We start from the raw sequence: 115343 nt of genomic DNA on the forward strand, positions 1-115343 counted from the left end.
CATCGCCTCCTCCGGGACCGGCGCCATGGAGGCCGCGGTCGCCAACTGCTTCTCGGCCGGCGACGAGGTCCTCGTCGTCTCCAACGGCTACTTCGGCGAACGCTTCCAGGCGATCTGCACCTCGTACGGCCTCGTCGTGCACGTCGTCGAGAGCGACTGGGGCACCAGCGCCGACCCCGAGCGGGTCGCGGCCGCCTACCGCGAACACCCCGGGATCAAGGGCGCGTTCGTCGTCTACAGCGAGACCTCCACCGGCGCCCTCAACGACGTCGAGGCGATCGGGCGGATCTTCCGCGACACCGACGTCGTCGTGGTCGTGGACGCCATCAGCGGTCTGCTGGTGCACCCGCTGGAGATGGACGCGTGGGGCCTGGACGTGGTCCTCGCCGCCTCCCACAAGGGCTTCATGCTTCCGCCGGGGCTCGCCTTCGTCGCCCTGTCCGACAAGGCGTGGACGGCCGTCGAACGCTCCACCGGGCCGAACTACTACTGGTCCTTCGAGCGGCTGCGCCACTTCTACCCGATGTCGTCCTCCTCCCCCGCGGTGTCCCTGCTGCTCGCCCTGCACGAGTCGCTGAAGATGCTGGACGAGGAGGGCATGGAGGCCTTCCGCAGGCGCCACGCGGTGCTGGGCAGGGCGGCCGAACGCGGGCTGCTGAAGCTCGGGTTCAGCACCTTCGTGCAGGCCCCGCACCGGCGCAGCCACGTCATCACCTCGGCGCTCGCGCCCGAGGGCATCGACACCGGTCAGCTGCTGAAGACGCTGTCCACCTCGTACGGTGTCACGATGACCGGCGGCCAGGCCCACCTCAAGGGCAAGCTCATCCGGGTCGGGCACGTGGGCGCGGCCGACGCCCTCGACCTGAGCGGCATCTTCGGCGCGCTGGAGATGGCCCTGCTCGACCTCGGCCACACCTTCACGCCGGGCTCCGGCGTCGGCGAGATCATCCGTACGTTCCACGAGGAGGGCCGCTGATGCTCGTCCTGTTCCAGCGGGAGACCTGCCCGGACTGCAAGCCGGTGCGCGAACTGCTCACCAAGCTCCAGGTCTCCTACATCAACATCAACGTGCCCAAGCCGCGCGAGGAGCGGCACGAGCTGATCCGCACGACGGGCAGCAAGTTCATCCCGGCCCTGGTGGACGGCGCCACGGTCATCCCGGGCAAGCTGCGGGAGAACGCCGACATCATCGCCTACCTCAAGGAGCGCTTCGGCGACCCGGAGGCGGTGGCGCCCGAGGCGGGGGCCGCGGCGGAAGCACAGCCGGAGCCCGTGGCATGACCTTCGGGCAGCAGGTGCCCGCGACACCGCGTATCGCGGTGCTCGCGGGCACCCCGCAACTGGTGCGCGCTGCCCGCGCCCTGGGCATCGACACCGTCTTCGTGCACGACGCGGCGCAGCCGGCGCCGCCCGTGGCCGCGGAGGCCGGCACGGCACTGGCGGCACCCCTGGCGGACACCGACGCCCTGCACGCGGCCCTCGCGCCGCTGCACGCCGAACGCCCCTTCGCGCGCGTCCTGTCGCTCACCGAACGGGGCCTGCTGCCGACGGCCGCGGTCGCCGAGCGGCTCGGCCTGCCCGGCAACTCCCTGCACACCGTGGGCCTGTTGCAGGACAAGCGGCGCATGCGGGAACTCCTCAACGCCCGCGGCATCGGCCCCGTGCCCACCACCACCCCGCGAGACCCGGCCGGCCTCGCCGCGTTCTGCGCTGCGACGGGCGGGCCGGTCATCCTCAAGCCGGCGGCGGGCACCAGCAGTCAGGCCGTCTTCAAGGTGGCCGGGCCGCAGGACGCCGAGGACGTCTGGCGGGCGTTCGAGGCGGCGGGCGGGCTCCGGCCGATCGCCGAGGAGTACCTCGACGGGCCGGAGATCAGCGTGGAGAGCTTCTCGTACGACGGCAAGCACACCGTGCTCGCGGTGACCGACAAGCTGGTCGGCACGGCGTTCGTGGAGACGGGGCACACCCAGCCGAGCGCCCTGCCCGCGCCCGTGCTGGCGGAGACCGCCGCGCTCGTCCGGGCCTTCCTGGACGCCGTGGGCCTGACGGAGGGCCCCGCCCACACCGAGGTCAAGATCACCTCCAAGGGCCCCCGGATCCTGGAGTCGCACAACCGCATCGGCGGCGACAAGATCCGCGAACTGCTGCGCCGCGCCTACGGCCTGGACGTGGTGGCCCTCACCGCGGGCTGCCCGCTGGGCCTGCTCCCGCCGCCGGCCGACCCGCCCGTCGCCCGCCGGGGAGCGGCCATCCGCTTCCTCACCCCACCGCCCGGCACGGTCCGCGACATCGCCCTGCCCGACACCGACGGCACCACCGCCGAGATCCACCTGGACGTCGAGGTCGGCGACCGGGTCCGCCCGGTGCGCAGCTCGCAGGACCGCGCCGGATACGTCATCGCCGACGGCACGGACGCGGCCGACGCCGCCCGGGTCTGCGCGGCGCTGGCGGAGCGGGTGCGGATCGAGACGAGCGGGTGAGAGCGGTGCGCCACGCCGTCGTGACCGACATCCACGGGGACACCGCACGGCTGCGCGCCGTCCTCGACGGCATCCGCGAGCAGGAGGTGGACCGCGTGGTCTGCCTCGGCGACGTCTTCGAGTGCCGCGTCGGGAAAGCGGAGACCGCCGGGTACGAGTTCGGCGGCCGGCTGACCGACGTCTTCGACCCGGACCCCGAACTCGCCCGGCTCCTGGCGGGCGTACGGCTGGTGCGCGGCAACCAGGAGGAGCGGATCCGCGCCCTGGTGCCCGACCACGACCTGCCCGACTGGAGCCGCCCGCTGCTCGACGCCCCGCTGGAGCACCGCACCGGCTTCGCGCTGTACTGCCACGGCCACCCGCTGCCCTGGCGCGAACTGGAACCGGGGCTGTGGTGCCCGGCCGACGCGGACTTCCCCGGGCGGGCGCTGGTGCACGGGCACCACCACCGCAGCGCGCTGTACCGGCTGCGGCCCGACGGCACCGGCCCGGTGCGGGTGGAGCGCCTGCCCGTACGGTTCGGCGAGCCGGTCCCGCTCGCCCCGGACGCCCGCTACGTGATCAACGTCGGCTCCGTCACCGGCTGCGCCCCGGACCGCGGCCCCTCCCCGGCCTGGGCCGTCGTCGACGAGGCGGCCGCCACCGTCACCTACCACCACGCCTCACCCCCTACGGAGATCAAGTGACCCGGCAGGTACTCCTGCTCAACTCGGACAAGCCCGAGGTCCTCCAAGCCCTGGCCCGCCGCCGGGACGTCACCGTCCGCGTCATGACCCGCAAGGTCTACGCCGACCTGTACCGGGGGCACGAGGTGGCGTACGTCGACAGCTTCGCCGATCTGACGCAGGTCGAGCAGGCGGCGTACGAACTCGCCGCGCACGGGCCGGTCGACCACGTCGTCGCGGCCACCGAGAAGAGCGTCGTGGCGGCCGGCCTGGTCCGTGCCCTGCTCGGGGTGCCCGGGCCCGGCTTCGACGCGTCCCTGTGGGGCGCCCACAAGCGGGCCATGAAGGACAGGCTGCGCGCCGTCGGTCTCCCGGTGACGGACTACGCCCAGGCCGCCACGGTCGACGAGGTGCCCCGGGCGGCGGAGCGGACCGGCTGGCCCGTCATGATCAAGCCGGTGTTCGGCTCCGCCTCGAAGCGCACCTACCGGGTCGACTCCCCCGAGGAGTTCGCCGCACGGCACGGGGCCGGCGACTTCGCCGACCTCGCGGAACAGCGGCTGCCCGTCCAGGTGGAGCGCCTGGTGCGGTTCACGCACGAGTACCACTGCGACGGCGTCGTCCACGACGGCGAGGTGGCCCGCGCGGCCCTCTCCCGCTACTTCCTCCCTCCGCTGCGCACCTCGCCGAACCTGAACAGCGGGTACATCGCCGACCGGACCGACCCGTTCTCGCGGGACGTGCTGGACCTGCACCGCCGGGTGGTCGCCGCGCTCGGCCTGCCGGCCGGGGTGACGCACCTGGAGGTCTTCCGCACCGAGGAGGGCCCGGTCATCGGCGAAGTGGCGGTGAGGCCGGGCGGCATGGGCATCTCCCGGATGTGGTGGCACGCCTTCGGGGTGGACCTGTGGGAGGAGTTCGTCCGGGTCTCGACCGGTGAGCCGCCCAGCCGCCCGGACCGCGAACCGCGCCCCGGGACGGTCGGCCGCACCCGGCTGCCCGCGCTGCCCGGCCTGCGGGAACGGGTCCTGGAGGTGCCCGGCGTGCTGGAGGTGCTGACGCCCGAGGAGTGCGCCAGCCCGGGGCGCCTGGAGGCGTACTTCACGGCCGCGGACGAGGCGGCCGCCGAGGCGTTCATCGCCCGGCTGCACGAGATGGCGGTTCCCGCGGCATGAGCACCTCCGCCCGCAGCCGCACCCGCGCCCTGCTCGACGCCGGTCTGCCCGCCCCCGGCGAGCCCCGGCTGCTCGCCCTGTCCTGGCTGATCAAGACGGTCGGCAGCGGGCTCTACCTGACCACCAGCACCCTGTTCTTCACCCGGGTCGTCGGACTGCCCGTCCACCAGGTGGCCTCCGGCCTCACCGTCGCCGGGATCGTGGCGCTGGCCGGGGCCGTACCGCTGGGCAGGCTGGCGGACCGGTTCGGCCCCCGGGGCACGTACACCGTGCTGCTCGGCGTCCAGTTCGCCACGATGGCCGCGCTGGCCTTCGCCCGCAGCTTCCCGGCGTTCCTCGCGCTGATCCTGGTCTTCCTCCTGGCCGAGCAGGGCAGCACGGCGGCCCGCGGCGCACTGGTCGCCACGGTCGGGGAGGGCGCCGAGCGGGTGGCGCTGCGGGCCTACCTGCGGGTGGTGACCAACATCGGCATCACCATCGGCGCGGGGGCCTCGGCGCTGGTCATCCAGGCCGACACCGAGGCCGGGTACATGGCCCTGCTGTGGTGCACGGCGCTGACCTACCCGGGGGCGGCGCTGCCGCTGCGGTGGCTGCCGGCGCGCGAGACCCGGCCGGCCGGGAAGGCGGAGCGCACCGGTTCCGGCTGGCAGGTGCTGCGCGACCGGCGGTACGCCGCCGTCACCCTGATCTGCGGTGTGCTGTCGCTGCAGGCGCAGGTGCTGTCGTTCGGCGTGCCGCTGTGGGTGCTCCAGCACACCGAGGCGCCGACGGTCCTGGTGTCGGGCCTCGTCGCCGTCAACACGGTGATGGTGATCTGCCTGCAGATCCGGTTCAGCCGTGGCGCCGAGGACGACCGCCGGGCCGCCCGCATGTGCCGCAACTCGGGGATCGCCCTGCTCGCCGCGTGCGCGCTGGTGGCGTTCACCGGCGGGATGGGCGGCTGGCAGGCGACGGTCCTGCTCCTGCTGTTCGCGGCCGCGCTCACCTTCGGCGAACTGTGGCTGTCGGCGGGCTCCTTCGGCCTGAGCTTCAACCTGGCCCCCGAGGGCATGCACGGCCAGTACCAGGGCTTCTTCTCCCTGGGCCGCGGCGCCGCGACGGCGGTCGCCCCGGCCCTGATCGCCCTCCTCTGCCTCGGCGACCACCCGCGGGAGGGCTGGCTGGCCCTGGGCGCCCTGTTCGCCGCGGCCGGGGCTGCGGCACCGCTGACGCTGCGGGTGCGGGGGGTGGGGGTACGGGAGCGGTCGCTGGCCTCTGCGACGAAGTAGAGGGATCACCGTGCCTCCGCTCCCCGGTCGCGGAACTGATCTGCCGTCCCGGGCGTCTTGAGAGCAGAGTCGGGTGACGGGGGTCGGCATGACGGTGACGCTGCCAGAGGAGATCATGCTGCTGTCCTTGGACGACGAGTCCGGGGCGGTGCGGGATCGGCAGGCCTGCCAGTGGGCGGTGGCGGGCGGGATCGTCCTCGAGCTCGTGATGGCCGGTCGTGTGTCCGTGGACCAGGGGCGGATCACGGTGGTCGACACGGCGCCGACGGGAGTCCGGCTGCTCGACGACCGGCTCGGGATGATCGATGCCTGGGCGGCGGGGAAGAGGAAGCCGCCCAAGGTGACGGAGTGGCTGACCAAAGACAACCGCAAGGTTCTGGAAGCCACCCTCGAAAGCCTCACGGAGCGTGGCCTGGTCAGCGGGGAGCAGCGCAAGGTGCTGGGGATGTTCCCGGTGCGGCGGTTCCCGGAGGCGGACGGCACGGTCGAGCGTGAACTGCGGGCACGGCTTGAGGAGCTGGTCCTGCGCCATGCCGAGCCCGACAACCGGTCGGCCGGCCTCATCGCGCTTCTGCACGGCGCCAAGCTGCACCGCCTCGCCTTCCCCGACCTGCCGCGCAAGGAGGTCTCCGCACGGATGAAGGAGATCTCCGAGGGGCAGTGGGCGGGTGAGAGTGTCCGCAAGGCGATCCAGGAGATGCATGCGGCGATGACGGCGGTGGCCCTGGTCACCATGCGAAGCTGACCGAGCCACACCTCACCGGCACGTCAGGCGGGCAAGGTACGGGACAACAAGTCGGCGCCGCTGTGCGACCGCAGTGGCCATGCCGTCACTCGTCCCCCGCAGGGTCCTTGCCGGCGGACTCGCGTATCTCCGCCAGTAATTCTTCGTCGCTCAATCGAGGTGGCGGAGCCGGAGCCGAGCCGAGAAGTTCGTGCAGCGTGTCGCGAAATGACTCGGTAGCGTCTTGTTCGCTTTCTGGAGCATTGTCTGGCCCAGTTTCGCTCATGACTCAATCCTATGAAGACGCAGGTACGGAACCTCATCACAATATCTCGAGCTGGCTGAGCGTACTCCCTCCCCGAGGGAGTTCTTACGGAAGTCCAGGAAGACGCTGCCGCATCTGTGGGTGAGAGTGCCGGTCCGCCGACCCCTTGGCAAGAGTTCCGCTGCCTTGCGGGCACCCAGGGGGCCGGCGGCCGGAATCCTCCATTCCGTGATTCTTCTTGTCGTGCGTCCCCGAGTCGGGTGCCGCTCAGGTGCCGTCGGCGCCCGCGGCTGCGCCGAGCCGGTTGAGGTACTCCCGCAGAATCCTCATCGCCCGCGAGGTGGAACTGCGGACCGTCGCGGATGAGCAGCCCATGATCTGCGCGACCTCATCGATGCTGAGGTCCTCCCAGTAGCGCAGGTAGACGAGGCTGCGCTGTCGCGCCGAGAGGGTGGACAGCGCCTCGAGCAGGACCAGCCTGTCCCCCACCCTGGTCACATCCCCCGGTTCGGGTTCGGGTTCGGGTAACGAGCCCTGCAACTGCTCACGCGTCCAGCGGAGTTTGCGTCGTTCGTCGATGTAGATACGCACCATCACGGTGCGGGTGTAGCCGGACAGCGCGTCATGACGCTCCAGCCGCTCCCAGCATCGGTACAGGGCGATCAGCGTCTGCTGTACAAGATCGTCTGCAGCGGACCAGTCCCCCACCAGTACGAAGGCGTTGCGTCTGAGCGCTGGTCGTGCGCTGACGACGTACTGTGCGAAACCTTCCTCGTGCGCCTCGTCCAATCCGTTCATCCCCGTTTCAAAATTCTTCGTCCTGTCGGACAGCGCCCCGGCGTCTCCACCACGTGTAGCTGGTTGAAACCGTTCACGACAAGTCGCGAGTCACGCGGCGCTCAACGGAGTCAAACATGTCATCTGCTCTCTCGCTAGTGGCTCGGGGAAACGCACCGTACTCCGGCTCCATGGCGGGAAACGGAGCTAAACCGTCCAGAACAAGGGATCTCCTTTTGCTGCCACAAAAGACGGGATTCGGAAGAGGTAACGGCTGCGACCCGGCCGGACCTCCGATCACCGAGGAGGGTGAGAAATGAGGACGCTCCAGGCGACACCCCAAGGTGCCGCGGTGCCCGAATCCCTGCGCCGGATCGGCAAGCTGGTGTCGCCGTACGGGCTCGTGTCCCGGCTCACCTGGCTGCCCGTCACGGAGGGAGAGCCGGACTTCGAGGTCTTCTCCGGATCGCTGGGCGACCCCGGAGCGGTTCTCGCGGCACAGTCGGAATGGACGCACGATGCCTCCTCCGGCAACTTCGACGGGGCCGGCGGGGCCCTGGACCGCGAGACGGCGGCGCATCTGGCGGCCGCCGAGTCCCTGGAGCGGTACTCCTCGTGCGCTTGGTCCTCCGAGGGCATGATCTGGGCGACCGCGCAGGAGCTGGGCGAGGACGCCATCCCGCCCTGGGAGTGGCCGAACCTCTCCGCTGCCGAACTGGCCGACCCGCGCTGCGGTTTGGTGCCCACTGACCGGAACATGCCCCTGCGCTGGGTCGAGGGCTGGTCGCTGGCCCGTGGCCGCAAGGTGTACGTACCGGCCGTCCAGGTCTATCTGAAGTGCTCGCCCGAGTCGGCCGCAGAGCGTTACGTGCACCCGGTCTCCACCGGATGCGCCACCCACTCCGACCCGTTGGCCGCCATAGCCAACGGCCTGTCGGAAGTCGTGGAACGGGACTCCATCGCCCTGACCTGGCTCCAGCGTCTCCGGCTGCCCCGGCTGGAGTTCGAACTCGACGACCTCGCCCCCGAACACCGGGCATACGTCGAGCGGGCGGCCAGCGAGAACATCCGCACCCTGCTCTTCGATGCCACCACGGACCTGGGCATCCCCGTCATCTACGGAGTGCAGCTCGCCGACCACGACCGCGATCTCGCCCAGCTCGTCGTCGCCACCTGCGACACCGACCCGGGCAAGGCCATCGCCAAGCTGCACCGCGAGGCCGCGTCGCTGCGCATCGCTCTCCGTTCCCACGCGGGCCGGCACACGAACCCGGACGACCCTCAGGACATCGTGAGCGTCATCGGCGGCGCACTCCTCGCGGGCAAGCGCGACCAGCGCCACCGGTTCGACTTCCTGCTGGAGGGCGACCGGCCCGTGCACGCCTTCTCCGACCTGCCCCGTCCCGCACAGGGCGAGGCGGAGCTGCCGTGGCTGCTGGGCCGGCTGTCCCGAGCCGGCTGCGAGGTCGTGGTCGTCGACATCACGACCGACGAGGCCCGCCAGGTGGGCGCGACGGCCGTACGGGTCATGGTGCCCCAGCTGATGCCGCTTTCCTTCGCCCACCGGGCCCGCTACCTCGCCACTGCCCGCCTCTACGAGGCTCCCCGCGCCATGGGCCACCCCGTGCACGACGAGGACGGCATCAATCCCAATCCACAGCCCTTCGCGTGAGGTGGGTCATGAATCGCCAACTGCTCGTACTCGCCTCGGGGACGTTCGGCAAGGACGTCGCACGACGCCTGGGACACGGCGCCGAGGAGCGCGGCCACCACATCACCACGATGACGATGGACGAGGGCACGCATCCGAGTCTGTGGCCGCGTGCCGACCTCATCGTGCTGGCCACGTCCCATGAGCGGCCCCGGATCAACGAGGCGGCGGACCGGGCGGCCTTCGCCTGGGGCACACCCTGGTTCGGGGTGTACTCCACCGCCACCGAGGTGATGTGCGGCCCTGTCGTGGTCCCCGGTCGCACGGCCTGCCACCAGTGCTACGTACGGCGCCGCAACCAGCACCGGCGGCCCGAGCACAGCACCGCCGACACGGGAGACCGCCACCCGACCGGCTATCCGGTGCATCACGTCGGCATCGCCGCAGCCTTCGCCCGACAGGCGGTCGAGGAAGCGCTGCGCCTGCCGGACGACGAGGACGCGATCGGCGGCACCGTGCGGAAGTTCGACCAGATCACCGGAGGCACGAGCAGAGCGGCCGTGATCGCGGTGGACCGATGCGCGCGCTGCCGCACCACAGCCACGAGCGACGAGCTGTGGCGCCGACTGGGCTGGATCGACGAAGGGCGGACGGCATGAGCGACACCTCCATGATGACGGCCGAGACCGTCGGGTCCGCCGCACGGTTCGACCCGCAGCTGCGGATACCCCTGCGCCCGCGACTGCGCCGGGGCCTGGTGATCGGCACGGAGGCCGACCAAGTGGTGGTGACAGGCCCGCCCAAGAAGCAGCTCTTCCGCGGCCGGTCCGCCACGCAACTGCTGCCCGGACTGCTGGCCCTGCTCGACGGCGAGCGCACCCACGCCCGGCTCGCGGCAGAACTCGGGGTGCCCGAAGAGGTCGTGTTCAAGGCCCTCTCGCTGCTGTGGACCTGTGGCGTGGTCGAGGAGGGACCACCGGGCGGGGCAGAAGGTGGAGCGGTGCCGGACATCGACGACCGGCTCGCCGACTACCTGTCGCGGGTGGGCAGCGCCACCGAGGTGAACCCCTGCTGGGAGCGGGCGGCCATCCGCCTGCGGACCGCCGGGATCGAGATCTTCGGCGACCCGGCACTCGCCGGCCTCCTGCGGGACGAACTGGCCGGGTCCATGCCGGTCACCCTCGGCACGGGCGACACCCCCACCGAGCGCGCGACGCTCGCGGTCTGGGCCGACGCGGGGGACAGCGGACAACCCGCTCCCGGAACCGGCATGATGCACACCCTCGCCGAACACTGCTGGGACAAGGGTGTCCCGTTGCTGCGCCTGCGCGTGCGCGGTCGCCGCGCGGCCCTGGGCCCCCTGGTCGACCCACGGACGACGCCGTGCCTGCACTGCCTCACCGCGGACGACGAGGACGACGACCGCACGGCCGTCGCCGGTGACCGGGAACTCGCCGTCGCGCTGTTCGCCCGCGACCTGTTCGCCGCGGTCTCCCGCACGACCCCCACCCCGCTGCCGATGCGCTGGCGGCTCGTGGATCTGGAGACGCTCGGCCAGCGGGACACCTCCTCCGCGACCCGGCCCGGCTGTCCCCGGTGCTCCGTCGCCGAGGGACCGGTCGTGGAGCGCGCCACGCCGGCGACACGCTTCGAGGCTTCGGTGGCCATGCCCCCGAAGGAGTTCGCCGACCTCAAGGCCCACCAGATGCACTACAAGCCCTCCAATCTGGCTCTGCAGCGTGTCTCCCGGACCTGGCCCGTCGCCGCCGCCGTGGAACTCCCACCGCCCGACCACGACCGGCTCGACCGGACCGGCCCGCCCCCGGCCGGCACCCGGCCCGGCCCGGACACCCTGTCGCTGCTGCTCTCCGTCACGGCAGGGATCAAGGCCGACAGCACCGACAAGGTGGCCCGCTGGACGGCGAGCGGCGGCAACATCGGTTCGGTGACGGCGTACGCCGTCGTCCGCGACATCCCCGGCCTGGCCCCCGGCGTCTACGGCTACGTCGCCACCGAGCACCGCCTCGCGCGGCTGTCCTCCCGGGCCGACGCGGTACCCGGTGACCGCCCGCTCACCCTCGTGCTGACCGGCGACTTCCCCAAGGTCGCCCGCAAGTACTCCGCCTTCGCGCTGCGGATCGTGCTGCTGGACAGCGGCTGCGCCCAGGCCACCGCCCGCGAGGCGGCCCGCGCCCTCGGCATCGGCTTCGCCCTGCGCCCCCGTTGGGACGACGACGCGATCGCGGCCGCCCTCGGCATCAACCCCGACATGGAACCGGTCACGGCCGTCATCGACCTGGGAGACGCCCCATGAGCAGCCCGCACGACCTGGCCGCGGAACTCCTCACCTCCTTCCGGACCCCCGCCCCCGGGCGGCCCTCCCCGCGACCCGCGCCCCAGCCGCCCGTCCCCCTGGGGCCTCCCGTCCGCTTCACCGCCCGGCAGCGGGACAGGTCATCCCTGCTCACGGTGCTGGAGAAACGTCGCTCCGTACGGTTCTTCGGCCCCGACCCCGTCGACGCGTCACTCGTCGCCGACGTGGCCGCCCGAGGTGTCGAGGCGGACCTGGCTTCCTGGGCCGACGAGGCGGAACGGCTGCCCCTGCAGATCAGTGTGGTGGCGTTCCGGCTGGCCGGCCTGGAGCCCGGCATGTACAGCCTCGACACCGGCGAAGGCGGCGGTACCGAGCGGTCCTACGTCCAGGTCGCGCCGCTGCCGGAGGGCGAGGCCCTGCACGGCCTCACGGTCCAGCGGGAGTTCTGCGACTCCGCGGCCATCATCTCCCTCGCCGCCGACCTCGACCGAGCAGGCGAACTGCACGGCGCCCACGGCTACCGGACGCTCATGACCCGTGCCGGGGCGGCCGCGTACACGATGTGGCTCGACGCCGTCGCCGTCGGACTCGTCGGCACTGTCTTCGCGGGGTTCATCCCCGCCTCCGTACGGCTGCCGCTGCGCAGCGACGGGGCCAGTCGGCACCAGCTCTTCGCCCTGGCCCTCGGCGGCGCACCTGTGCCGCAACCCATACCCCCGGGGCCGACCGGCCACCGGTGAACCGATGCAGCACCCGACGAAAGGAAGTGAACCGATGACCGACGCCAAGACGTGGGAGCTGGACCTCCACAGCATCGACCTGGGCGACGAGGACCTGTCCATCGAGCAGATCCCCGAGGGCGTGGCGCTGGGCACCTTCAGCACCGCCTCCAGCGCGACCACGGCCAGCTGCCCGGTCAGCAGCGCCGGAAGCATCATGACCGCCAACTGCCAGGGCTGAGCCCGGTGAACCCGAAGGAAGGGAAGCACAGCATGCCCGAACTGGAGCTTTACGTCCTCGACGACATCCTCGAGGACTCCCTGGAGATGGAGACGCTGTCGGACGGCAACGCCCTGGCGTCGGTCTCCACCGCAGGATCGGCCAGCTCGGCCTCCTGCCCGGCGACCACCGCCTCCTCCTTCACCTCGTTCTCCAGCTACACCTGACAGCCCCCGGAGGTGCCACCGGCACCTCCGTTCCACCGCACCTTGTTCCGAAGGGAAACGATCAGTGGACACCAACGAGGACATGTTCGACCTGTACGCCCTGGACGGCGAACTCTCCGTCGAGGAACTGCCGCAGGGCAACGCCCTGGGCTGCTGGTTCTCCGCCGCCTCGGCGTCGAGCGCGTCCTGCCCGGCGACCTCGGCCTCCAGCATCGGCAGCGCCTCGACGTTCGGCTGACCGCGGTCTCGCGGTCACAGGACTCCCAGAAGGGACATCTCCCGTGAACGAGCACAGCACCGAAAAGCTCATCGACCTGTACGCCATGGACGAGGAGCTCTTCGTGGAGGAACTGCCGCAGGGCAACGCCCTGGGCTCCTTCTCCAGCGCCACCTCGGCGAGCTCCTTCTCCTGCCCGGCCAGCTCGGCCAGCAGCGCCACCACGGCCTCCTGCGTCGGCTGAACCGTTCCGTCAACGCCGGCCCGAGCGGGGCCGGCCTCGAGAAGCAGAGAAGAGGTGACACCCCATGAACGAGCAGCACACCAACGAGGACGCGTTCGATCTCTACGCCCTGGACGGCGAACTGTCCGTGGAGGAACTGCCGCAGGGCAACGCCCTGGGCTCCTTCTCCACGGCGACGTCCGCCGCCTGCGCGTCCTGCCCGGTCAGTTCGGCCAGCAGCGCCACCACGGCGTCGTCGTACGGGTGACCGGGCCCGGCAGGCGGTGCCGCACTGGCTGACACCGTTCAGGCACCTGCCCGCCGGACACGGCTCCTTCCTTCCAGCGGCGCTGTCATCGGCGCCGCTGGAAGGCGGTTTTCCCATTTCGCAGCATCCTGCAACGCAGGGCCCGGGGTCAACGGTCGTGGTCCGCCGGCCCCGGGTGTCCAGGAGTACAGGAGAGGCAGAGGACAGTGATCAGTTCGCCACCGAAGCTCCGAGACGAGCTGGAGGTCATTCGCGGGATGGACGACATGCCGCTGATCTTCGATCCGGTCACCGGCAACTACCACCGCATCACCCGCGCAGGCGAAGTGGTGCTGACCTATCTGGACGGCACGCGAACCCGCGACGACCTCGTCGCCTTCTTCTCACGCGACGACCAGGCCCGTGCCGAGGCCCTCTCCCGGCAGATCGACACCTTCCTGGCCGCCCTGGACAAGAGCGGCCTCCTCGAGGGCTCCGAGCCGTCGGACAGCCCTCAGGGCGGTGGCCGCGTCCGCACCTCGATGCTGATGCCCCGGATCATCCTCACCCGCTCCCTGCCCCGGCTACTGGAGCCCCTGGCCGCCGCCCTGCGGGCCGTGCCGGTGAAGCCGCTGGTGCTGATCGCCGTACTCGGCGCGCTGTGCGGGTACACGTTCGGCTTCCACACCCTCTTCACGGCGACGCCACCGCCGCAGGACCTGGCAGGGCCGGCGTTCCTCGTCGCCACCGGCGTGATGCTGCTGTACGTGCTGATGCACGAGACGGCCCACGCACTGGTCGCGCAGATGCTCGGAACGCCGGTGCGCGGACTGGGAGTCGCGCTGCTCTTCTACTTCATGCCGGTCGCGTACGTCGACCGCACGGACGCCTACCGCCACAGGGGACGCGGCGGCCGTGTCCTGCTGGCCATGGCCGGCATCCTGAGCGACGGCTGGTTCTGCGCCCTGTCGGGCGTGGTGGCCCTCAACTCCGAGGGGCTGCTGAGGGACACCGCGGCGCTGCTGCTGGGGATGCAGCTCCTCATGCTCGTCATCAACCTCAATCCCCTCATGCCCAGTGACGGTTACACGGCCCTCGAGGCCGCGACCGGGCTGACCAATGCCCGGGGACGGGCGTTCGCGCTGCTGCGGCACACCGTCCTGCGCCAGGAGCTGCCCACGCACCTGGCCAACCTCGGCACTGCGGTCCGCCGCGTTCACATGGCGTACGGACTGTTCTCCGTGGCCTACGTGTGCCTCCTCGCCTACGCCATGTTCCACGCCGTCCCCGTCACCGTGGACCTCGCTCTGTCGGCGGTGGGCCGATGACGTCGTTCGTGATCTCACCGCTCCTGCTGACACGGGTGGCGGGGCTGCCCTCCGACGCACTCGACCTGGTCACACCGTCCACCCGCAAGCTGCTGGCCGAACACGCCGCCGCCTCGGCACGCCTGAGCGCCCTGGCACCCGAACTCACCGAGGAACTGTTCGCGCTGGTGCCCCGGCTCGACGACGACGTTCCGCTGCGCCGCAAGGCCCTGGCCGCCAAGCGGTCGGTCAACCGCCTGGATCCGCTGCCCTGGGACGAGACCGTGCGCCGCCGCATGGCGGAGCGCCTTCCGGCACGTTCGGCCTCCCTGCTGGAGGACTGGGTCCGTCTCGTCGAAGAACGGCGGGCGCTGCTGGAGCAGTTGGGCACCCAGCTCGCCGAGGACCGGGAACAGGCCGTCCGGACGCTGCACCAGACGCTCCGATCCGGTGAGGGCGCCACGGGCGAAGCCGGGGAGTGCGGCTTCGCCGAATCCCTGGCGATCGCCGCCCCCGACTGGATCCGGCACCGTGACCACAAAGCGCGCTCGGCGAAGAAGCTCAAGACGCTGTACTCGTACGTCGCTCGCGCCGCCGTCAAGACGAGTCCCTTCTCCGGGCTGACCACCGTCGGCGAGGCCGGAACGAGGGGACAGGGCCGGGGGCGCAGCCGCACCTCCGCCACCACGGCCTATCTGGCGCTGCGCCGGCTCGCGCACGACCCGTCCACGGCCGGCCTGCTGCGCTACCGCGTCGCGCCCGTCCGGCCCGGCACCCCCACCGAGCCGGACGGGCTGCTGCTCCACAGCGAGGTGATCATCACCGAGGGCGTCGTCTGGCGTCACGACCGGGCGGTGGAGGCCGACTACGCCCTGACCTCGCTGAGCGGCCTGCGCTCCGGCGCGACGTTCGCCGAACTCCTCGCCGGCATCGGCGGTGAACGCCCCTTCGCCCGCTTCGTCCGACTGCTGGACGCGGGCATCATCCATCCCGTGGTGCCCTGGACCCGGGGCGAGCCCCCGTTCCCCGTACTGGCCGCGCTGCTGGAGGACGACCGCACCCGCTCGCCGATCGGGCGCGGTGAGCTGTCACGGGTCCACAGCCTGGGCGACGGTGCCTGGCGGCAGAACACGCAGGGGCGCATCGCGGCCGCCGCCGAGCTCCGAGACCTCACCGACGGCTGGGGCGGGCGCAGCGACCGCGGCGAACGCAAGCCCAGCGGGCTGGTCTACGAGGACCGGGAGACCGAACTCCCCCTCCCCGACCCCCTGACCGTGCCGGAGGTCAGGGCCGACCTGTCGGCACTGGGCGAACGGATGCGGCCGTACCTGTTCCGCTCGCACCTCTACGACTTTCTCCTGGAGCGCTTCACCGCCGAGTTCGGCGCGGGCGGCGTCTGCCGCGACCCGCTCGGTTTCCTGATGCGGCTCACCGTCGACCGGGACGCCAATCCCCCGCTCGAACGCGCGTTGTTCGCCGACATGGCGAGCCGGCGCGACCCGGGCGACCGGGCCTGGCTTCCGGTGGGGCCGACGAGTGCCCCGCCGAACGCCGGGGTCTTCTTCCAGCTGGAGTCGGCGAGCGAGGCCGACATCCGGGCGGGTCGCTACCGGCTCGTGGTCAACCAGTACGGATCGGGTACCGGGGGGCTGTTCAGCCGCTTCGGCCGGCTCCTCGGCGACGGCTTCCGCGGCCGTCTCGCCGCGCACATCGAACGCTGCTGGCCCGGCGTGTCCTGCCGCGAGCTGGTGGTGTGGACCGACTGCAACACCGTGCAGTCCGAGTGCGGCGGCCTGCTGCCACCGTTGGTCCTGCCGGGCGAGGTGGACGCCGGGAACGGCCTGACCCTGGACGACACCGTGCTCGTCCACGACGCGAACGACGACACCCTGTCCCTGTTCGACCTCGCCGGGGAGCCCGTCGGCCTGGCTTACCTCGGACTCATACCGCAGCATCTGCTCCAGTCGTACGTCCGTCTGCTCGCGATACTCGCCGATCCCTGGGTCAACGGCTCGCCGTACTCCGACTACACGATGACGAAGGCGCACGAGCTCGGTCCGCTCTGCGGTGACGAGGTCGTGGAGCTGCCGCGCCTCACCGAAGGGCCGGAGGGCCGTCTCGTCACCCGCCGCGCCTCGTGGATCGTGCCGGCCTCGGCCATTCCGCGTCCGGAAGGCGGGGAGCGCGACGAGACCGCCCTCGCGGTCCGGCTCGACGCCTTCCGGCGCGCCCACGGCATTCCGGAGGAGGTCTTCGCGCACCAGCTCGGCGGTGCCGGAGGCGCCCTGGGCATGACGGCCGACCGGAAACCGATGTGGGTCTCCCTGGCCTCGCCGCTCTCCATAGGGGTTCTGCACCACTGGCTCAGCCCGCAGACCAGTCATCTCCGGCTCGTGGAGGCACTTCCCGAGCGCTCTCAGCACGCCCAGCGTGACGCCCACGGCCGGCCCAGAGCCACCGAGCACGTGGCCCTGCTGGCCTGGCCCGAGGAGAACCGATGATGCTGACACCGGACCGTACGGACCGAGCGGACCACCGTGTGGCGGCCGACTGGTGGTACGTCCGCGCCTACCCCGGACACCCGGATGCGATGGACGAGGCCTCCAGGGTGCTGATCCCCTGGCTGGCCGCACGGGCGTCCGAGGAGGCGGCGCCGGCGTGGTTCTTCACCCGCTACTGGGACATGAGCGGTCACCATCTGCGCCTGCGCCTGAAGTGCTCGGCCGACGGTGCCGACCGCGTTCACGAACGCCTGCCGGAACTCGTCGAGCTGCTGCACTCGCTCGACAGACCCGTCCCGGCCGAACGTCTTGTTCCGGGCTCGGTGCCCCAAGGGCTGCCGCTGGTCAAGCAGGCCCGCTGCTGCCTGTACTCACCGGAGCTCGCCAAGTACGGGGGAGCGCGCGGGGTCGCCAGGGCGGAGGAACTGTTCACGGCGTCCTGCCGCTGGTACGACGACCAGCGGATCGGCTCCCTCACCCCGCTCTTCGACCGGGCGGCGCTGGCCGTCTCGTACATGAGCGAGCTCGTACGGGCGGCGTTCCCCGACGCCCCGGCGCGGGCGGCGTTCTGGACCGCCCACCGCCGCCAGTGGGGGCGCCAGCTACGCATGGCGGCGCCCCGCCAGGAGGACCTGCGCTCCCTGCTCGCCCGTGCGTCGAAGGGGACCGGAGAGGCCGCAGTACGTCTCGAGGACGGTCTCCGGCGGAGCGTCGGGGCGCATGTCGCAAGGGTCGTACGCACCCTCGACGCGGCGGCGGTGGACCGGAACCCGAGGTCACGGGAGGAACTGCTCCTCAACTACCTGCACATGGACCTCAACCGCTGGGGATTCGTACCGGCCGAGGAGAGCCTGCTCGGTGTGCTCGCTTCGGCGGACTAGCCGCCCGCTCCTTCTATTTCCCGGCAGGCATCCACTTGCCAAATTGGAAAGTGGATGCCACGCTGGAATACAGAGGGTGAGCAGTACGCACGGCCAGACCTCGGTATCCGATGAGAGGCACATGCCCATGGCTGAACAAGGCCCGTCCCACGACATGGCGATCCTGCTGCGCAACGTCACCAAGCACTACCCGGGCCCTCACGGGGACGTCGTCGCCCTGGCGGGCATCGACCTCTCGGTGCGACCGGGGGAGATCTTCGGTCTGCTCGGTCCGAACGGAGCCGGCAAGACCACCACCATCGAAACCCTCGTCGGTCTGCGCCGCCCCACCGCGGGCAGCGTCCGGGTCCTCGGGTTCGACCCCGTCGCGCAGCGCGACGAGATCCGCAAGTACGTCGCGATCCAGCCGCAGCACGCCGCCGTGTTCGAACAGCAGACGGTGGCGGAACTGCTGCGGGTCTGGGCGTCCCTGTACCCCGACCCCGAGGCCCCCGACGTCATCATCGACCGCATGGGCCTGTCGGCCTCACGCGACGTCCGGGTGTCGAAGCTCTCCGGCGGACAGCGTCAGCGACTGCTCGTCGGCACGGCGCTCATCTCCCGTCCCCGGCTGCTGGTGCTCGACGAGCCGTCGACGGGCATGGACCCCAACGCACGACAGGAGCTGTGGGACGCGATCCGCGCACACCGTGGATCCGGCGGCACCGTACTGCTGTCGACGCACTCGATGGAAGAAGCCGAAATGCTCTGCGACCGAGTCGCCGTGCTGCACAGGGGCACGGTCGCGGCCTGCGGAACCCCGCAGGACCTGATCAGCACCCACGCGCCCGAGCGCGAGGTGCACTTCACCGTCCCCGCCGGCACCGACATCACACAGCTGCGTGCCACGCCCGGGGTGTCCCACGTCGCGAGCGACGACTCCGGCGACAGCACCCGGGTCACTGTGCGGACCAGCGACTCCGACGCGGCGTTCGGCCTGATCGCCGGCCCGCTCGGAGCCCGTCACATCCAGATCAAGGAGGCCGGGCTCGAGGCGGTGTTCCGCATCCTCACCGGGGTCTCCTTCCACCAGGCGGGCGACGGCCCGGAACCGCCCGCGGAGCACGACGGTGCTCAGCCCACGCAGAAGAAAGGTGTGATGGCGTGATGTCCCCCTCCTCGCGTGAGCTGGCCCTCATGCACGCCCGGGAGCTCGTACGCGACCCGAAGTACTTCTACTTCGCGCTGTTCTTCCCCTTCGGAATGCTGGCCATCTTCCTCGGCATCGGCTTCGCCATGCCGGAGGACTCCGGTGCCCCGGACTTCCTCCAACTGGTCATCCCGATGGCCATCTTCCTGGCCGTCACCAGCGCGGCCCTGACCGTCACCGCCGGGCCGCTGGCGAACCTGCGCACCAAAGGCACGCTCCGCCTTCTGGGCACCACGCCCGTGGGGCGGGCCCGCCTCATCTTCACGCACATGATCGCCCGGGTTCTCATGGTCACCGCCCAGGCCGCCGTCCTGCTCCTGCTGGCGCTCGCCCTCGGCAAGGTGGAATTGAGCCGACTGCCCGCGCTCTTCGGCATCGCCCTGCTCGGCCTCGCCATGTTCGGAGGCGTCGGGTACCTGATCGGCGGCCGCCTGTCCTCGCCGGATGCCGCAACCAACGTCGGTACGCTCGTGCAACTGGCGGCGCTGTTCCTGAGTGGTCTCGCCTTCCCGCTCGAGCTCATGCCCGACGCTGTGCGCACCACGCTGAGCCTGCTGCCCACCTCGTTCTTCGCCGACCTGATGCTCACCCAGATGTCACAGGGCGACCCGGTCCACCCGGTGTGGCTGTCCATCCTGGTCGTCGTCGCCACCACCGCTGTGGCGGTCGTCCTGGCCGTCCGGACGTTCAAGTGGGACCAAGGTGAACCCGCCTGAGGAGCGCGTGACCGTATCCTCCAGTCCTGACCCGCGAGGAAGGCGCCATGATGGACAAGAAGGAAGCGCAGGAAGCCCTTGCTTCAGCCGACGCACTGGCATCCCGCATGCGTACGGGGGGCCGGCGGCCCGGACCCGTCGTTTTCGTCCTCGGCCTGGCGATGATGCTGATGACAGGCGCCTATGGACTGCTGGTCGAACCATCGTCGCGCTATGCCGTTCCGGTCGTCCTGCTCATTCCGTTCTTCGCCCTGGTGATCCACACGGCGACCCGCCCGGTACTGGCCCGCCACCACCGCGCCCTGTTCGCCGTGACGACGGCGGCCGGGGCGGCCGTCTACACGCTCACCGTCACACTCGGCACGGTCTTCTTCTCCGGCGAACCGCTCTGGTGGGCGCCCGGGGCGGTCCTGTGCGCCGTGCCCTTCTTCGTGATCGGCATCGTCGACCGCAGGGCGGCCCGCACCCCCGGGACCCGGCAGTGAAGCATCCGCGCAAGTCCCTCGACACCGTCATCCATGCGCCGGTGCGCTTCTCCATCGCCGCCGCGCTGGCCTCGGTCGACGAGGCCGACTTCAAGACCCTCCGCGACACGATCGAGATCACGGATTCGGCCCTGTCCAAGCAGATCGCCCTCTTGGAGCAGGCCGGGTACGTGAAGGTCCGCAAAGCCTTCGTGGGCAAGCGCGCCCGCACCTGGCTCTCCCTCACCGGCGACGGGCGTACGGCGTTCAACCGCCACTTGGCAGCCCTCCGTGACATCGCCGCGTGGGAACCCGAGCCGATCAGTGAGCCTGAGGACCATGGGACGCCTGAGAACAGCAGCCCGTGAGGGTTCCGGACCTCCCCCAGTTCGCCACGAGGCGACCCAAGAAGAGGAACCTGCCATGACCCGTTCAGCACAGTCAGCAGTGCACGGCACGATTCTCGCCGCCATGCTCGCCCTGGGCGCCCCACAGGCGTTTGCCGCTTCGGACGGCAACACCACTGGTTCCGCGCGCCCACCCGCGGCTTCCTCCGCGAACGCCTGGACACCGCCCACGGGTTTCACTCGCGAAGACTCCTTCTTCGGCACAGCCGCTGCCTGCGAGTCGACCGGCAGAAACGGCATCGCGGAGGGCAAGTGGAGCGCATACGTCTGCGTCCAGGCGGCTCCTTTCACGCCCTTCAGGGACCTCTACGTGAAGAAGTGAAGCCTCCCTCCTGGAGGGCAACACAAAAGGCCAGGTCACGAGCTACGTGACCTGGCCTTTACTGGAGCCGCCTTCGGGATTCGAACCCGAGACCTACGCATTACGAGTGCGTTGCTCTGGCCATCTGAGCTAAGGCGGCGCGCCGTCCGCACTATGGTGCGATCAGCAACGACGGTAAGTCTACACAGTTTCCGGGGGTGCTCCGTACCAGCCCCGGAGGGGAGCCCTCCGGGGCCGGGCGCAGTGGCTATGAGCAGCGTTTTCCGTCCTGGGGCGGGGTGCCGCGGAGCAGGTACGCGTTGATCGTGGAGTCGATGCAGGAGCTGCCGCGGCCGTAGGCCGTGTGGCCGTCGCCCTCGTAGGTGAGCAGGCGGGCCGAGGAGAGCTGGCCGGCCAGGGCCTCGGCCCAGCGGTACGGCGTCGCCGGGTCGCGGGTGGTGCCGACCACGACGATGGGCGCCGCCCCCTTGGCCTCGATGCGGTGCGGCTCGCCCGTGGCCCGCACGGGCCAGTACGCGCAGTTGAGGGCGGCCCAGGCCAGGCCCTCACCGAAGACCGGGGACGCCTTCTGGAACGCGGGCAGGGACCTGCGCACCTCGTCGGGGGTGTCGAAGGCGGGCGGCAGGTCCAGGCAGTTCACCGCCGCGTTGGCGAACATCAGGTTGCTGTAGCCGCCGTCGGCGTCCCGCTCGTAGTAGCCGTCGGACAGGGCGAGGAGCCCGGAACCGTCGTTCTTCTTCATCGCGGACGTCAGCGCCTCGCGCAGTTGCTGCCAGGCGCCCTCGTCGTACATGGCGGCGATCACACCGGTCGTGGCGAGCGACTCGGTCAGCTTGCGGCCATCGGCGTCACCGGTCCGGACGGGGCGCGCGTCCAGCTTCTCGAAGAACGCCTTGAGGTTCTCTCCGGCCTTCCCGGGCGAGGTGCCCGCGCCGCCCAGCGGGCAGTCGGGCTGCCGTACGCAGTCCCGCGCGAACGAGCGGAACGCCGTCTCGAAGCCCGCCGTCTGTTCGAGGTTCAGCCGCCGGGCGGGCAGCGACGGGTCCATCGCGCCGTCCAGCACCAGCCGGCCCGTCCGCTGCGGGAAGAGCCCGGCGTACGTCGCGCCGAGGAAGGTCCCGTAGGAGGCGCCGACGAAGTTGAGCTTCTCGTCGCCGAGCGACGCCCGCACGATGTCCATGTCCCGGGCCGCCTCCACCGTCGACACATGGCGCAGCAGCCTGGGCGCGTCCGCTCCGCAGCCCTCGGCGAACGTCCGGTACGCCGCGACCAGCCCGTCGGTCTCCTTCGCGTCGTCGGGCGTGGCGTCCGTCTGCGTGTACGCGTCCATCTCCGGCCCGTCCAGGCACTCGACGGGCTCGCTGCGGGCCACGCCGCGCGGGTCGACCGCCACCATGTCGTAGCGGGCCCGCACCTCGGACGGATAGCCGATGCCCGCGTACGCCTGCACGTATCCGATCGCCGAGCCGCCGGGCCCGCCGGGGTTCACCAGCAGCGAGCCGAGCCGCGCGCCCGGGCCGGTGGCCTTCTTGCGGGCGACGGCGAGCCGGACGTCGCCGCCGGACGGCTTGTCGTAGTCGAGCGGTGCCTTGACCGTGGCGCACTCGAAGCCCGGGACGCCGCAGCCGCGCCAGGCCGGCTTCTGCCGGTAGTACGGCGAGAGCGCCGCGGGGACGGGCCGCGGCAGCGCGACGAGGACGGCCGTGTCGGCCGCCGCGGAGGCGGCGGACGCGGCGGACGCGGTGGCCGTCGTCGAGCTTCCGGAGGAGCAGGCGGAGACGAGCAGCGCGGCCGTGGCGAGGAGGCCGGCCGCGGTCCTGGCTCCGCTGCGGGCCCTGCGGTGGAGGCCGCCGGAGCGGGGGGCCGAGGCGGTGGAGGCCGAAGCGGTCGGGGCCGAGGCGGTGCGGGGGGTACGCCTTGTGTACATCCAGTGAGCGTAACTCTGCGCGACGGAATGGATGCCCTGCGTGCGTGTCGTGCCTCGTACGAGTGACGCCGTCAATCACGCGCTTCAATCCCGCGAGTGCCCCGGAAGTGCCCCGCGAGTGCCCTCGCGAGCCGTGCGCGGCCTCGCCTCAGCCCGCTCTGAGCGCCATCGTCATCGCCTCCACCGCGAGCAGCGGCGCCACATTGCGGTCGAGCGCCTCACGGCAGGCGGCGATGGCCTCGATACAGCGGAGCGTGGACTCCGGGGAGCTGCCGCGGGCGAGGCGCTCCAGGGCGTCCTCGGCGTCCGCGTTGGCGATGGCCACGCGGGAGCCGAGCTGGAGGGCGAGGACGTCGCGGTAGAAGGCCGTGAGGTCGGTCAGGGCGAGGTCGAGGCTGTCGCGCTGCGTGCGCGTCCTGCGGCGCTTCTGCTTGTCCTCCAGGTCCTTCATCACCCCTGCGGTGCCGCGCGGCATGCGGCCGCCCTGGGACGCGCCGAGGGCGGCCTTCAGCTCCTCGGTCTCCTTGACGTCCGTCTCCTCCGCGAGCTGCTTGGCGTCCTCGGCGGCCGCGTCGACGAGCTCCTGGGCGGCCTTGAGCGCACTGCCGATGTCGTCCACCCGCAGCGGCAGCCGCAGCACGGCGGCCCGGCGCTCCCGCGCGGCCGGGTCGGTGGCCAGGCGGCGGGCCCGGTCGACGTGGCCCTGGGTCGCGCGGGCCGCCGCCGCGGCGACGTCCGGCTCGATGCCCTCGCGGCGGACGAGCATGTCGGCGACGGCGGCGACCGACGGCGTGCTCAGGTTCAGGTGGCGGCAGCGGGAGCGGATGGTCGGCAGGACGTCCTCGATGGAGGGGGCGCAGAGCAGCCAGACCGTGCGGGGGGCGGGCTCCTCCACGGCCTTGAGGACGGCGTTGGCCGACTTCTCGTTCAGCCGCTCGGCGTCCTCGACGAGGATGATCTGCCAGCGGCCGTTCGCGGGCGAGGTGAACGACTTGCGGACCGTGTCGCGCATGTCGTCGGCGAGGATCTGCGTGCCGACCGCGGCGACCGTGGTGACGTCGGCGTGCGTGCCGATCAGGGCCGTGTGGCAGCCGTCGCAGAAGCCGCAGCCCGGGGCTCCGCCGAGCGCGCGGTCGGGGCTGACGCACTGGAGGGCCGCCGCGAACGCCCGCGCCGCCTGGTTGCGGCCGGCTCCCGGCGGGCCCGTGAACAGCCACGCGTGCGTCATCTTCGACGCCTCGGGCGGCGGGGTGTCGGTCGCGGCCGCGGTGACCAGGGCGTCGGCGTCCCGGGCGGCAGCGGCCAGCTGCTCGCTCACCCTCTCCTGCCCGACGAGGTCGTCCCACACGGTCATGGGTCACGCCGCCCTTCCGTCACGTTCCGCCTTGCGAGGTCCATTGTGGGGGCGACCACTGACATCGCCTTCCGCGCCCGCCTGACCTGGCCGACAGCGCGGCAGGGCTGAGGCGATGGCCGTGCCGGGCAACGGCCGTGCCAGGGCCGTACCGCGCCCGTACGAGAGCCATGCCGAGGCCGCGCCGGAGCCGTGCGGCGGCCGTGCCACGGTCGGGCCGCGGCTCCTGGGGCAGACCCGGTCCAGCCCCGGTTCCTCCTATGACACTCCCGGCCCGGACACGGCGTCTGCGTCCGTCCGCCGGAGGCCTCAGCGACCCCGGCCGCCCCTGCCCCGGCGCCCCCGCCCCTCGTCCGACTCGTCCTCGTGCGGTCCGAGCAGCTCGTCCGCCAGCGAGGGCAGGTCGTCCAGCGGCGTCTCCTCGGCCCAGTCGGACCGCCTGCGGCGCGGGGTGCCCTCGGCGTCGACCTGGGGCAGCTCACGCGTCCGGTCCTCTGTTCCGTCGGGCCGGGCGGCCGGGGCGTCGTCCCGGAAGTAGCCGGGCGGCACCCGGTCCGTCGGTTCGTCACCGCGGACGGGCGGCAGCACGGCCGTCTCCTCGGCATCCCCGGGCCGCACGGGCGGCAGCACGGCCGTCTCCTCCGCGTCCCCGGAGCGCACAGCCCTGTCCTCGGCGCCCCCGGGCCGCACCGGCGGCAGCACAGCCGTCTCGTCCGTCGCCCCGGAGGGCACCTGGGGCAGCACCTCGGTCTCGTCCCGGGAACCGGCCCACGGGTCGGTCCCGGACCGAACCGGTGGCAGGACCTCCGTCTCCTCCCCCGCCCCCGGCGGAACCGGCGGCTTCGGCAGCTCGGCCGTCACCTCGGCGTCGGACACCCCCGAGGTCCGGGACGGGTCCTGCTCCTCGTCCCGCACGGGACGCAGCACGGTCGTGTCGTCCGCCGAGCCGCCCGGTGTCACCACGGGCGTCGGCACGGTCGCCGCGTCCTGTCCCGCCGCCGGACCGGAGGGGCGCTCCGGCGCGGGGCTCTTGGACATGGAGATCTTCGGGCCGGCCTCGGCCGCGGCGGTCGCCGCCTCCGCGAGCCGCCGTGCCTCCTCGGCCCGCAGCAGGGCCTCCTCGGCCTTGCGCTGCTTCTCCAGGCGGAGCGCCTCGGCCTCGGCACGCAGCCGGGCCTCCTCCTCGGCCTGCTTGCGGCGCCGTTCCTCCTCGGCCTTGCGGCGGGCCTCCTCCTCGGCCCGGGCCTTCTCCTCCGCGAGGAGCCGCGCCCGCTCCTCCTCGGCCTTCCTCCGCGCTTCCTCGGCCCGGCGCCGGGCCTCCTCCGCCTGCCGTTCGGCCTCGCGGCGCTGCGCCTCCTCCAGCTCGCGGCGCTTGCGCTCCTCCTCCTCGGCGCGCAGCTTGGCCAGCTGCTCCTGGCGCTCGCGCTCCAGGCGCTCCTCCTCGGCCTTGCGGGCGGCCTCTTCCTCGGCCTTGCGGCGGGCTTCCTCCTCGGCCTTCTTCCGGGCCTCCTCGCGGGCCTTGATCTCGGCCTCGGACAGCGGCAGCACCTGGTCGAGCCGGTGCCGGATGACGGTCGTGACGGCCTCGGGCTCCTGGCCGGCGTCCACCACCAGGTACCGCCCGGCGTCGGCCGCGGCCAGGGTGAGGAAACCGGCCCGCACGCGCGCGTGGAACTCGGCGGGCTCCGACTCCAGCCGGTCGGGCGCCTCGGTGAACCGCTCGCGCGCGGTCTCCGGCGCGACGTCCAACAGCACGGTCAGATGCGGCACGAGTCCGTCCGTCGCCCAGCGGTTGATCCGGGCGATCTCCGTCGGCGACAGGTCCCGGCCCGCGCCCTGGTAGGCCACGGAGGAGTCGATGTACCGGTCGGAGATGACGACCGCGCCGCGCTCCAGGGCGGGCCGTACGACGGTGTCGATGTGCTCGGCCCGGTCGGCCGCGTACAGCAGCGCCTCCGCGCGGTGCGACAGGCCCGCGCTCGACACGTCCAGCAGGATCGACCGCAGCCGCTTGCCCACCGGCGTCGCCCCCGGCTCACGGGTCAGCACGACCTCGTGGCCCTTGGCGCGGATCCACTCGGCGAGCGCCTCGGCCTGCGTGGACTTGCCGGCCCCGTCGCCGCCCTCCAGGGCGATGAAGAAGCCGGACGCGGCGGGCGCCTGCTCCGGGTCGTCGCCGCCGAGCAGCGCGTCCTTCAGGTCCTGCCGCAGCGGCACGCCGGAGCGGTCGTCGACCTTGGCCAGCACCAGCACGGCCACCGGCAGCAGCAGGGCGCCCGCCAGCATGAGCGTGAAGGCCGCGCCGCCGTGCGCGAAGACGAACTTGCCGCTCTCCAGCCGGTGCGGCCCGATGCCCGCGGCCACCACCGGGGCGATCACCGCGCCGAGCGCCACGCAGACGCGGACGACCGCGTGCAGGTGCTCCGTCGTACGGGACCGCCGGTACTCCTCGGTCTCCTGGTCGAGCAGGGTGTGCCCGATGTTGGCGGCCAGGCCGGCGCCGGCACCGGCCAGCGCGAGGATCAGCAGCACGCTGGTGACGTCCGGGACCAGGCCGGCGGCCAGCAGCGCGACACCGGTGAAGGCGATCGCCAGCGCGAGGAGCCGGCGGCGCGACAGGGCGGGCAGCAGGCGGGGCGCCGTACGGATGCCGACGACGACACCGCCGGTCAGCGCGGCCACGAACAGGCCGAACAGGACCGGGCCGCCGCCCAGGTCCTTGGCGTGCAGGACGGCCACGGCGACGGCGGCCGACACCGCGGTGGCGACGGCGGCGCAGGCCAGCACGAGCAGCGGCATCGCGCCGGTGCGGCCCTTCTCGGCGCCCGTGGTGGTCTTCGGGCGGCGCAGCCCTTCGAGCGGCGACCGCGCGCGCGGGGTGCGCGTGGCGGGCAGCTCCAGGAAGGTCAGCACGGACAGGGACGCGGCGAACAGCCCGGCGGCGACGTAGGAGGCGAGGGCCGCCTGGTGCTGGGCGAACCAGTCGATGCCGGCGCCCAGCAGGTTGTTGAAGAGGGCCGCGACGACGAGGGCGACGGCCGCGAGGGGGATCGCCACGAAGCCCGTGCGCAGCGACAGCCGGCGCAGGGCGTCCATGTGGTCCGGCAGCGGCCGGATGGTCGCGCCCTCCGGCGGCGGGGCGGGCAGCAGGGCGGGGGCCGCGCTCTCGCGGCACACCGTCCAGAACCGCTCGGCGACTCCCGTCACGAAGGCCGTGACGAGGAGGATGGCCAGCGCGTCCTGCGGCGTCCAGTCGATCCACAGGGGCGCGACGATGAGCAGCGCGGCGCGCAGCCCGTCCGCGCCGACCATGGTCCAGCGGCGGTCGAGCGGGCCGTCCTGGGAGGTGAGCGCGGTGAGCGGCCCGAGGAGCACGGCGCCGAAGAGGAGCGTCGCGAGGATGCGCACCCCGAAAACGGTCGCCACTGCGAACGCCACGCCTCGGTAGCCGCCCCCGAACGAGCCCTCCGCGATGGACGCCTGGAGGGCGAGGACGACCAGCACGAGGAGCGCGAGGGTGTCGCCCACGCCTCCCACGAGCTGGGCGCTCCACAACCGCTTCAGCTGCGGACGGCGCAGCAGGGCGCGGACGGCACGCTCGCGGGAGTCCGCGACCAGGGCGTCGTCGGGGGCCGGCTGAGGGGCCGTAGGGTGCTCGGCTCGCGTCATGCATTCAGCCTATCGGGAGGCACCGACACCCCGGGCCGCCCGGCCTGGCATGCGCACGCCCCGACACCGAAGTGTTGCCGGGGCGTTCGCTTTCCGAACCCTGGGCGAAGCCCCGGACCTTGGCGGCCCGGGCCCGCGACGGGTCCTCGACCTGTCTTCACCAGGCCTGAACGGCCTCAGTCCTCCGCCGACTTCGCGGCGGTCGCCGTCTTGGCGGCCGTCTTCTTCGCGGTGGTGGTCTTCTTCGCCGTCGTCTTCTTGGCCGTCGTCTTCTTCGCGGTCGTGGTCTTCTTCGCCGCGGTCTTCTTGGCCGCCGTCGCCGTCTTCTTCGCCGGCGCCTTCTTGGCCGCCTTCTTCGCGGTCTTCTTCGCCGGCCCCTTCGCGCGCTTCTCGGCGAGCAGCTCGAATCCGCGCTCCGGGGTGATCGTCTCGACGCTGTCGCCGGAGCGCAGGGTCGCGTTGGTCTCGCCGTCGGTGACGTACGGCCCGAAGCGGCCGTCCTTGACGACGACCGGCTTCTCGCTGACCGGGTCGGTGCCCAGTTCCTTCAGCGGCGGCTTGGCGGCGGCCCGGCCACGCTGCTTGGGCTGGGCGTAGATCGCCAGCGCCTCCTCCAGCGTGATCGTGAAGAGCTGCTCCTCGGACTGGAGCGAGCGCGAGTCCGTGCCCTTCTTCAGGTACGGGCCGTAGCGGCCGTTCTGCGCGGTGATCTCCTGGCCCTCGGCGTCCGTGCCGACGACGCGCGGCAGCGACATCAGCTTCAGGGCGTCGTCGAGGGTCACCGTGTCCAGCGACATCGACTTGAAGAGGGACGCCGTGCGCGGCTTGACCGCGTTCTTGCCCGTCTTCGGGGTGCCCTCGGGGAAAACCTCCGTCACGTACGGGCCGTAGCGGCCGTCCTTGGCGACGATCGTGTGGCCGGTGGCCGGGTCCGTGCCCAGCTCGAAGTCACCGCTGGGCTTGGCCAGCAGCTCCTCGGCCAGCTCCACGGACAGCTCGTCCGGGGCGAGGTCGTCGGGGATGTCGGCGCGCTGGTGCTGCTCGGTGTCCTTCTCGCCGCGCTCGATGTAGGGGCCGTAGCGCCCGACGCGCAGCACGATGTCGTTGCCCACGGGGAACGACGACACCTCGCGCGCGTCGATCGCGCCCAGGTCGGTGACCAGTTCCTTGAGGCCGCCGAGGTGGTCCCCGTCGCCGTTGCCGGCGTCGGCCGCGTCGCCGTTGCTGCCGCCCTCGCCGAAGTAGAACCGCTTCAGCCACGGCACGGCCTGCGCCTCGCCGCGGGCGATGCGGTCGAGGTCGTCCTCCATCTTGGCGGTGAAGTCGTAGTCGACCAGCCGCCCGAAGTGCTTCTCCAGGAGGTTGACCACGGCGAAGGACAGGAAGGACGGCACGAGCGCCGTGCCCTTCTTGAACACGTAGCCGCGGTCCAGGATCGTGCCGATGATCGACGCGTACGTCGACGGGCGGCCGATCTCGCGCTCTTCCAGCTCCTTGACCAGGGAGGCCTCGGTGTAGCGGGCCGGGGGCTTGGTGGCGTGCCCGTCGACCGTGATCTCCTCGGCGCTCAGGGCGTCGCCCTGGGAGACCTGGGGCAGCCGGCGCTCGCGGTCGTCGAGCTCGGCGTTCGGGTCGTCGGCGCCCTCGACGTAGGCCTTGAGGAAGCCGTGGAAGGTGATCGTCTTGCCGGACGCGCTGAACTCGACGTCCCGGCCGTCGGAGGCGGTGCCGCCGATCTTGACCGTGACGCTGTTGCCGGTCGCGTCCTTCATCTGGGAGGCGACGGTCCGCTTCCAGATCAGCTCGTAGAGCTTGAACTGGTCGCCGGTCAGTCCGGTCTCGGCGGGAGTGCGGAAACGATCACCCGAGGGGCGGATCGCCTCGTGGGCCTCCTGCGCGTTCTTGACCTTCCCGGCGTACGTCCGCGGCTGCGGCGGCAGGTAGTCGGCGCCGTACAGCTGCGTGACCTGGGCGCGGGCGGCGGCGACCGCCGTGTCGCTCAGGGTCGTGGAGTCCGTACGCATGTACGTGATGTAGCCGTTCTCGTACAGCTTCTGCGCGATCTGCATCGTGGCCTTCGCGCCGAAGCCGAGCTTGCGGCTGGCCTCCTGCTGCAGCGTCGTCGTACGGAACGGGGCGTACGGCGAGCGGCGGTAGGGCTTGGACTCGACCGAGCGGACGGCGAACCGCGTCTGCTCCAGGGCGGCGGCCAGGGCGCGGGCGTTCGCCTCGTCGAGGTGGAGGGTGTTCGCGCTCTTCAGTTGTCCCAGGGAGTCGAAGTCGCGGCCCTGCGCGACCCGCCTGCCGTCGACGGTCTGCAGGCGCGCGACCAGCGACGACGGGTCCGACGGGTCTCCCGCGCGGCCGGTCGCGAAGGTGCCCGTCAGGTCCCAGTACTCAGCCGAACGAAAGGCGATGCGCTCGCGTTCCCGCTCCACGACGAGACGGGTGGCGACGGACTGGACACGGCCCGCGGACAGCCGCGGCATGACCTTCTTCCACAGGACCGGCGAGACCTCGTAGCCGTAGAGGCGGTCGAGGATGCGGCGGGTCTCCTGGGCGTCGACGAGCTTCTGGTTGAGCTGGCGCGGGTTGGCCACGGCGGCCTGGATCGCGGCCTTGGTGATCTCGTGGAAGACCATCCGCTTGACCGGGACCTTCGGCTTGAGCACCTCCTGGAGGTGCCAGGCGATGGCCTCGCCCTCGCGGTCCTCATCGGTGGCGAGGAAGAGCTCGTCGGAGTCCTTCAGCAGGTCCTTGAGCTTCTTGACCTGTGCCTTCTTATCGGCGTTGACCACATAGATCGGCTGGAAGTCGTGGTCGACGTCCACACCGAGCCGACGGACCTCGCCGGTGTACTTCTCGGGCACCTCGGCGGCGCCGTTGGGAAGGTCGCGGATGTGCCCGACGCTCGCCTCGACGGTGTATCCGGGCCCGAGATAGCCCTTGATCGTCTTCGCCTTGGCAGGCGACTCGACGATGACGAGTCGGCGGCCGCCCTTCGCGGTCTCGCTGGTCGGGGACAACTTCGCTCTTCTCTCCGGTCGACGCTGGGCCTCCCCGGAGTCGCTTACCGGGGCTGGGTAGGTGGTGACGCTGCGGAGTGTGACGGTACAGCCCGCCCCCGTGTCAAACGGGAAAAGCCCGCAACGGCCACTCGAACGGTAACCCGACTACCACCAATCCTGCCGCCCGGAGTACCCAGAGCAAGCCCGGCCCTGCGCGGAGCGCGACCTCCCGGTCACGGGCGGGTACGTCTCCCGCCCGGGGCTCACAGGCGGGTGAAGCACCACGTTCCGACCACGAGGGCGAGCACCGCGACGACGCTCGCGAGGGTCGCCGACGCGGCCGGCCGCACACCGTGGGCGACGGGCCGGTGCTGACGCACGCGCGTCACGGTCCAGGCCAGCAGTCCCCCTCCGAACAGGGAGAACACCGCTCCCGCGAAGATCGCCGGTTCGCTCTCCATGGCCCGCCGTGCCCCTTTTCTCCCGTCCGTGACTCTCCAGCCCCGGGAGGCTGACACGCGCGGGCGGCGGGCAGGCGAACCCGAGGTGAACTCGGGGGCGACGCGGCTGCCGATCAAGGACGTCCAGCCCCTCACGGCCCCTTTCGGACGAGGTGTTCAAATCGACTCGAATTTGTTGGCGGGCCTCCTCGGCGGAACCCGCTCCGGGCCCCTCAGCCGGCCGGCTCCAGGAACCCCTGCTCCACCAGCAGCCGGATCTGCGCCGGTGTGCGGTCGCGCAGCAGCACCGGGTCCTCGCCGACCAGCTGGGCGATGGCGTCGAGGATGCGGCCGGCGCTCATCGTGCCGTCGCACACGCCCGCGAAGCCCGCGCCGACCGTGTCCACCCGGGTCGCCCGGCGCATGCCGCGGTTCTGCCGCAGCACCACGTGCTCCGGGTCCTCGGCGCCGGGCAGCCCGACCTGCTCCTGCACGATCTCGGCGGCGAGCCGGAAGTGCCCTTCGAGCAGGGCGGCGTCGTCGTGCTCGCGCAGGTAGTCGAGCCGGTCGAAGTGGTTCCGGATGGTGTCGCCGAGCGGCTGCTCGACCGGATGCGGCCACTCCTCCACCGTGAGGGAGGGCACGGCGGCGTCCGTCCTGCGCAGGGTGATCCAGCCGAAGCCGACGGCCTTCACCTTGCGCGCCTCGAACTCGTCGAGCCACGCGTCGTACCGCGCCTGGTACTCCGCCGCGTCGCCGCGGTGGTCGCCCGCGTCCCGCAGCCACAGCTCGGCGTACTGGTTGACGTCCTGCACCTCGCGCTGCACGATCCACGCGTCGCAGCCCCGGGGCACCCACGACCTGAGCCTGTCCTGCCAGTCCTCCCCTTCCACGTGCTGCCAGTTGGCGAGGAACTGCGCGAACCCGCCCTCGTTCAGCCGTTCCCCTGCCTCCTGAACGAGCGTGCGGCACAGATCGTCCCCGCCCATGCCGCCGTCGCGGTAGGTGAGCCGGGCACCGGGCGAGATCACGAACGGCGGGTTGGAGACGATCAGGTCGTACCGCTCGTCCTCGCGGACCGGCGCGAAGAGGGAGCCCTCGCGCAGATCGGCGGCCGGGGTGCCGGACAGCGCCAGCGTGAGGGCGGTGATGTGCAGGGCGCGCGGGTTGAGGTCGGTGGCCGTCACACGGGTGGCGTGCTGCGCGGCGTGCAGGGCCTGGATGCCGGAGCCGGTGCCGAGGTCGAGGGCGGCGGCGACGGGCGTGCGGACGGTGATGCCGGCGAGGGTCGTGGAGGCGCCGCCGACCCCGAGGACGACCCCTTCGTCGTGCCGGCCGATCCCGCCGGCGCCGCCGACGGCGCAGCCGAGGTCCGACACGATGAACCAGTCCTCGCCGCCGGGGCCGCCGTAGGGCCGGACGTCCACCGCGGCGGCGAGCTCGTCGCCGCCGGCGGGCACCAGCCAGCCGCTCTCCAGGCAGGCGTCGACGGGCAGGACGTCCGCCACGCGCGCGTGCGGCACGGGCTGCTGGAGCAGGAACAGCCGGACGAGCATCTCCAGCGGCGTGTCCCCGCGGGTGGCCCGGAGCGCGGGCACGGTCTCGCTCCGGGCCAGCGCCGCGTACGCGGGGGCGCCGAGCAGTTCGAGCAGTCCGTCGGCCGTGAAGGAGGCCGCGAGCAGGGCCTCCCGGAGCCGGGCGGCGACCTCGGGGCGGTCGGTGGAGGGCAGCGGGGACAGGGGTGACTGACTGGCGTTACTCACGCCCCCATTGTGGCCGTCGGCACCGGTGTCGCACGTGCCCGTACCGGGTATCGCGCGCGTCCTCGCCGGTGCGGACCGCGGCGTCCTGCTCGCGACCGCCAGTCACCCTGGGCCCTTGTGTCGCCCTCGCCCCATGCGTCCCGGGCCAGAGGCCACACTGGCCCCAGCGGGCCGCCCTCGTCCCAGAAGCCTCTACTCACCCACTCAGCTCTGCGTGGCCCCCGCCGACGCCGTGGCCGCCTTGCAGCTCGACTGACGGGCCATCGCCTGGCCGACCTCGCCCTCCTCCAGGTTCCGGAGCGCGTCGTTCCCGCTCTTGCTCAGCTTGTCCAGCTCGGTGGCGATGTCCTTGAGGCCGTCGGCGAACTTCCCCTGGTCCTTCGTGTCCAGCCCGTCGACCTGCTTCTTCAGGTCGGCGTAGGACGAGGAGATGGAGTTGAGCTCCGTGACGGCGTCCTTCTGCTTCTTCTCACCGTTCTCGACGTCCGGCGCCCCGGCCTTGTTCACCGCGGCCCCGATCGCCTTGTAGGCGTCGGACATGTCCTGGAAGGCCTGCGCGTCGGTCTTCTGGACGTCCTCCGGCGTGCTGTTGTCCGAGGTCTCCTTCTGGATCGCGGCATTGGCCGACTCGATCTTCTTGGCCTGCGGCTGCACGGCGTCACAGACCTGCTTGGCCCAGGAGTCCAGCTTCTCGTTGTCGTCGCCGCCGCAGCCCGACAGCGCCAGTACCAGTACCGCACCGCCGGACAGTGCGGCCGCGAGCTTCTTGTTCACCGGTTTGGTCCCTTCCATGGCTCTCGGCCCCGGAACATACACGCCAGATGCACGGCAACCGCACGCCGAACGTCTATTAAGACCTTTTTGTAACCTTTTGCACCAAGCGAGAGAAGGCTCACGGCGTGGTCGTGTACACACAAGAGCGGGCGGGCGTCGCGCCAACGCGCTCCGCCCGCCCGCACCTTGAGCTGGGGCTTGGAGGACCTCCCTACGAAACGACCGCCGGGTCGGCCGACTTGGGCTCCGGCTCGGCGTTGTCTTCGTCACCCATGGCGATCCCGCGCCGCTTTGACACGTACACCGCGCCGACGATCACGAGGAACGCGATGGCCGCGATCAGGATCCGCAGCCCGATGCTCTTGTCGGCGCCGTAGGAGAAGTTGATCACCGCGGGCGCGATGAGCAGCGACACCAGGTTCATGACCTTGAGCAGCGGGTTGATCGCGGGACCGGCGGTGTCCTTGAAGGGGTCGCCGACCGTGTCGCCGATGACCGTAGCGGCGTGGGCCTCGCTGCCCTTGCCGCCGTGGTGGCCGTCCTCGACGAGCTTCTTGGCGTTGTCCCAGGCGCCACCGGAGTTGGCGAGGAACACCGCCATCAGCGTGCCCGCGCCGATCGCGCCCGCCAGGAACGCGCCGAGCGGACCGACGCCGAGCGTGAACCCGATGAAGATGGGCGCCATGACGGCGAGCAGGCCGGGGGTCGCGAGTTCCCTGAGCGCGTCCCTCGTACAGATGTCGACGACCTTGCCGTACTCCGGTTTCTCGCTGTAGTCCATGATCCCGGGCCGCTCCCGGAACTGCCGCCGCACCTCGAAGACCACGGAACCCGCCGACCGCGACACGGCGTTGATCGCCAGCCCCGAGAAGAGGAAGACGACCGCCGCGCCCGCGACGAGCCCCACCAGGTTGTTGGGCTGCGAAATGTCCATCATCAGGCTCATCGGCGCGCCCGGCCCGGACAACTCCTCGCCCACGTCCCGCGCGCCGGTGATGATCGCGTCCCGGTAGGACCCGAACAGCGCCGCCGCCGCGAGCACGGCCGTGGCGATCGCGATGCCCTTGGTAATCGCCTTGGTGGTGTTGCCGACCGCGTCCAGGTTGGTGAGCACCTGCGCGCCCGCGCCCTCGACGTCGCCGGACATCTCCGCGATGCCCTGCGCGTTGTCGGAGACCGGCCCGAAGGTGTCCATCGCGACGATCACACCGACCGTGGTGAGCAGGCCGGTGCCGGCCAGCGCCACAGCGAACAGCGCCAGCATGATCGACGTACCGCCGAGCAGGAACGCCCCGTACACGCCCAGGCCGATCAACAGCGCGGTGTAGACGGCGGATTCGAGACCGACGGAGATACCGGCGAGGACGACGGTGGCCGGGCCGGTGAGCGAGGTCTTGCCGATGTCCCGCACGGGCCGGCGGGTGGTCTCCGTGAAGTAGCCGGTCAGTTGCTGGATCAGGGCGGCGAGCACGATGCCGATGGCCACCGCGACGAGCGCGAGGATCCGCGGGTCGCCGTCCTTGCCCTGGATCGCGGCGTCGGTGACGCCGTCCAGCTCCGAATACTTGCCCGGAAGGTAGACGAAGACGGCCACCGCCACCAGCACCAGCGAGATCACCGCGGAGATGAAGAACCCGCGGTTGATGGCGCTCATGCCGCTGCGGTCGGCGCGCCTCGGCGCCACCGCGAAGATGCCGATCATCGCCGTGATCACACCGATGGCCGGCACCAGCAGCGGGAAACCGAGCCCCGCGTCGCCGAAGGCCGCCGAGCCCAGGATCAGCGCGGCGACCAGCGTCACGGCGTACGACTCGAAGAGGTCGGCGGCCATGCCCGCGCAGTCGCCGACGTTGTCGCCCACGTTGTCGGCGATGGTCGCGGCATTGCGCGGATCGTCCTCCGGAATGCCCTGCTCGACCTTGCCGACCAGGTCGGCGCCGACGTCGGCGGCCTTGGTGAAGATGCCGCCGCCGACCCGCATGAACATCGCGATCAGCGCGGCCCCGAGACCGAATCCCTCCAGCACCTTCGGCGCGTCGGCCGCGTACACCAGCACCACGCAGGAGGCACCGAGCAGGCCGAGGCCCACCGTGAACATGCCGACCACGCCGCCGGTGCGAAATGCGATCTTCATCGCTTTGTGCGAGACGGCGGTCAGATCTTTTTCCGGCTCGCCTGCCGCCGGGGTCGCTTCACGCGCCGCCGCGGCGACACGCACATTGCTGCGTACGGCGAGCCACATGCCGATATAGCCGGTGGCCGCCGAGAACGCCGCTCCGATCAGGAAGAACACCGACCGTCCGACACGCTGATTCCAGTCGTCAGCGGGCAGCAGCATGAGCAGGAAGAACACGACGACGGCGAATACGCCGAGCGTGCGCAGCTGGCGTGCCAGATAGGCGTTCGCGCCTTCCTGGACCGCCGCCGCGATCTTCTTCATGCTGTCGGTGCCCTCGCCGGCCGCGAGTACCTGGCGCACCAGGACGCCCGCGACCGCGAGCGCCGCCAGCGCGACGACCGCGATGACCACGACGAGAACGCGGTTGCCATCGGTCAGTACGGCGGCTGCGAGGTCTGTGGGATGGCCCGACTGTGGTGAGATGGAAAGCCCCGCCATTCGTCCTCCTTGACGCTTGGGCTGAGCTCAAGATGTGGACGGGATTGTAGGTACCGGAACCTGATCAAAACAGAGCGCGATAAACGGAATTGGCCTTCTGCAGTAATGCCCTGAAAGCATTCTGGGACTGCCGCGGAGCACGCGAATGATCGTGAACGAATTCACGCGATGAACGGCACAGGAACTACTGTAAAGGCGAGCACTGACACCCGCACATGGCGAAGGGCCCCACGAGTGGGGCCCTTCGGAAGAACGGTGTGCGCGGTGGCCGGTCAGGCCAGGATGGTGGGCGGCGGCGTGGTCGGCCAGGTCATCTTGATCGATCCGCCGTGCTCACCCGCGCTGACCTCGACGTCGTCGACGAGGCCGCTGATGACCGCGAGGCCCATCTCGTCCTCGTCGGCCTCCCCGTCGGGGTCGCCGGGCCCGGCGCCGGGCCCGCGCTCGCCGGGGACCGCGTGCGGGGCCTCGTCGCCGACCTCGATGGAGAACTGTTTCTCCTCCTCGATCAGCAGCACCTTCACCGGTGCCGAGATCCCGCCTGTCTGATGCAGTCCGACGGCACGGGTGCACGCCTCGCCGACGGCGAGCCTGACCTCGTCGAGGACGGCCTCGTCCACTCCGGCCCTGCGCGCCACCGCTGCCGCCACCAGCCGGGCGGTCCTGACGTGCTCGGGCAGCGCGCTGAAGCGGAGCTCAACGGTGGCCATGCATCCCCCTCGCAACTACGGGCGTGCTGTCGGGAGGCACCGGGCCGCCGAAAGCCCGGGCCCCCTCGGTCTTCACTTCTGCGGAACTCGTACCGCACTGCGGCGGGCCCGGGCACACGGCCCGGGTCCCATCTCAGTCGGTGGCCGCTACCGCTTCCTCGACCGAGGTGTGAATGGGGAACACCTTGGTGAGGCCGGTGATGCGGAAGATCTTCAGAATGCGCTCCTGGTTGCAGACCAGGCGCAGGGAGCCCTCATGGGCCCGCACACGCTTGAGGCCGCCGACCAGTACGCCGAGCCCGGTGGAGTCGAGGAAGTCCACGCCCTCCATGTCGACGACAAGGTGGAAACTGCCGTCGTTCACCAGCTCGACCAACTGCTCGCGCAGCTTGGGCGCGGTATATACGTCGATTTCGCCACCGACCCTGACGATCGTGCGATCGCCCATGGTCTCGGTCGACAGGGACAGGTCCACGGATCCTCCAGCACCTTGCTATCGAGCGGTCGCCCTTGGGGCATCTCGGCTTCAGCCCTTGGACGCTTCGCCAGCCGCGATGGCATTCAATCACTTACCGGCAGGCGTGCACGACGCCTTGGCTCCATTGTCCGTCACGCCAGTGACACACTCGGTGCCGATGGCCAAGAATCACCGATCCGATCGAACCCCGACGGACCCCGCCTCCCGGCCCGCGCCGGGCGCGGTCCTGGACCGGCTCGCGTCCGGTCCGAGCAGGGCTTCGCGCATTACTCATACGGAGCACTTGCCCCCGCGCGAGGGTCGGCATGCCGTCTGGCCGGACCGGATCCGCGCCGAGGTCGTCGCCGCCGTGCAGGCAGCGGGCATCGAGCATCCCTGGGCCCACCAGGCCCGCGCGGCCGAGCACGCCCTGGACGGCGAGTCGGTCGTCGTCGCCACCGGCACGGCCTCCGGCAAGTCCCTGGCCTACCTCGTGCCGGTGCTTTCCACCCTTCTGGAGGGTGCCGAGGCCCCGAACGGCCGCGGCGCCACCACCCTCTACCTCGCTCCGACCAAGGCTCTTGCGGCGGACCAGTGCCGCTCGGTGAAGGAACTTTCACATCCCCTGGGCAACGCCGTGCGCGCCGCCGTGTACGACGGCGATACTCCGTTCGAGGAACGCGAGTGGATCCGCCAGTACGCCAACTACGTCCTGACCAACCCGGACATGCTCCACCGCGGCATCCTGCCCTCCCACCCCCGCTGGTCCTCCTTCCTGAAGTCACTGAAGTACGTCGTCATCGACGAGTGCCACACCTACCGGGGCGTCTTCGGCTCGCACGTCGCGCAGGTGCTGCGCCGGCTGCGCCGCCTGTGCGCCCGCTACGGCGCCTCGCCCGTGTTCCTGCTGGCCTCCGCGACCGCCGCCGAGCCCGCGGTGGCCGCCCGCCGCCTCACCGGCGTGCCGGTGCTGGAGGTCGCCGACGACGCCTCACCGCGCGGTGAACTGGTGTTCGCCCTCTGGGAGCCCCCGCTGACCGAGCTGCACGGCGAGAAGGGCGCTCCCGTCCGCCGCACGGCCACCGCCGAGGCCGCCGACCTGCTGACCGACCTCACCGTGCAGGGCGTCCGCTCGGTCGCCTTCGTCCGCTCCCGGCGCGGTGCCGAGCTGATCTCCGTCATCTCCCAGGAGCGGCTGGCCGAGGTCGACCGCTCGCTGGCCCGGCGTGTCGCGGCGTACCGGGGCGGTTATCTCCCGGAAGAGCGCCGCGCACTCGAACGCGCCCTCCATTCGGGTGAACTCCTGGGCCTCGCCGCGACGAACGCCCTGGAACTCGGCATCGACATCTCCGGCCTGGACGCGGTCGTCATCGCGGGCTACCCGGGCACCCGGGCCTCCCTGTGGCAGCAGGCCGGCCGGGCCGGACGGGCCGGGCAGGGCGCCCTGGCCGTCCTGGTGGCCCGCGACGACCCCCTGGACACCTTCCTCGTCCACCACCCGGAGGCCCTGTTCGACCAGCCCGTCGAGTCCACCGTCCTCGACCCGGACAACCCCTACGTGCTGGCTCCGCACCTGTGCGCGGCCGCCGCGGAGCTGCCCCTGACGGACGAGGACCTCGACCTGTTCGGCCCGGCCTGCGAGGGCCTGCTGCCGCAGCTGGAGGCCGCGAAGCTGCTGCGCCGCCGCACCAGGGCCTGGCACTGGACCCGCCGGGAGCGCGCCGCCGACCTGACCGACATCCGCGGTGAGGGCGGACGCCCGATCCAGGTCGTCGAGTCCGGCACGGGCCGGCTGCTCGGCACGGTCGACGCGGGCGCCGCGCACTCGACGGTCCACGAAGGAGCGGTCCACCTCCACCAGGGCCGCACCTACCTCGTGCGGTCGCTGGACCTGGAGGACTCCGTCGCCCTCGTCGAGGAGGCCGCCCCGCCGTACTCCACCGTCGCCCGCGACACCACCTCGATCTCCGTCCTGGAGACCGACGTCGAGATCCCCTGGGGCGACGGCCGGCTCTGCTACGGCTCCGTCGAGGTCACCAACCAGGTCGTCTCCTTCCTCCGCAGACGGCTCATCACCGGTGAAGTGCTGGGCGAGACCAAGCTCGACCTCCCTCCTCGTACGCTGCGCACCCGGGCGGTGTGGTGGACCGTCACCGAGGACCAGCTGGACCGGGCGCGGATCACCCCGGAGATCCTCGGCGGCGCCCTGCACGCCGCCGAGCACGCGTCGATCGGCCTGCTGCCCCTCTTCGCGACCTGCGACCGCTGGGACATCGGCGGCGTGTCCATCCCGCTCCACCCGGACACGCTCCTGCCCACGGTGTTCGTCTACGACGGCCATCCGGGGGGCGCGGGCTTCGCGGAGCGCGCCTTCCACACCGCCCGCACCTGGCTGACCGCCACCCGCCAGGCCATCGCCTCCTGCGAGTGCGACGCCGGCTGCCCGTCCTGCATCCAGTCCCCCAAGTGCGGCAACGGCAACGACCCGCTGCACAAGAGGGGGGCGGTGCGCCTCCTCACGGTACTGCTGGAGGGGGCTCCGGAGGAGAAGGCGGAGGAAGATGCGGCGGGAGACCCGGAGACGAGCGAAGACCCGGAGCCGACGGAAAACCCAGGGCCGAGGGAAGACCCGGGGCCGACGGAAAACCCAGGGCCGACGGAAGACCCGGGGCCGACGGAGGGCCCGCCCTCGCCCGCACCTCCGCCGTGAACGGCCCCCGCCCCGACGCCGCCGTCACCTCGGAGATCTCCCCGACGACCTCGCACCGCGCGAGCCGCACGCCCTGGGCCCGGGCCACCCGGCCGGCGCGCGCACAGGCCGCCGCAGCGCCCTCGGCCCAGTGGTCCGCCGCCGCGAGCGCCGCGAGATCCGCCCCGCCCGCCGCACGGTGCCGGATCACGACGGCCTGCCCCAGCGCGAGGACCACGCCGAACACCACGCACAGGACGGCGATCGCACCGACGCTCCAGACGGTGGCCGACCCGCGGTCCGTTCCGGCCCGCCCCGTCACGCGACGCCGCCTCACGACCCCACCGCCTCTTCCACCGACGCCACGGCCTCCTCACGAACGGCGAAGGACAGCCCGCGCAGCACCGGCGGCTCGGCCACGACGACCACCCGCACGTGCTCCGCGTCCCGGCTGACGGTGACCTTCGCGCCGGGCGGCGCCGCCTCGCGGGTCAACCGCACGACCGCGCCGGGCGGGTCCTGGCGGGCCGCCGCACGGGCGCCCGTCCGCGCCGCGTCCACGCACTGGATCTGCGCGGCCACGGCCAGCAGCCCCCACACCAATGCCATCGCGAACATCACCAGCACGGGCAGCACCACGGCCGATTCCGCTGTGACGAAGCCGCGGTCGGCGCCCCGCTCACATCCGCGCATTGAGGGCTTCTTTCACGATGCTCTGCAACTCCGCGCTGACCGCACCGCTGGTGACGACCTTGTAGAGCACCACCGCGAACGCCACCGCCGCGACGATTCCGGTGGCGTACTCGGAGGTGACCATCCCCGCGTCCCGCCGCGCCGCACGCGCCCTGCACACCACGGCCCGCAGCCGCGCCCATACCACCTGACACATCTCAACCCCCGTGGGAAAGAGTCCGAACTTTCTTTGTTCTCACATCGCTTGCTGTCGTTTCGTCTCCGCGTCAGCCGCCACCCCCTCCCAGCACGCCGCCCGCGAGCCCGATCACCACGGGCAGCACGCCGACCGCGACGAACGCGGGCAGAAAACAGAGCCCGACCGGCGCGCTGACCATGACCCCCGCTCGGCGGGCCCGGGCCGTCGCGGCGCGGCCCCAGTCGGCACGGGCCTCAGCGGCGAGCCGCGCCACCGGCGCGGCGGCCGGCAGCCCGGACACATCGGCCCGTTCGAGCAGCCGGGCCAGCCCTCCGGCGTCCGGGACGGCGGCCAACCGGCGCCAGGCCGCCCCCGGTTCACCGCCCAGCCGTACCTCCGCCGCACCGCGGGCCAGCGCGTCCCCCACCGGGCCGCCCAGGGCCTCGCCGACCGCCTGTGCCGCGATCACCGGACCGGCGCCCGCCGCGATGCAGGCGGCCAGCAGGTCGGCGGCGAGGGGCAGTTGCCGGGCCGCCCCGGCGAGGTCGGGCGCCCGCGCGTCCCCGCCGGACGCCTCCTGCCGCAGCCGCCACCGCCACATGCCCACCGCGCCGGCCAGCCCCACGGCGACACCGGTGAGTCCGCCGACCAGGGCCCACCCGGCACACGCCACACCCACGGGCGCCAGCCATCTCCGCGCGGCCCCGCGCAGGGCGAGGCGCGGGACAGGAGCAGGTGCTTCCCGGACCTGCAGCTCGGCCAGCCGCCGCCGTATCCGCCGTCGGCGCCGCGTGTCCACCAGCCACCGCACCGACCAGATGAGGGCCGACACGATCCCCACGGCCACCCCCAGCCTGTGGACAACTTCTCCGCTCATGTCGCCGCCTCCGCGCCCCGCACGATCCGCAGCACCCACCACACCCCCAGGCCCTCCAGCACACCGCCGGCGACCAGACAGCCCAGGCCCGCCGGGGTGTGCAGCAGGACATGGAGGGGATCGGCGCCGAGTGCGCCGCCGATCAGGAGTCCCAGGGCCGGCAGCCCGGCGAGCATCACCGCCGTGGCCCGGGCTCCCGCCAACTGGGCGCGCAGGTCGCACCGTTGGTCCCGTTCGGCGCGCAGGGCGGCGGCGAGCCGGTCGAGGCCGGCCGCGAGCCCCGCGCCCTGGTCCACGGCCACCCGCCAGCACGCCGCGAGTCCCCGCAGCCCCTCGGCGCCCGGTTGCCGAGCCGCCGTCGCGAGCGCGTCGGGCACGTCGCCGCCGAACCGCGCCGCCGCCAGTACCGTCGCCTGCGCGTCCGCGAGTCCGCCGCAGTCCCGCGCGGCCCGCAGCAGCGCCTCACCCGGCTGGCGTCCGGCCCGTACCTCCCCGGCGAGGGCCCCGCACAGCGCGATCACCGCGTCGGCCCGGCGCTCCCGGTCCCGCCGCGCCCGGGCGGCCCGCCGGACCCGCCGCAGCAGCGGCACCCCGGCCGCCCCCAGGACGACCGGCAGCAGCGACGCCCCGAGCACGGCCAGCACCAGACCGGCCACCGGCGCCCACCACTCGGGCCGCAAGCGACCGCGGACGCGCCGCACCCCATCGGTCGTGCGCCGCCACCCGGGCGGCCCGCTCCCGACTGCCCCGCCGCCCGCGAGCAGCAACCGCGCCCGCCGCGCCGCCGAGTGCCGCTCGCCCATCAGCCAGACCGCCGCCCCCATGCACGCCACAGCCGCACCCATCGACAGCTCAGCCGCCCCCGTCATGCCTCGCCCTCCTTCGTCCCGGCCTCACACGGCCCCGTTCCGTCTCCCCGGAGCAGCCCCCGCAGCCGCTCCCAGCCCCGCTCCCGCACGAACGCCTCGGCTCCCCAGCGCAGCGCGGGCACCGTCCGCACCAGCCCCGACGGACCCCGCTCCAGCACGTGCACCTCCGCGATCCGACGTCGCCCGGACCGGTCGCGCACGAGGTGCAGCACCACGGCGAGGGCGGCCGCCAGCTGGCTGTGCAGCGCGGCCCGGTCGAGCCCGGCGGCCGTGCCGAGCGCCTCCAGCCGGGCCGGCACATCGGCGGCTGCGTTGGCGTGCACGGTCCCGCAGCCGCCCTCGTGGCCGGTGTTCAACGCGGCCAGCAGATGGACCACTTCGGGCCCGCGCACCTCGCCCACCACCAGCCGGTCCGGCCGCATCCGCAGCGCCTGGCGCACCAGGTCCTCGAGGGTGACCAGGCCCGCCCCCTCCTGGTTGGCGGGTCTGGTCTCCAGCCGCACCACGTGCGGATGGTCCGGCCGGAGTTCCGCCGAGTCCTCGGCGAGGACGATCCGCTCCTCCGGCCCGACCAGCCCCAGCAGGGCACTCAGCAGCGTCGTCTTGCCGCTGCCCGTGCCGCCGCTGACGAGGAACGACAGCCGGGCGTCGAGCAGCGCGCGCAGCACGCGGTCCCCGCCCGGCGGCACCGTGCCCGCCGCGACCAGCTCGCCGAGCGTGAAGGCACGCGGCCGCACGACGCGCAGCGACAGGCAGGCGCAGCCCACCGCCACCGGTGGCAGCACCGCGTGCAGCCGGGTCCCGTCGGGCAACCGGGCATCGACCCACGGGCGGGCGTCGTCAAGACGGCGTCCCGCCACCGCGGCGAGGCGCTGGGCGAGCCGTCGTACGGCCGCCGCGTCCGCGAAACGCACCGCCGTCAGCTCCAGTCCGCCGCCCCGGTCCACCCAGACCCGGTCCGGGGCGGACACCAGCACGTCGGTCACCGACGGATCGGCGAGCAGCGGCTCCAGCGGCCCGCTGCCGACCAGCTCCGACCGCAACCGAGCGGCGGCGCCCAGGACTTCGGCGTCCCCGAGCACCCGCCCCTGTTCGCGCAGGGCCTGCGCCACGCGCGCGGGGGTCGGCTCGCCACCGCTCTCGGCCAGCCACCGCCGCACCCCGTCGAGCAGCTCCGCGCCCTCCGGTCCGGCCAGGGTGCTCATGCCGTACCCGCCTCGACGAGCGCCCGCTCCCAGAACTCCTTGCAGAACCGGGCGAGCGGTCCCCGCCCGGCGGCACCCGGCGGTGCCGTGCCCTCGTCAGGGCGCAGCAGCCCCGGCTCCAGCGGCACCTCACCGGCCAGCGGCAGCCCGAGCAGCCGGGCCACCTCACGGTCGTCGAGCCCCGGCGGATACGGCCCGCGCACCGCCACCCGCAGGTCCCGCAGGACCATGCCCACGGCGGACGCCACCCGCCCGGCGGCCGCCACGGCCCGCAGCTCGGCGGGCACCACCAGCAGGCCGACGTCCAGCTGGCCGAGCACCTCGGCGACCCCGTCGTCGATCCGGCGCGGCAGGTCCACCACGACCGTGCCGCCCCGGCGCCGGGCCGCCGCCAGCACCGCGCGCACCGCCTGGGGAGGGACCGCGATCCGGTCGCCCCGGTCCCAGCTGAGCACCCGCAGCGAGTGCAGCTCGGGCAGCGACTCCTCCAGGGCGCCCCCGCCGACCCGGCCGCGCGAGGAGGCGAACGCCGGCCACCGCAGCCCCTCGGCCGTCTCACCGCCGAGGAGTACGTCGAGTCCGCCACCGAGCGGATCGGCGTCCACCAGGAGTGTGCGCAACCCCTCACGCGCGGAGGTGACGGCGAGGGCGCAGGCGAGCGTGGACGCTCCGGCCCCGCCCCGGCCGCCGATCACGCCCACGGTCAGAGCGGGCCGGCCGACGCCCTCGGCCACGTCGGCGATCCGGTCGACCAGCCACTGTTCGCCGTCGGGCAGCATCAGCACGTGCTCGGCGCCGATCTCCACGGCACGCCGCCACACGCCCGAGTCGTCCTGGTCCCGGCCGACGAGGATGACTCCCCTTCTGCGCGCGGCCCCGCGCACGCGCCGCGCGGCGTCGTCGCCCACCAGGACGAGCGGTGCGGCCTCCCAGCTGCCTCTGCGCTCCGGCACCCCGTGGTGCACCTCGGGTGTGGCGCCCGCCGCCGCGCACAGGCGCAGCAGGTCGTCGAGGAGTTCGCTGTCCTCGGTGACGATCAGCGGTCCGCCCTGCCGCCCTCCGGCGGCCGGCGGTGGATCGTGTGTGACGGTTCCGGCCACTGGTCTCCATCCCCCTTCGCTGCTCGACTCGCGCGGCCCCTGCGGCCACGCGATTCCCGAACACGGGAAGAACCGGCAAGGCGGCCTCCCTGTGAACGGCCGGCGGAAACCGGCCGAACGCCCCCCGGCAATCGGAACCGGCCATGAACTCGCCGCGAGCGGGGTGCGCTGGAATCACGGTGCAGCGATCCCGGAAATCGTGTGGATCTTGGTGGATAACTGTGGACACCCCGGGGGTTGTGAATATCGCCGTCACCCATACCGGTGACGCCCGCAGGCCCTCTGTGCGACTTCCACAGAGCAGTCCGACGGCTACGCAGCGTGACGGATCATGGGCATGCAGAAGAGGCGGCCGAAGCCGCCTCGGGAGCGGCGCTCCGGCCGCGAGAAGAAGGAGAAAACCCACCCGGACATGCGACGACCCCCGCCGGGGGGGAGAGCGGGGGTCGTCCCCACGGCCGACTCGGGGGGGGAGGAGTCGGGCCGGGTTAGCACGGTCGCGAACGATCCGTGACTTCCATGGTGTACCCGAGAGCCCTCTCAGGCAAACCCACGCGCCCCACCTTACGCCGAATGGGCTGCCCCTATGCTCAAGGGCGTGGAAAACCACTCCTTGCCCCGCACAGCGGCCTTCTTCGACCTGGACAAGACCGTCATTGCGAAGTCGAGCACGCTCACCTTCAGCAAGTCGTTCTACCAAGGCGGTCTGATCAACCGCAGGGCCGTGCTGCGCACCGCATATGCCCAGTTCGTCTTCCTGGCCGGCGGCGCCGACCACGACCAGATGGAGCGGATGCGCGCGTACCTGTCCGCGCTGTGCCGCGGCTGGAACGTGCAGCAGGTCAGGGAGATCGTCGCCGAGACCCTGCACGACCTGATCGACCCGATCATCTACGACGAGGCCGCCTCCCTCATCGAGGAGCACCACACCGCCGGCCGCGACGTCGTGATCGTGTCCACGTCGGGCGCGGAGGTGGTCGAGCCGATCGGCGAGCTGCTCGGCGCGGACCGCGTGGTGGCGACCCGCATGGTCGTGGGCGAGGACGGCTGCTTCACCGGTGAGGTGGAGTACTACGCCTACGGCCCGACCAAGGCCGAGGCCATCAGGGAACTGGCCGAGTCCGAGGGGTACGACCTCAGCCGCTGCTACGCCTACAGCGACTCGGCGACCGACGTGCCGATGCTGGAGTCCGTCGGGCATCCCCACGCCGTGAACCCGGACCGCGCGCTGCGCCGTGAGGCCCTCGCGCGCGGGTGGCCGATCCTGGACTTCCACCGGCCGGTCCGGCTCAAGCAGCGCATCCCCGCGTTCTCCGTGCCGCCGCGTCCGGCGCTCGTCGCGGTCGCCGCGATAGGCGCCGCGGCGGCCACCGCGGGCCTCGTCTGGTACGCGAACCGGCGCCGGGCCACGGTCGCCTGACCTCGGGCTTCCCGAAGTCCTATTTGAACCCAAAAGTAAAGAAGTGCAGTCTGGACTTCCGCTTACTTCGGGTCAGGAGTACAAAGGACTCAACGGCCCGCGAGACCAAGGACATCCGAGAGGATCACCTTAAAACGCATTTGGCCCCACGGACCGAGCATGGACACCGGGCACCCACGCGACGTCGACCCGTCGATTACGGGCCAGCCGCACCAGGTGACGGGCAAAGTTCCCGACCTGATGGGCATATATCGAGGACGCTTGGTAACCCGGTGCTCATGCCAGCGGCGGTACGAGAACTCGTACCGCCGCATCTCTTGTCCACAGGACTCTCAGGCCGCTCCGCGCTGCAGCGCCTCGCACACCGCCGTCGACTCGCGCGCCCCCAGTTCGACCGCCCTGCCGCAGTGGGCGATCCAGGCGGCCACGCCCTCCGGGGTGCCGGAGACGTACCCCTCCAGGGCTTCCAGATAGGCCTCGCGGCCCAGCTCGGCGTGGCCGACCTCGGCCGGGCAGACCGACTTCGGGTCCAGTCCGCTGCCGACCAGCACAATGCGCTCGGCGGTGCGCGCCACCAGGCCGTTGTGGGACGTGAACGGGCGCAGTGCGAGCAGTTCGCCGTGCACGACGGCGGCCGTCACCAGCGCCGGCGCGGAGCCGCCCGCGATGATCAGCCCGGCCAGGCCCTCCAGCCGGCCGTGCGTCTCGGCCGCGCTCGGCAGCGGCAGCGGGACCAGCGGCTCGTCGACCGCCTCGCCCTCCTGCCGGGGCCGCCCCACCTGGTCGGCCTGAGCCGCGGCCGCCACCAGGTGCAGCCGGGCCAGCACCCGCAGGGGCGACTGCCGCCAGATCGACAGCAGCTGGCCCGCCTCGGCGGTGAGCCGCAGCGAGGCGCCGACGGTGCGCGCCTCGTCGTCGCCGCTGAAGTCCGAACGGCGGCGCACCTCCTCCAGGGCCCAGTCCGCGCCGGACAGGGCCGCCGAGCCGCGGGCGCCGCGCAGGGCCGCCTCGGAGGTGATCGCGTTGCTGCGCCGCCGCATGATCCGGTGGCCGTAGACCCGGTCCACGGACTTGCGTACGGACTCCACGGAATCGGCCACTCCGGGCAGTGCCCCCAGGGCCGCGAGCGGATCGGCGGTCGCGCCTGCTGTACTCATGAGTACGACCCTACGCATCCCGGGGGCCCGTCCCGCGGCGGAGTGGCCTTCTTCACGCGCGCGTGCCCGACAGGGCGACCGCCGAGCGGCTACCCCTGGGCCGCCGGAGACCCGGGGACGCCCTTCGGGGCCGGGGCGGGACGGCCGGACAGGAAGGCCTCCCAGCCCTCCTTCGGCGCCTCGCCGACCTTCAGGGTGCGCAGCTTCTCCAGCGTCTGCGGGTCCTGGGCGTCCAGCCAGTCCACGAGCTGCCGGAACGAGACGCAGCGCACCTCCTCCTTGGTGCACACCGTCTCGATGACCTCCTCGACGGCCCGCATGTAGGTGCCGCCGTTCCAGGACTCGAAGTGGTTGCCGATGATCAGGGGCGCACGGTTGCCGTCGTAGGCCCGCTGGAAGCCCTTGAGCAGGCCGTCGCGCATCTGGTCGCCCCAGAAATCGTGCATGGCGGGGTCGCCCTGGGTGGTGGTGCCCGACTGGTTGACCATGAAGTTGTAGTCCATGGTCAGCTGCTCGTACGAGTGCCCGGGGAACGGCACGAGCTGCATGGACACGTCCCACAGGCCCTGCTTCTTGCGTGGCCAGACCTGGTCGTTGACGCCGCTGGTGTCGTAGCGGAAGCCCAGCTCCCGGGCCGCCTTCAGGAAGTTCCGCTGGCCTTCGAGACAGGGCGTGCGGGCGCCGATGAGCTCCTTGTCGTAGTCGAAGGGCAGCGGGGACGCGTGCTTCAGGCCCGTGTTGGTCCGCCAGGTCTTGACGAACTGCTTGGCCTGGGCGATCTCGTCCTTCCAGTCCTCCACCGACCACTCGCCGACGCCGCCGCCGCTGCCGCAGAAGTGGCCGTTGAAGTGGGTGCCGATCTCGTTGCCCTCCAGCCACGCCAGGCGCAGCTGCTCCACGGTGGCGGCGATGCCGCGGCGGTCGTTGAAGCCGATGTCGGAACGGCCCGGGGAGTGCTGCGGGGGCCGGTACAGGTCGCGTTTCTCGTCCGGCAGCAGGTACACGCCGCTGAGGAAGTACGTCATCGTCGCGTTGTTCTCCCGGGCGACCTTGCGGAAGTGGGAGAACAGCTTCTGGCTGTCCTCGCCGGCGCCGTCCCAGGAGAAGACGACGAACTGCGGGGGCCTCTGGCCGGGTCGCAGCCGCTCGGGCCGGGGCAGGCGGGGCTGGGCGCCGGTGTAGGCGGTGGAGCCGTCCCCGATCAGCCGGACCGCGCTCTTCGGCGCCTGAGCGGGCTTCGCCTTGGACGGTTCGGGAGTGCCTTGCCGGGAGGTGCCGATCCCGCAACCGGCGAGCGACGCGGCACACACCGCGGCGATCACGGAGCCCGCGGCGATCCTGTGGGTGGCGGCCATGTTCGGCCCACCTTCTTCCTTCTCTCGGGTGCCGACAGCGCCGCCAAATTCGCACGAGACCGAGAAGGAATTAGTACGACAAGCCGATCAAATAGCCACTTCACTCGTCAGAGTGATTTATTAACCCATTTGCCCGTAAAGTCTATGCTCGTCCTTTACTCTGCATTACGATCCGTTTACCGAGCGTTGATTTATCCCGCCGATTTACGCCGTGACCCACGGCCGCGACAGAACCCGCCCCGAGCGGGACCCCAGTCACGCGACCGCGCAGCCCCGGAGGAGACGGGAAACCATGTCAGCCTGTGTTCCCACCCGTGCCGCCGATCCGAACCGGACCGAGCGGACCCACCCACCCCACAGCCCGCCGCCGACGGGCCCCCGCCGCTTCCGTATCGCGGGTGCCGACGTGTCGGCTTCGATCGCGGTCTTCCTGATCGCCCTGCCCCTGTCCCTGGGCATCGCCCTCGCCACCGGCGCACCCCTCCAGGCCGGCCTCGTCGCCGCCGCCGTGGGCGGACTCGTCGCCGGGCGGCTCGGCGGCTCCCCGCTCCAGGTGAGCGGACCGGCCGCCGGACTCACCGTCGTCACCGCCGACCTCATCCAGCGCTACGGCTGGCGGACGACCTGCGCCATCACCGTTCTCGCCGGTCTGGCCCAACTCGGCCTGGGCTGCCTGCGCGTGGCCCGTGGCGCCCTCGCCGTCAGTCCCGCCATCGTGCACGGCATGCTCGCCGGGATCGGCGTCACCATCGCCGTCGCCCAGCTGCACATCGTGCTCGGCGGCACACCGCAGAGTTCGGTCCCCGACAACCTGAGAGCCCTGCCGGCCCAGTTGGCGGACCTGCGCCCCGCGTCCGTGTCGGTGAGCGCGCTGACCCTGGCGCTGCTGCTGCTCTGGCCGAGACTGCCCGGCCGGGCCGGGCGCCTGCTGCGCAAGATCCCGGCCGCTCTCATCGCCGTCGCCGGAGCCACCGCTGCCGCCGCCCTCGCCGGCCTGCGCCTGCCCAAGGTCGACCTGCCGTCCTGGAGCAACCACGCGCTGGCCGGACTGCCCGAGGGTCCCGTCCTCGGCCTGGTCGCCGCCGTGCTCACCACCACGCTGGTGTGCAGCGTGCAGTCGCTGCTCGGCGCGGTCGCGGTGGACAAGCTGGTGGCCGGCCGCCCGGGCCTGCCCGCCGGGGTCGGACGCTCCGACCTCGACCGCGAGCTGCTCGGACAGGGTGCCGCGAACATCGTCTCCGGCTCGCTCGGCGGCCTGCCCATCGCCGGTGTCGCGGTGCGGACCACGGCGAATGTGAACGCGGGAGCGGTGAGCCGGAACTCCACGATGCTGCACGGCGTTCTCGTAGTGATCGCCACACTGCTGATGGTCCCGATCCTGGAGCTCATCCCGCTCGCCTCGCTCGCCGCCCTGGTGATGTCCGTCGGCATCCAGATGGTGTCCCTGAACCACATCCGCACGGTGACGCGCCACCGAGAGGTGTGGGTCTACGCCATCACCACCCTGGGCGTGGTGACCCTGGGCGTCCTCCAGGGCGTCGCCCTGGGCATCGCCATGGCCGTCGCCGTCGCCCTGCACCGCCTCACCCGCACACGCATCACGCACGAAGAGAGGGAAGGAGTCCATCACGTACACGTCAGAGGACAGTTGACGTTCCTCGCGGTGCCGCGGCTCAGCCGGGCCCTGCATCTCGTGCCCCACGGTGCCGACACCGTCGTCGAGCTGGACGGGTCGTTCATGGACCACGCGGCGTACGAGACGCTGCAGGACTGGCAGAAGACGCACACCGCGCAGGGCGGCACGGTCGAGATCACCGGCCGGCACCCCGGCACGCGCATCTCCGAACCCACGGCCGTCGCCGACTGCCGTTGCCGGCCCTGGACGGCCTGGCGCAACCACCAGTGCGAACGCCCGCAGTCCGCACCGTCCTCCGAGTGGGACACGGACGGGTCGGACCGCCCCGAGCCGGACCCGGCAGACGCCGACGGGACCGACGGGCACGAACTGGCGCGTGGCATCAGCGCCTTCCAGCGCAACACCGCGCCCCTGGTGCGCGGCGAGCTGGCCCGGCTGGCGCGGGAGGGACAGCGGCCCTCGCAGCTCTTCCTGACCTGCGCCGACTCCCGACTGGTCACATCGATGATCACCTCCAGTGGTCCGGGCGACCTGTTCGTCGTGCGCAACGTGGGCAACCTCGTCCCGCTCCCGGGCGAGGAGAGCGGCGACGACTCGGTGGCGGCCGCGATCGAGTACGCCGTGGAGGTGCTGCGCGTGCGGTCCATCACGGTGTGCGGGCACTCGGGCTGCGGCGCCATGCAGGCGCTGCTCAACTCCGAGCCCGGCGGCGCCTCTACGCCGCTGAAGCGGTGGCTGCGGCACGGGCTGCCGAGCCTGGAGCGCATGACGGACGACAGCCGGCCGTCGGGCAGCCTGGCCGGACGGGTGCCCAAGGACGTGGTCGAGCAGCTCTGCCTGACCAACGTGGTCCAGCAGTTGGAGCACCTGCGCGCCCACGACGCGGTGGCCCGGGCCCTGGCGGAGGGCTCCCTGGTGCTCCAGGGCATGTACTTCCACGTGGGCGAGGCCGAGTCGTACCTGCTCACCGAGACGGACGGCGTCGGCGTGTTCGACCGCGTACGGGAGACGGACCTGACGGCGTGAGCCGGGCGCCCGCCCGGGTGCGGGGCAGGACCTACGGGCCCGCGCACCCGGGCGCCGGCCCCGCACCGGGCGGCCGGGGAGTGCCGGCGGCCCGCACCCGGGCGCCGAGGAGTGCCGACGGCCCCGCACCCGGTCGCCGGCACTCCCCGCCGCACCTCACCGGCCGCCGACACCGCCCTGCACCCGGGCAGTCGGCACCCCCGCACCCGGCCGCCGGCCCAGTCCCGCACCGAGCGGCTCGCACTGCCCCGCACCGCCCCGCCCCGCACCACCCCTCAGGTGGCGGCCGCCCGCCTCGGCCCGCTGCCCCGCCGAAGGTCACGTGACCGGCGTTACACATATGAACTTTCCCTGGTCGGCGTCCGTGGGTACGGATGACCCCGGCCGTCGAAGACCCCGCCTGACAGGTCTAAACCAATCGACGGTCGGCCCTTGTCAGCGCACCCCCGGGTCTGATGAGCTGTGGCCTGGGACACAACGGACACCCTGGGAAAGGCAGATGCCGTGAGCAACGAAAGCCTGGCCAACCTGCTCAAGGAAGAGCGCAGGTTCGCACCCCCCGCCGACCTGGCCGCGAACGCCAACGTCACCGCGGAGGCGTATGAACAGGCCAAGGCTGACAGGCTCGGCTTCTGGGCCGAGCAGGCCCGCCGGCTGACCTGGGCCAAGGAGCCCACCGAGACGCTCGACTGGTCGAACCCGCCGTTCGCCAAGTGGTTCAAGGACGGCGAACTCAACGTCGCCTACAACTGCGTCGACCGGCACGTGGAGGCCGGGCACGGCGACCGGGTCGCCATCCACTTCGAGGGCGAGCCCGGCGACAGCCGCGCGATCACCTACGCCGAGCTCAAGGACGAGGTCTCCAAGGCGGCCAACGCCCTGCTGGAGCTGGGAGTTCAGGCCGGGGACCGGGTCGCGGTCTACATGCCGATGATCCCCGAGACGGCGATCGCGATGCTGGCCTGCGCCCGCATCGGCGCCGCCCACTCGGTCGTCTTCGGCGGCTTCTCCTCGGACGCGCTCGCCACCCGTATCCAGGACGCCGACGCGCGCGTGGTCATCACCTCCGACGGCGGCTACCGGCGCGGCAAGCCGTCCGCGCTCAAGCCGGCCGTGGACGAGGCGGTGGAGAAGGCGGGCAACGTCGAGCACGTCCTGGTCGTGCGCCGCACGGGCCAGGAGGTCGCCTTCACCGAGGGCCGCGACGTGTGGTGGCACGACCTGGTGGGCCGCCAGAGCGCGGAGCACACCCCGCAGGCGTTCAACGCCGAGCACCCGCTGTTCATCCTCTACACCTCGGGCACCACGGGTAAGCCGAAGGGCATCCTGCACACCTCCGGCGGCTACCTCACCCAGGCGTCCTACACCCACCACGCCGTCTTCGACCTCAAGCCGGAGACGGACGTGTACTGGTGCACGGCCGACGTCGGCTGGGTCACCGGCCACTCGTACATCGTCTACGGCCCGCTGGCCAACGGCGCGACGCAGGTCATGTACGAGGGCACGCCCGACACCCCGCACCAGGGCCGCTTCTGGGAGATCGTCCAGAAGTACGGCGTGACGATCCTCTACACCGCGCCGACGGCGATCCGTACGTTCATGAAGTGGGGCGACGACATCCCCGCCAAGTTCGACCTGTCGAGCCTGCGCGTGCTGGGTTCGGTGGGCGAGCCGATCAACCCCGAGGCGTGGATCTGGTACCGCAAGAACATCGGCGGAGACCGCACCCCGATCGTCGACACCTGGTGGCAGACCGAGACCGGCGCGATGATGATCACCCCGCTGCCGGGCGTGACCGCCACCAAGCCCGGCTCCGCGCAGACGCCGCTGCCCGGCATCTCCGCGACGGTCGTCGACGACGAGGCCAACGAGGTGCCGAACGGCGGTGGCGGCTACCTGGTGCTGACCGAGCCGTGGCCGTCGATGCTGCGCACCATCTGGGGCGACGACCAGCGCTTCATCGACACGTACTGGTCGCGCTTCGAGGGCAAGTACTTCGCCGGTGACGGCGCGAAGAAGGACGACGACGGCGACATCTGGCTGCTCGGCCGGGTCGACGACGTCATGCTCGTCTCCGGGCACAACATCTCCACCACCGAGGTCGAGTCCGCGCTCGTCTCCCACCCCTCGGTCGCCGAGGCGGCCGTGGTCGGCGCGGCGGACGAGACGACCGGGCAGGCGATCGTCGCCTTCGTGATCCTGCGCGGCACGGCCTCCGAGACCGAGACCCTGGTCGACGAGTTGCGCGCCCACGTCGGCAGCGCGCTCGGCCCGATCGCCAAGCCGAAGCGGATCCTGCCGGTGGCCGAGCTGCCCAAGACCCGCTCCGGCAAGATCATGCGCCGGCTGCTGCGGGACGTCGCCGAGAACCGCCAGCTCGGTGACGTCACCACGCTGACGGACTCCACGGTCATGGACCTCATCCAGGCCAAGCTGCCCGCCGCGCCCAGCGAGGACTGATCACGGCACGGGCATAGCGGAGCGGAGGAAGGGCACCCGGAACTCGGCACTCCGGGTGCCCTTCCCGCGCCCGTGGCGCGGACCAACGGATGCACAGGCCCATACAAGTTAGATAAACTAAGAAAAACAAGTGCTCCATGGTGCGCCGGGAAGTCTGGTCGGCAAGCGTTCAGCCCTGCCCACCGACCGGAGGTCTCCCCGTGACCGCGCCCCGCCCCTCCACACCCCGCAAGGTTCTCGACCGGCTCTCCCTCCCCGAGCGGACGTACGTGGCGGACGCGCTGCGCACCGAGACGGTCGGTGGTGTGCTGCTGCTCGCCGCCGCGGTCATCGCGCTGCTGTGGGCGAACATCCCCGCGCTGCACGACAGCTACGCGAGCGTCTCCCACTTCCACTTCGGCCCCGCCGCCCTCGGTCTCGACCTGTCGGTCGCGCACTGGGCCGCCGACGGACTGCTCGCGATCTTCTTCTTCGTCGCCGGCATCGAACTCAAGCGCGAACTCGTCGCGGGTGATCTGCGCGACCCCAAAGCCGCCGCGCTCCCGGTCGTCGCCGCGCTGTGCGGGATGGCCGTACCGGCGCTCGTCTACACCGTCACCAGCGTCACCGGCGGCGGCTCCCTGGCCGGCTGGGCCGTGCCCACCGCCACCGACATCGCCTTCGCCCTCGCCGTGCTCGCCGTGATCGGCACGTCCCTGCCGAGCGCGCTGCGCGCCTTCCTGCTCACGCTCGCCGTCGTCGACGACCTCTTCGCGATCCTGATCATCGCCGTCTTCTTCACGGACGACCTGAACTTCGCCGCGCTCGGCGGCGCCGTGGCGGGCCTGGTCGTCTTCTGGCTGCTGCTGCGCACGGGCGTACGCGGCTGGTACGTCTACGTGCCGCTCGCGGTGGTGGTCTGGGCGCTGATGTACAACAGCGGCGTCCACGCCACCATCGCGGGCGTGGCGATGGGTCTGATGCTGCGCTGCCACCGCCACGAGGGCGAGGCGCACTCCCCCGGCGAGCGCATCGAGCACCTCGTACGGCCCCTGTCGGCGGGACTGGCCGTACCGCTGTTCGCGCTGTTCAGCGCGGGCGTCTCGGTGTCCGGCGGGGCGATCGCCGACGTGTTCACCCAGCCCGAGACCCTCGGTGTCGTCCTCGGACTCGTCGTCGGCAAGGTGCTCGGTATCTTCGGCGGGACCTGGCTGGCGGCCCGGTTCACCCGGGCGTCGCTCAGCGACGACCTCGCCTGGGCGGACGTGTTCGCGGTGGCGAGTCTCGCCGGCATCGGCTTCACCGTCTCCCTGCTCATCGGCGAACTCGCCTTCGAGGGCGACCAGGTGATGACCGACGAGGTCAAGGCCGCCGTGCTGTGCGGCTCGCTCATCGCGGCGACCCTCGCGACCGTCCTGCTGAAGATCCGGAACGCCAAGTACCGCCGCCTGTGGGAGGAAGAGGAGCGCGACGAGGACGCCGACGGCATCCCGGACATCTACGAGGAGGACGACCCGGCGTACCACCTGCGCCTGGCGGAGCGCTACGAGCGCAAGGCCGCCGAACACCGCCGCATCGCCCAGGAGAAGGCAGCGGCACGCCACGGGCTTGCCGAAGTGCCGGGCGGGGCAGGCGATGACCGCGACGGTCCGGCATGATCTGACGAGACGGTACAAAAGACGGGACCGTACGCAGTCAGGCCCTCCGCAGTCGGACGACTGCGGCGAGTCAGGCACAGGACGCGGAAATCGGACCGTACGCAGAAGAGGGAGACCGCGATGAGCGCACCCGACGGCAGCCCGGTCGGCGCCGAACGCAGCATCGGCCAGCTGTTCGCCTCGGCGACGGCAGAAATGTCGGCGCTGGTGCACGACGAGATCGCGCTGGCGAAGGCGCAGCTCAAGCAGGACGTCAAGCGCGGCGCGACCAGCGGCGGCGCCTTCTCGATGGCCGGCGCGGTGCTGCTGTTCTCCCTGCCGATGCTGAACTTCGCGCTGGCGTACGGCATCCGCACCTGGAGCGACTGGAACCTGGCGGTCTGCTTCCTGCTGTCCTTCGCGGCGAACGTGCTGGTCGCGCTCGTGCTCGCGCTGATCGGCGTGGTCTTCGCGAAGAAGGCCAAGAAGGGCAAGGGCCCGCAGAAGGTCGCCGCCTCGATGAAGCAGAGCGCGGGCGTCCTGCAGAAGGCCAAGCCGCACCCGCGCCCGGAGCTCACCACCCAGGACCGGGTCCCCGAAGCCATCGAGGCTGTGGCACGCTCGTCGTCATGACGGACCCCGCCACACCCCCGGCACAACCGGCCTCGGCCGTACTCCTGGACGGCCCCTGGAGCCACCGCGACGTCGCCGCCAACGGCGCCCGCTTCCACATCGCCGAGCTGGGCGACGGGCCGCTGGTGCTGCTGCTGCACGGTTTCCCGCAGTTCTGGTGGACCTGGCGGCACCAGCTGGTCGCGCTCGCCGACGCCGGGTTCCGGGCCGTCGCCATGGACCTGCGGGGCGTCGGGGGCAGCGACCGCACGCCGCGCGGCTACGACCCCGCCAACCTCGCGCTGGACGTCACCGGGGTCATCCGCTCGCTGGGCGAGCCGGACGCCGCGCTCGTCGGCCACGACCTGGGCGGATACCTGGCGTGGACGGCCGCCGCGATGCGCCCCAAGCTGGTGCGGCGGCTGGCGGTCGCGTCCATGCCGCACCCACGGCGCTGGCGCTCGGCCATGCTGAGAGACGTCAAGCAGAGCCGCGCCGGTTCACACATCTGGGGGTTCCAGCGGCCCTGGATCCCGGAGCGGCAGCTCACCGCCGACGACGGGGCGCTCGTGGCCGAGCTGATCCAGGAGTGGTCCGGGCCGCGCCCGCCGGAGGACGAGGCGCTGGAGAACTACCGCCGCGCCATGTGCATCCCCTCCGCGGCGCACTGCGCGGTCGAGCCGTACCGCTGGATGGTGCGCTCCCTGGCCCGCCCGGACGGCATCCAGTTCAACCGCCGGATGAAGCGGCCCGTGCGCGTGCCGACCCTCCATCTGCACGGCTCGCTCGATCCCGTGATGCGCACGCGCAGCGCGGCCGGCTCCGGCGAGTACGTCGAAGCCCCGTACCGCTGGCGCCTGTTCGACGGCCTCGGCCACTTCCCGCACGAGGAGGACCCGGTCGCGTTCTCCGCGGAGCTCATCAACTGGCTGCGGGATCCCGAACCTGATCGGTGACCGGATGATCCCGATCGGTGACCGGGGTGACCGCACCCGGTACCCGCTCGTGAACGCTTGTCCTACGAACGGCCAATTGCCCGGCGCATAGGCCAATTGGACGCCCCGGGAGCGGTTATCGACCATGGGGCAGGGGCACACGTCGGGGTATGGGCTGGACGCACGACTACAGTGACGCAAGCCGCAATCGCCGCTCGGCGGGCGGTGCGAACTCCTACCAGCGAGGCGCTGCACCGCAGATGGCGGCGGCGGACCCCAGGGTAGGGATTCCGCGCATCCTCCGCCGCCGGGCCCGCTGGGTCTCCGTACGTCTGCGCCACACACGCGACTGAGGCGTCACCCGCGCGAGTGACGCGCGGGCCGTCCCCTCCCCGGAGCCGCTCCTAGAGCGCGCAGCTGTCGCTGCCCACCTGCTGGTTGGCGGTGCGCCCCTTGGTGATGTCCTCCTGGATCTCGTCCACGGTCAGCGCGTACCCCGTCTCGGCGTCGTCGAGGGACTTGGCGAACACCACGCCGTAGACCTTGCCGTCGGGTGTGAGCAGCGGGCCGCCGGAGTTGCCCTGGCGGACGGTGGCGAAGAGGGAGTAGACGTCGCGGTGGACCGTGCCGCGGTGGTAGATGTCCGGGCCGTTGGCCGTGATGCGTCCCCGCACGCGCGCGGCCCGCACGTCGTACGACCCGTTCTCCGGGAAGCCGGCGACGATCGCGTTGTCGCCGCTGGCCGCGTCCTTCGAGGTGAACCGCAGCACGGGCGCCTTGAGGTCCGGCACGTCCAGTACGGCGATGTCGCGCCGCCAGTCGTAGAGCACGACCGTGGCGTCGTACTTCCTGCCCTCGCCGCCTATCTGCACGGTCGGCTCATCGACACCGCCCACCACGTGCGCGTTCGTCATCACGCGGCGGTCGGCGAAGACGAAGCCGGTGCCCTCCAGGACCTTGCCGCAGCTCGGGGCCGTGCCCATGACCTTGACGATGGAGCGCTGGGCGCGGGTCGCCACCGGGCTGTCGGCCAGGGCCGGGTCGGGCGGCTGGACGTCGGTGATCGGCTCGTTGGAGAACGGGCTGAAGACCTGCGGGAAGCCGTTCTGCGCGAGGACGGAGGAGAAGTCCGCGAACCAGGTGGCGGCCTGGTCGGGCAGCGCCTGGGAGACGCCCTGCAGCACCTTGGAGTTGCGGACCTCCTTGCCGAGCGTCGGCAGGGTGGTGCCCGCGAGGGCCGAGCCGATCAGCCAGGCGACCAGGAGCATCGCCACGACGTTGACCAGCGCGCCGCCGGTCGCGTCGAGGGCCCGGGCCGGGGACCAGGTGATGTGCCGGCGCAGCTTGTTGCCGAGGTGGGTGGTGAGGGCCTGGCCGACGGAGGCGCAGACGATGACGACGACGACCGCGACGACGGCGGCGGTCGTGCTCACCTCCGCGTTGTCCGTGAGCGCGTCCCAGATGACGGGCAGCGCGTAGACCGCGACGAGGCCTCCGCCCAGGAAGCCGATCACCGACAGGATGCCGACGACGAAGCCCTGGCGGTACCCCACGACCGCGAACCACACGGCGGCGACCAGCAACAAGATGTCCAGCACGTTCACGGAGGCCACCCTGTCATGCGCGCCAGTCGAGCGGGACCTGCTTCCCGCGGTCCCAGGGCCGCTCCCAGCCCGCGTAGTGCAGCAGCCGGTCGATGATTCCGGCGGTGAAACCCCAGACAAGGGCTGATTTGACCAGAAATGCCGGTCCTTGGTGACCGCTGGGGTGGATGGTGGTGGCTCTGTTGGCGGGATCCGTGAGATCCGCCACGGGAACCGTGAAGACCCTGGCGGTTTCGTTCGGATCGACGACCCCGACCGGGCTGGGCTCGCGCCACCAGCCGAGCACCGGCGTGACGACGAAGCCGCTCACCGGGATGTACAGCCGGGGCAGGACGCCGAAGAGCTGGACGCCGGCGGGGTCGAGGCCGGTCTCCTCCTCCGCCTCGCGCAGGGCGGCCCGCAGCGGTCCGTCACCCCTCGGGTCGCCGTCCTCCGGGTCGAGGGCGCCGCCGGGGAACGAGGGCTGCCCGGCGTGCGAACGCAGGGAACTCGCTCGCTCCATGAGCAGCAGCTCCGGCCCGTACTCGCCCTCCCCGAACAGGATCAGCACGGCGGACTGGCGGCCGGCGCCGTCCTCGGGGGGCAGGAAGCGGCTCAGCTGCGTCGGCCGGACCGTCTCCACGGCGTGCACCACCGGGTCCAGCCAGGCGGGCAGGCCCTCCTTGCTCACCGTCACCGGGCCGCCCTGTGTGTCGCTCGCGCGCGTCATCGCCACCCCCGTCGTCCTGACGCTTCCAACGCACGACCGCCCCGAGATCGTTCCGCGAGGGGCCGGAGTCCCCTGTACGGGGGGCTTGCGGGGGTGTGCGGGCGGCTCGGGCGGCTCATCCGGCCCCCAGGGGCGGCGCCGGCTTGCCGCCCGCGTCCAGGTAGGCCTGCGGAGGCCTCAGGCGCTGGCCGGGGAAGCCGCCCTTCTCGTACTTGAGGAGCTTCTTCGCCTTCTCCGGGTCGGTCTCGCCCTCGCCGTACGCCGGGCAGAGCGGGGCGATCGGGCAGGCGCCGCAGGCGGGCTTGCGGGCGTGGCAGATGCGGCGGCCGTGCCAGATCACGTGGTGCGAGAGATCCGTCCAGTCGCTCTTGGGGAAGAGCGCGCCGATGGCGGCCTCGATCTTGTCGGGGTCGGTCTCGGCGGTCCACTGCCAGCGGCGCACCAGGCGCTGGAAGTGCGTGTCCACGGTGATGCCGGGGCGCCCGAAGGCGTTGCCGAGCACGACGAACGCGGTCTTGCGGCCGACGCCGGGCAGCTTGACGAGGTCCTCCAGCCGGCCGGGCACCTCACCGCCGAAGTCCTCCACCAGCGCCTTGGACAGCCCTATGACCGACTTCGTCTTGGCCCGGAAGAAGCCGCAGGGGCGGAGGATCTCCTCCACCTCCTCCGGGTTGGCGGCGGCGAGGTCCTCGGGGGTGGGGTACTTGGCGAAGAGCGCGGGTGTCGTCTGGTTGACGCGCAGGTCGGTGGTCTGGGCGGACAGGACCGTGGCGACCACCAGCTGGAAGGGGTTGTCGAAGTCCAGCTCGGGGTGGGCGTACGGGTAGACCTCGGCGAGCTCGCGGTTGATCCGGCGGGCGCGGCGGACCAGGGCGGTGCGCGACTCGCCGCCCGGCGGGTGGACGACGGCCTTGGCGGGGGCCGCGCCCTTGACCCGGGCGGTGGCCTTCTTGGGCGCGACGGTGACCTTCTTGGCGGCGGGGGCCTTCTTCACGGCCGCCTTCGTGGCGGCGGGAGCCTTCTTCACGGCCGCCTTCTTCACGGCCCCCTTCTTCACCGCCGCCTTCTTCGCGGAAGCCGCTTTTTTCGCAGAAGCCGCTTTCTTCGCGGAGCCGGCTTTCCTCGCAGCGGCGGCCGTCGCCTCCCCTGTCGCTTTCGCCGTTTTCCTACCGCCATCGGGGCTCTGTTCGCCCACAGCGGAATCCCGACGTACAACCACCCGCGCAGCCCCCTCGGCCTGTGCTCTCACCGGCGATTTGGACACCCGGCCAGCCTAAGGCCAGCCACCGACATCCGCCCCGGCCCCTGAAGATCGGCGCCCAATTGGACCCCTGCCGCGTACCCCGGGACACCTGTGCGGCATCCTTGTGACAGATCACACTGTTTGGACCGTCCGGCAAAATGGGCACCACGGTCCCCTGGTACGCGGGGGTGCAAGATCCCCTGAGCAGGTCGAAAGGGAGAGAACTCGTGGACGACGTTCTGCGGCGCAATCCGCTCTTCGCGGCGCTCGATGACGAGCAGGCCGCGGAGCTCCGCGCCTCCATGAGTGAGGTGACCCTCGCCCGCGGTGACTCACTGTTCCACGAGGGCGACCCCGGCGACCGCCTGTACGTGGTCACGGAGGGCAAGGTCAAGCTCCACCGCACGTCCCCCGACGGCCGCGAGAACATGCTCGCCGTCGTCGGCCCCGGCGAGCTCATCGGCGAGCTGTCGCTGTTCGACCCGGGCCCGCGCACGGCGACCGCCACGGCGCTGACCGAGGTGAAGCTGCTCGGCCTCGGCCACGGCGACCTCCAGCCCTGGCTGAACGCCCGCCCGGAGGTGGCCTCGGCGCTCCTGCGCGCCGTCGCACGCCGGCTGCGCAAGACCAACGACGCGATGTCCGACCTCGTCTTCTCGGACGTCCCGGGCCGCGTCGCCCGCGCCCTGCTCGACCTGTCCCGCCGGTTCGGCGTGCAGTCGGAGGAGGGCATCCACGTCGTCCACGACCTCACGCAGGAGGAACTGGCCCAGCTGGTCGGCGCGTCCCGCGAGACGGTCAACAAGGCCCTGGCGGACTTCGCCCAGCGCGGCTGGCTGCGCCTGGAGGCCCGCGCGGTGATCCTCCTGGACGTGGAGCGCCTCGCCAAGCGCTCGCGCTGACGCGCCCCGGCCGTACGTCTTCGGGCCCTGTCCCTCACGGGACGGGGCCCGACGTCATGCACGGCACCGCACCAGGAGGGCGCCTTCCCGGCCGTCCGGCTCTGCGCCGAACAGGAGCGCCTGCCCAGCCGTCATGCCCGGCCGCGAACAGGAGCGCCAGCCCGGCCGTCCCGCCCGGCGCCGAAAAAAGAGCCGCGCCGGAGAGCCCTCTCACGGCACAGTGACCACATGGCCGGAACCGTTCACCGCCCCGGGCTCGACGCGCGGGGCTTCATCGCCCGGGAGGGCTCCCTCGCGCGCGTGCCCCGCGCCTTCCGCCCCGTCGTCGCCGCGACCAGGGACGGGCTGACCGACGTGTTCGGGGCGCGGCTGCACAGCGCGTACCTCTACGGGTCGATTCCGCGCGGCACCGCGCGCGTGGGACGCAGTGACCTCGACCTGCTGCTCGCCCTGCGCGAGGAGCCGACCGAAGCGGACCGGGCCGACGCCCGTGCGCTCGGCGCGGCGCTGGACGCGGAGTTCGACCAGATCGACGGCCACGGGACGCTGCTCTACAGCCGGGAGCGGCTGCTGAGCGACCTGGAGCGGCACGACCTGGGCTGGTTCCTCGCCTGCCTGTGCACCCCGCTGCTGGGCGAGGACCTGGCGGCGCGTCTGCCGCGCTACCGACCCGACTCACTGCTGGCCCGCGAGACCAACGGCGATCTGCACCTGCTCCTGCCCGGCTGGCGCCGGCGGATCGCCGAGGCGGACGACACGGCCGAGGCCCGCCGTCCGCTCGTCCGTTTCATGTCCCGGCACCTCGTCCGCACCGGCTTCACGCTCGTCATGCCCCGTTGGAACGGCTGGACCAGCGACCTGCGGGAGATGGCGGAGGCGTTCGCCGGGTACTACCCGCAGCGCGCCGAGCAACTGCGGGCAGCGGCCGTCCTCGGGCGCGAGCCGACGGGGGACGCCGCCGTGCTCCGGTCGTACGTCGACGACCTCGGACCGTGGCTCGCCGCCGAGTACGCGCGCGTGCACGGCGTCAAAGCGCCCCGACCCGCATGAGGGCTCCTAGATGAGTCCGTGCTCCTCCAGATAGTCCAGCTGTGCCCGTACCGACAGCTCGGCCGCCGGCCACAGGGAGCGGTCCACGTCGGCGTAGACGTGGGCTACGACCTCGGCGGGGGTGCGGTAGCCGTCCTCGACCGCTGTCTCGACCTGGGCGAGGCGGTGGGCGCGGTGGGCCAGGTAGTACTCGACGGCGCCCTGGGCGTCCTCCAGGACGGGGCCGTGGCCCGGCAGGACCGTGTGGACGCCGTCGTCGACCGTGAGGGACCTGAGGCGGCGCAGGGAGTCCAGGTAGTCGCCGAGGCGGCCGTCGGGGTGGGCCACGACCGTCGTGCCGCGCCCCAGGATCGTGTCGCCCGTCAGGACCGCCTGGTCCGCCGGGAGGTGGAAGGAGAGCGAGTCGGCGGTGTGGCCGGGCGTCGCCACGACCCGCAGTTCGAGGCCGCCGGTGGTGATCACGGCCCCGGCGGCCAGGCCCTCGTCGCCCAGCCGCAGCGCCGGGTCGAGGGCACGCACGCGCGTGCCGGTCAGTTCCGCGAACCGGGCGGCGCCCGCCGCGTGGTCGGGGTGACCGTGGGTCAGCAGGGTCAGGGCGACACGCTTGCCGGCCTGCTCGGCCGTGGCGACGACATGCCGCAGGTGCCCTTCGTCCAGCGGCCCCGGGTCGACCACCACCGCCAGGTCCGAGTCGGGCTCGGAGAGGATCCAGGTGTTCGTGCCGTCCAGGGTCATCGCCGACGGGTTGGGGGCCAGGACGTTGACGGCCCGCGCGGTGGCCGGTCCCGAGAGGACTCCGCCTCGGGGCTGGCCGGGAAGGGCTGCTGCGTCCGTCATGCGCCGGCTCCACCGGTAGGGGCGGTCGGAACGTGCTTGGTGAACTCGTCGTGGCCCGGCCAGGAGAGCACGATCTCGCCGTCCACCAGGCGGGCGGTGGCCAGGACGGGCGTGAGGTCCCGGTCGGGGGCGGCGGCGAGCGCCTGGGCGGCCGTCTCGTACGCCGTCAGCTGCCGCAGGGTCGCGATGGTCGGCGGCATCATCAGCAACTCGCCCCGGTCGTACCCGGCCGCCGCATCGCCCGGGGCGATCCACACCGTGCGGTCCGCCTCCGTGGAGGCGTTGCGGGTGCGCTGCCCCTCGGGGAGGGCGGCCACGAAGAACCAGGTGTCGTAGCGGCGGGCCTCGAACTCCGGGGTGATCCAGCGGGTCCAGGCGCCGAGCAGGTCGGAGCGCAGGACCAGGCCGCGGCGGTCCAGGAACTCCGCGAAGGACAGGTCCCGGGCGACCAGGGCGGCACGGTCCGCCTCCCAGTCGGCGCCGGTGGTGTCGCCGACGACCGAGTCGGGCGCCGGGCCGGCGAGCAGCACGCCCGCCTCCTCGTACGTCTCCCGTACGGCCGCGCAGACGATCGCCTGGGCCGCCGTCTCGTCGACGCCGAGCCGGTCCGCCCACCACGCGCGCGTGGGGCCCGCCCAGCGCACCTGGTGGTCGTCGTCGCGCGGGTCGACGCCGCCGCCCGGATACGCGTACGCGCCCCCGGCGAAGGCCATGGAGGCGCGTCGGCGCAGCATGTGGACGACGGGGCCGGAGCCGGTGTCCTTCAGGAGCATGACGGTCGCCGCGCGCCTGGGGGTGACCGGAGTGAGGGTGCCGGCCGCGAGTGCGCGGATGCGGTCCGGCCACTCCGGGGGATACCACTGACCGTTCGCCATGGGCGCGAGGCTATCCCGTGACGGGCGGATGTTCGAGTGGCCCCGGGGACGGATTCCGCAGCTGGGACCCCCGGAAAGGGGCAGCTGGGGTCCCCGGGAAGGAGCAGCTGGAGCCCCCGGGAAGGGGTTGCGCGAGGGGAGGTGTTACGCGAGCTCCACCTGGATCTCGACCTCCACCGGCGCGTCCAGCGGCAGCACCGCCACGCCGACCGCACTGCGCGCGTGCACGCCCTTGTCGCCGAGGACCTCGCCGAGCAGCTCGCTCGCGCCGTTCAGCACGGCGGGCTGGCCGGTGAAGTCCGAGGCCGAGGCCACGAAGCCGACGACCTTCACCACGCGCGCGATGCGGTCCAGGTCACCGGCGACGGACTTCACGGCGGCCAGGGCGTTCAGCGCACACGTGCGTGCCAGCGCCTTGGCCTCCTCCGGGGTGACCTCCGCACCGACCTTGCCGGTGACCGGAAGCTTGCCGTCCACCATGGGGAGCTGCCCGGCGGTGTAGACGTACGGGCCGGACTGCACGGCCGGCTGGTAGGCGGCGAGCGGCGGGACGACGTCGGGCAGGCTCAGGCCCAGCTCGGCGAGCTTCGCCTCGACGGCGCCCACTACTGCTTCTCCCGCTTCAGGTAGGCCACGAGCTGCTCGGGGTTGTTCGGCCCGGGCACGACCTGGACGAGCTCCCAGCCGTCCTCGCCCCAGGTGTCCAGAATCTGCTTCGTGGCGTGGACGAGCAGCGGCACGGTTGCGTATTCCCACTTGGTCATGCGGCCGACTTTAGCCCCTGTCCGAGCGGGGTCACGGCGGCGGTCCGGGGCCGGCCCCGGCACAGGTTGTCCACAGCCTCCCGCGTAGCCCGGGCGCGGACTGGTTAGGCTCGAATACGTGAGCAGGCTCCAGGTCGTCAGCGGCAAGGGCGGTACCGGCAAGACCACGGTGGCCGCGGCCCTAGCGCTGGCCCTGGCCACGGAGGGGAAGCGGACGCTTCTCGTCGAGGTCGAGGGCCGTCAGGGCATCGCGCAGCTCTTCGAGACCGAAGCGCTGCCTTATGAGGAGCGGAAGATCGCCGTCGCTCCAGGGGGCGGGGAGGTGTACGCCCTCGCCATCGACCCCGAACTGGCCCTTCTGGACTACCTCCAGATGTTCTACAAGCTGGGCAGCGCCGGACGGGCCCTGAAGAAGCTCGGCGCGATCGACTTCGCCACCACCATCGCGCCCGGTCTGAGGGACGTACTCCTGACCGGCAAGGCGTGCGAGGCGGTGCGCCGCAAGGACAAGAACGGGCGGTTCGCCTACGACTACGTCGTCATGGACGCCCCGCCCACGGGGCGCATCACGCGTTTCCTGAACGTCAACGACGAGGTCGCGGGCCTCGCCAAGATCGGCCCCATACACAATCAGGCCCAGGCCGTGATGCGGGTGCTGAAGTCGCCGGAGACGGCCGTGCACCTGGTGACGCTGCTGGAGGAGATGCCCGTCCAGGAGACCGTGGACGGCATCGCCGAGCTGCGGTCGGCGCGGCTGCCGGTGGGGCGGATCATCGTGAACATGGTGCGGCCGGAGGTGTTGGACGCGGCCGACCTGGAACTCGTACGCACGGTCCCGCGTTCCACAGTCGCGCGGTCGCTGTCGTCCGCCGGGCTCGGCGGGGCGCGGCGCGGCGGGCACGCGGAGCGGCTGGTGGACCCGCTGCTCACCCAGGCCGAGGAGTACGCCGAGCGGTACGCGCTGGAGCACGAGCAGCGTGCGGTCCTCACCGAGCTGGGCCTGCCGCTGCACGAACTGCCGCTGTTCGCCGAGGGCATGGACCTGGCGGGGCTGTACGAGCTGGCCCGCGAGCTGCGCGAGCAGGGCGTGTCGTGAGCCGGCCGCGCACAGGGCTCCGAGCCAGCACAGGGCTCCGGCCCGGCACAGGGCTCCGGCCCGGCACACAGGCAAGGACCGTCATGAGTCGGAAGCAGGGGATGTCATGAGTCGTCCGGACCCGGCCCACCACCATCTGTCGCCGGCGCGTCTGCTCGACGTCGATCCGCTGCTGGAGGACCCGAAGACCCGCATCGTGGTCTGCTGCGGCGCGGGCGGGGTCGGCAAGACCACGACCGCGGCGGCCCTGGGCCTGCGCGCGGCCGAGCGGGGCCGCAAGGTGGTCGTGCTCACCATCGACCCGGCCCGCCGGCTGGCCCAGTCCATGGGCATCGACTCCCTCGACAACACCCCGCGCCGGGTCAAGGGCATCGACGACTCCGCGGGCGGCGAACTGCACGCGATGATGCTCGACATGAAGCGCACCTTCGACGAGATCGTCGAGGCGCACGCGGACCGCGAGCGGGCGGCCGCCATCCTGGGCAACCCCTTCTACCAGTCGCTCTCGGCGGGCTTCGCGGGCACGCAGGAGTACATGGCGATGGAGAAGCTCGGCCAGCTGCGCGCCCGGGACGAGTGGGACCTGATCATCGTCGACACCCCGCCGTCCCGCTCGGCGCTGGACTTCCTGGACGCGCCGAAGCGGCTCGGGTCGTTCCTGGACGGGCGGCTGATCCGGCTGCTGACGGCCCCGGCGAAGCTGGGCGGCCGCGCCGGGATGAAGTTCCTGAACGTCGGGATGTCGATGATGACCGGCACGCTGGGCAAGCTTCTCGGCGGCCAGCTCCTGAAGGACGTCCAGACGTTCGTCTCCGCGATGGACACGACCTTCGGCGGCTTCCGCACGCGCGCGGACGCCACGTACAAGCTGCTCCAGGCGCCGGGGACGGCGTTCCTCGTGGTCGCGGCCCCGGAGCGGGACGCGCTGCGCGAGGCCGCGTACTTCGTGGAACGCCTGGCCGCGGAGGACATGCCGCTCGCCGGGCTGGTGCTCAACCGGGTCCACGGCAGCGGCGCCGACGGGCTGTCGGCCGAGCGTGCGCTCGCCGCCGCGGAAAATCTTGAGGACTCCCGCATTGTGGATCAGGAGGGCGGGAAAGCTGGACTTCGTAACTCTCCCGACACGTACGGCAGTTCAGACTCTCCCACGGACGAAACCCCAGCTCCGGACGCTGCTGAGGCCTCCGACGGTGGCTCCCCCGCCGAGGACGACGCCGAGCACGCCGAGCGCTCCGTCGACCAGCTCACGGCAGGCCTGCTGAGGCTGCACGCCGAACGTATGCAGTTGCTCTCCCGCGAGCAGCGCACGCGTGACCGCTTCACCGCGCTCCACCCCGAGGTGGCCGTGACGGAAGTGGCCGCGCTGCCCGGTGACGTGCACGACCTCGCGGGACTGCGCGACATCGGCGACCGGCTCGCGGCCAACGAACGCGAGCTGCCCGACGCGTCCGCTGTCTCCGACGCGTCCGCTGCGTCCGGCCTGCCCGAGGCGAGCGCCTGACGGACGCGGCCGGGTGCCACCGCCGCATGCGGCGGTCCCGGTGCTGCTGCCGCCGCAGCGGCCAACCGACGCTGCCGCCGAGCGGCGACCCGGTGCTGCTGCCGAAGCGGCCAAAGGGCCCGTCAAGGGCCCTGAGACGTGCGGAGACCCCGGAGGGAACTCCTCAGCTCACCGCGGCGTAGTTCTCGTAGACCTCGTCGTCGTCGAGAGGCACCACACCCGTGCCGCGCTCGTACTCCGAGCGCGCGGTCTCCAGCAGCCGGCGCCAGGAGGTCACCGTGGGCCGCCTGCGCAGCAGTGCGCGGCGCTCCCGCTCCGTCATGCCTCCCCACACGCCGAACTCGACGCGGTTGTCGAGCGCGTCGGCCAGGCACTCCGTACGCACCGGACATCCGGTGCACACCGCCTTGGCCCTGTTCTGCGCTGCTCCTTGAACGAACAGTTCATCCGGATCGGTAGTGCGGCAGGCCGCCTGCGCACTCCAGTCGGTTACCCAGCCCATACCGGCGCCGTCCTCTCCCGAATCGAGGCTCCCCCACGGCGGCAGCGGCATATTCACCGCCGCCAGTTGAGGACGTTACGGAAGGTGGGCACGGCGCAACACCCCCAGCGGGCCCAATCTTGAATGGCCCGAACGGACTATGGGTAAGCGGCAGATCACCCGGGGGAGTGAGCTGGCGACATACGTAACTTTCCCGGCAAACCAGGACAGTTCAGTTGCGTCACAACGGACGCCGTATGACACACAAGGCGGATTCGGACACGACCCCACCAAAAAAGTTGGGGAACACCCGGAACGATTCGGGGTCGCCGGACGTATTGATACGTGACCTCACTGCTGTGACAGTTGAGAGCAGCTTAGGCCAATGCCTATACGCCTGTCCGGCGAATGAGAACGTAGGCTGCCCTCATGCCAAAGAAGCGCTCGGGCGGTGGTCTGTCTCCCACGCAGCAGGCCGCCAAGTTCCTCGGTGTCAGTGTCCTCGCGGGGGCCGTGCTGGCCGGTATCGCGCTGCCCGCGGTGGGCGCGCTGGGGCTGGCGGCGAAGGGATCGGTCGAGAGCTTCGACGAGCTCCCGGCCAACCTCAAGACGCCGCCGCTGAGCCAGCGCACCACCATCCTCGACGCCGACGGCGGCCAGATCGCCACCGTCTACTCGCGCGACCGCACGGTGGTCCCCCTCAAGGACATCGCGCCGGACATGCAGAAGGCGATCGTCGCGATCGAGGACTCGCGCTTCTACCAGCACGGCGCGGTCGACCTGAAGGGCGTCCTGCGCGCCCTCAACAAGAACGCCCAGAGCGGTGGAGTCTCCGAGGGCGCCTCCACCCTGACGCAGCAGTACGTGAAGAACGTCTTCGTCGAGGAGGCGGGCGACGACCCGACGAAGGTCGCGCAGGCCACCCAGCAGACCATCGGCCGCAAGATCCGCGAGCTCAAGTACGCGATCCAGGTCGAGGAGGAGCTGGGCAAGAAGAAGATCCTCGAGAACTACCTCAACATCACCTTCTTCGGCCAGCAGGCCTACGGCGTCGAGGCCGCGGCCCGGCGCTACTTCTCCAAGTCCGCCAAGGACCTGAACCTCCAGGAGTCGGCCCTCCTCGCCGGCATCGTCCAGTCGCCCAGCCGGTACGACCCGGTCAACGACGAGGCGGAGGCCACCAAGCGCCGCAACACCGTGCTGCGCCGGATGGCCGAGGTCGGCGACATCTCCCGGGCCCAGGCCGCCGAGGCGATGAAGGCGCCGCTGGGCCTGAAGGTCAGCAAGCCGAGAAACGGCTGCATCACGGCGGTCAAGGGCGCCGGCTTCTTCTGCGACTACGTGCGCGAGGTCTTCCTGACCGACCCGGTCTTCGGCAAGACCAGGGAGGCCCGGGCGAAGGTCTGGAACCAGGGCGGTCTCACCATCCGCACCACCATGGACCCGCAGGCGCAGGACTCGGCGCAGCGGTCCATCAAGGACCACGTCTACAAGAGCGACCCGGTGGCCACCGCCGTCACCCTCGTCGAACCCGGCACCGGCAAGATCCTGGCCATGGGCCAGTCGCGTCCGTACGGCTTCAAGAAGAACGAGACGCAGATCAACCTCTCCGTCGACCAGGCGATGGGCGGCGGCATGGGCTACCAGCCCGGTTCGACGTTCAAGCCGATCGTGGCCGCCGCCGCCCTCGAGGACGGCATGCCGGCCAACAAGGTGTACTCCTCGCCGTACCGGATGGCGTACCCGAGCCCGGTCGCGGCCTGCGACGGCAAGAAGTGGCTGAACGACCCCCGCAACCCGGCGAAGCTCGAGAACGAGAACTCTTCGGAGGTCGGCCCGTACGACATGAAGGAGGCGACCGCGAAGTCGGTCAACACCTACTACGTGCAGATGATCAGCGACATCGGCATCTGCCCGGTGACGACGATGGCGAAGAAGATGGGCGTCGTGCGGGCCGACGGCGACAAGATGCCCCAGGTGCCCTCCATCGCCCTCGGCACGCAGGAGATGTCCCCGCTGACCATGGCGAACGCGTATGCGACCTTCGCCTCGCGCGGCATGTACTGCACGCCGGTCGCCATCGAGTCGGTCAGCCAGCGGGTCGGTGACGACACCCGCAAGCTCGAGGTCCCGAAGTCGACGTGCTCGCGCGCGATGTCGGAGAAGACCGCCGACACGATCAACGCGCTGCTGAAGGGCGTCGTCGAGGACGGTACGGGCCGGAAGGCCGGTCTCGGGAACGGCCGGGACAGCGCCGGCAAGACCGGTACGACGGACGAGCGCTACGCGGCCTGGTTCGTGGGCTACACGCCGAACATGGCGGGCGCGGTGTGGGTCGGCGACCCGGCGCACAAGCGGAGGATGACCAACATCACCATCGGCGGCCGGCCGTACGACAAGGTCTTCGGTGGCGAGGTCCCCGGCCCCATCTGGAAGGACATGATGTACGGGGCGCTGGAGGGCAAGCCCGTCGAGAGCTTCAACACCGTCCACATCCCCGACGGCATCGACCGGGACCGCGGCGACGACAACGGCGGCGGGGGCGGCCGCGACGACGGGGACAACGGCGACAACGACGGCTTCATCGGCGGCCTGGTCGGCGGCAACAACAACGGCGGCGGGGGCGGCGATCCCGTCCCGACGCCTTCGTTCTCCATCCCCGAGGGATTCTTCCGGGGCCAGGACAACGGGGGCGGGAACGGCAACGGCGGGCGGTTCGGCTGAGCGGCCGGTGTGACCTGACGGGCGTGACCGGCGTAACCGAACCGGCGTGACCGAACGGGCGTGATCTGACAAGGGGCGGCCCTCCTGCTTCCCGGCTGGGAAGGAGGAGGGCCGCCCCTTGTTCTGTGAGCCGGTCTGTGCCGACCAAGTTCTGTGAGCCAGTCGGCGGAGACCAGGCTCAACAGGCCGGTCGGCGGAGACCAGGCTCGGTAAGACGGTGGCGGTGATCGCCGGCCGGTCAGCCGGCCAGCAGCTTCTTCACCGCGGCGGCGACACGGCCGCCCTCGGCCTGACCGGCCACCTTCGGGTTCACGATCTTCATGACCGCGCCCATGGCCCGCGGCCCCTCCGCACCGGCCGCCTTGGCCTCCTCGACGGCCTGGGCCACGATCCGCTGGAGCTCCTCGTCGGACAGCTGCTTGGGCAGGTACTCGGCGAGCACCTCACCCTCCGCCTTCTCCCGCTCGGCCTGCTCGGCGCGACCGCCCTGCGCGAAGGCCTCGGCCGCCTCACGCCGCTTCTTCGCCTCCCGGGTGATCACCTTCTGCACCTCGTCGTCGGAGAGCTCGCGCTTCTCCTTGCCCGCGACCTCCTCCTTCGTGATCGCGGCGAGCGTCAGCCGGAGCGTCGAGGAGCGCAGCTCGTCGCGCTCCTTGATCGCGGCGTTGAGGTCATCCTGCAGCTTCGACTTGAGCGTGGTCATGGGGTCGATTGTCGCAGGTGCGACGGAAAAGGCGCCCCTTGATTTACGGGACGTCGGCCCGCTCCCTCTACGGGACGGCAGGGCAAGGGCCGGTGTCGCCAGGCCAATTCGCGCACCGCCGGGCGCGGGCATCCCACGCGGTCTGACACGATGGTCGTATGCGCGCGCGATACGGAGTCCCCCTGGGAATCGCGGCGGCTGGTGCCGCCGGTCTGTTGTACGCGGCGGGCTTCGAGGCCCGCTCCTTCCGCCTCCGCCGGGTCACCGTCCCGGTCCTGCCCTCAGGGATGCGCCCCCTGCGCGTGCTCCAGGTGTCGGACATCCACATGGTGGGCGGCCAGCGCAAGAAGCAGCGCTGGCTGCGGTCCCTGGCGGGCCTGCGCCCCGACTTCGTGATCAACACGGGCGACAACCTCTCCGACCCGGAGGGCGTCCCGGAGGTCCTGGACGCGCTCGGCCCGCTGATGGAGTTCCCGGGCGCGTACGTCTTCGGCTCCAACGACTACTACGGCCCGAAGCTGCGCAACCCCGCCCGCTACCTGATGGAGAAGGCCCAGGGCCGCCACGGCCTGAACGGCAACCCGCCGGCCGTCGGCGCGGTGCACAACCCGTGGGAGGACCTGCGGGACGGTTTCGACGCGGCCGGCTGGCTCAACCTGACGAACACGCGCGGCACGCTCAAGGTCGAGGGCCTGTCGCTGGAGCTGACGGGCCTGGACGACCCGCACATCAAGAGGGACCGCTACGACCAGGTGGCCGGCGGCCCGTCGGACACGGCGGACTTCTCGATGGGCGTCGTCCACGCCCCGTACCTGCGCACCCTGGACGCCTTCACCGCTGACGACTACCCCCTGATCCTGGCCGGCCACACCCACGGCGGCCAGCTCTGCATCCCCTTCTACGGCGCCCTGGTCACCAACTGCGACCTGGACACGGACCGGGTGAAGGGCCTGTCCACACACACGGCGGAGGGCCGTACGTCGTACCTCCACGTGTCGGCGGGGTGCGGCACGAACCGCTACACGCCGGTACGGTTCGCCTGCCCGCCGGAGGCGACACTGCTGACGCTGGTGGGACGGGAGTAGCCCAGGGCGTCGAAGGGGCGTAGGGCGGGCCGGACCAGGCAAAGGCGGCAGGGGTAACCCACACAGCCGCACCCACATCGCCCCCTTTGTCCGGTTCTGTCAGCGTGGGGGCATGACAGCCCCGATACCCAGGGACCTCCCGGACCTCCCCGCGATCCCGCGCAAGCCCGCACTCCGGCCCTCCCCCGTCCCCGCCACGGCCGTCGTCACCCCGGTCCGCCGCCCCGCGGCAGCGGCCTACCGCCTGCTGATCGCCCTCGCGGCGGCCGCCGGCGTGACGCTCGAACTGCTCCTCGGTGACCCGTCCCGGGTCCTGGGCTACTTCGCGGTCCAGAGCAACATCCTGCTGGCCGTGGTCATGACCTTCTCGGCCCGCCGCGCGTGGACGGCCAGCCGCCCCCTGCCGGGTTCCGTCCTGGGCGCGACCCTGCTCTACGTCGTCATCGCGGCCCTCGTGCACCATCTGCTCCTGGTGAACGAGGCGAGCCCCTTCTCCCTCACGGGCGAGGCCGCGACCCCGAAGGGCTGGCAGGCCCTGGCCCACCACACGCTCCACACGGTGACGCCGATCGCGGCCGTACTGGACTGGCTCCTGCTCACGACCCCCGGCCGCCTGCACCTGCGCCACGCCCCGACCTGGCTGCTCTACCCCCTGGCCTACCTGGCCTTCTCCCTCACCCGGGGCGAACTGCTCCTCCCCGGCACTCCCGACCGCTACCTCTACCCCTTCCTGGACGTCGGCCAGGACGGCTACAAGCGCGTCCTCGGCAACGCCCTCCTCCTGGGCCTCTCCTTCTACGCCCTGGCCGTCCTCCTCGTGGCCCTGGACCACGCCCGCCCGAACCCCATCCGCCACCGCGGGAAAACCGGATTTCGTGTCTAGCGACCGGTGGGCTAAAGTAAACGTCGTCGCCGCGAGAGCAGCGACATCGGGGTGTAGCGCAGCTTGGCAGCGCGCTTCGTTCGGGACGAAGAGGTCGTGGGTTCAAATCCCGCCACCCCGACAGCTAAGTAGCAGATCAGAGGGCCCTTACCGAATCGGTAAGGGCCCTCTGGCGTTGCTGCGTGTCTATCTGCGTGACTACCGCTCTGAATCCCGCTTGAAGATGCCGTCCATAACCACCGCGCCGGTCTGGATCACGGGCCGGATCTGCTTCCGGTACACCTCCTCGGTCACGGCCGTGCCGGAGTGACCGACGAGGCGGGAGATCTCCTCCAGCGGAACACCTCGGTCGGACAGCAGGGACACGAAGCTGTGGCGGAGCTCCCTCGGTGTCCACTCGTCGGCGTTGATCCCCTCGGCGTCCTTGAGCGCCTGGCGGAAGGCCCGCCGGACGTTGGTGGCGTCGAGCGGCTTGCCGACGGCCGAGGAGAAGACCAGTCCGTATTCCTCCCAGCTGTCGCCAGCGGCGAGCCGCTCCCAGCCTTGGTCCTCGAACTGCTGCCACAGGACATCGACGCAACGCGCCGGCAGAGCGAGCGTTCGCCCGGACTTCCGGGTCTTGGTGTCCCCGCCGCGCCGGACCGAGCGCCACACGGCGATGTGCGGGGGCTGCGGCGGATCGGCGTCCGGCCTGCCCTTGAGGAAGACGTGGTCCCAGGTCAGCGCCCGCAGCTCCTCAGTGCGGGCACCGGTCAGCAGGGCGACGACGATGTACGCGTGCATCGAGGTTCCCTCGGCCGCCTTGAGTACCGCCTCGGCCTGGGCCAAGGTGAGCGCCTTGGACGGTCGCCCGGCCTGGCCCTGGGGCACGGAGCACAGCTCGACGACGTTGCGCTTCACCTTGTCCCGCGCCATGGCCCGCTTGACCGAGCGGTTCAGGCAGGAGTGGACGGACTGCAGCGTGCGGGTGCTGAGCGTCTTGGCCTTGGCGGCCAGCCAGCGGTCGACGTCCTCCGCACTGAGGTCGCGGAGCTTCCGGGCGCCCAGAGCGGGGATCACGTGGTTCTGGCTCAGGATGGTGCAGGTCTCGACGGTGCCCGGGTCACGACCCGCCAGGCCGAAGGCAAGCCAGTCGTTCACGGCGTCGGCGACGGTGTAGCCCGTGGGCGCGATCGCAAGACCGTCTTCGTGGTCCCGCAGCACCTCCTTGAGCTTGTTCTTCGCCTCTGTCTTGGTCCTGCCACTCCCCCGCTTCACGATCCGCTTGCCGCTCGGATCAAAGCCAAGGTTCGCCGTGGCGACCCAACGCTGTCTCTTCTCGTCCCAGTGGAGCCCACCGTCGCCGCGGCTGCGTCGCTTGGTCATCAGGCGGCCTCCTCCAGCTGGTGCTGGATGAAGTCGCGTACCGCGTCGGCGGGTATCCGGCGAGCTCCGTCAATCTTGATGGAGGCCAGCCGGTGCGTACGGATCAGGTCGTAGACCTTGGAGCGTCCGACCTTGAGCCGTGTCATGACGTCCGACACCGTCAGCAGTTCAAGGGTGGCAGTGGTCATGCTGCGGCTCCTTCCAGGGCGAGTTGGTCGTGTAGGGCTTCGCGGGCGGTTTCGCGGTTGAGTTGTAGGTCGCGGGCGATGGTGGCGGCGAGGGCGGATTCGCCGGGGGTGTGGCCGTGTCCGGCGTACTGCCAGTCGGCCAGGACCAGGACGGTGTCTGGCTCGACGTCCTCCAGGTCGAGGACGGCGTGTTCCTGGGCGGCGCGGTAGTCGGCGCGAGCCTGGCGAAGGGCGCCGAGGGTGGTGGAGTAGCGGCGGGACTTGGAGGAGAAGTGGCCGCGAAAGCCGAGCATGTGAGCCCAAGCCCACAGGCGCCGGTCGGGGTAGAGCGGGTCGAGCACCTTGCAGGCCTCGATGAGGCGGCGGGTGTGGGCCGGGACCTGATGACGGTCGAGTTCGGAGAGTTCGCCGATGCGGCGGTCCAGGGTGCCGGTGTTCTCGGCAGCCTTGCTCCGTCACCTGCTCCGCTCCTTCGACGTCCGCCGCGACGACCTCAGCTCGTTCCGCCGGGTACGCGCCTCGATGCACGACCTCATGTGCCTGCGCACCGCTCTCTCCTACGGCTCCGGACACTGGAATCCGGTGCTCGCTCCCGGGGAGCGCCAGGGCTACCGACGGTGGGCGGTCGCCGACCAGGCCGAAGTGGCGGCCAGTCTCGCCGAGGACCTGACCGGCCTCGTCGAGGACGGCCTGGCCGAATCGGTCGGCGTCGTATGCCGGAAGCTGGAGACCTGTCTCGCCGCGCTCGACTGCGCGGCGGCCGGCCATCCCGTCCTGGGCGACAAGTGGCTGCCGCTGCTCGTCGGCGCGCCGCCCCGCCCGTCGATCAACCCGGCTCGCGGGGAGACGTGGGAGTGGTTCCGTCCGGTTCAGCGACGCGTGGCCAGAGCGCTCCTGGGCTGCTGGCCCGTCGACGACCCGCTGCAGAAGCCTCCCAGTCTGGGCGCCCCAGACGCCGGCTGGCTGCCCCAGCGGTACGCCGACGGGTGGTTCCTTCGCCGCGGCGACGCCCACAGCCCCATCACCGGCGGACAGCTTCTCGGATGGCTGTCCGCGGTCTCCACCGATGGCGCGTAGACCGCGCCTCTCCTCCTCGGGAGGCTTCTGATGCCCGTCACCCGCACCGCCCCTACGGACCTGGAGAGTCTCTACGCCCCGTTGTCGAACACCGGGCCGGACACGGCGGTCTCCGTCATCCTCAAGCTCCGGGGAGAGACCTGCGACATCGACTGCCTGTACTGCTTCGAGAAGCGCAAGGAGGCACCGGGCGGCGCCCGGCTCAGCGCGGCACAGGTCCACCGCCTCGGTTCGATCTTCTCCGGGCGCCCGCTCAGCATCGAACTCCACGGCGGGGAGCCCCTGACCGCCGGCCGGGAGCGGATCGCGGAGCTCCTGGACGCGCTCGCCGCACAGCCGAACGTCCTCCGCGTGAGCCTCCAGACTAACGGCCTCCGGCTCGACGACGCGTGGGTGGACCTGTTCGAGCGGCACTGCCCGGAGCTGGAGATCGGCATCTCCCTCGACGGGGACGCGCTTGGGAACTCGTGGCGCGTCGGGTACGACGGCCGCCCCACGTACCCCCGAGTGGTCGAAGCCCTGGAACTCCTCGGCCGTCGGGAACGCAACGTCGGCGTCATCTGCGCCGTCACCCCGTACGTCCTCGGCCGGGCCTCCGAGGTCATGGAGCACCTCGCCTCCTTTCCCGCCGTGACGACGGTCAGCCTGGTGCCGTGTTTCGACGCGGCGGTCACCCGGTCGACCATGGTGGTCGGATCCCGTGCGCCGACCAGTCGGGCACTCCAGCGACGAGCCATCGGTCCCACCGGCCCGGCCTGGGCCGTCACGCCTCGGCAGTACGCCGACTTCGTGTTGGAGGCCGCCCACCACTGGGTCACCGACGGCCTGTTCCGCCGCGTCAAGCTGGAGCCCGTCGTCTCCGTCATCCGCCGTCTGAAGGGTCTGCAGACGCGTTCCTGCCACTTCTCCGACTTGAAGTGCGACCACGTCCTCACCCTCTATCCCGACGACCGCCTGGGAAGCTGTGACGAGCTGCCCTGGCCGCAGGCCGGCCTCGCCGCACTCGGCGACATGCACGCCGAGGCGGACATAGCCGGCGCCCAGGGCGGCTCTCCCTTGCTTCAGCAGGCACGCTCCTTGGTCACGAAGTGCACGACCTGCGACTACCGCGATTCCTGCGGCGCAGGCTGCCCGGCGGTCCGCCTCCGCTTCGCCGCCGCGGGCGACGAAGACGCGTACTGCGACCACCGCATGCGCCTGATCGACGGCGTCGCCGCCCTCCTCGCCCAGCCGAGTTTCCCGCCCGGCGCCTCCTGTTCCCGGCTTCGCTGGCGTCCCGTCCGCCCCAATGACATGCAGCACGTCGCGGCGTTCATGGCCCGCTGGGACGACCCCACTGTGCCCCGCAAGCCCGCACGCCTGCAGGTCAGCGCCCAGGGCAACATCAACACGGTCGGTCTCCCCGGCGTGCACGAGGCAGACGATCTCGACCCCCACCATCCCCAGTGGTACGAGGGCATCGAACCCGGCATCCGCCCGGTCGTCGACGAACTCACCACAGGCTGGAACGCCATCACCTATGACAGCTGCCAAGGCCACGCGTACGCCGACCTCCCCGGAGCCGAGCCCCGCTTCCTCTCGGTCGGCATCCTGCCGCGCGACCGCGACGAGTACGCGCGTACGGCAGCGCGCCTGTGCCGGGCCGCTGGCCGAGCCGAGCCCTCTCTGCCCGGGACCTGTTCCCTGGTCCTCGGCCGCAGCGAGCTCACCTGCCGCACCACCGGCCGGGCGTACCCGACGCTCGACCTCCATCTCGTACCCGCTGCCGGCACCGCTCCTGCCGAGTACTTCGAGGATGTCGCTCAGGCCGTGCACGTCCTCACGGAGGCCCTGGCCGAGGCCGCCTCTGCCCCGCCGTCCACCCTCTGTGTCTGCGCGACCGAAGCCGCCCGCTCCAGCGATGGAGGCGAGCAGTGATCCACATCGCCGAGACGCTGTCCATCCGGACCGTGGAGAGCTTCCTCAAACCGAACGAGATCGATCGCCTCAACGACGTCATGGACGGCGCGCTCGGCTCCTTCGGGCGCGACCGGTACGGCGCGGGCCGCCATACGACCATCCACGAGATCCCCGGTCGCTCCCCCTCCGAGGCGCAGGACGTCTACGAGCCGGCCGGCCGGATCGAGATGACCGACATCCCGTACGAGGCGACCACCCTCCTCGACCAAGCCCTCAAGCTCCACATGGCCGCCGTCACGCGCACCCTGCCTTCGGTCACCGGCCACCGGCCATGGATCTACCTCGAATACGGCGCCAGCCAGTACATCACCCCGCATGCGGACGGCATCGCCCCCGATCCCCTGACCCGTCCCCGGCAGATCGCGGCCGCGACGGTCACGCTCACCGACCTCCAGGACACCGGCGGGGCGTTCTATGTGGAGACCACGGGCAGCGACGCCGTCTGGACCGCAGACGAGGCACCGACTGAGTCGGGTTACGCCCACGGGATGCGCTTCGCACACGACGGGACGGACATTTCCTCCCCCTGGTTCCGCACCATGCCCCGCACCCGATGGAGCGTCACACCTGCACCCGGCACGCTCGTGGTCTTCGGCAGCCAGCTCATTCACGGCACAGAACCTGTCCGTGCCGGCCGCGTCCGCAAGTTCCTCACGCTCTTCGTCTCCGAGTAGGAAGCTTCGCCGCCATGACCGGACCCCGCGGCCCGCCTCACGGCCACCCGCCCCCAACCCACGGCCCCGACCAGAGGAGAGAGCGAGCAGTGGCAGAAGACAAGACGTTCGACGAGTTCCTGGAGGCAGTCGCGTCCCTGCGCGACAGCGACCCCGTGCGCACCACCGCGCACACCTCCAACGCGGCCACCGAGACCTGGCTGGCCACCACGGTGCAGCCCAACGCCGCTGAGCCCACCACCGAGACCTGACCCGCCACGGGGCCGGGCCCGTCCCGGTCCGGCCCCGTTCCACCCCGGAGTCCCAGATGAGCGCTCTCTCCCCGGAAGCCCTGGTCACCGTCGGCGGAATCGCCGACCACCAGCGCCTCCGGACCAGCCGTATCGCCTCCGTACTCGGCAACCGCCTCGGCTCGTCCGCCCTCGACTACGCCGTGGCCCACCACCTGCTCGAAGGCGCCGAACACGCGGCGCGCACCCGGCACGCGGACCGCCTCGCCTGGTACCGCCGTACGACGGTACGAGACCTGACCCACCTGTCGGCCGGCCCACACCTCGTGCTCAGCCCGTGTCCCGCGGACCTGCTCCGCTCAGAGATCTCCGAAACCGCGTACTACCTCGTCGGCCCCGACACCAACCCTGCCCCACCCGAGGCCCTCGGCCTCGTTGGTGCCGCGATCGCGTCCGCGACCGAGCACGGCTTCGGGACCCTGCTCACCCAGCACGCCCCCGTCGTTTGCCTGCTCAACCATCGCCGACTTGACGAGACACTCCACAGTTGGGCCCTCACCCGCCTCCCGGGCACCGTCTTCACCGACTACACGGGCCACCCCGAGGTCTTGGCCCGCGACCTGATTCACGAGGCCGCCCACAACTGGCTCAACGACGCCCTGGTCGCGTACGACGTGAGCCTCCCCGCTGAAGTCACCTTCTTCTCCCCTTGGCGAGACACGCAGCGTTCCGTCTTCGGCTTCCTCCACGCGTGCTGGGCCTTTTCCCTCACCGTGCTGTACGCACGGGAGGCGCGGCGCAGAGCCAGGGGCGCCGTCGTACCCTTCCTCGACGCCCACCTTCGGAAGCAGGCGGTCCAGTTCGCTGCCACTGCCAAGTGCTTGGATCAGGCCCTCTCGTACGTGTCGGCAAATGAAATCCGTGAACACATCGGCCGCGCAGTAGGCAAGGTCTTGGGTCCCGCGTAGTAAGCGTCTGAGTTCGGTGGTGACCCTGGGGCTCAGCATTCGACTGCCTCAGCGTGCACGGCAAACGACAGCCACCGTGTGTACGGAACATGTGTTGTGGTCACGCACCAGCCCCTTCCGGGGTCTTCCCTGTCGGCCCCGGCGAACTGGCGGATGGTCGGCCACAGTGCCGACGGAGGCGGCATTCCGTTCCGCCGCCCTCCTGCGGATACTGGCCGCCATGACTTCGTCTCCGCAGGAAGAGATCAAGAACGCTGCACAGGCCATCTCGGACATGCGTGTCGCAACGGTTCCCGGTGAGCATGCCCGTGCCGTCGGCCACGCCGCGGCCAACCTTTACTCGGGCGCCGGGCACCGACTCCTGTACGCGCCGTCAGAACTGCGGCAGCTGATCACCGAGGCTATCGAGGTCGGTTATGCGGCAGCTCTGCAGGACGTACGTAATGGCGGCTTCGACAGCGACATCCTGGAGTGGCGGCCCACCCTGTTCGAGGCGTAGGCCGAGGCAACTGCGACACCGGATCCGGTCACTCCGGCGAGACCACGCGGGGGTGGAGCGAACTGCTCCACCCCCGCACCTGCCTACGTTCCCTCTCTACGCCGTTGCTTCTCCCTCTTCGCCTTCATCCCCACTTCCTGGCTCCGCATCAGCTACCTCGCGCCGATACTGCGGGTGGTCGAGGTCCATTTGCCGTGCTGCATGCAGCGGCACCGGGTAGCGGGCGCGGTCGGACCAGAAGAGGGTCTGGTGGCACAGACGGGCGGTCATAGCCGACAGTGCCTCACGTGCCTCGTCGGACGGTCCCCCGATGGGAAGGATCTCGGTGGCGGTCATGGCGTAGAAGTTCTGCGGCATCTCGCCCTTGCGGCGCTTTGACCGGTCCTCTGACTGCACGGATTTCTCCGCTTCCCATCGAGTGCGCTTGGAGCCCAGTCGACCGGCGCCGCTGCCGTCGTAGGCGCGAGGCACATTGCACAGCAGCCATACCGGCGTTCCGAAGTCCGTGTCGACTTCGAAGAGCAGCGTCGAGGTGTCCTTCTCAACGGGTTCGGCGCCGTCCTTCTTGCCCAGGTGGGTGACGCTGACGGGCTGTGGCACTTCTTCGTCGTCCGTGTTTAGGCGGATGACGGCCAGCGGGGCGTCCTGGCCGAGGCGTGCTCCGGGAAGCTGGTATCGGCTGCGGTTGCCGTCAGTTCCTGCCTGCGCGAGATGTTCGCCGAGGCGAAGGTTCTGCAAGCCGTCCCACATGCGTCGCGCGGACTGCGCGTCCACGGTGACTGTGTAGGGCACGCCGTCCAGCTCGTCGGCGAGGTCGCCGAGGGCGCGCTCCACCATATCGGCTGCACCGTCCCACTTCTGCCGATAGCTCGCGGTCTCCGCGGAAGGTTCGGGATATGGGTGGGTGTGGAAGGCGTTCTGAGCCGAGCGGTACGGCCGCCATACCGGTGCCGTGGAACTCCAGCCGAGCAGGGACCATGCCCCTTCCGGGGACTGGGGCGGGACCAACGCGGTGGCCGTAACGACGATCTTGGGTTCGCCCTTCTCGCCGTAGCGTCGGTTCTGCTGTCGTACATGCACGCCGACATGGGCCAGCCGGTCGACCGGGAATCCGCTCGTGCCCTGAAGAGCATTGGAGATCCGCTCGTCAGTGATGCCGAGGGAGCGGTACAGGTCGAGCAGAGCCATCTGCGCCGGGTGGTCTTCGCCGCCCGGCTCGATGACACCTTCCTTTCCGCGGCCCATCAGGTACTGCGACGGAACGTCGAGACGAGCCAGGATCGCCTTCGTCTGCGGCTTGGCATCCAGATCGTCCAGGTCACGAGCGTCGATGCCAGGGAAGTCATCGGCGTGCGGCAATTCGGTCTCGCACCACGCGCCGATCAGGACACCGTCACGGGACCTGAGTGAGGCGCTCACAGCCCCCAGCGCTTCTGCCCGGTCCCGCCCGCGACCCGGCCGCAGGAAATCCGGCACGTAATGGAAGACGGCTGTGATGCGGCCCTGGTAGAAGTCGAGCTCGACGCCCTCCTGGGTGTCAAGGCCGACGGGGCTGAGTCCTAATGCGTGGCAGAACGTCTGCAGCATGCGCTGCCGGGTCTCGTCCCGATACCACAGGCAAGCGATGCGGAGCTTCTTGAAGCCAGCCTCGGCGACGGAGACGCAGAGCGACTCTGCTGACGGGAAGAGGCTGCCCCGCGGGCGCAGTGGCTCCTTGCTGCCGGTCCGCTCGCGCTCCTCTTTGCGTCGCTTGTACTCCTGGGCCGAGACCTTTTCAGGGTCGGTGGGGCGTCGCGGCAGGGTCATCGCGGACTGGCGCAGGGACAGCCGCTGAGCATCATCGCCGAAGACAGCGTCTGCATGAGCACGCAGGAGCCTCAGGTGGTGCATGCCCACGCCCGTTCCGATGGGGTGTTGGTAGTTCTTCGCGGGGATGGGCCAGATCTGGCCCGGGTGCTCGCGGGGGAACTGGAGCTTCTCCTTGAAAGCCCTGGCCCGCTCGCGAAGCTTCTGCTCGCGCTCGGAACGCTTGGCGATGGACTGCAGAATCGAGTAGTCCATCTCCAGTCGGCCGAGCGCTTGCAGGGTCTGCCGCGGGATCGTCTTTGTGCCGCCGCGCCCGTTGAGCTTGACCTCCAGGATCGGGCGGCCCTCTCCGGGTTGGACGGCAAGTGCTGTGGAGCTGAAGATCAGCGAGGACGAGATGCGGGAGACGCGCGCGTCCAAGAGCAGCACGGGATGCTGCACGTTCGGCAGGGTCTTGAGACGCACCGCCGTTCGGCACACGGCGTAGCGACCGCCGCTCTCGTTCTCCCAGGGATCGTCCAACGCCACCAGGCCGCCGGTGATATCGGGACGCAGTGTGATCTCTCGGCCGTTGGAGAGCTGGAAGGGAACGGCTGCGAGACGCTCTGCCAGCCCCCACCCCACGCTCTTGTAGAGCCAGTTAGGGGCATCCGGTTGTGTTCCCTTGGCCCCCGCCAGGTGCTCCTCCAGAGCGAATTCCTGCTCCGGAGTCCTCGCGATGCGCACCGCGAGATCGGGCGGCTGCCTCAGGTCGATCACCTCTACCTGTTCACCGAGGGCGAGGCCGTACGTCAGGGTGAAGGCTTTGCACAGCAGATCGCTGTCGATCGGCTGCCGGGATACCAGGAACGGCGCCGCGCCCTTGGGCTCGAAGTACACATACCCGCCAGTGATCACCTGGAGCACGGTCGTGGCGATGGTGTACGGAGCCTGGGCCTCCTCCTTGCCGAAGCGCTTCCTGCACTGGGCGGTGAAGGTGGCCCACAGCTTGACCGTCTCCGTGTCCAGCTGGCGCACGTGAACCGTCGCATCGCCCACCAGAGCGGGAGTGCAGCGGTAAGCCAGTGTGTGCAGGTACTTGCCCGGCTCGAGGTTCTGGTCGTTCACTCGTCTCTTCTCTTTTCAGTGGGTGAGGGTCGGGTCGATGCCCGCGTAGGAGAGGAAGGCGTTGAGGGCTTCCCCGTACAGGTCGTTCATCTGCCGCTTCACCGCCGGCGGCCACTGCTCGTGGATGCGACGCAGGACGGTTTCCAGGTCGGAGCTCCAGGTGTCCTCGTGGAAGGCGTAGTCGACCAGGTGCAGGACGGCCTCGGTACCACCACGACGGGCCCGTCCGGCCAGCTGGATCAGGTCGACGACGACACCCGCGACAACCTCCTCCTGGAGCGACTTGGGCATGGAGGTGAACTGGGGTGTCGCGCGCAGGATCAGTTCAAGCCGTTGCCATGCGGCGGTGCGTGCCTTCTCCAACGCGTCGTCGGGGTTGGCGGTGCCGCCCTCTGGGAGTGCGTGCAGCCCGGCAGCGTTGACACTGGCGTACATCTCCGCGGGTTCGGCGAATAGCGCCAAGGGTCGGACGCAGAGGTAGACCGAGCGCACGGCGGAGCGGATACCGACCACGATGTTCAGACCGCGGGCGATCAGGGCCAGGGGGACGACCAGGACGTTGCCGTACTGCGGGAAGTCCTCGAACTGCTCGGCCGTGAGGCGAGTGGCGATGTTCTCCCGAGGCAGGTCGGGGTCGGGGCTGCGCCGGTCGCCGTCGCGCACGGCCACGCAAAGCCCTTCGCGGTAGGTGCCGGCCTGGGCGATGCCTCGGGCCAGCCAGGCACACTGCTGGTAGGAGTTGGCCACGACCAGGACGTGCGCGCGGTCCTTGTCCTTGGCACGCTGTCGCTCCAACTCTCGGTAGATGTACTGGTCGTACAGCTCCGTGCCGAGCTCGATCAAGGCGCCCTTCTTGCGGCTCGGGTGCTGGCCCGAGATCTTGATCGGCTCGCCGTACATGGGGTGACCCTCGCCGTACTCGATACGGTGGCGTCGAGCGCGGATCGAACGGGCCTGGGCGTCGGTCATCCACCAGCGCACGGGCGCGTGGACGTGCTCGCGTACCGCCTGGGGAAAGTACGCCGTGGCGGACAGGCCCATGACGGGACGCTCGACCCCAGCCAGGCACAGTGAGACAAGACCGCCCAGCTCGGCGGTGAAGGTGTGCGGGTCGCCCGCGATGCTCTGCGCGACAAGTTCGGCGTCGCTCTCCTTCTTGTCCAGGCCGGTTACGCGATATCCCGTGATTGAGCGCCCCAACAGGCCAAGCGGGAGGACGGCCGAGACGGCACTCGGGCTGAGCGTCTCGGCGATCCGCTGCGCGGAGCGAAGGCCGGAGGGGCGGTAGTGCTGCACGCAGGTGCGCAGTTCGGAGAGCGCCTCGTCCAGCTCGGTCAGGGTCGCCCGGGTGACGAGCAGGTTGACCGCCTGGGCACGCTGGTGCGGGTCCTTCACCCGTGACTCCAGCAGCCGGTGCAGATCGAGCTTCACAGCGTCGAGCAGTTGTTGGCCACGCGGGGCCACCAGCGCCTCCAGAGCGCGGCGCACCTCGTCCCACCCCACCTCCGTCGGATCGCTCTCCGTGGTGCGTGGCTGCAGGTAGCGGGCGGGCATGAGGCCCTGGAGGCGTCGAGCGAGGTCGGCTGGAAGATCAGTCTCCCCGGAGGTGGCCAGGTCCGGCCAGAGCAGACGGATCAGCTGCCGATCACGGCCACGGGCCAGGTGCCAGCGCAGCCCGGTGCGGTCCGGCACACGATTCTCCGCACGCTCGTCCTCCCTGACATCCAGACGCAGTGCGTTGCTGCATACGGCGAGCAGCAGGAACTCCGCCATCAGACGTACTTGGCCGACCGACGGCAGCAGGTCGGCCTCGGCCGAGATCGGCAGCCGCTTCGCGTCCGTGTCCATCTCCTGCGGGGCCGCCGTCCAGTGCCTGCGTGAGTGCAGGACGACCTCGCCGGCGCATCGATCCACCGCCCTCGACTGGAACTGGTCGACCTCGTCGACGAGGACGGCGTGGCAGGTGCGCAACGCGAATTCGGCAACGCTCACCCCCTGAACGGGGCGCCCGTCAAGGTTCACGCCGATGCGCAGGTTGCCCTGGAGAAAGGCGAAGTGATTCGTCACGACCACGTGCGCCGAACAGGCTTCGTATACGGGGGCAAACTTGCCGCAGGTGGGAATCCAGGGACAGGCGGACGCACCCAAGTCCTGCCGGTACAGGGACAGGCAAGGCTCACGGCCGGGCGGATAGTCGGCGTTGGACTCCAGCAGTGGTCGCTGGGCGCACCCGTAGGAGAGCGGATCCACGTCCCGTTCGCCGCTCTCTCCCCACTCTCCCGGTGCCTGCGGGTCCTCGTCGATGAGACGGGCCAGCTTGTGCGCGCGCTCGTGCATGCCTGATGACGACATCAGGTGCGCACAGCCGGTCTCGTGCTTGATGACGCCGAGGCCCTGCAGGACGCGCAGGTCGGACCGGATCTTGCGGGTGATGGCCAGGCACGCCTTGATGTCGGGCAGCACGATGGCCACCCGGTGGCCCTGCTGGGCGAACCATGCGGCCAGGACGCGCACCAAGACGCTCTTGCCCGTCCCGGTCGGCGCGTGGAAGATCTCCAGGCCGCCGGCCGTCATCCGCAGCGCTTCCTGTGGGCTGATGGAGTCGGACGTCTGCAGGACGGAGAACAGGCCCTTCAGGACCGCGTGGAGGTACCGCTTCTCCTTCGGCTCACCGCTCTCGATCTGCGCCGCCAGTTCGAACAGGTCCTCCGTGGGGATACGGAGGTTGTCCAGCGGGGGTGCGGTGGCGATGTGCGGCAGGCGGTCGTGGCCGAACGCCTCGGTGAAGCCGGGATAGGTGGGGATCGTCAGCTGGCCATGTACTTGGCCGACGCCCTGCACGCTGATCTCCCCCGTCTTCCAGACTCCGGGGCCGGCGAACTCAGGGGGCTTCGGCCGCGCGCTGGGCCGCCGATACCGGGCGATCTGCCGGTCGACGTAGGCCAGCAGGTCACCGCCGACCCGGGGGATGGCTGCCTCGGCAGTGAGCGGGTCTCCGCCTGCAGGTTCGAAAGTGAGCAGCTTCTGGGGCTCACCAGGGTCCTCGTCACCGAGGGCTGTGAGCAGTGCGCGGGCGGCGGGAGTGAAGTTCCGCACGTCGCCGAACTTGCTGGGGGCGGTGCGGTACACGTCGACGATGCGTCGGCGTTCTTCGCTCGTCAGCTCCGGCCACCGGTCCCAGGCCCGGAACTGGCCGGACAGCAGGAAGGCCGCCTTCCGGAAGGGGGCTGCGGGCGCATCGTTGTCCACGGACGTGGCAGGGAAGTAGTAGGCAGCCAGTGCGAGTGAGGCGCACAGGGCTGTTTGTTCCACGGATGGCTCGCTCACGACCAGGCCACCCCCGAACGCTCGCAGACCATCTCGCCGAACTCGGACGCCGTGGCTACCTTCAGCCCGTACTTCGCCCCCACTCCAGACAGCAGGTGCACCTGGCTGGCGCGGTGGTCTGGAACCACCAGCCACTCTGCTCCCCCGCTGTCGCCTTCCTGTGCGTGGATCAGTTGCGCGAGCGCGGTGCCCGAGGTGTAGTCCTTCACGTCCACGCGAAAATGCTCCTTCTTCCGTGCCCGCTTGCGCCCGACGTGTACACACAGGTCGTAGGCGTCCAGGGCGGGCCACAGCTCCACCTTGAGGCCCCGTTCGACCAACCGGTCCCGCAACGCCAGCTCCGCCAGCCCGGGGACGCAGGTGTACCGCCACACACCCCGGACCAGAGCCTTATGCCCCTCCACGGGCTTCGCCTCCGGGACGTACTCCAGGTCGGGCCAGAGGACTGCTTCCCGCTCGTCCGGGGGAGGCGGAGGCGGATCCGGCAGCAGCTCGGGCGGAACGATCCCCTCGACCGGGCGGAAGCGATACGTGGCGCCCATTTCCTGGTGCGGCGTGTGCCAGCAGGCGACCACCCCGACCTGCTGCCCCGCCTCACGACGCAGTGCGACGCGCATCGGCCACCGGCATACGGGGCACGCGAACCACCAGTCCCGGTACCTCGAGGCATAGGGGATGTCCTCGTACAGATCCGCGACGAGCGGAGGCAGCCTCAGTTCACTCAGCTCGCTCACCGGGCCCGCCGGGTAGCGGATCAGATCGGTACGTCCGCTCTCGTAGACCTTCTGGTTGCCCGCCTTGCACAACTGGGCGAAGGCCGTTTCCTGCGCAACCTCGTCGTCCAGGTCCTGGCCACTGAGCAGGCCGGCATCTCGGCCGCCCTTCTGCAGGATGCGGAGCACCAGGCGCTGTTCCGCGGCGATATCGAAGGCGTCCTCCGTTACGTGCCCGTCGGCATCGACCGCGCGCAGTTCGTCGACGTCCCACCCAGGGACACCTTCGGGCAAGAGCCGGGAGGGATCACCGCGAACCTGGCGCCGGAAGTCCGCAAAAGACAGCTCACTGCCCGGTCCACGCGCTGCCAGCAGCGCGCCGTGGCACTCCATCAAGACCTTGAGGCGGGCGGAAGGGCTCACGCCGGGGGCCGTCATCGCGTCGGCCGCACGCAACACCGAGCGTGCCACCAGGGACTTCACCCATAGCTCATCGGTCGGCCGAACGCCGTTGTTCGTCGCGTTCCTCATGAGCCCAGAGAGTAAGAGCTGCCACTGACAATTCGTCGGGCCTCGTACGGAAGAGACGTATTACGAGTGTTCGCCAGCGAGCGCTCCGACGCCCGTGGTATCAACCTGCGGATACCGACGGCGGTACTCATCCAGGTACTCAAATGCGTGCCGCAGCCCGACCGGGGTCAGCTTCCACCGGTACCCGACGACGTGACTCCCGTCGGCCGCTAGTACCGGCACCTCGTCGATGAATCCCCGGCTCGGCCGCCCTGCAGACCGGTTCTTGTAGCCGACACCCAGATAGAATGGAGCCCGGCCAGACAGTGCGTCCCGCTCCAGCCCGTCCGGGCCTGCGTCGGCCACCCGGGCCATGACACCCCACAGCCACTCAGACAGCAGAGGCGTGTCCGGCTGCTGCTCCGCGCGCTCGCCCAGTCCAGCGCGGGCGGCTGCTCTGCCCCGCCTCGTCATCTCCACCCGAACCCTGGTCACCTCGCCAGCTTCAGCGTGATGCACCACATCAGTGCTGGTCACCAGGAGTCCTCGGCGTGCCAACGCGTGCACCGTCGCACCGGCTCCAGGGTCGTGAACTCCTTTGCGCCGCAAGCGTTCCTGCAGCCGCGTGTAGCCCACGACATCCGCTGGCGCGTGGAGAGTGAGGGGGAGCTTGCGCCACTCCGCAGGGCGAGGCACAGGCAGATGATGCGTCCGGCGCATCCACATCTCCGTCTCCGTCATGCGCTCGTCCCGCAGGATCTCACCGAGGTAAACCTGCTGCCGTTCATTCAACGATCGCCAGGCGGCCTCAGCCGAGTCGCTCGAACCCCTCTGAGGCTGACGCCTCGGGCGCACCGGCGCCGACTCATCAGGGCGGGTACGCATCCAAGCGTCCACGACCATGCGCACGGGCACACCATAGATCTTGGCCAGCGCGGCAGGGAGCCGCCCCACCACGTCGCGATCCCGCCAATTCCGGCCATGCACGGGCCGCCCCTGCTCCAAAGCGGAGAGCCTCGGGGCCGACAGACACAGGTCACGCCCGACACGCGTCCGGCGCAGCAGCTCCACCGCCTGATCGAGAGTCAGGCCAGCAGCAAACCGCAGGTCGACGAGCCCCTCCTCCCCACGGCGAACCCCAGTGAGCTCCTCCACATCGCAGTGCAGGGCCGCCGCCATCCTCTGCAGCCGCTGCGGAGTGGGCGTGTGCCGCCCCTGCTCGTAGAAGAACACCATGCGTGTCGACACCCCGACTCGCCGGGCAAGTTCAGCCTTCGACAGCCCCGCACGCTCCCGCAGCGCCGCAAGGCGGCTGGGAGCTATCACGCGAACGGGCAATGGCATGCCTCCATAGAACTGCAATGAAGACTTCATGGCAATGGGGTTACCGCTGCCGACGGCGACGCTTCTCTGGATCGACCGGTGGCACTGCCCTCGCGCCCCCGAGATAGACCGCCCTCGGCTCCCATGGCGCCTCCATCTTCGCGGAGCGCCCGTCTGGGGGATTCCTGGCAGATTGGCACGCTCAAAGGACATGTAAGCCGTTGCAAGCAAGGAACTCGATGGTGTCCCGCCGAGTGGTGTAACAGCGATCTCCGCATAGCCCCTGGTCAAGGCGCGGATCGGCGCGGCCGCGCCCACCCCCTTCTGACGGCATGTCAGCAATAGGGGCCGCGAGCGTCCGCCGCGTTCTTGGTCGCGATGTAGCCCGAGGTCAGCCGGATGAGGTGCGCGGCAGCTGACATCGAAACTGACTGCCCATCAGGCACAGGGTGATCGCGGACGGGCCGATTGTGGCCGCGACCTGCGCTTTTCACCTTGATCCCGTTACACCACATGAGGGGACACGACCAGGAACTCACCCATGTACCCCGGAGCCTGCAGCGAGGATGTGTTGGACGCTTAGCGGCGTGACCTGTAGGAACGGAATGTCTGCTGGTCTCAGTTCTGGTCTCATTCGCCGGCGTACAGCACCGTTCGGAAGCCTCACCCGACCCAGCTGCACCGCAGGTCAGAACGCTCCTGATCACTCCCGGACCCCCGGACGAACATTTGGAAAGCATGCTGAGGGCAACCTCTCACCAGTTCGAATCTCGGATCTGCCGCATCGCCGACCTGGGCACACGGAAGCCCAGGCTGCTCAGCAGCCTGGGCTTCCGCGATCTTCCGTCTCAGTCGGATGCGGGCAAGAGGCGCTGGACGGGGCCGCCGCCCAGACGACCGAAGCCACCGAAGGCCGACCCCTATGGCCGCCGGCTTCGAGGCCGTCTGTCAGGCGACAGCCGCAGAGCGCGTCCGCCCCAGCCAGCACCTCCAGATACTGCTCCAGACCGTTCACCCGGTGCCGCACACTGCACCAACGGATGACTGCCTATCCACACAACCGGGGAATGCCGTCACCGGCATGCTGACTATCCCGTTAGATCTCCTTAAACGTCCCGTTTATGCCGAGTTCTTCTAGGCGCTGCTGGATCTGCTCAGCCTCATCGGCCTGTATCACCAACTGGAGTGTTCCCTGCAGATAGCTGATCTGCCGTTCGTCTAGGGCCATGTAGAACGCCCGGAAGAGTGCGGCGAAACCGTCGGCACTGTCGGCGTTGGCCAGGAGGTTCTTGGTGAACGAGAAGGCGACCTGCCGGTCCCTAACCTGTTCCGTTTTCGGAGATTGGTCCGGACTCGGCCTGTCGGTCTCCCGCTGCCGGGGCACGCTTGGGGCGTCGCCCCCTGGGCTGCCGGGCTTGCGCGGTGAGCCCTTGTCGACGGTGTCGTCGGTGCTCACGAAGCATCGACCTTCGTGAACCGGCTGGTCGCAGTCGGCGCACGTCTTGGGTTGTGGCTTGGCGAGGCGCAGGCCCGTGCTCGCGAGGTTAACCTGCCCTGGTGCTGTGACCTCCACCTCGGTGCCTGCTCCGTCGACGATGCTCACCAGACCCTGGTTGACAGCATCGTAGATGGCCTGCTGAAGGTCGCGGTCACCGCCGTACAGCAGCGGCAATCGTGGGGCGCTGTAGAAGGCGGCTCGGATGTCGGAGAGGGTCTTGCCGTAGTCGTGGTCGCGAAGGTTGTGCAGGAGAGCCTTGGCGCTGAATTGGCCGGTGTCGAAAACCTTGTCCCGAGCAGCAAGGCCCTTCCAGACGAGCATGCCGTCGAGGGCGGTGATGTTGTCCTTGTCGAACGTGAGCTGGTCGAGGTACCGCTCCCCGTCCGGGTCGGGCTGGGCGAGGTAGGCGACATGCTGGTACGCCCGCTTGAGTGCCCTCTCCAACTGAGTCTTGGCCTCGGCGAGTTCCTTGGCGCCGATGGTCTTGAGCTCGTCGTCGTTCTGAATCTCGGGAGCCTGTAGAGCCTTCTGCCTCGCTAGATATTCCACCGCCAGGTTGCGTGCCAGGGCTCGCTGCTGGGTGTTCACCACGGCGTATACCGCACTGCTGGCCCACTGGACGGGGAGCTGCTGCGCACCTTGCCCGAGCCCCATGGCGACGGTGAGAGCCTCAAGGGTCGGCTTCTCCATGCCATTGCGCAGGCTGTACTGCGCGGGGTCCAGCACGATGAGCCGGGTGGTGTAGGCGGTGTCCAAGCCTGCGGTGGCAAGGACGTCGGCAGGACTGCGTTGAGGGTCCGCCGAGACGAACTGCACCTCCCGGAAGGGGCCGTTGCTGGCCAGTCGCTTCGAGATGGCGGCGATGACCTGATCACGCTCGGCTTCGGTGATGGTGCGCCGGATGTTCTTGACCAGCATTCGGTGGGTGAGACGGGTGGAGAGGAAGTAACGGGCCGGCTTGTTGTTGCCCTGGCCGGGAGTGATGTCGAGAGCGCTCATCCCTCGGTTCGGGTTGACCAGCTCATCGACGACGCCATCGGCGTCGGTGACGGTGTACGTGGTCTCCGGCACGCTGGTGGCCGCCTTGACCTCAGGAGCACTGGCTCCGCGGCCCCGCCCCGGGCGCAGGGTGCCGACAACACTCGCCAGGAAGATGAAGGTGGCCGCACGTTCAGCTGCGCGTGGATTGTTCGTGCCCCAAGTGCTGGGTGGCCGTTCAAGGTCCTGGCGACGCGCCGCGCCTGACGAGCCGTCGTGGTTAATAACTTCGATCTCGGCCAGGCTCCGGTAGTTCGCGATAGTGCGGTCGTCCTCCACCAGACCGCTGCCCAGGAGCGCCTCCCGGACGGTGCTGTCCGACAGTGGCAGGTCTCCGGGCCCTATGAGTGCCGGCACCCACTCGCCTGCCTTGCCGCGCTGCTGCAGGGCATAGACCGTGGCGGCGAAGATGCGGATCGTGGACCGGACCCGCTGGAAACCGGCGACCTTGCTCCACTCTTCCTGCGCCAGGCTGATCAGCATGGGGTGGAACGGGTAGCAGGCTGTCATCTGCGTGGGCCAGTTGCGACGCCACGCGGCTCCGATCGGGTCCCAGACCTGCTTGCTCCAGGTCTTGTCCGTCAGCACGTCCTCGTAGAGCGCAGCAGTCGCGGCGAGCACCTCACCGGCGGGCTCGGCGTCGAACAGCCGGCGGCGGAGGATGTCGGCGAAGTCACCTACGCCGGTCACGGTGGTCGGCAGGCCGTTGCGGTCGAGCTGGCTGTTCAGGTCGTCGCGACGGGCCTGAGCGGCGGGCGAGAGCGCAGTCTTGTCGATGTCTGAGGCGATCATCACGACCAGCATCGAGACGTGGGGGACATCGTTGACGGCATCGAGCAGTGCTCGTAGGAACGCCATGTCCTGGGCCGCCAGGTCGATCTGGTTCGCGCCATCGAGCCCGTTGCCGATGTAGTCGAGCACCTCGTCGATGATGATCAGAACGGGTCGGTGCACCGCACTGATGGCCTCAGCGATCTTGTGCTTGTCGCTCCAGAACCGCCGGTAGCGCTCGAAGAGGGTGTAGTCCTTGGAGAACAGACGCCACAGGAAACGCTCATAGAGGTTGACCGCAGGCCCGTCGAGCTCCTGCACCCCGGCCCCCGGGGTCATGTTGTCGCAGGGCAGCACGACGACATGCGGACGTCCGAGGTCACTGGTAAGCGGGTGCCCGATCCTGGCCCTCGCACGCTCGATCACCTTTTGACCGAGCTCGGTTCCCAGCAGAGCCCCTGGATTGGCGGCCAGGTGGTAGGCGCCGATGCACGCGTGCGACTTACCGCCACCCATGCCCTGGTCGAGTCGAGTGACTGCTCGGGCTTTCAAGTAGTCGCTGCCACCACCGATGCGGACGGCGATTTCGCTGAGCAGGTCGATGAGCCGTTCGGTCGGGTGCGTGATGTCCCCGTAGTAGTCGGCGTCGGCATAGGGCGGCCGGTCGGCTCCCGTGGCGTGAACGGCCCGGAACAGCGACATCTGCACGTCATCGATCTGCCCGGAGGCACTGCGGATCTCCTGGCGGAGCTTGAGCGCCTTCCACCACGGCGTCACGCTGGTCGTCATGGCTGCTCTCCTGGGCTGGTGGATACGAGGATCACGGGGGTGAGGGTGGTGTTGGTCGTCATCACATGAGCCGCAACTGGACGTCGTCGGTCAGTTGGGGCTGGCCCTTTTCGTAGTCGCTCGCAGCAGCGGCCTCAGCGGCACTGACCACGCCGGGCCGGTTGCGCAACACGCGGGTGAAGCGGACGGAGTCCGGGTCGTTGTCGGGAAGCCGGTCTGCGAGGAACTGGACGGCGGCCCACAGGAAGGTGTCGTCGGCCGCGTGCTCTGCGGCCGCCAGTACCTGCCCCATGGCCTGTAGGCCCTCCTCCGAGGCAGCTGCGAGCGCGAGGGCAATGTCGATCACGGTCGAATCTCCGTCGATCTTGCCCTTGTAGTCCCGGGAGGCGATGAACCGCACACCCTTGTCGGCATCAGGAACCAGGTCGCGTATCGCCGCCAGGTCGAGCGAGGAAGCCAGAGCCTGCCAGCGCAGTTCGGACTTCGCCCGGATCTGGCGGCTGTAGAGCGTGATCCACCACAACGCGAACCGCGTTCGAGCGTCAAAGGTCTCCAGCGGCTGGTGGTTGATCTCGACGGCCATGGCCTCCTGGACTGCAGCTCGCGCCAGCGGAAGAAACGTGTAGATGTCGACGGGTTCGCCCTTGGCGTCGAGAATCTCGCTGTAACGGCCGACGACCTCCATGGCGGGTCCGGCAGCGGCCATCAGCATGTCCGCCGGCGCCAAGCCCCACCGCTCCCAGTCCGGGTAACGCCGCTTGATCTCGGCCTTGATCTCGGCCTCGACAGCGCCCTTGCGCCCGGGAGATCGCCCGGGCGCCATGGGGCGGCACGACATCGTCAGGGTGGTCTCGATGTTCGCCTTGCCCTGGTGGTTGCCGGCCTCGGTGTTCGCGGGCCAGGAGCCCGTCATCACCAGGCCAGCCTTCTCGATGGCCGTGAGCAGGCGCTGCCAGACCTCCGGGTCTCCGGATCCGAACACGATAGTTACCAGTCCGTCGTCGCGGACCACGCGACGCATCTCACTAAATGCCTCGGCGATCTTCGTGTCGTAATGCTCGCGAGTTCGGTGCTCGTTAGGTGCCTCTCCACGGACTCGCTTGACGATGATCTCTTCCGACTTCTCCTGGCAGCCGTGTTCATCGGAAGTGATGACGAGCTCGGGCCAGGTGCTGTGCAGGGCGCGCTTCAGCCATGCGTAGATCAGATCGGAGGAGTCGGCATACGCGATCATCTCGTCGTAGGGCGGGTCGGTCACTACGGCAGTGATGGATGCGTCCGGAAGGGTCATCGAGGTGGCCGTACCGCGAGCCACGCTCACCGGCACCCCCTGGATGCCGGCCATCAGGTTCGCAAGCGTCGACATGCTGCTCTTGGACAGCGACGACCATGATCCCGGGCCAGTGCCGATGCCCACCTCGAAGAAGTCCTGGGAAAACACGATCGACCCCTGGTTCACATAGATGTCGCGAACCTTGCTGAGCTTTGAGTAGAGCGCGGAGCCTCGTGTTGATGTCCGCAGCCTACGTGCGACGACTGCGCCGGCGTATCCGCTCAGCGCTCGCGCGTAGTCAAGGCTCACCCCGGCCTTGTGTACCAGTTCTTCGGAAACCTCCGAAATTGTCCGGGCAAGCATGGCGAACGCCAGGGTCTGGCGATCGCACATGAAATCGCCATAGGTGCGCGCCCCGTAGATGGACGGTCCGATGATGTTGTTGTTGCCCGGTGCGATCCGTTCGTCGGGTACGGCACTCAGAAAGGGGCTCGGGTCGGACAGCTCACGTAGTGCCGCCGGCGTTGCGGCGACAGCCTCGAGCTCCGCCTCGGTGGGCTCCCGATACTCCTTGCCGAAGTCGTCCGAGTGGTCAGCCACCACTAGGAGCATGTCCGTGGCACGCCTCTCGTCGGTGAGTCGGCGATGCACATCGAGTGGGTGTACATGGCTGCAGAACGGACAGATCGCCGACTTCCCCGGCAGCGTCCGACCCTCAGCAGTACGAGCGCGTGTCAGCGTTGGGATACGCCTTGGAGGTCCCTCGTGCACCACCGGTGCGCAGGTACCAGCAGCCGGGTCGGCTTCGATGTAGAACGACTGGCCGGGATCATTGACAGGCGGGGCGCCCTTGCGGCCACGTTTTTGACTCGGCCGTCGCAGCTCGTACGAGCCGACCAGAGGGAACCGGTTGCCGCACTCCTGGCACGGTATGGCGATGGCCCACAGGTACCCCCACGGTCGTTTGCCGTTGACCTCGGGGTAGTAGTCCGCCATGGCTGCCGTCCACCGGCGTCCCACCTCATCGAGAGTGGCGCGAACGTCAACAAGCAGCCGCGGCCGGTCGTCGTAGAGAGCGTCGCTCTCCTCGGCGAACGGCAGGCTCGGCTCCTGAGACCAGTCCCGGAAGGGGAAGTCGGTGAGGAGCGAGCTGGCCAGCACCGCGACCGGGCTGTAATCGACACCGTGGGCTTCAAGCCCAAGCCGCCCCGCCTCAAGCGGGATCATTCCGCGCCCACTGAACGGGTCCAGGACCGATGCGCCCTCAGGGTTCGCCTTGAGAATCTCGTCGTGGAGTATCTGCCAGGCGGCGTAGCGCCCGGACATGGCAGTGTGCACCAGCTCTTGAAGACGCTGTTGCTCGGCCTGATCCTCTGGCCAGGGCAGCAGCGAGCAGAGCACCGCTGCCTTGGCCTGTGCGACAGGACGCTTTGCGAACCACGGAAACAGCCCGATCTCGGTCGCACCGCTTCCCCACCCCGCTGAACTGTTCACCGAAACCTCGGCACAGGGGAACCAGCGTTCGATCATGCGGGTCATGCGTTGCTCCCGGGGGCGTTCTTGAGACTGCTGCCCGGGACGCGGAACACCGCGTTCCCGGTCATGACGTTCGCGAAGAGGGTGGCGGGGTCCTGATAGGCGCCGAAGAATCGGCCCTTGCCGTCGGCACACTGGTCGATGACGTACAGCCAGTACTCCTTGCGGTGCTGGGTAGCGATGAGAACTTCGTTGCCGGTCATCCGGATGCCGTCGCTGGCCGCGCTGCCGAGCACGCCCTTGACCTCGACGTGGCGGACCTGGCTGTGGCGGCGGGCCTCCAGGTCGTAACCGCGGCCCTCGGTATGGACATCGGCCACTGCCCAGCCGTCATCCTCAAGGAGTTGCTGCACGCGTCGCATGGAGACCAGTTCGGCGTCGATCTCGGCCTGAACGCTGCTGTCGGCAGTGGCCAGAACCCGGATCCGACCCACCTGCTTCGGTTCGGTCAGCTGCACGTCTGCGAGCCGCTCGAGCTCTTCGAGGCGCTGAGCGGTCTGGGCCTGAAGCCGGTGCCTCAGCTCCAGCCGGGCAGCGCGATCATCGATGCGGTCGGTGAGGCTCAGTGGCAGGTTGGTCAGGTCACGGCGGGCTTGAGCGAACCAGTCGGCGCGCACCTTCCGGTGCTCTGCGACGGTCGCGGCGGCCACTCGGTGGGCAGCTGTGAGCGCGTGTCCCTCCCGGGCCGGATGCGGTGCGCTGCCGTTCTGGTCGGTGGGCACGAGGTTGGCCAGGGACTCCCACCTCACCGGGCGGGCGGTGCCGCTGTCGTCAACCTTGATCAAGGTGGCCCAAACGCTGGCGCGCTTGCCGTTGCTCTCCGTCATCGTGGCCTCGTACGCGTACAGGTCGTACGGGGTGAGGCTGGTGGGATCTGCCGCGGCGCCGGACTGGTAGAGGTCCTCGGCCAGGGTGTGCCCGGCTATGTCAATCAGGTCGCTGAAGCCGGGCTCACCGGGGCCGAGGGTGACGGTGTCGCCGACATCGATGCTCTCTGAGGCTTCGCGCACCACGTCCCCGCTGGTGGCGACGTGAACCTCGTTCCGTCCGCCCAACGTGGCCGGAAATCTTGCCTTGCCGCTCCGGGAGAGCCGCCGGAACCCGGGCCCGGCCGCGGTGGGCGTGGACTTCAGCACACCGGCCGCTGCGAGCCGGTCGAGGTATGCCTCAACAATGGCAGGGTTGATGCGTGCGAATAAGTCACGCTGGAGCAGCGTCAGCGCAGCCACCGCGTCCACCTGGCTGGCGAGGCGCCGCTCGTTGTCCCGTACCTTCCGGGCCGCCCGGATGAGTTCCTGGGCCTGGACCGCCTGGACTGCGTCGATGGCCTGCTGTTTCTTCAGCTCGTCGTTGCCGTAGAGGTCCGACAGCCACTTGTCGTAGTCAACGCCGGTCATTTCGGCGACCACCGACAGGCTATCGAACATCTGGCCGCGCAGTTCGTTCGCGGCCGTGACAAAGTTGTCCAGGAGGCGCAGCAAGGTCACGCCTTCCCGGGTGTCGGTGGCGACCAGGTTGTAGAGGTAGACGTCGCGCTGCTGACCCACGCGGTGGATGCGGCCCATCCGCTGTTCGAGGCGGACCAAGGACCACGGGATGTCATAGTTCACGAGCACGTGCGCGGCCTGCAGGTCGATGCCCTCGTTGCCGGCATCAGTGGTGACGATGATCTGGAACTCGCCGCGCATGAATGCCTTGCGCGCCTCGTCACGTTCGGTCTTGCTCTGGCGGCCGGAGTAGAGCTGGGCGGTATATCCCTGGTCCTGGAGCCGCCGGGCGATCCACTCGGCCGAGTCGGCATACTCGGTGAAGACCACGGCCTGATCAACGTTTCCGGGGTGAATCCCGTGGGGGGCCAGGCAGTCGTCAGTGAGCCGCTTCCACTTCGACGGCTGCCAGCGGGAGTCGTTGAGCGTTGTCTCGATCTGCTGCACGAGGCTGTTGATCGCAGCTCGCTCCGCCCTTGTAGAAGCCGAGACCGTATGGATCACCTTCGCCTCGTCGACCTCGGCCTCGTCACCGTGGTCCTCGCGGTCGGCGATGAGCGCCGCCTCAGCCTCGCTCATCGCCCCCATGTGCTCATGCCGCCGGCGCAGCGTCTGGGCCAGAGCGTAGAGGCTGGAGGCTGCTCGCTTGCCGTAGACCATGCGGGCAAGCGGCTGCGCCACCGGAGGGAAGAACCGGTCGACCATTTCCAGGGCGGCCTTGTAGAAGCCGTACTCGGTCTGCGACAGCGGGACGCTGTGGTTGTGCGCCGTGCGCCCCTTGAACAACCGGGTCGTGCCGTCGTAGTCGACCAAGTCCTCCTTCATCCGCCGCAAGAAGTGGATAGGGCCAGGGCGCAGCGCACTGAGCTCGACGTTAGGGTCGCTGCCCGGATCCGGGTAGATCTCCGGGTCGACCAGGTGCAGCAGGTGCCGGAAGAGCCACTCCTTGCCTCGGTGAGGTGTTGCCGTCATCAGCAACGCCCGCGGTGTGTTCTTGGCCAGCAGCCGTCCGACCTGGTGGAATCCGGCGGCAGTCGGAGTCAGCCGGTGCGCCTCATCGAAGACGACCAAATCCCAGCCGGCTTTGTCCGGCCGGATGGCGTCCTGTACCGCGGGATTCACCGCTGCTAACTCGAGCGAAACCACCCACAGGTCGTTGGAGTTCAGGGCATCCTCACGCACCGTGGCTGAGGTCAACTGACGCAAACCGCCCCCCAGCAGCCGCTGGAAGTCGTCCACCCACTTCGTGGCGAGGTTCGCCGGGCACACGATGATCGCCCGCTTGATCAGGCCGAGCCTCTGCATCTCACGCAGATACAGACCTGCCATGATCGTTTTTCCGGTACCCGGCTCGTCGGCCAGGAGGAAACGCAGCAGGGGCTGGGGAAGCATCGCTCCGTAGACGGCCGTCGTCTGGTGCGCGTACGGCTTCAGCGGTGTGGCTGCCATTGCGCTGGACTCGGCGTTGGTCGCCGCGGCGTTCATCCACTGTGTCCACATGGCCGCCAGCACACGTGCGGAGTCAGCCTTCCCGTCGCTGACGAGAGGCCGCACGGTCTCCGTGTCTCCAGCTGCCAGATTCACTTCGTGACGACGGTCTTCATCGTCGACCAGGATGAGGTCCCATGACCCCGGTTGATCTCCGGGCAGGGCGAACCTGACCGTGGCAAACTCCGGTACGCCAGCGGCCTGGACCCTTACTCTCTGACCACGCTCAAACGTGCCTGGGGCCTGCATGCTTATGCGTCAGCCTCAAGACTCGCCGGAACCCAGCCGAGACTGGCCAGGAGCCAACCCACCGCACGTGGATAAGCCATGCCCTGGTCCCTCCCCCTCGGCCAGCCGCGGTTCCCCCACCTGCGACTTACTAATGGAATGTCAAATTACTGTATCTCGCTGCTACTTCCAATATGAAGAGCACGAAGGGAGTGCAGGGGCCGCCGCCGGCTCAGATCGATGAACCTCGCCGGACCTGGCCAAGCAGCTCAGCGGCGCCCGCAAGGACTGGACGAGCCTCCAGACCCTCCTGGATGCCTCCCATCGGACGGTGGACGACGCACAGCGACGTGACGACCGTTATGGCCGCCCGCGCCCGCCGTTCCGGTCGGCACCCGCCTGGCCACCTTCAGCCGGTGCCCCAACACCTGGCGGGTCCTCACCGCTACGCGGGCGTCAGTGCCGGCTTCCGATGGACCGACCCGACAGGCACGGACATACCCGTGGATGTCCTGGTGGCCGAAGGCGTCCGATTCGAGGGCGACGCCGCCGTTCGAGAAACCCGCCTGCCGCTGAGAGCACTCCGGGGCCCATTCGACTGCTGACCGCTTCCTTCGAACACGGCCCCGGAGTGGATCTGGAGGAAAAGCTGCCCCTCTGGCCAGCACTCGGATCGCTGCAGGGAGAATGGCGGCCGGTGGCGGCATTCACGGGGTGACAACGGCATGGACTCTTTCGAGTTGGGGCGGTTGACGGACCATGACTTCGAGGTGGTCTGCCGTGACCTGTTCAGCGATGTCCTCGGCATCCCCCTGGAGATCTTTCCTCGCGGCCGGGACCGAGGCATCGACCTGCGGCACACCGGCCCCTCGGGGACGACCGTTGTACAGTGCAAGCACTGGCCGCGCGCGACCCAGGCGAGGCTGATCAGGCGCCTGATCAAGGATGAACTGCCCAAGGTCCGCGCGCTGGCACCCGACCGTTACATCGTCGCCACGACGGTCGGTCTGACCGTCGACGGCAAAGAAGAGCTCTGCGATGCCTTCGCCCCGTACGTGCGCGACACCGGCGACCTGTACGGCGTGGATGAGATCGTCGCCGAGCTCCTGCGCCGTCCGGACCTGGTCCGTCGGCACTTCCGGCTCTGGCTTAGCAGCACCTCCGTCCTTCAGACCGTGCTGAACCAGGACCGGTACCTGCGCTCGTCGTGGCTTCAGAAGCGGCTACCGGGCATCGCCGACACCTTCGTCCCGCACGAGGGCTTCGAGCGCGCCAAGCAGCTTCTGGACACCCAGCAGGTCTGTGTCATCGCTGGCATCCCCGGGGTGGGCAAGACGACAGTGGCGCTGATGCTCGCGGCCTGGCTGATGGGCAACAACTACGAGGTCCACGAGATCTCCCAGGACGTCGACGAGATCGGGACCCTTTGGCGCGACGACACGCGGCAAGTGTTCCTGTACGACGACTTCCTGGGAAGTACGACCCTTGATACGCCGTTGAACAAGAACGAGGACAATCGCCTGCTGTCAGTGATCCGGGAGATCCAGGAGACGCCCGGCAAGGCGCTGGTGATGACGACCCGCGACTACCTGCTGGAGCACGCCCGTCTTCGGCACGACCGGCTGGCGGAGCCGGACGTGTCGGACGCGGTCAGTGTGATCCGGCTGACCGACCTGGATCTACAGGTACGGGGCCAGATCCTCTATAACCACGTCCACCACTCTTCTCTGCCGCTGAATGACAAGCGCCGGTTCGCCGATCCGGCGGTCTGGCGTCCGGTGGTCCAGCACAGGAACTTCAATCCGCGTCTGGTCGAGGAGACCCTCCGGTTGTCCGCGCGCCGGGGTCAGGACGTCGGCGCAGCGATGCTGGAGAACCTGGACGATCCGGGCCGCGTCTGGGAGCGCATCGTGGAGAACGAGCTGTCGGACGCGGCCGTGCACATGCTGGAGGTGCTGTTCACCTTCAGGTCCGCACCGTTGGAGGACCTTGAGGAGTCCTGGCACTGGTACCGCGAGGAGATGGACCAAGCGGCGGACGGCCGGACATTCCGCAGGGCACTGCAACTGCTGGACAGCACGATGATCACTATCGAACAGGGACGGGTCGCGTTCCACAACCCATCGATCGAGGACTACCTTCGCTTTCACCTCAACGCCGGCCGAGCCCATTTCCTGGAGCTGATCAGGGCCACCGTCCAGGGAGAACAGTTGCGCCGACTGGTCGCGGCGGCGCGCATGGCCGACGGCGCAGGGATACTGGCCAGACTCAGGGAGCACGAGCTGGCCGTGACCGCTGCCGCCCATCAGATGGAAGACGATCTGGAGATGGGGCTGTTCGATGAGGACGAGAGCCTGTCAACCCATCTGGAGTGGGCCCTAGGGGCGGCCGAGTTGCTGGACTCGGCGTCACTGGCCGCGTACGTGAACAAGAAAACGCTCCCCTCATTTACGCACTTTTCGCCCATCTCCCACTTGGTGAGCCTGGCCAACTCGCTGAGTGCAAGCCCGCTGGTGCCGCAGGAACATGCGGAGCGGTTCGTCGAAGAACTGACCGACCGGATCCAAGCCGAACTGCTGGAGAGCGCCGAAGTCGGCGACTGGTACCGGTCCAGCACTCTGTACGACCAGCTGCAGTCGATACCGTCGGCGTCGGACCGTGAGCCGGTGACCCCAGTCCTCGTGCGGTGCGCCTTGCAGGAGCTGCGCCGATTGGCCGCCGAGCCGGAGCAGGAACCGCATGCCGCGAACCTGGAACTGATGACAGAACTGCTGGACTTCCTCTGGGAGCAGGAAGCCGAGGATGAGCTGCCGGAGGAGTTCGCCGTCGTACGGGACCGTGCCGAGCGTGTGAGAACAGCCCGGGATGCCGAGCAAAACGAGAGGCTCCGGCAGTATCAGGCCCAGCGGGAACCGGCCGGGCGTTCCGATGAAGCACGCGATCGCGCGCTCGTCACCGAGCTGATGCGCAAGCTCGAGGACACGCCCTGAGATCATTCCCGCAGGGAGCCATCTGGGAGCCAACCCGCTCCCCGAGCCCCTTCGACACCACCCGACACCACCGCACCCCAACGCCCTGACCAGGCAAAACAGCAAACAAGCCGGTGCCGAGCACGCCCGAACCTCATTCGGGACGAAGAGGTCGTGGGTTCAAATCCCGCCACCCCGACAGTGAAGTACCAGGTCAGGGGCCTGATCCACTCGGTGGGTCAGGTCCCTGACGGGTTTCCGGAGATCGTTTGGGAGAAATCCGGGAGAAGACCTTGGTCGGGTTCTCCCAGGGGAAGACTGATGAGGCCGTCCGGAGCGCAGCGGCTGAGGGCGCTCGGACCTGCGCGTTCGCGAAATCCAGCCTCGCAGTCGGCATCTGTCCCCCGTCCCGCCGGCCGACGCATGTCCCTCACCGATGACCGGCCCGCCGCCACGCACCGCCTCGGCGCCACGCGGCCCATCCGGGCTGACATACCGAAGGGTGCGGCTCAGTCGGGTACTCCCCGGCCGTGCATGAGCTGCTCGATCGCCGCCAAGATGCCGTCCACGGCGCCGGGTTCGGATGCCAGGGAGTCCAGTGGGACCGAGGGCCAACCGTTGTAGCCCTTCTCCCGCTGCACCTCGAGCTTCCTCCGCAGCTCGGGAACCATCGGCAAGGATTCCGCGAATGCTTCCGCCCTGTCCCTGCCGAGGTGGTGGGTGATCGATCCGAAGCTGAAAGCGAGCTCTTCCTTCACTGGGCTGTCGTACAGGGACAGCGTCCAGACCGGCACCTGCCGGCCGGCGGCGGGATAGTAGACGGACATGCTCGGGTACTTGGCCGTGCCGCCCTCCAGCCGGCCTCTCGCCGCCCCGTGATCGAGGAGTGCCGTCGCGACCCGTCGCGGCTCCGGGGCGAGGCGCGTCCGGATGACGGCGTCCATGTCGTCACGCGTCGTCCTCTGCGTGGATCGGCGGCCGGTGGGGGACTTCGCCGCCGTGGCGACCTCGCCGTGGATGCGTGGGACCAGGACGCGGAGGTCTCCGTCGCCTCGGTACTGGGTCAGCTCGATCGCGTACACGTCGGTCTGCCGCAGCTGCCTGTTGAGGAACTCGACGATCGCCCGGAGCTCCAGCGGGATCCGGTCCGCGACGAACAGCAGCCGCATCTGCCCGGCGGCCAGCCGCTCCTCGACCATCGACCAGAACTCCTCCGGCGAGCGGTCGCCGAGCAGTTCCCCGTACGTCTCTCCCAGCGATCGTCCGTCCGCGACGCAGGTCTCCTCGAAGGAGCGCTGGAGCAGGGCTGCCGGCCAGTAACGCGCGCCGTTCGCCGCGTAGTCCAGCATCTGGCCCACCACCTCGCGCCGGATCCGGGTGTCGCTCGCCCGTTTGACCTCCACCAGCGTCGGCACTCCGTCGCCGTCGACGAAAAGGTGGTCCAGCCAGTACGCCGGACCGCTCTCCACGTTCGTCGGGACACCCATCTCCCGGGCCACCAGCACCAGCCGCAGCGGCTGCCCATCGGCAAGCGAGCCGAAATCCAGCACCCGCGGATGGCGGGCGAGGAGCTCCTGGAACTCCGCCTCGGTGTCGAACGCGGCCGGTTCGAGCGCCTGCAGACCACTGCCCAGGACGAATACCGGCTGATCAGTCAACTGCTCGCTCCCCCTGTGAACGGATACTTCCGATTCCGCGCCCGGGACCGGTCCCCGGCCCCGTGTGGTGCCATGCCCGCATGGGCGCGGAGCGTGTGCTGATTCTGCATCAGGGGGACGACCTCGACGTCGGGGAGATCCGTGGGCTCGTGGACTCGATCGAGCGGGAGTCCGGGGGTGAGCTGGCGGGGACGCGGCTCACCACCTATCCGGCGGGTGAGCCGAGCGAGGGGCTCGCCGAGGCCCTGGTGTTCCGGCTGGAGAGGGAGGGCGAGGTCGCGCCCGGTTCGTTGTCCCGTGCGGCCACGTACCGGTACGAGGTGTCCGGGGGGCGGCTGGTCGTGGCCGTGGTGGTGTGGGCGGGGGAGGTCAACGGCTGGGTGCGGCGGGTCATCCCGCAGCACCTGGACAAGGTCGAGGCCACCGATATGGCACTGACCCGGCGGGCGGGATGGCGGCGGCTCGCGGAGGACGGCGCGCTGGCGTTCGTCGCCGAGGCGCGGGACGGTGCCGGGCGGTCGTTCGGGGACGACGTGCACGTGGTCGTGAGCCTGCTGCCCCGCGCCAGACCGCGGCAGATCCGGCGGCTCATGCCCGGCGGATACATCCAGTGGGTGGACGGCGTGTTCCGGGGTGCCGGCGCGCCGCTCGGGCGGGTCGACGTCGCGCACTGGCTGGTCTGCGTGGACGAGCCGAAGCGCGCCCTGCACCTCGCCTATCTCGCCGCCGACCGGAGCGTGATGGCGTTGCTGCCGTGGGAGCTGTTGACCCGTGCCGAGAAGCGCGGCGGAAAGAAGCTGGCGTGAGCGATCCGCAGGGCGTGTCTGGAGTGGGAGGCGGTGGTTGTGGTGGCGTTGTTCCGTAGATGGAGGGAGCGGCGGGAGCAGCCGCAGGGGCAGGGGCCCGAGGGGCAGTCCGGTGATGCGGCGGTGTCCCAGTCGGAGGATCAGCCGGGGGATCAGCCGGAGGCGCGGCGGTCCGTCGGGGACGAGCACGTGCTGATGCGGGATGCCGCCGGGGAGTTGGAAGCCCTGTGGATCGCCGACGTGCGACGGGCCGACGACCTGTTCATCGGGGAGGTCCTCGCCCAGCACGGGCTGCGGCACGACGTGACGACCTCGCGGTACCGGGTCGTCCGCAACACCTTCAATGATCGTGGTGGCGTCTTCGTCCGGTTCGTCGGGGACGAGACGACCGGCCGGGGCGGCGACGGGGTGCCGCGACGGGAGCTCGTGATCGGGGAGCGGCACTGCGTCCCGCACGAGGACTTCGACGCGTTCAGCCGGGACGCTGTCGCGGGGAACGTCACACTGTTGAAGACCACCATCGACGCGGCCTCGGCGAGCGACCTTTACCCCTTGTACGACGCGCTGTCGAAGGCCTTCGGGGAGCAGGCCCCGCAGACCCGGGCCGTCATGCGGGCGCCGTTGCAGTGTGTGACCTGCCTGCGGATCTATTCGCCGCATCTGATCCACGTACGGGACCTAAAGCGTTCGGGCACGCCGATGGGCGGGACCGTCAGCAGCGCCGAGGGCGCCCGGCAGGTCGCCCGGGCGCTGGCGATGACGGCGTGTCTGGACTGCGGGGGCGAGGTCGCCGTGTGGGTGTACGACCCCCGCGCCGCGGAGGAGCGGTGATCCCGGTCAGGCGAGCGTTCCCGCCAGGGTTCCCGCGAGGGTCAGGGTGAGGAAGGCCGCGCCCCACATCATCGCCAGGCGAATACGGCGGTACTTGAGCGAGGTCGCGCGGGCCAGGGACTCCAGGCGGGTCGCGTGGCCGGAGCCGGGCCGGGGCTGGGCCGCGAGGCCGAGCAGGACCAGCGCCGGGGCGCAGGCCGCGCAGCCGGACCAGACGAGGAGTTGCGGGATCGCCGGGTACTGGCCGGGCGCGATGACGCCGGCGGTGATCGCGCCGAGCAGGGCGGTCAGGGCCGCGCCCAGGGTCGCCAGGGTCAGTCCCGCTCTGCTGTCGGCCTTGGCGAGTCGCTCACGGGCCTCGGTCAGGAGCGCCGGGTCGAGTTCGGCGGTGCGCTCCCCTTCGAGTGTGGTCATCGATCCCCCTCGCTGATCAGCGGCTTCTCCGGGTACCCGGGAGGGGCATTTCTACTACGCCGGCGTCAGGTGTTCCACGTCTCGTCGTAGGGATCGTGCGGGGTGGCGACCGGGCGGGAGCCGGTGACCTCGAGGTACGGGATGGGGCCGTCGTTGACGGGGTCCCGGGTGCGGCGGGGTGTGTAGCGGCCGGTGACCTCCAGCCACGTGTCCGGGCTGAGGACCGGAGGGACGTTGCCGGTGAGGGCGATCTTGACCGGCTGGGCGTCCGCTGCGCAGCAGTTGAGGCCCATGCGGACCAGGTAGGGGGCGCCCGTCCGGTCCAGCGTGACGAAGCCGGTGATCTTCAACTGGCGGCCGCGCAGGGAGCGGCCGTCGTCGTAGACCGCCCGGCCCGCGTAGTCGGCGACACCGAGGCGGAGGGGGTCGCCGTCGGGGAGGTCAGGGAAGCCGAAGGGCTTGGTCAGGGCCGTGCCGGTGTGGGCGGCGCTGTAGGAGCCGAGGGCCGGCGGGGCGACCAGGATCAGGGCGAGCACCGGGAGGGTGAGCAGCCAGGAGACGCGCGGTTCGTGGTGGTGAGCGGCTGCCTTGCCGCGTCGGGGGTCGTGGTGATGGGCGGCCGCCTCGCCGCGGGCAGCCGCCTCGCCACGGGCGGTCGTCTCACCGCAGGCAGCCGCCTCACCGCAGGCAGCCGCCTCACCGCAGGCAGCCGCCTCACCGCCGGCAGCCGCCTCACCGCCGGCAGCCGCCTCACCGTGGACGGCCGTCCTGCCGCGGCGGTGGTCGTACCAGAGCGTCGCCGCCGCCGTCGCGATCAGTACCGCGCCCGCCAGCAGGACCAGCGGGCGCAGGCCCGACTTGACGTAGCGGAGGTAGAGGTCGGTCGTGGCGGCGTGCAGCAGGGTCGCGCCGAGCAGGAAGAGCAGGGCCGACTGGGCCAGGCGGTTCACAGCAGGACCGTTCCGGTCAGGGCCGACACGACGACGGCCAGGGCGAAGGTCGCGGGGGCGAACCGCAGGGCGAAGGCGCGGCCGAAGGTGCCCGCCTGCATCGCGAAGAGCTTCAGGTCGATCATCGGCCCCACCACCAGGAACGTCAGACGGGCCGTCAGGGAGAACTGGGTCAGCGAGGCCGCCACGAACGCGTCCGCCTCCGAGCAGATGGAGAGGAGCACGGCCAGCACCGCGAGGGCCAGGACCGACAGCACCGGGTGGTCGGCCGCCACGCGCAGCCAGTCCGCCGGTACCACCGCCTTCAGTGTCGCCGCGGCCATCGCGCCGACCACCAGGAAGCCGCCCGCGTGCGTGACGTCGTGCCGCACCGAGTCCCAGAAGGCCGCCCCCTTGCCCTGCCCCTCGTACGACGCCCCCGCCGACAGGCGCAGCCAGTCCGTGCGGCCCACGCGGTGCCAGAGCCAGCCCATCGCGCAGGCCACCAGCAGGCTTGCCACGAAGCGGGCCAGGACCATCTCCGGGTTGCCGGGGAACGCCACGGCCGTCGCCGTCAGCACGATCGGGTTGATGGCGGGCGCCGACAGCAGGAACGCCAGGGCCGCGGCCGGGGTGACACCCCTGCGGACCAGGGCCCCGGCCACCGGCACCGACGCGCACTCGCAGCCCGGCAGCACCGCGCCCGCCGCGCCCGCGACCGGGACCGCCAGGGCGGGGCGGCTCGGCAGGGCCCGGGCGAAGAAGGACGGCGGCACGAACACCGCGATCGCCGCCGACAGCAGCACGCCGAGCACCAGGAACGGCAGCGCCTGGACCATGACGGCGACGAACACCGTCATCCAGCTCTGCATCACGGGTGCGGACAGCGCCCCGCGGATCGGGTCCTGGAACATCACCGCGGTGAGCAGCAGCAGGGTGAGGAGGAGGGGGGAGTTGAGGTGCCTGCCCTCGTCCCGGTCCCGGTCCGGATCGGTGTCCGCGTGCTCGCCGCTCTCCCGCGGGGCGGTCTTCGTGATGGCCACGGGCCCGGTACCTCCGCCTGTGCGCACGGGCATTGCCCCTTCCCTCCCCTTCTGTACGCGCGGACCGGCCCGGGCGTTCAGGCCCCAGGGCTCTCTTCTGGAACCAGCCGTCCCCGTGCGGCAGTCTTCTCCCCGTGGGGAGCGTTCCGAACCAAGGCCGGCCGGGTGACACGGCCACGCACATGATCGTGTGCGGCGACGACGGGCTCGCGCACCGGCTCGCCGCCGAACTGCGGGGCGTGTACGGCGAACAGGTCAGGCTGGTGGTGCCGCCCTCGGGGCGCCGGGTGCGGCAGCCGGTGGTCGGACGGGCCCGCGCGGCCTCCGCGGCCCTGCTCGACCGGGTCGTGAACGCCGCCGCCAGCCGGACCGGCGCCGGCGGCGCCGAACCGGCCGGGAGCGAGCAGGTCGTGGAGGCCGCCGAGGTCACCGAGGCCGTGCTCACCGAGGTCGGGGTGGACCGGGCGGCGGCCCTGGCGCTCGTGTACGACGACGACGAGACCAACATCCGCGCCGCGCTCACCGCCCGCCGGCTCAACCCCCGCCTGCGTCTCGTCCTGCGGCTGTACAACCGGCGGTTGGGGCAGCACATCGAGGAACTGCTCGACCAGACGGCCGCCCTGGCCGGCGGGGTGGAACCGGGGTCCGCGGGACTCGACGCGTCGACGACCGTGCTCTCCGACGCCGACACGGCCGCGCCGGCGCTGGCCGCGACCGCCCTGGCCGGCACCAGCAAGGTCGTCCAGACGGAAGGGCTCGTGCTGCGCGCGGTGGAGCGGCAGCCGCCGCGGCCGGGCGAGGTGGCCGATCCGGGGCTGTGCACCCTGGCGCTGCTGTCCGCGACGAGCAACGACCCGGCCGGCGCGGACGGTTCCGAGGGCAGCGGGGAGCACGGGCCGCGACTGCTTCCCGACGAGGCGGCGGTGGCGTCGGCGACCGGGCGCGGGACCGTGGTGCTGGAGCAGGTGTCGTACTCCGGGCCCGCCCTGCCCGCCGGGCGGGGCGGGGTGCCGCCGTTCGCCTCCCTGTTCTCGCGGCGGCTGCGGTGGTCGCTGGCGGGGCTGGTGGGATGTGTGCTGGCGCTCGCCGTGGCGTTGATGTTCGTGACCGGGGAGCATCCGCTGTACGCGACGTACGTGACGCTGCTCGACCTCTTCGGCATCAACGACCCCGCGTACCACGCGTCGACGGGGCGGCAGGTCCTCCAACTGCTGTCCGGGCTGGTCGGGTTGCTGCTGCTGCCGGTGCTGCTGGCCGCGGTGCTGGAGGCCCTGGGCACGTTCCGCAGCGCGTCCGCGCTGCGCAAGCCGCCGCGCGGGCTCGGCGGGCACGTGGTGCTGCTCGGGCTCGGCAAGATCGGGACGCGGGTGCTGACGCGGCTGCGCGAACTGCACATCCCCGTGGTGTGCGTGGAGTCCGATCCGGAGGCGCGCGGGCTGGCCACGGCGCGGCGGCTGCGGGTGCCGGTGGTGCTCGGGGACGTCACGCAGGAAGGCGTGCTGGAGGCCGCGAAGATCCATCGGGCGGACGCGCTGCTGGCGTTGACCAGTGCGGACACGACGAATCTGGAGGCCGCGCTGTACGCCCGGTCGGTGCGGCCGGATCTGCGGGTCGTGCTGCGGCTGTACGACGACGACTTCGCGACGGCCGTGTACCGGACGCTCCGGGCCGCGCACCCGTCCGCCCTGACGCGGAGCCGGAGTGTGTCGCACCTGGCCGCGCCCGCGTTCGCCGGGGCGATGATGGGGCGGCAGATCCTGGGGGCGATCCCGGTGGAGCGGCGGGTGCTGCTGTTCGCGGAGCTGGAGGTGGCCGGGCATCCGCAGCTGGAGGGGCGGACCGTCGGGGACGCGTTCCGGGCCGGGGCGTGGCGGGTGCTGGCGCTCAACACGGCTCCTTCCGGGCGGCGGGGTGACGGGGAGGGCGCCGAGGAGGCCGGCGCGCCGGCTTCGGGGCTGGTGTGGGATCTGCCGTCGACGTATGTGCTGGGGGCCGGGGACCGGGTGGTGCTGGCGGCGACGCGGCGGGGGCTGGCGGAGTTGCTGGGGCGGAGGCGGCGGGAGCGGGCGGGGGCGTGAACTTGACGCCGAGCGGTGGGTTTCACGGCTCGGCATCACAAGGTGCACGGCGATGGTGCTGCTGCCGGGTCGTCCGCGCGACCCCCCATCGCCCCAGCGGCACGACTGCCCGCGGGTGGCGCCGGGGAGTTGCGCAGCAACCCAAGGGGCGCGGGGAACTGCGCGATCAACCACGACCCACCCGCAGCCGCCGACACCACCCCCACCCCCGAGCTACTGGGCGCTCGTCACCCCCTTCAGGTGCCGCTCCGCGAACTCCAGCTCCAGCCGGACCTGCTTGATCCGCTCGTCCACCACCAGCGACCCGTGCCCGGCGTCGTAGCGGTACACCTCGTGGACCGCTCCCCTCGCCTCCAGGCGCTTGACGTAGTTCTCGATCTGGCGGATCGGGCAGCGGGGGTCGTTGACACCGGCGGAGATGTAGACCGGGGCCTTGACCCGGTCGACGTAGGTGAGCGGGGACGAGGCCTCGAAGCGCTCGGGGACCTCCTCCGGGGTGCCGCCGAGGAGCGTGCGGTCCATCGCCTTCAGCGCTTCCATCTCGTCGTGGTACGCCGTGACGTAGTCGGCGACGGGAACCGCCGCGATGCCCAGGGTCCACGCGTCGGGCTGGACGCCGAGGCCGAGGAGGGTGAGGTAGCCGCCCCACGAACCGCCGGTGAGCACGAGGCGGTCGGGGTCCGCGAGGCCCGAGGCTACGGCCCATTCACGCACCGCGGCGATGTCCTCCAGCTCGATGAGGCCGACGCGGTGCTTCAGGGCGTCCGTCCAGGCGCGGCCGTAGCCCGTCGAGCCGCGGTAGTTGACCCGGACCACCGCGTAGCCGTGGTCGACCCAGGCCGCGGGGCCCGCCGCGAAGGAGTCGCTGTCGTGCCAGGTGGGGCCGCCGTGGATGTCGAAAACCGTGGGGAGCGGGCCGGTGGCGCCCGCCGGCTTCTGCACGAGGGCGTGGATGCGCCCGCCCGGGCCCTCCACCCACACGTCCTCGACCGGCACCGAGCCGGGCGACTTCATGCCGGGCGGGTCGAGGACGACACCGCCCGCCGTGGAGCGCACCGCCGACGGCTCGGCCGCCGAGGACCACAGGTACTCCACGCTGCCGTCGGGCCGGGCCGTGGCACCGGAGACCGTGCCGGGCGGGGTCGGGATCTCGGTCAGGGCGCGGCTCGCCAGGTCGTAGCGGAACAGCTCGCTGCGGGCCTCGAAGCCGTGCACGACGAGCAGGCCGGTGCCGTCCGGGTACCACTCGGCGCTGACGTCGCCGGGCAGCTCCAGCGCCAGGTCCGTCTCCTCGCCGGTGGCCACGTCCCAGACGAGGGGCTCCCAGCGGCCCCGGCGCTGGTGGCCGATGAGCAGGCGCGTGTCGCCGTCGACGGGGGCGAAGCCGAGGACCTCCAGGCCCAGCTCACGCGTGCCGCCCTTGGTGTCGTCGAGGTCGGCGACCGGCGTGCCGTCGGGGCGCAGGACGCGCAGGGCGGAGTGCATCGCGTCGCCGTGCTCGGTGTGCTCGATGGCGATGAGCGAGCCGTCGTGGGAGAGGTCGCCGACGCCGGCCGACTCGCGGTGGCGATAGATCTCCACCGGGGCCTCGCCGGTGCGGACGAGGTGGATCGTCGTGCCGTCCTCGTCCGTGGAGCGGCCCACCACCGCCGTGCGTCCGTCGCGGCCGAGGGCGAGGCCCGCCGGGTACGAGGGCTGAAGGCCCTCGGCGGCCGGCTCGTCCGGGCCGCCCTCGAAGGGCTGGCGGCGCCACACGCCGAACTCGTCGCCGTCCTTGTCGTCGAACCACCAGATCCAGGCGCCGTCCGGTGACAGCACGCCGTCCGTCGTGCCGTTCGGCCGGTCCGTCACCTGGCGCTGCTCGCCCGTCGACCGGTCCCAGGCGTACAGCTCGTACGTCCCGGTCGCGTTCGACACGAACAGGGAGCGGGCCGGCGCGTCCTCCGCCCAGTCGGGCAGGGAGACCCGGGGCGCGCGAAAGCGCTTCTCCCAGTCCGGCATCCGCTCCTGCTGTCCCGCCTGTACCTCTTGCTCGTGCTGGTCCCGCTGATCCCGCGCTTCGGACCCGTTGCTCTCAGTCATGGCCCCATACTGCACGCCCTCACCGACAATTCGCTGGCGAGGTCCCCAGCCTGTGGATAACCTCCACCGGTTCCCCTTCCGGGCAGGTCAGGGGAGACGGCCGGAGGGGGCGGTTCTGTTGCCCACCCCGCGGGCGGGACCGGCCCTGCGGCCCCGTACCGTGGGGGTGTGTACCGGTTTCTGCTGACGCCCCGATGGTGGGGGATCAACCTCTTCGTGCTGCTGTCGATCCCCTTCTGCATCTTCATGGGGTCCTGGCAGCTGGGCCGGTTCGAGGACCGCGTGCAGGACCATCGCACGGCGACCGAGCAGGTCGCCGAGGCGAAGCGCGAGGCGCCGCGGCCGCTCGGGGAGATGCTGCCGGTGACCAAGGCGACGTCCGGCAAGCTCGTCACCGCGACCGGGCGTTACGGCAAGCAGCTGCTGGTGCCGGGGCGGCAGCTCGACGGCAAGCAGGGCTTCTACGTCCTGACGCTGCTGCGCACCGACTCGGGCGAGGCGCTGCCGGTGGTCCGCGGCTGGCTGCCCGGTGCCGCCGACGCGGCCGAGGCCCCCGCCCCGCCGGCCGGTGAGGTCACCGTCACCGGGGCGCTCCAGGCGTCCGAGACCCCGGGTGACAACGGCGTCAGCGCGCAGGGCGGGCTGCCGGCCGGGCAGACGGCGGCGATCAGCGCGGCGTCCCTGGTGAACCTGGTGCCGTACGACGTGTACGACGCGTGGGTCACGCTGGCGAAGGGTGACTCGGGGATGAAGGCCGTGCCGGCTGCCGCGCCGCCGGACACGGGGCTGGATCTGAAGGCGTTCCAGAACCTGGGCTACACCGCGGAGTGGTTCGCCTTCGTGGGGTTCGTGATCTTCATGTGGTTCCGGTTGCTGCGGCGTGAGGTGGAGTTCGCGCGGGATGCGGAGCTTGGTCTGGTGCCGCAGGAAGAGTCTGTTGCTGTGGACGCCGCTGTGAAGTGAGGCGGCGTTTGTGCCGGGGCCGGGTGGGTCCGCGCCTCGGCGGAGCGAGGTGCCGCTGCGCCCACCCGTGCCGCCCCAGCGGCACGATTGCCCGCAGCTAAGCGGAACCAGCGGCCCTCAGCCCAGTAGGCGACGGCGTCTACGCCCCCGCCAGCAACCCCGTCCAGTACACCGTCCCCGCGCACGCGTTGGACACGGTCACCGTGCTTCCGGCCGAGCCGGTCGCCGGGGAGTACGTCACCACCACGCTGCCGTCGGTCGTGCCGTCCTCGGTGGCCAGCTGCGGGGCCACGCCCGTGTCGCCGCCGGTGGAGGTGCCGCCCGTGGTCGTCGTGTCGCCCGACGGGGTCGGGTCGGGGGTCGGGTCGGGGTCGCCGGGGTCGCCGCCGGGGGTGGGGCAGGTCTCGGAGGGGACCCACGCGAACTTCACGTCGTAGGCGGCGCCCGGCTGGAGCACCAGCTCGGCGGCCTCCAGGGACGGGTTGGGCAGACCGGCCGCCGCGTCCCCGGCCACGTGCCGGGCGGCGCCTACCTTCGCGGGGTCGGCCGCGCCCTGCGGCAGGGCGCTCACCGAGCCGGCGCCGGAGACCGTGCAGCTCGCGCCGGAGACGTTGGTGACGCGGAAGGAGCCGTAGACCGCGCCGGTGGAGTCGGGGGCGGCGCTGCTGCCGGCGGCGGGGCCGAGCTGGGCCGGGGTGCACGCCGGGATGCCGGCGGCGGTGGTGGAGGACGGGCCGGCGCCCTCGGGCGCGCCGGGGGCGGTGCCGGAGCCCTTGCCCTTGTCCTTCTCCTTCTTGTCGTCCTTGTCCTTGCCCTCGGTCTTGCCGGAGGAGCCGGCGGCCGTGCTCTCGCCGCCGTCCGGGCCCTTGCCCTCGCTCGTGCCGCCCTGGGTCTCGGAGGCGTGGCCGGCGACCGACGGGTTGGCGTCGGAGCCGGTGGCGTTGGAGACGTGTACGAGGGCGGGGATCGCGGTGCCGATGAAGAGGGCGGCGGCGGCCATGCCCACCACGGCCTGCCGCTTGCGTGCCCGGCGCTGGGGCACCGCCTTGCGCAGATAGTCCAGGGTGCCGTCGCGCGGCTCCACCTCCTGCACCGCCTGGTGCAGCATCGTGCGCAGGTCCAGCTCGTCCGAGTCGAACCCCTGGAGGCTCTGGTCGTCGGGGCCGTGGTTCACAGTTCCGTTCCCAGCGTGCGATTGCTTCGGATCTTGCCCGTGCAGCCTTGTCGGCTCGTGCCACTCGAAGGGCTCGTGCCGGTCGCGCCCGTCGCGGGGCGCGCCGTTGCCGTCGCTCATGCCGGCGTCTCCATGGCGATGCGGAGCGCCGCGATGCCGCGCGAGCCGTACGCCTTGACCGAGCCCAGGGATATGCCGAGGGTCTCGGCGACCTGCGCCTCGGTCATGTCCGCGAAGTAGCGCAGCACCAGCACCTCGCGCTGGCGGCGCTGCAGGCCCTTCATCGCCTTGATGAGGGAGTCGCGCTCCAGCTGGTCGTAGGCGCCTTCCTCGGCGCTCGCCATGTCGGGCATGGGCTTCGACAGCAGCTTGAGGCCGAGGATGCGGCGGCGCAGCGCCGAGCGCGAGAGGTTGACGACCGTCTGGCGCAGGTACGCCAGGGTCTTCTCGGGGTCGCGGACGCGTTTGCGTGCGGAGTGGACACGGATGAAGGCCTCCTGGACGACGTCCTCGCAGGAGGCCGTGTCGTCGAGGAGGAGCGCGGCGAGACCCAGCAGCGAGCGGTAGTGCGCCCGGTAG

At 70.8% G+C, this 115343-nt stretch carries 94 protein-coding genes, 2 tRNA genes and 2 pseudogenes (2 of these 98 cut by a window edge); 51 read left to right on the plus strand and 47 right to left on the minus strand.

All coding sequences use genetic code 11. The features are described 5' to 3' along the window. The 7 genes from ABZ386_RS16145 to ABZ386_RS16175 all read left to right on the plus strand — a co-directional run. Positions 1-976, plus strand: partial view of an alanine--glyoxylate aminotransferase family protein gene (locus ABZ386_RS16145; protein WP_351339690.1) — the 3' portion only. 167 nt of this gene lie to the left of the window's left edge; the window shows 976 of its 1143 coding nt (coding positions 168-1143); its start codon lies beyond the left edge, outside the window; its stop codon occupies positions 974-976. After that, positions 976-1281 (plus strand): glutaredoxin domain-containing protein, encoded by a 306-nt coding sequence (locus ABZ386_RS16150; protein ID WP_351339687.1) that lies wholly within the window; start codon positions 976-978, stop codon positions 1279-1281. Before ABZ386_RS16145 ends, ABZ386_RS16150 begins: the two co-directional genes overlap by 1 nt. Further along, positions 1278-2480, plus strand: a complete 1203-nt coding sequence (locus ABZ386_RS16155) for an ATP-grasp domain-containing protein (protein WP_358964933.1) — start codon at positions 1278-1280, stop codon at positions 2478-2480. Before ABZ386_RS16150 ends, ABZ386_RS16155 begins: the two co-directional genes overlap by 4 nt. Positions 2481-2485: 5 nt before the next feature. Next, positions 2486-3166 carry a metallophosphoesterase family protein gene (locus tag ABZ386_RS16160; RefSeq protein ID WP_351339681.1) on the plus strand — a complete coding sequence of 227 codons (681 nt, stop codon included), beginning with the start codon at positions 2486-2488 and terminating at the stop codon, positions 3164-3166. Next, a complete protein-coding gene (locus ABZ386_RS16165) occupies positions 3163-4320 on the plus strand; it encodes an ATP-grasp domain-containing protein (protein ID WP_358964934.1) in 1158 nt (385 codons plus the stop codon). Before ABZ386_RS16160 ends, ABZ386_RS16165 begins: the two co-directional genes overlap by 4 nt. After that, complete coding sequence (locus ABZ386_RS16170) at positions 4317-5588, plus strand: MFS transporter (RefSeq protein ID WP_358964935.1); 1272 nt, start codon at positions 4317-4319, stop codon at positions 5586-5588. Before ABZ386_RS16165 ends, ABZ386_RS16170 begins: the two co-directional genes overlap by 4 nt. An 88-nt stretch (positions 5589-5676) precedes the next feature. Next, a complete protein-coding gene (locus ABZ386_RS16175) occupies positions 5677-6333 on the plus strand; it encodes a GPP34 family phosphoprotein (RefSeq protein WP_351339672.1) in 657 nt (218 codons plus the stop codon). A 511-nt stretch (positions 6334-6844) separates the two neighbouring features. On the opposite strand, the gene ABZ386_RS16180 is transcribed toward ABZ386_RS16175, so the two are convergent. Beyond that, positions 6845-7375 carry a SigE family RNA polymerase sigma factor gene (locus ABZ386_RS16180; RefSeq protein ID WP_351339669.1) on the minus strand — a complete coding sequence of 177 codons (531 nt, stop codon included), beginning with the start codon at positions 7373-7375 and terminating at the stop codon, positions 6845-6847. A gap of 295 nt (positions 7376-7670) precedes the next feature. Here ABZ386_RS16180 and ABZ386_RS16185 point away from each other — a divergent pair, with 295 nt between their 5' ends. The 17 genes from ABZ386_RS16185 (at position 7671) to ABZ386_RS16265 (ending at position 20959) form a co-directional block, all read left to right on the plus strand. Further along, the gene (locus tag ABZ386_RS16185) at positions 7671-9026 is read left to right on the plus strand and encodes a YcaO-like family protein (protein ID WP_351339667.1); all 1356 of its coding nucleotides are present in this window, start codon (positions 7671-7673) and stop codon (positions 9024-9026) included. 8 nt (positions 9027-9034) lie between these two features. Next, a complete protein-coding gene (locus ABZ386_RS16190; protein WP_351339664.1) occupies positions 9035-9664 on the plus strand; it encodes a TOMM precursor leader peptide-binding protein in 630 nt (209 codons plus the stop codon). Beyond that, on the plus strand, positions 9661-11319 hold the full coding sequence (locus ABZ386_RS16195) for a hypothetical protein (protein ID WP_351339662.1): 1659 nt from the start codon (positions 9661-9663) through the stop codon (positions 11317-11319). The genes ABZ386_RS16190 and ABZ386_RS16195 overlap by 4 nt, the downstream gene beginning before the upstream one ends. After that, positions 11316-12059 (plus strand): nitroreductase family protein, encoded by a 744-nt coding sequence (locus ABZ386_RS16200; protein ID WP_351339660.1) that lies wholly within the window; start codon positions 11316-11318, stop codon positions 12057-12059. The genes ABZ386_RS16195 and ABZ386_RS16200 overlap by 4 nt, the downstream gene beginning before the upstream one ends. Positions 12060-12093: 34 nt before the next feature. Beyond that, complete coding sequence (locus ABZ386_RS16205) at positions 12094-12279, plus strand: thiocillin family RiPP (RefSeq protein ID WP_351339657.1); 186 nt, start codon at positions 12094-12096, stop codon at positions 12277-12279. A 32-nt stretch (positions 12280-12311) separates the two neighbouring features. Beyond that, positions 12312-12485, plus strand: a complete 174-nt coding sequence (locus ABZ386_RS16210; RefSeq protein WP_313742431.1) for a thiocillin family RiPP — start codon at positions 12312-12314, stop codon at positions 12483-12485. Between the two features lie 64 nt (positions 12486-12549). Further along, positions 12550-12723, plus strand: a complete 174-nt coding sequence (locus tag ABZ386_RS16215) for a thiocillin family RiPP (RefSeq protein WP_351339654.1) — start codon at positions 12550-12552, stop codon at positions 12721-12723. 43 nt (positions 12724-12766) lie between these two features. Continuing rightward, a complete protein-coding gene (locus tag ABZ386_RS16220) occupies positions 12767-12946 on the plus strand; it encodes a thiocillin family RiPP (protein ID WP_351339651.1) in 180 nt (59 codons plus the stop codon). Between the two features lie 64 nt (positions 12947-13010). Continuing rightward, a complete protein-coding gene (locus ABZ386_RS16225) occupies positions 13011-13193 on the plus strand; it encodes a thiocillin family RiPP (RefSeq protein ID WP_351339648.1) in 183 nt (60 codons plus the stop codon). A 257-nt stretch (positions 13194-13450) separates the two neighbouring features. Further along, a complete protein-coding gene (locus ABZ386_RS16230; protein ID WP_351339645.1) occupies positions 13451-14500 on the plus strand; it encodes a hypothetical protein in 1050 nt (349 codons plus the stop codon). Then, on the plus strand, positions 14497-16980 hold the full coding sequence (locus tag ABZ386_RS16235; protein WP_355713046.1) for a hypothetical protein: 2484 nt from the start codon (positions 14497-14499) through the stop codon (positions 16978-16980). Before ABZ386_RS16230 ends, ABZ386_RS16235 begins: the two co-directional genes overlap by 4 nt. Beyond that, positions 16977-17861 carry a thiopeptide-type bacteriocin biosynthesis protein gene (locus tag ABZ386_RS16240; protein WP_358964936.1) on the plus strand — a complete coding sequence of 295 codons (885 nt, stop codon included), beginning with the start codon at positions 16977-16979 and terminating at the stop codon, positions 17859-17861. Before ABZ386_RS16235 ends, ABZ386_RS16240 begins: the two co-directional genes overlap by 4 nt. A 127-nt stretch (positions 17862-17988) precedes the next feature. After that, positions 17989-19008 (plus strand): ABC transporter ATP-binding protein, encoded by a 1020-nt coding sequence (locus ABZ386_RS16245; protein ID WP_351339636.1) that lies wholly within the window; start codon positions 17989-17991, stop codon positions 19006-19008. Then, positions 19008-19766, plus strand: coding sequence for an ABC transporter permease (locus tag ABZ386_RS16250; protein ID WP_351339634.1), 759 nt, complete (start codon positions 19008-19010; stop codon positions 19764-19766). The genes ABZ386_RS16245 and ABZ386_RS16250 overlap by 1 nt, the downstream gene beginning before the upstream one ends. 47 nt (positions 19767-19813) lie before the next feature. Beyond that, positions 19814-20251 carry a hypothetical protein gene (locus tag ABZ386_RS16255; RefSeq protein ID WP_351339632.1) on the plus strand — a complete coding sequence of 146 codons (438 nt, stop codon included), beginning with the start codon at positions 19814-19816 and terminating at the stop codon, positions 20249-20251. Beyond that, positions 20248-20598 (plus strand): transcriptional regulator, encoded by a 351-nt coding sequence (locus ABZ386_RS16260; RefSeq protein WP_351339629.1) that lies wholly within the window; start codon positions 20248-20250, stop codon positions 20596-20598. Before ABZ386_RS16255 ends, ABZ386_RS16260 begins: the two co-directional genes overlap by 4 nt. Before the next feature lie 55 nt (positions 20599-20653). Then, positions 20654-20959 (plus strand): hypothetical protein, encoded by a 306-nt coding sequence (locus ABZ386_RS16265; RefSeq protein WP_355713056.1) that lies wholly within the window; start codon positions 20654-20656, stop codon positions 20957-20959. Positions 20960-21021: 62 nt separating this feature from the next. Here the strand turns inward: ABZ386_RS16265 and ABZ386_RS16270 are convergent. The 11 genes from ABZ386_RS16270 to bldG all read right to left on the minus strand — a co-directional run bounded on the left by ABZ386_RS16270 (position 21022) and on the right by bldG (position 37696). Continuing rightward, positions 21022-21098: transfer RNA gene (locus ABZ386_RS16270), tRNA-Thr, on the minus strand. A 108-nt stretch (positions 21099-21206) separates the two neighbouring features. After that, on the minus strand, positions 21207-22886 hold the full coding sequence (locus ABZ386_RS16275) for an alpha/beta hydrolase (RefSeq protein ID WP_356617113.1): 1680 nt from the start codon (positions 22884-22886) through the stop codon (positions 21207-21209). A gap of 148 nt (positions 22887-23034) precedes the next feature. Then, positions 23035-24240 carry a DNA polymerase III subunit delta' gene (locus tag ABZ386_RS16280; RefSeq protein ID WP_356504478.1) on the minus strand — a complete coding sequence of 402 codons (1206 nt, stop codon included), beginning with the start codon at positions 24238-24240 and terminating at the stop codon, positions 23035-23037. Between the two features lie 309 nt (positions 24241-24549). Beyond that, complete coding sequence (gene tmk / locus ABZ386_RS16285) at positions 24550-27909, minus strand: dTMP kinase (RefSeq protein ID WP_358964937.1); 3360 nt, start codon at positions 27907-27909, stop codon at positions 24550-24552. A gap of 176 nt (positions 27910-28085) precedes the next feature. Next, complete coding sequence (gene topA / locus ABZ386_RS16290) at positions 28086-30935, minus strand: type I DNA topoisomerase (RefSeq protein ID WP_351339618.1); 2850 nt, start codon at positions 30933-30935, stop codon at positions 28086-28088. Positions 30936-31180: 245 nt separating this feature from the next. Beyond that, positions 31181-31378 (minus strand): hypothetical protein, encoded by a 198-nt coding sequence (locus tag ABZ386_RS16295; protein WP_351339615.1) that lies wholly within the window; start codon positions 31376-31378, stop codon positions 31181-31183. 212 nt (positions 31379-31590) lie between these two features. Continuing rightward, positions 31591-33120: a class I SAM-dependent methyltransferase gene (locus ABZ386_RS16300; protein WP_351339612.1), complete on the minus strand. Its 1530-nt coding sequence runs from the start codon at positions 33118-33120 to the stop codon at positions 31591-31593. A 204-nt stretch (positions 33121-33324) separates the two neighbouring features. Next, a complete protein-coding gene (locus ABZ386_RS16305) occupies positions 33325-33912 on the minus strand; it encodes a small secreted protein (protein WP_114254509.1) in 588 nt (195 codons plus the stop codon). Between the two features lie 193 nt (positions 33913-34105). Continuing rightward, positions 34106-36511: a sodium-translocating pyrophosphatase gene (locus ABZ386_RS16310; protein WP_358964938.1), complete on the minus strand. Its 2406-nt coding sequence runs from the start codon at positions 36509-36511 to the stop codon at positions 34106-34108. A gap of 272 nt (positions 36512-36783) precedes the next feature. Next, complete coding sequence (locus ABZ386_RS16315) at positions 36784-37221, minus strand: ATP-binding protein (protein WP_010044201.1); 438 nt, start codon at positions 37219-37221, stop codon at positions 36784-36786. A gap of 133 nt (positions 37222-37354) precedes the next feature. After that, positions 37355-37696, minus strand: coding sequence for an anti-sigma factor antagonist BldG (bldG, locus tag ABZ386_RS16320; protein WP_003991900.1), 342 nt, complete (start codon positions 37694-37696; stop codon positions 37355-37357). 79 nt (positions 37697-37775) lie between these two features. Here bldG and ABZ386_RS16325 point away from each other — a divergent pair, with 79 nt between their 5' ends. Continuing rightward, the gene (locus tag ABZ386_RS16325; RefSeq protein WP_358964939.1) at positions 37776-40388 is read left to right on the plus strand and encodes a DEAD/DEAH box helicase; all 2613 of its coding nucleotides are present in this window, start codon (positions 37776-37778) and stop codon (positions 40386-40388) included. Here ABZ386_RS16325 and ABZ386_RS16330 read toward each other — a convergent pair. The 7 genes and pseudogenes from ABZ386_RS16330 to ssd form a co-directional block, all read right to left on the minus strand. Beyond that, positions 40345-40704 (minus strand): annotated as a pseudogene (locus ABZ386_RS16330) (Rv3654c family TadE-like protein); the annotation flags it as partial. The gene ABZ386_RS16325 and the pseudogene ABZ386_RS16330 overlap by 44 nt on opposite strands. Beyond that, positions 40701-41060 carry a TadE family type IV pilus minor pilin gene (locus ABZ386_RS16335; RefSeq protein ID WP_351339600.1) on the minus strand — a complete coding sequence of 120 codons (360 nt, stop codon included), beginning with the start codon at positions 41058-41060 and terminating at the stop codon, positions 40701-40703. The pseudogene ABZ386_RS16330 and the gene ABZ386_RS16335, both read right to left, overlap by 4 nt. Next, positions 41047-41256: a DUF4244 domain-containing protein gene (locus tag ABZ386_RS16340; RefSeq protein ID WP_114254505.1), complete on the minus strand. Its 210-nt coding sequence runs from the start codon at positions 41254-41256 to the stop codon at positions 41047-41049. Before ABZ386_RS16340 ends, ABZ386_RS16335 begins: the two co-directional genes overlap by 14 nt. A 70-nt stretch (positions 41257-41326) precedes the next feature. Beyond that, the gene (locus ABZ386_RS16345) at positions 41327-42115 is read right to left on the minus strand and encodes a type II secretion system F family protein (protein ID WP_351339596.1); all 789 of its coding nucleotides are present in this window, start codon (positions 42113-42115) and stop codon (positions 41327-41329) included. Further along, positions 42112-42984: a type II secretion system F family protein gene (locus ABZ386_RS16350; protein ID WP_351339593.1), complete on the minus strand. Its 873-nt coding sequence runs from the start codon at positions 42982-42984 to the stop codon at positions 42112-42114. The genes ABZ386_RS16345 and ABZ386_RS16350 overlap by 4 nt, the downstream gene beginning before the upstream one ends. Next, the gene (locus tag ABZ386_RS16355; protein ID WP_351339590.1) at positions 42981-44189 is read right to left on the minus strand and encodes a TadA family conjugal transfer-associated ATPase; all 1209 of its coding nucleotides are present in this window, start codon (positions 44187-44189) and stop codon (positions 42981-42983) included. The genes ABZ386_RS16350 and ABZ386_RS16355 overlap by 4 nt, the downstream gene beginning before the upstream one ends. Then, positions 44186-45289, minus strand: a complete 1104-nt coding sequence (gene ssd / locus ABZ386_RS16360; protein ID WP_114254501.1) for a septum site-determining protein Ssd — start codon at positions 45287-45289, stop codon at positions 44186-44188. Before ssd ends, ABZ386_RS16355 begins: the two co-directional genes overlap by 4 nt. 586 nt (positions 45290-45875) lie before the next feature. Here ssd and ABZ386_RS16365 point away from each other — a divergent pair. Continuing rightward, complete coding sequence (locus ABZ386_RS16365; protein WP_114254500.1) at positions 45876-46709, plus strand: HAD-IB family hydrolase; 834 nt, start codon at positions 45876-45878, stop codon at positions 46707-46709. Between the two features lie 332 nt (positions 46710-47041). On the opposite strand, the gene ABZ386_RS16370 is transcribed toward ABZ386_RS16365, so the two are convergent. Both ABZ386_RS16370 and ABZ386_RS16375 read right to left on the minus strand, forming a co-directional pair. Then, positions 47042-47866: an oxidoreductase gene (locus ABZ386_RS16370; RefSeq protein ID WP_356504484.1), complete on the minus strand. Its 825-nt coding sequence runs from the start codon at positions 47864-47866 to the stop codon at positions 47042-47044. An 89-nt stretch (positions 47867-47955) separates the two neighbouring features. Continuing rightward, the gene (locus ABZ386_RS16375) at positions 47956-49221 is read right to left on the minus strand and encodes a hypothetical protein (protein WP_358964940.1); all 1266 of its coding nucleotides are present in this window, start codon (positions 49219-49221) and stop codon (positions 47956-47958) included. A 292-nt stretch (positions 49222-49513) separates the two neighbouring features. Here ABZ386_RS16375 and ABZ386_RS16380 point away from each other — a divergent pair, with 292 nt between their 5' ends. The 6 genes from ABZ386_RS16380 to ABZ386_RS16405 all read left to right on the plus strand — a co-directional run bounded on the left by ABZ386_RS16380 (position 49514) and on the right by ABZ386_RS16405 (position 57859). Next, positions 49514-51883 (plus strand): SulP family inorganic anion transporter, encoded by a 2370-nt coding sequence (locus tag ABZ386_RS16380; protein ID WP_358964941.1) that lies wholly within the window; start codon positions 49514-49516, stop codon positions 51881-51883. 504 nt (positions 51884-52387) lie between these two features. Continuing rightward, positions 52388-54343, plus strand: a complete 1956-nt coding sequence (gene acs, locus ABZ386_RS16385) for an acetate--CoA ligase (RefSeq protein ID WP_356525673.1) — start codon at positions 52388-52390, stop codon at positions 54341-54343. A gap of 200 nt (positions 54344-54543) precedes the next feature. Next, positions 54544-55980 carry a Na+/H+ antiporter NhaA gene (gene nhaA, locus ABZ386_RS16390; RefSeq protein ID WP_356506476.1) on the plus strand — a complete coding sequence of 479 codons (1437 nt, stop codon included), beginning with the start codon at positions 54544-54546 and terminating at the stop codon, positions 55978-55980. Positions 55981-56100: 120 nt separating this feature from the next. Further along, positions 56101-56592 carry a phage holin family protein gene (locus ABZ386_RS16395; protein WP_351339569.1) on the plus strand — a complete coding sequence of 164 codons (492 nt, stop codon included), beginning with the start codon at positions 56101-56103 and terminating at the stop codon, positions 56590-56592. Next, positions 56589-57527 carry an alpha/beta hydrolase gene (locus tag ABZ386_RS16400; protein ID WP_114254493.1) on the plus strand — a complete coding sequence of 313 codons (939 nt, stop codon included), beginning with the start codon at positions 56589-56591 and terminating at the stop codon, positions 57525-57527. The genes ABZ386_RS16395 and ABZ386_RS16400 overlap by 4 nt, the downstream gene beginning before the upstream one ends. A gap of 149 nt (positions 57528-57676) precedes the next feature. Next, positions 57677-57859, plus strand: coding sequence for a hypothetical protein (locus tag ABZ386_RS16405; protein ID WP_114254492.1), 183 nt, complete (start codon positions 57677-57679; stop codon positions 57857-57859). A 51-nt stretch (positions 57860-57910) separates the two neighbouring features. On the opposite strand, the gene ABZ386_RS16410 is transcribed toward ABZ386_RS16405, so the two are convergent. The 3 genes from ABZ386_RS16410 to nth form a co-directional block, all read right to left on the minus strand. Then, entirely contained in the window at positions 57911-59110 is a 1200-nt protein-coding gene (locus ABZ386_RS16410) for a MarP family serine protease (RefSeq protein ID WP_351339566.1), read from the minus strand. A gap of 13 nt (positions 59111-59123) precedes the next feature. Beyond that, complete coding sequence (locus ABZ386_RS16415; protein ID WP_351339564.1) at positions 59124-59819, minus strand: CoA pyrophosphatase; 696 nt, start codon at positions 59817-59819, stop codon at positions 59124-59126. Between the two features lie 115 nt (positions 59820-59934). Continuing rightward, complete coding sequence (nth, locus tag ABZ386_RS16420) at positions 59935-60876, minus strand: endonuclease III (protein ID WP_358964942.1); 942 nt, start codon at positions 60874-60876, stop codon at positions 59935-59937. A 413-nt stretch (positions 60877-61289) separates the two neighbouring features. Between nth and ABZ386_RS16425 the strand changes: the two genes are divergently transcribed. After that, entirely contained in the window at positions 61290-61964 is a 675-nt protein-coding gene (locus ABZ386_RS16425) for a Crp/Fnr family transcriptional regulator (RefSeq protein WP_031115987.1), read from the plus strand. 228 nt (positions 61965-62192) lie between these two features. Continuing rightward, the gene (locus tag ABZ386_RS16430; RefSeq protein ID WP_355715368.1) at positions 62193-63014 is read left to right on the plus strand and encodes a nucleotidyltransferase; all 822 of its coding nucleotides are present in this window, start codon (positions 62193-62195) and stop codon (positions 63012-63014) included. Between the two features lie 6 nt (positions 63015-63020). Here the strand turns inward: ABZ386_RS16430 and ABZ386_RS16435 are convergent, their stop codons facing one another. From ABZ386_RS16435 to ABZ386_RS16450, 4 genes are all read right to left on the minus strand, one after another. Then, the gene (locus ABZ386_RS16435) at positions 63021-63851 is read right to left on the minus strand and encodes an MBL fold metallo-hydrolase (RefSeq protein WP_114254488.1); all 831 of its coding nucleotides are present in this window, start codon (positions 63849-63851) and stop codon (positions 63021-63023) included. Beyond that, a complete protein-coding gene (locus ABZ386_RS16440; RefSeq protein WP_358964943.1) occupies positions 63848-64726 on the minus strand; it encodes an NUDIX hydrolase in 879 nt (292 codons plus the stop codon). The genes ABZ386_RS16435 and ABZ386_RS16440 overlap by 4 nt, the downstream gene beginning before the upstream one ends. Before the next feature lie 144 nt (positions 64727-64870). Then, complete coding sequence (locus ABZ386_RS16445; protein WP_351339552.1) at positions 64871-65332, minus strand: RidA family protein; 462 nt, start codon at positions 65330-65332, stop codon at positions 64871-64873. Beyond that, complete coding sequence (locus tag ABZ386_RS16450) at positions 65332-65490, minus strand: DUF4177 domain-containing protein (protein WP_003991873.1); 159 nt, start codon at positions 65488-65490, stop codon at positions 65332-65334. The genes ABZ386_RS16445 and ABZ386_RS16450 overlap by 1 nt, the downstream gene beginning before the upstream one ends. A gap of 118 nt (positions 65491-65608) precedes the next feature. Here ABZ386_RS16450 and ABZ386_RS16455 point away from each other — a divergent pair, with 118 nt between their 5' ends. Together ABZ386_RS16455 and ABZ386_RS16460 are read left to right on the plus strand one after the other, a co-directional pair. Then, positions 65609-66586 carry an ArsA-related P-loop ATPase gene (locus tag ABZ386_RS16455; protein WP_351339548.1) on the plus strand — a complete coding sequence of 326 codons (978 nt, stop codon included), beginning with the start codon at positions 65609-65611 and terminating at the stop codon, positions 66584-66586. Between the two features lie 106 nt (positions 66587-66692). After that, positions 66693-68087, plus strand: a complete 1395-nt coding sequence (locus ABZ386_RS16460; protein ID WP_351339546.1) for an ArsA family ATPase — start codon at positions 66693-66695, stop codon at positions 68085-68087. Positions 68088-68250: 163 nt separating this feature from the next. Here ABZ386_RS16460 and wblA read toward each other — a convergent pair whose 3' ends face one another. Continuing rightward, positions 68251-68589, minus strand: coding sequence for a transcriptional regulator WblA (gene wblA, locus ABZ386_RS16465; RefSeq protein WP_031115994.1), 339 nt, complete (start codon positions 68587-68589; stop codon positions 68251-68253). Between the two features lie 408 nt (positions 68590-68997). On the opposite strand from wblA, the gene ABZ386_RS16470 reads away from it, so the two are divergent. Beyond that, positions 68998-71292: a transglycosylase domain-containing protein gene (locus ABZ386_RS16470; RefSeq protein WP_358964944.1), complete on the plus strand. Its 2295-nt coding sequence runs from the start codon at positions 68998-69000 to the stop codon at positions 71290-71292. 238 nt (positions 71293-71530) lie between these two features. On the opposite strand, the gene ABZ386_RS16475 is transcribed toward ABZ386_RS16470, so the two are convergent. Continuing rightward, the gene (locus tag ABZ386_RS16475; protein WP_114254482.1) at positions 71531-71995 is read right to left on the minus strand and encodes a GatB/YqeY domain-containing protein; all 465 of its coding nucleotides are present in this window, start codon (positions 71993-71995) and stop codon (positions 71531-71533) included. Positions 71996-72153: 158 nt separating this feature from the next. On the opposite strand from ABZ386_RS16475, the gene ABZ386_RS16480 reads away from it, so the two are divergent. The 3 genes from ABZ386_RS16480 to ABZ386_RS16490 all read left to right on the plus strand — a co-directional run bounded on the left by ABZ386_RS16480 (position 72154) and on the right by ABZ386_RS16490 (position 74084). Beyond that, a complete protein-coding gene (locus ABZ386_RS16480) occupies positions 72154-73080 on the plus strand; it encodes a metallophosphoesterase (protein ID WP_351339539.1) in 927 nt (308 codons plus the stop codon). A gap of 112 nt (positions 73081-73192) precedes the next feature. After that, positions 73193-73963, plus strand: a complete 771-nt coding sequence (locus ABZ386_RS16485; protein ID WP_355715356.1) for a Pr6Pr family membrane protein — start codon at positions 73193-73195, stop codon at positions 73961-73963. Between the two features lie 47 nt (positions 73964-74010). Further along, positions 74011-74084: transfer RNA gene (locus ABZ386_RS16490), tRNA-Pro, on the plus strand. A gap of 77 nt (positions 74085-74161) precedes the next feature. Here ABZ386_RS16490 and ABZ386_RS16495 read toward each other — a convergent pair. From ABZ386_RS16495 to repSA, 3 genes and pseudogenes are all read right to left on the minus strand, one after another. Then, on the minus strand, positions 74162-75328 hold the full coding sequence (locus tag ABZ386_RS16495) for a site-specific integrase (RefSeq protein WP_358964945.1): 1167 nt from the start codon (positions 75326-75328) through the stop codon (positions 74162-74164). Beyond that, positions 75328-75516, minus strand: a complete 189-nt coding sequence (locus ABZ386_RS16500) for a helix-turn-helix domain-containing protein (RefSeq protein ID WP_358964946.1) — start codon at positions 75514-75516, stop codon at positions 75328-75330. Before ABZ386_RS16500 ends, ABZ386_RS16495 begins: the two co-directional genes overlap by 1 nt. Further along, positions 75513-75968 (minus strand): annotated as a pseudogene (gene repSA, locus ABZ386_RS16505) (replication initiator protein RepSA); the annotation flags it as partial. The gene ABZ386_RS16500 and the pseudogene repSA, both read right to left, overlap by 4 nt. Here repSA and ABZ386_RS16510 point away from each other — a divergent pair. From ABZ386_RS16510 to ABZ386_RS16535, 6 genes are all read left to right on the plus strand, one after another. Then, positions 75928-76593, plus strand: coding sequence for a hypothetical protein (locus ABZ386_RS16510; RefSeq protein ID WP_358964947.1), 666 nt, complete (start codon positions 75928-75930; stop codon positions 76591-76593). The pseudogene repSA and the gene ABZ386_RS16510 overlap by 41 nt on opposite strands. Before the next feature lie 30 nt (positions 76594-76623). After that, a complete protein-coding gene (locus tag ABZ386_RS16515; RefSeq protein WP_358964948.1) occupies positions 76624-78510 on the plus strand; it encodes a radical SAM protein in 1887 nt (628 codons plus the stop codon). Beyond that, on the plus strand, positions 78507-79226 hold the full coding sequence (locus ABZ386_RS16520; protein WP_358964949.1) for a 2OG-Fe(II) oxygenase: 720 nt from the start codon (positions 78507-78509) through the stop codon (positions 79224-79226). Before ABZ386_RS16515 ends, ABZ386_RS16520 begins: the two co-directional genes overlap by 4 nt. Before the next feature lie 89 nt (positions 79227-79315). Beyond that, positions 79316-79477 (plus strand): hypothetical protein, encoded by a 162-nt coding sequence (locus ABZ386_RS16525; protein WP_162602684.1) that lies wholly within the window; start codon positions 79316-79318, stop codon positions 79475-79477. Positions 79478-79533: 56 nt separating this feature from the next. After that, positions 79534-80424 carry an HEXXH motif-containing putative peptide modification protein gene (locus ABZ386_RS16530; protein WP_358964950.1) on the plus strand — a complete coding sequence of 297 codons (891 nt, stop codon included), beginning with the start codon at positions 79534-79536 and terminating at the stop codon, positions 80422-80424. A 220-nt stretch (positions 80425-80644) separates the two neighbouring features. Continuing rightward, complete coding sequence (locus ABZ386_RS16535; RefSeq protein WP_158714642.1) at positions 80645-80923, plus strand: hypothetical protein; 279 nt, start codon at positions 80645-80647, stop codon at positions 80921-80923. Positions 80924-81019: 96 nt separating this feature from the next. Here the strand turns inward: ABZ386_RS16535 and ABZ386_RS16540 are convergent, their stop codons facing one another. From ABZ386_RS16540 to ABZ386_RS16570, 7 genes are all read right to left on the minus strand, one after another. Beyond that, on the minus strand, positions 81020-83836 hold the full coding sequence (locus ABZ386_RS16540) for an RNaseH domain-containing protein (RefSeq protein ID WP_358964951.1): 2817 nt from the start codon (positions 83834-83836) through the stop codon (positions 81020-81022). A gap of 15 nt (positions 83837-83851) precedes the next feature. Further along, positions 83852-87163 carry a hypothetical protein gene (locus ABZ386_RS16545; RefSeq protein ID WP_358964952.1) on the minus strand — a complete coding sequence of 1104 codons (3312 nt, stop codon included), beginning with the start codon at positions 87161-87163 and terminating at the stop codon, positions 83852-83854. Further along, positions 87160-88407 carry a hypothetical protein gene (locus tag ABZ386_RS16550; RefSeq protein WP_358964953.1) on the minus strand — a complete coding sequence of 416 codons (1248 nt, stop codon included), beginning with the start codon at positions 88405-88407 and terminating at the stop codon, positions 87160-87162. Before ABZ386_RS16550 ends, ABZ386_RS16545 begins: the two co-directional genes overlap by 4 nt. A 60-nt stretch (positions 88408-88467) precedes the next feature. Continuing rightward, on the minus strand, positions 88468-89760 hold the full coding sequence (locus ABZ386_RS16555; protein WP_358964954.1) for a helix-turn-helix transcriptional regulator: 1293 nt from the start codon (positions 89758-89760) through the stop codon (positions 88468-88470). 1045 nt (positions 89761-90805) lie between these two features. Next, the gene (locus ABZ386_RS16560) at positions 90806-93805 is read right to left on the minus strand and encodes a DUF499 domain-containing protein (protein ID WP_358964955.1); all 3000 of its coding nucleotides are present in this window, start codon (positions 93803-93805) and stop codon (positions 90806-90808) included. 61 nt (positions 93806-93866) lie between these two features. Further along, the gene (locus ABZ386_RS16565) at positions 93867-96617 is read right to left on the minus strand and encodes a DUF1156 domain-containing protein (RefSeq protein ID WP_358964956.1); all 2751 of its coding nucleotides are present in this window, start codon (positions 96615-96617) and stop codon (positions 93867-93869) included. Then, positions 96614-99613 carry a helicase-related protein gene (locus ABZ386_RS16570; protein ID WP_358964957.1) on the minus strand — a complete coding sequence of 1000 codons (3000 nt, stop codon included), beginning with the start codon at positions 99611-99613 and terminating at the stop codon, positions 96614-96616. Before ABZ386_RS16570 ends, ABZ386_RS16565 begins: the two co-directional genes overlap by 4 nt. Positions 99614-100542: 929 nt before the next feature. Here ABZ386_RS16570 and ABZ386_RS16575 point away from each other — a divergent pair. Beyond that, the gene (locus tag ABZ386_RS16575) at positions 100543-102807 is read left to right on the plus strand and encodes a restriction endonuclease (RefSeq protein WP_358964958.1); all 2265 of its coding nucleotides are present in this window, start codon (positions 100543-100545) and stop codon (positions 102805-102807) included. Between the two features lie 488 nt (positions 102808-103295). Here the strand turns inward: ABZ386_RS16575 and ABZ386_RS16580 are convergent, their stop codons facing one another. Next, positions 103296-104444 (minus strand): hypothetical protein, encoded by a 1149-nt coding sequence (locus tag ABZ386_RS16580; protein ID WP_355715353.1) that lies wholly within the window; start codon positions 104442-104444, stop codon positions 103296-103298. Positions 104445-104524: 80 nt separating this feature from the next. Here ABZ386_RS16580 and ABZ386_RS16585 point away from each other — a divergent pair, with 80 nt between their 5' ends. Then, positions 104525-105250 carry a hypothetical protein gene (locus ABZ386_RS16585; RefSeq protein WP_358964959.1) on the plus strand — a complete coding sequence of 242 codons (726 nt, stop codon included), beginning with the start codon at positions 104525-104527 and terminating at the stop codon, positions 105248-105250. 123 nt (positions 105251-105373) lie between these two features. Continuing rightward, entirely contained in the window at positions 105374-106081 is a 708-nt protein-coding gene (locus ABZ386_RS16590) for a hypothetical protein (protein ID WP_358964960.1), read from the plus strand. Between the two features lie 6 nt (positions 106082-106087). Here the strand turns inward: ABZ386_RS16590 and ABZ386_RS16595 are convergent, their stop codons facing one another. The 3 genes from ABZ386_RS16595 to ABZ386_RS16605 form a co-directional block, all read right to left on the minus strand. Further along, positions 106088-106495, minus strand: a complete 408-nt coding sequence (locus ABZ386_RS16595) for a hypothetical protein (RefSeq protein ID WP_356618652.1) — start codon at positions 106493-106495, stop codon at positions 106088-106090. Positions 106496-106560: 65 nt separating this feature from the next. Then, positions 106561-107445, minus strand: a complete 885-nt coding sequence (locus tag ABZ386_RS16600) for a TIGR03943 family protein (protein ID WP_358964961.1) — start codon at positions 107443-107445, stop codon at positions 106561-106563. Next, positions 107442-108467, minus strand: a complete 1026-nt coding sequence (locus ABZ386_RS16605; RefSeq protein ID WP_358964962.1) for a permease — start codon at positions 108465-108467, stop codon at positions 107442-107444. The genes ABZ386_RS16600 and ABZ386_RS16605 overlap by 4 nt, the downstream gene beginning before the upstream one ends. A 182-nt stretch (positions 108468-108649) precedes the next feature. Between ABZ386_RS16605 and ABZ386_RS16610 the strand changes: the two genes are divergently transcribed. After that, positions 108650-110545: an NAD-binding protein gene (locus tag ABZ386_RS16610; RefSeq protein ID WP_358965025.1), complete on the plus strand. Its 1896-nt coding sequence runs from the start codon at positions 108650-108652 to the stop codon at positions 110543-110545. Between the two features lie 213 nt (positions 110546-110758). Here the strand turns inward: ABZ386_RS16610 and ABZ386_RS16615 are convergent, their stop codons facing one another. Beyond that, positions 110759-112627 (minus strand): prolyl oligopeptidase family serine peptidase, encoded by a 1869-nt coding sequence (locus tag ABZ386_RS16615; RefSeq protein ID WP_355725230.1) that lies wholly within the window; start codon positions 112625-112627, stop codon positions 110759-110761. Between the two features lie 168 nt (positions 112628-112795). Between ABZ386_RS16615 and ABZ386_RS16620 the strand changes: the two genes are divergently transcribed. Next, positions 112796-113590, plus strand: coding sequence for an SURF1 family protein (locus ABZ386_RS16620; RefSeq protein ID WP_351339517.1), 795 nt, complete (start codon positions 112796-112798; stop codon positions 113588-113590). 139 nt (positions 113591-113729) lie between these two features. Here the strand turns inward: ABZ386_RS16620 and ABZ386_RS16625 are convergent, their stop codons facing one another. Together ABZ386_RS16625 and ABZ386_RS16630 are read right to left on the minus strand one after the other, a co-directional pair. Next, positions 113730-114884 carry a hypothetical protein gene (locus tag ABZ386_RS16625; RefSeq protein ID WP_351339514.1) on the minus strand — a complete coding sequence of 385 codons (1155 nt, stop codon included), beginning with the start codon at positions 114882-114884 and terminating at the stop codon, positions 113730-113732. Next, positions 114881-115343, minus strand: partial view of a SigE family RNA polymerase sigma factor gene (locus tag ABZ386_RS16630; RefSeq protein WP_114254469.1) — the 3' portion only. Its footprint extends 113 nt past the window's final position; only the last 463 of its 576 coding nucleotides appear in the window; its start codon lies beyond the right edge, outside the window; the stop codon is at positions 114881-114883. The genes ABZ386_RS16625 and ABZ386_RS16630 overlap by 4 nt, the downstream gene beginning before the upstream one ends.

It is taken from the genome of Streptomyces sp. NPDC006140 (assembly GCF_040628815.1).
In the GTDB taxonomy this organism is placed as follows: Bacteria; Actinomycetota; Actinomycetes; order Streptomycetales; family Streptomycetaceae; genus Streptomyces.

What these genes read in the sequence shown, in the direction of transcription:
- ABZ386_RS16365 (WP_114254500.1), top strand. Translation starts at nt 45,876, where the DNA reads ATGCTCAAGGGCGTGGAAAACCACTCCTTGCCCCGCACAGCGGCCTTC.
- ABZ386_RS16190 (WP_351339664.1), top strand. Translation starts at nt 9,035, where the DNA reads ATGAATCGCCAACTGCTCGTACTCGCCTCGGGGACGTTCGGCAAGGAC.
- ABZ386_RS16565 (WP_358964956.1), bottom strand. Translation starts at nt 96,617, where the DNA reads ATGACCCGCATGATCGAACGCTGGTTCCCCTGTGCCGAGGTTTCGGTG.
- ABZ386_RS16225 (WP_351339648.1), top strand. Translation starts at nt 13,011, where the DNA reads ATGAACGAGCAGCACACCAACGAGGACGCGTTCGATCTCTACGCCCTG.
- ABZ386_RS16400 (WP_114254493.1), top strand. Translation starts at nt 56,589, where the DNA reads ATGACGGACCCCGCCACACCCCCGGCACAACCGGCCTCGGCCGTACTC.
- ABZ386_RS16185 (WP_351339667.1), top strand. Translation starts at nt 7,671, where the DNA reads ATGAGGACGCTCCAGGCGACACCCCAAGGTGCCGCGGTGCCCGAATCC.
- ABZ386_RS16170 (WP_358964935.1), top strand. Translation starts at nt 4,317, where the DNA reads ATGAGCACCTCCGCCCGCAGCCGCACCCGCGCCCTGCTCGACGCCGGT.
- ABZ386_RS16485 (WP_355715356.1), top strand. Translation starts at nt 73,193, where the DNA reads ATGACAGCCCCGATACCCAGGGACCTCCCGGACCTCCCCGCGATCCCG.
- ABZ386_RS16435 (WP_114254488.1), bottom strand. Translation starts at nt 63,851, where the DNA reads ATGACGGACGCAGCAGCCCTTCCCGGCCAGCCCCGAGGCGGAGTCCTC.
- ABZ386_RS16475 (WP_114254482.1), bottom strand. Translation starts at nt 71,995, where the DNA reads ATGACCACGCTCAAGTCGAAGCTGCAGGATGACCTCAACGCCGCGATC.
- ABZ386_RS16550 (WP_358964953.1), bottom strand. Translation starts at nt 88,407, where the DNA reads ATGAGGAACGCGACGAACAACGGCGTTCGGCCGACCGATGAGCTATGG.
- ABZ386_RS16375 (WP_358964940.1), bottom strand. Translation starts at nt 49,221, where the DNA reads ATGGCCGCCACCCACAGGATCGCCGCGGGCTCCGTGATCGCCGCGGTG.
- ABZ386_RS16585 (WP_358964959.1), top strand. Translation starts at nt 104,525, where the DNA reads ATGGGCGCGGAGCGTGTGCTGATTCTGCATCAGGGGGACGACCTCGAC.
- ABZ386_RS16450 (WP_003991873.1), bottom strand. Translation starts at nt 65,490, where the DNA reads ATGACCAAGTGGGAATACGCAACCGTGCCGCTGCTCGTCCACGCCACG.
- ABZ386_RS16355 (WP_351339590.1), bottom strand. Translation starts at nt 44,189, where the DNA reads ATGAGCACCCTGGCCGGACCGGAGGGCGCGGAGCTGCTCGACGGGGTG.
- ABZ386_RS16265 (WP_355713056.1), top strand. Translation starts at nt 20,654, where the DNA reads ATGACCCGTTCAGCACAGTCAGCAGTGCACGGCACGATTCTCGCCGCC.
- ABZ386_RS16315 (WP_010044201.1), bottom strand. Translation starts at nt 37,221, where the DNA reads ATGGCCACCGTTGAGCTCCGCTTCAGCGCGCTGCCCGAGCACGTCAGG.
- ABZ386_RS16310 (WP_358964938.1), bottom strand. Translation starts at nt 36,511, where the DNA reads ATGGCGGGGCTTTCCATCTCACCACAGTCGGGCCATCCCACAGACCTC.
- ABZ386_RS16415 (WP_351339564.1), bottom strand. Translation starts at nt 59,819, where the DNA reads ATGACGCGCGCGAGCGACACACAGGGCGGCCCGGTGACGGTGAGCAAG.
- ABZ386_RS16340 (WP_114254505.1), bottom strand. Translation starts at nt 41,256, where the DNA reads ATGTGTCAGGTGGTATGGGCGCGGCTGCGGGCCGTGGTGTGCAGGGCG.
- ABZ386_RS16325 (WP_358964939.1), top strand. Translation starts at nt 37,776, where the DNA reads ATGGCATTCAATCACTTACCGGCAGGCGTGCACGACGCCTTGGCTCCA.
- ABZ386_RS16200 (WP_351339660.1), top strand. Translation starts at nt 11,316, where the DNA reads ATGAGCAGCCCGCACGACCTGGCCGCGGAACTCCTCACCTCCTTCCGG.
- ABZ386_RS16350 (WP_351339593.1), bottom strand. Translation starts at nt 42,984, where the DNA reads ATGACGGGGGCGGCTGAGCTGTCGATGGGTGCGGCTGTGGCGTGCATG.
- ABZ386_RS16250 (WP_351339634.1), top strand. Translation starts at nt 19,008, where the DNA reads ATGTCCCCCTCCTCGCGTGAGCTGGCCCTCATGCACGCCCGGGAGCTC.
- ABZ386_RS16510 (WP_358964947.1), top strand. Translation starts at nt 75,928, where the DNA reads ATGCGGCGGTCCAGGGTGCCGGTGTTCTCGGCAGCCTTGCTCCGTCAC.
- ABZ386_RS16245 (WP_351339636.1), top strand. Translation starts at nt 17,989, where the DNA reads ATGGCTGAACAAGGCCCGTCCCACGACATGGCGATCCTGCTGCGCAAC.
- ABZ386_RS16535 (WP_158714642.1), top strand. Translation starts at nt 80,645, where the DNA reads ATGACTTCGTCTCCGCAGGAAGAGATCAAGAACGCTGCACAGGCCATC.
- ABZ386_RS16210 (WP_313742431.1), top strand. Translation starts at nt 12,312, where the DNA reads ATGCCCGAACTGGAGCTTTACGTCCTCGACGACATCCTCGAGGACTCC.
- ABZ386_RS16175 (WP_351339672.1), top strand. Translation starts at nt 5,677, where the DNA reads ATGACGGTGACGCTGCCAGAGGAGATCATGCTGCTGTCCTTGGACGAC.
- ABZ386_RS16625 (WP_351339514.1), bottom strand. Translation starts at nt 114,884, where the DNA reads ATGAGCGACGGCAACGGCGCGCCCCGCGACGGGCGCGACCGGCACGAG.
- ABZ386_RS16530 (WP_358964950.1), top strand. Translation starts at nt 79,534, where the DNA reads ATGAGCGCTCTCTCCCCGGAAGCCCTGGTCACCGTCGGCGGAATCGCC.
- ABZ386_RS16480 (WP_351339539.1), top strand. Translation starts at nt 72,154, where the DNA reads ATGCGCGCGCGATACGGAGTCCCCCTGGGAATCGCGGCGGCTGGTGCC.
- ABZ386_RS16500 (WP_358964946.1), bottom strand. Translation starts at nt 75,516, where the DNA reads ATGACCACTGCCACCCTTGAACTGCTGACGGTGTCGGACGTCATGACA.
- ABZ386_RS16515 (WP_358964948.1), top strand. Translation starts at nt 76,624, where the DNA reads ATGCCCGTCACCCGCACCGCCCCTACGGACCTGGAGAGTCTCTACGCC.
- ABZ386_RS16575 (WP_358964958.1), top strand. Translation starts at nt 100,543, where the DNA reads ATGGACTCTTTCGAGTTGGGGCGGTTGACGGACCATGACTTCGAGGTG.
- ABZ386_RS16295 (WP_351339615.1), bottom strand. Translation starts at nt 31,378, where the DNA reads ATGGAGAGCGAACCGGCGATCTTCGCGGGAGCGGTGTTCTCCCTGTTC.
- ABZ386_RS16405 (WP_114254492.1), top strand. Translation starts at nt 57,677, where the DNA reads ATGGGCTGGACGCACGACTACAGTGACGCAAGCCGCAATCGCCGCTCG.
- ABZ386_RS16440 (WP_358964943.1), bottom strand. Translation starts at nt 64,726, where the DNA reads ATGGCGAACGGTCAGTGGTATCCCCCGGAGTGGCCGGACCGCATCCGC.
- ABZ386_RS16155 (WP_358964933.1), top strand. Translation starts at nt 1,278, where the DNA reads ATGACCTTCGGGCAGCAGGTGCCCGCGACACCGCGTATCGCGGTGCTC.
- ABZ386_RS16615 (WP_355725230.1), bottom strand. Translation starts at nt 112,627, where the DNA reads ATGACTGAGAGCAACGGGTCCGAAGCGCGGGATCAGCGGGACCAGCAC.
- tmk (WP_358964937.1), bottom strand. Translation starts at nt 27,909, where the DNA reads ATGACGCGAGCCGAGCACCCTACGGCCCCTCAGCCGGCCCCCGACGAC.
- ABZ386_RS16460 (WP_351339546.1), top strand. Translation starts at nt 66,693, where the DNA reads ATGAGTCGTCCGGACCCGGCCCACCACCATCTGTCGCCGGCGCGTCTG.
- ABZ386_RS16205 (WP_351339657.1), top strand. Translation starts at nt 12,094, where the DNA reads ATGACCGACGCCAAGACGTGGGAGCTGGACCTCCACAGCATCGACCTG.
- ABZ386_RS16470 (WP_358964944.1), top strand. Translation starts at nt 68,998, where the DNA reads ATGCCAAAGAAGCGCTCGGGCGGTGGTCTGTCTCCCACGCAGCAGGCC.
- ABZ386_RS16275 (WP_356617113.1), bottom strand. Translation starts at nt 22,886, where the DNA reads ATGTACACAAGGCGTACCCCCCGCACCGCCTCGGCCCCGACCGCTTCG.
- ABZ386_RS16150 (WP_351339687.1), top strand. Translation starts at nt 976, where the DNA reads ATGCTCGTCCTGTTCCAGCGGGAGACCTGCCCGGACTGCAAGCCGGTG.
- ABZ386_RS16380 (WP_358964941.1), top strand. Translation starts at nt 49,514, where the DNA reads ATGTCAGCCTGTGTTCCCACCCGTGCCGCCGATCCGAACCGGACCGAG.
- ABZ386_RS16235 (WP_355713046.1), top strand. Translation starts at nt 14,497, where the DNA reads ATGACGTCGTTCGTGATCTCACCGCTCCTGCTGACACGGGTGGCGGGG.
- ABZ386_RS16305 (WP_114254509.1), bottom strand. Translation starts at nt 33,912, where the DNA reads ATGGAAGGGACCAAACCGGTGAACAAGAAGCTCGCGGCCGCACTGTCC.
- ABZ386_RS16495 (WP_358964945.1), bottom strand. Translation starts at nt 75,328, where the DNA reads ATGACCAAGCGACGCAGCCGCGGCGACGGTGGGCTCCACTGGGACGAG.
- ABZ386_RS16430 (WP_355715368.1), top strand. Translation starts at nt 62,193, where the DNA reads ATGGCCGGAACCGTTCACCGCCCCGGGCTCGACGCGCGGGGCTTCATC.
- ABZ386_RS16195 (WP_351339662.1), top strand. Translation starts at nt 9,661, where the DNA reads ATGAGCGACACCTCCATGATGACGGCCGAGACCGTCGGGTCCGCCGCA.
- wblA (WP_031115994.1), bottom strand. Translation starts at nt 68,589, where the DNA reads ATGGGCTGGGTAACCGACTGGAGTGCGCAGGCGGCCTGCCGCACTACC.
- ABZ386_RS16555 (WP_358964954.1), bottom strand. Translation starts at nt 89,760, where the DNA reads ATGAAGTCTTCATTGCAGTTCTATGGAGGCATGCCATTGCCCGTTCGC.
- ABZ386_RS16230 (WP_351339645.1), top strand. Translation starts at nt 13,451, where the DNA reads ATGGACGACATGCCGCTGATCTTCGATCCGGTCACCGGCAACTACCAC.
- ABZ386_RS16370 (WP_356504484.1), bottom strand. Translation starts at nt 47,866, where the DNA reads ATGAGTACAGCAGGCGCGACCGCCGATCCGCTCGCGGCCCTGGGGGCA.
- ABZ386_RS16335 (WP_351339600.1), bottom strand. Translation starts at nt 41,060, where the DNA reads ATGCGCGGATGTGAGCGGGGCGCCGACCGCGGCTTCGTCACAGCGGAA.
- ABZ386_RS16345 (WP_351339596.1), bottom strand. Translation starts at nt 42,115, where the DNA reads ATGAGCGGAGAAGTTGTCCACAGGCTGGGGGTGGCCGTGGGGATCGTG.
- ABZ386_RS16560 (WP_358964955.1), bottom strand. Translation starts at nt 93,805, where the DNA reads ATGACGACCAGCGTGACGCCGTGGTGGAAGGCGCTCAAGCTCCGCCAG.
- ABZ386_RS16610 (WP_358965025.1), top strand. Translation starts at nt 108,650, where the DNA reads ATGATCGTGTGCGGCGACGACGGGCTCGCGCACCGGCTCGCCGCCGAA.
- ABZ386_RS16395 (WP_351339569.1), top strand. Translation starts at nt 56,101, where the DNA reads ATGAGCGCACCCGACGGCAGCCCGGTCGGCGCCGAACGCAGCATCGGC.
- ABZ386_RS16280 (WP_356504478.1), bottom strand. Translation starts at nt 24,240, where the DNA reads ATGACCGTGTGGGACGACCTCGTCGGGCAGGAGAGGGTGAGCGAGCAG.
- ABZ386_RS16595 (WP_356618652.1), bottom strand. Translation starts at nt 106,495, where the DNA reads ATGACCACACTCGAAGGGGAGCGCACCGCCGAACTCGACCCGGCGCTC.
- ABZ386_RS16240 (WP_358964936.1), top strand. Translation starts at nt 16,977, where the DNA reads ATGATGCTGACACCGGACCGTACGGACCGAGCGGACCACCGTGTGGCG.
- ABZ386_RS16180 (WP_351339669.1), bottom strand. Translation starts at nt 7,375, where the DNA reads ATGAACGGATTGGACGAGGCGCACGAGGAAGGTTTCGCACAGTACGTC.
- ABZ386_RS16255 (WP_351339632.1), top strand. Translation starts at nt 19,814, where the DNA reads ATGATGGACAAGAAGGAAGCGCAGGAAGCCCTTGCTTCAGCCGACGCA.